The following is a 104,291-nucleotide window of genomic DNA, read 5'->3' as shown; positions in this document are numbered from 1 at the left end:
GTCGAGCACCTGGCGGTCGAGCTCGGTGTCGGCGCCGTGCATCTCCAGCTCGATCTGCTTGCCGAGTTCGCTCGAGAGGTCGCGAACGATGCGGGGCAGCTTCTGCCAGGCATTGCCGATCGGCTGCATGCGCGTCTTCATGACGCCTTCCTGCAGCTCGGCGGTGACGTTGGACAGCCGCTGCAACGGCACCTTGAACTCGGTGTCCTCGTTGCGGCGGGAGATCTCCAACAGCTGGTTGCGGGTCAGCACCAGCTCGGAGACCATGGTCATCAGATGCTCCAGCGTATCCACGTTGACGCGGATCGACTGGTTGGCGATGCTGGCTCCCTCGCCGGCGCCCTCGTCGGCGATCGACTTCTTCGGCGCGGCCTTGTCCTTGGGCGCCTTGGCTTCCTTGGCTTCCTTGGCATCGTCCTTGGCAACAGCCACTGGCGCTTCAGCGGCAGGCTGGGGCTCGGCCTTGACTTCGGCTTTGGCAACGGGGGCCGGGACTTCGATCGCGGTCTCGCGGAAGGCGCGCTCGAGCTCGTCGAGCGAGACTTCGCCCGGACGCAGCGGACGCTCCAGGCTCTGGTCGGCCAGCACGCCGGAGGTCATGTCTTTTGCAGGCGCGGCTTCAGCGGCGACAGGTGCTTCCGGCACCAGCGGCGGCGCTTCGGCCACGGGAGCAGCAGCACCGGCCGCCATCGGCTGCGCCGAGCCTGACATAGCGGCCATGCCCTGCTTGACCATCGCTTCCAGCTTGTCGATGAGGTCGCGGTCGGTGCCCTCGGGCTCGGCTTCGGTCGCCTCCAGCCCGGCCAGAATTTCCTTGATGCGGTCGATCGAGGACAGGATCACCGTCACCGCCTGCCCGGTCACCGGCATGCCGTCACGGAATTTGCCCATCAACGTCTCGCCGGCATGCGCCAGCGCTTCAAGTCGCGGCAATCCGAGGAAGCCGCACGTGCCCTTGATGGTGTGAACCAGGCGGAAGATGTTATCCAGGATCTTGGCGTTGTTCGGCTCCTGCTCGAACTTCACCAGCTGATTGTCCACGGTGTCCAGGCTCTCGCTGGTTTCCGTCAAAAACTCCCGCAACAGATCATCCATGAGCTACGCCTTACTGACCTGGATCTGGACTCGACGCCCGAGCCGCGCTTGGCATGAACGGAAGTCCCCGCCTTGGATCGTTAGACATCCCCTTTCACGGTCCCGTTAATTTCATCCTCCGTGCTAATACGGATATTGAAGACAAGTTTGCCGTTCGATCGCATACGACAGCGTTTTTCGGCAAACCGTCACCACGCCGCAACGGCGAGACGCGTGAGGTGAACGTGCCGATAACAGCGGGACCAGGCGCGCGGGAAAGCCCAGCTCGTGAAGGACGATATGCGCGGTCTTCGCGGAATTGTATCGAGCCGCCTGCAATCCGGAGCGGTCCCGCCACGTTCGCTTGGTGCTCTGCCGGGATACGCAAGACCCGCATTTGCGGTAAACGATCCGTTACCGGCGTCCACTGCGGCCGGTGTCGGCGCTAACCCAGGCGCGCGGCCGAGGCGAGGTCGCCGTGGGGACGGTGCTCCGCCAGGCAATCGGTGATGGCGGCGAGCAGCGCGTGCGGCGTGAACGGCTTGCGCAGACACCGCGCCGCACCGAGCTCCAGCGCCATCCGGAGGAAATCGGGAGCTGGCGAATTCAGATTTGCGAACGCGTAGCCGGACATCGCAATCAGCGGAACGGCCGGCGCCCGCTCGTGAAAGATCCTGACCGATTCGAACCCGCGCATGTGCGGCATGAAGATATCGATGATCATCAGATCGAACTGCTCGTGTTCGAGCGCGCGAAGTCCGGCTTCCCCTCCTTCGGCGATCGTCACCCGAAAATCGTTGCGCTGGAGATAGACCTCGATGGCCATGCAGACCATCGGGTCGTCGTCGACGACGAGAATATGGCGCAGACCTTCTGTCCCCGTTTGAGCTTCCCGATTTGGCGATTCAATAATTGAACCGTGGCGCACGCCTTGCTCCTTTGCTCGAGAAATGGACTGTTGAGAACCTGCTTGGCGGAGCGGGGAAGACAATGGACGCGAAATCTGCGGCCACGCGGCGCCAAGATTCGAAGCAATGTTTGAGGACGGTAGCCACTCGTCCGACTAATGAGGGTGCACGGATCGCCCGGCGTCCGATGGCAGTGCGGATGCAATGCTTCCGGCTCATGAAGGCCCCTTGCCGCTTTTACCTGCGCAACCCTTGCAGGCTGGCGCGCAGGCTTATGAGCGAATCAGCGTGCCATTCTCATTTCCGCCGCAAATGCACCGGCCGTCTGCCCCCCAACAGGTATAAGCGGAGCAACACAACCATTATAATACACTTTGTTGCCGCGCAACTGGATGACGAATCGGACGCGGCGCGGATCACTTCGAAATGCGTCGGATCAACCATGACCGCGACCATCCTCCAAACCCGATGCGCCAGCCGACAATCTGGATCTGCTGGGTTCCCGGATCGGTACCGGGGAATGGTCAGGGAATCTGTCTTGGGGGAGGGCGGCGTCGCGGCGGCGATCACCGATCGGACAACTTGTCCCAATTGCCAACATATCCCGACGGGAACATGATGGAACTTGGCCGGGCGGCAAGCAGTTTCGTGTGCTGCGGCCCGCTGATCCGGAAGACGGGAGGCTACTTTGGAAACGATGGTGCGTTCCTCCAACGGTTTCCTGTCCGCGCTGTCGGCAGACGATTACGAATTGATCCGTCCGCACCTGCGTACGGGCGACCTGCCGCATGAGGCGGTGCTGGTCGAGACCGGCGAAACGCTCAAGCGCGCCTACTTTCCCCATCGCGGCGTCATCTCGCTGGTGGTGGAGCTCGCCAGGGGCGAGCACGTGCAAGTCGCCATGATCGGCCGCGACAGCCTGCTCGGAACGCTCTCGACCATGGGCGATGCCTGCGCGCTGAACACGGCCATCGTGCTGGTTCCCGGCTCCGCCTCGATGATGGATCTCGATCGACTGCGCGTCGCGGCCGACCAGAGCGGCACTCTGCGGACGCTGCTCACGCGTCACGGGCTGGCGGTCTACGCGCAGGTGCAGCAGACCGCGGGGTGCAACGCCGCTCATCCGGTGGAGGCGCGGCTGTCGCGCTGCCTGCTGCACACTCACGACCTCTCCGGCGATTACCGGCTGCTGCTGACCCAGGAGGCGATGGCGCAGATGATCGGCGCTCGGCGGAACAGCGTGTCGCTGGTCGCCAATACCCTGCAGCAGGCGAATTTCATTCACTACAGCCGCGGACACATCCAGATCCTCAACCTGGACGGCCTGCGCCAGACGGCGTGCGAATGCTACGCCACCGTGAAGGCGCAGTATGACCGGCTGCTCGGCCCGCGCTGACTGGTGCTGCGGCGTGGTAAACCGTCCGCTAATTCCGGCCCGCAAACGCGGATTGTCCTGCTACCGGAACTGAAATCCGGATGCCGTAGACACGCAACGTGCCGCGCGCGCCTGTGCGGGCCGGCGGCAAACGAACCGTGATCAAGGCAGGCCAACCATGTTCGAAGTCACCGTGGCGCCGGCGCAGACAGCGCTTGATGCCGAGCCCGCGCGCGAGCCGGGCGCATATCAGGCGCTGGTGCGCGAGATCGGCGAGGACGGTGCTTGCGAAGTGCGCGACGTGTTCTGGAGCGACACCTGCGCGCGCCTGCAATTGCTCCGCACGCTCGCGCTCGCGCAACATCACGGCAGGATCGCGCGCGAAGCGCATTCGCTGAAGAGCGCGGCCGGGACGTTCGGCTATGTCCGGCTCGCGGCGCTGGCGCTGCGGCTGGAGAAGACCGCGGAGAGCCTCGGCGACGCCGGATTTCGCGACCTCCTGGATCTGATGGACGCGGCCTATGCCGCCGGGCGCGCGCAGGAGCCGGAGAGCTGACGCGCTCGCTCGAAAACGCCGTAACCACTCACGCGTGCATGCCCGCCGTACTTCTACGGCTTGAGATTTTCACAGATGGCTAATCATAGGCAGCGATAGTCGCCGGAAACCAGGAGGGTTTCCATGTTCACCTACGAGACCGCGGACCAGAAAGAAGTTCGTCGCTTCCGCATCGCACAGTTCAACGGCCGGATGGCAACGGTGGCCGCTGGCGAGGAGACGGTGACCGGCTTCGTGCGCTCGGTGCTGGAGCAGGAATCGAGCATGCCGCCCCGCTGGACCATCACGATCATTCCCAACGCGCCGAAGGAAGAGCTCAAGCCGCTGCGGCCCTCGTCGCGCACGCGTCCCTTCGCCGAAGATTATTTCTGAGCACGATCGGAGCCGCGGGTTTTTCTCGAGAAATCTCTCACACGTGGCCCTCGCCGCTGGCGGGCTGGCCGAGGCAAGAGCCTTCAGTCGATCGAATGCAGCAGCGCCGCACGGACGAGGTCCGCCGTGTTGCGCGCGCCGAGCTTGCGCATCGCCTCGGCGCGATGGCTCTCGAAGGTGCGCGGGCTGATCTGCATCCGAAGCGCACCCTGCTTGTTCGAATATCCCTCGCTGATCAGCCTCAGCACCTCGCGCTCGCGCTTGGTCAGCCGCTTCTGGCCTGACAGGCCGAGTATTTCGGCGCTCGGCAGGCGCTGCGGCTGTGGTGCGCGCACGAGCTTCGATTCGGCGTCCTCGGCCCTGGACGCGATCGGCAGGCCATCCGTGTGAGAACCGGCAAGCTGTTTGACGAGGCCACAAACCCGCTCGGTCTGCACCAGCGCATTCTCCACGACCCGCTGCAAATAGGCACGATCACCCGTCACCGGCGCGAGCTGATCGCTGTGATGCTTGATCTCGCCCATGTAGAGCAGGAGCGCCGTGAGGGGACCGTTGAGCTCGCGAGCGATGGCGGCGGCCATTTCGTCGGCGGCCTTGGCGCGGGCGGCGTTCAGGCGGACGACATCGAGCTCTTCAGTCGGAGCGGCGTTGCTTTCGTACCATTCCGACGGCCGCGAATCAGTGGCCGTATCATTCTGTGACCCCATGTCACTCGTTTAGCGGAACCCCACGCGATCTGTAGTTAACTTTTTGCTCCGTAAGACTACGGTGAATTTGGCAGTTTTGTGCTGAAACGCCGGCACAGGCACACTTTATGCTTGAGTGGCAACGCCCCTCAACAGTCTCAGGTTGCCGAAACTGCCCCAATGATGGGCTGATGACCCGAAGCCTTCTTAACGATCCGATCGGCGCCGAATACCTCCGGCGCCGGATTTTACCGATATATTAACGGCGGCTTGCTTCTCTATGTCGCAATTGAGAGCGCGCAAATGCCTCCATGCATGCAGCCGATAGGCCTGCTGGAATCGTTGCGGAAGATTGCGTGCCATGAACGAGATCGACCAGCTATCGAACTTCTTGCAGAAGCTGACGCCCCTGTCGCGCAGCTGCCTGCTCAGCGAACTCGAACGGCTCGAGCTGTGCGGCATCGACATGCCGGGCTCATCCGACCTCCAATCGCGGCTGCGCGCCGAATTTCGCAAGGACGGATCGAGCCAGGCGCGCGCCACCAGTCCCTCGCGCCATTTCTTTGCGCCGCTCGAGCTGCTTCTGATCGACGGCGCGCCCGAGCATGCCAATATGGGGCGGATCTCGCGCAACACCCTCACCCCGATCTGGGAGTGGATCTGCCGCGACCTGCTGCCGACCATGGCGCGCGACTACATCAAGGCGATCAGCGACCAGGTCGCCGCCAACAACCAGAAGGAAGTGCTGAAGATCGCATCGACCTTCCAGACCAAGGTCGTCAAGGTTCTCGAGAGCACCCTCGCATCGGCGGAGAGCACCGAGTTCGCGCGCGGCAAGCTCGCGCAATATACGGCATCGCGCACCGCCTTCGACGACGTGAAGAAGATGCAACATGTGCTGCGCGCTGGCGCCGCGCTGCCGAAGTTCAGCGAAAAGCTGCCCGAGAAGATCGCGAAATTCGACGACGGCACCGTTGATCAGATCACCGCACGATTGGACGCCTTCAAGAAGGCCCATCCCGAGGCGCTGCCGTTCGCGCTCACGCTGGTGGCCAAGCGGCTGAAGACGTTCTGGCAATTGGTGCGCCTTGCCACCAAGGCCGCCGCGAGCAAGAGCGCCGCCGATGTCGCAGCCACGCCCTATGCCTGCGTCGTTCACATGGTGCTCGACCAGCTCGACGACAGGCGCCTCGCCTTACGCATCGCGCTCCGGCACAACCGGGTGCTGATTGCGCGCGACCTGCTCGCCGAGATCTACGACACCGAATATGCGCTCAAGGTGCGGATCGACGGCATCGAACATTGCGAATGGGGCATTCGGCTCCAGCAATTGATGGACGCGATCGCGGCGCTGGTGTCCGCCGAGGTGAGCCGCTTCCCTTCCAATGTCGGCCACATTCTCGGCTCGCGCCGGCTACGCAGCCACGACACGCTCGGCGGAAAGCTGTCCTATCTGGCCTGGAAGGGACGCGATGTGATCGAGGACGGCGCGGCCGCGTTGCGCAAGCTGATCGGCCAAACCTGATCCCGCGACTAAAGCGCGCTGGCGCGCTTTAGCTTGTCAGTTGAGCATGATCTTGTCGGAAAACCGCTGCACACTTTTCCGGATCATGCTCAGTGCGCGCGCGGCAGGCACAGGAAGCGATCGAGAAATCGTCCTGACAGCACGAACCTGAACCACCAATACATTATTCGCCGCGACGTCATTGCTGCGATCCTCGACAGCCCACCACCGGCTGCCCAGAGCAATAGCGCACGTGCAGCAATCCGCTTGTGATGTGCTTCACATTGGCGCCAGCGCGCACCGACGCATTGTCGCAGAACCGTCACGAGCGAACCGGGAAAAATGCGCGCATGACGCGCAATTGAGGCGCTCCATTATTCAATTGGGCGAGGCGCGCGCGGCTTGGTCCAAATTGCAGGACAGTGCGCGCGCATGCAGCCTTACTGCACGTCGCGAAATCTCTCGTGATTGTCGCAACCCTGCGCCCGATGCGCGGGCAGACGTAAAAACTTCTCGAACGAGACCCAGACAATTTTAGACATGATGGGTGCTTTAACGTTACCCAGATAATTCGACAATCGACTGAAGCCTTCCATATTTGAAACTGCTCACGTCGCTAACACACCGGCACGGAACGGGAGTGCTTGCGATGAACAACGAAATTGTAGAACTCGCCGAACGAAGGCCGAAGACCTTCGGACGGCGAAAGGTGAAGCCGCGCGCATGCGTCGCCGACGGCAAGCGCCATCTTCGCGCGTTTCTCGCGGAAGTGCTGGAGGATCTCGGCTTCGTCACCACCGAATGCGCCAGCGCCGAGGAGCTGCAGAGCGTGCTGACGAGCGAATTGCCCGACCTGATCCTGCTCGGCATCGCCGCCGACGGCATCGAGCCCGGCACATTTCTGGAGACGCTGGTGCGCGAGGCCTTCGACGGCAGGGTTCTGACTGTGGGCGCCCGCGAGTCGATCATCGTCAGGGCCGTGCAGCAGGTCGGCGAGGAATACGGCCTCAAGATGCTGCCGCCGCTGACCACGCCGTTTGCCGCGGAGACGCTGCGCGACCGCGTCGCGATGCTGTTGCCCGAGGAGTCGGCGCCGAGCCCCGCCGTGCACGTCGGCGAGGCCCTGCACGCCGGCTGGCTCGAACTCTGGTACCAGCCCAAGATCGACGCGCGCACGCTGATCCGCAATAGCGCCGAGGCGCTGGTGCGGATGCGGCATCCGACCTGGGGCGTGGTGCCGCCCGCCTATTTCATCCCCGAAGAGCACGACCCGAATATGCGCGACCTCTCCGAATTCGTGATCGAACGCGCCATGCAGGACTGGCACTATCTGCTGGAGCAGCAGAGCCCGGTCGATCTCGCGATCAATCTGCCGGCGTCATATCTGAAGGAGCCGCAGGCCGTGCGCGATCTCTGCCGCCGCATGCCGACGCATCCGGCGTTCGGCGGGCTGACGATCGAGATCGACAGCGAGGAGGCGATCCGCGACCTCGATCTCATGGTCGAGGTCGCCCGCGAACTGCGTCTGCACAATATCGGCCTGTCGATCGACAATCTCGGCGCCAACTGGCCATCGCTGATGGACCTCGGAAAAATTCCCTTCATCAAGCTGAAGGCCGACCGGCACTTCGTCACCGGCAGCGGCACCGATCGCCTCAAGCGCACGGTGTGCCGCCACATCGTCGAGCTTTCGCACGGCTATGGCGTGCGCGCCGTCGCCGAGGGAGTCGAGAGCCGGGCCGACCTGGTCACCGCGAACGAGCTCGGCTTCGACCTCGTGCAGGGTTTTCTGTTCGGCAAGCCGATGCCGCTGAAGAAATTCGCGCGGAGCACGCTGACGCGGACGGTGATGGGGTGCGCGTGAGGCGGCCTCAGGCAAACCGCCGCGCGAAGAAGACACATGCGACCACCAGCGCGGTCGCGACGATCATGCTCCAGGCAACCGGTTCGTGCAGAAGCAAGCCGGCAAGCGCAAGGCCGAAGAACGGCTGGAGCTGCTGCAACTGGCCGACGCGGGCAATGCCGCCGATCGCGAGCCCGCGGTACCAGAAGATGAAACCGACGAACATGCTGAAGATCGAGACATAGGCGAGCCCGATCCAGGCGGGCACACCGACGCCGCTCCAGGTCGAGGGCCAGGTTAGAATCGCGACCGGCACCATCAGCGGCAGCGACAGCAGCAGCGCCCAGGAGATCACCTGCCAGCCGCCGAGCCGGCGCGACAGCGCGGCGCCTTCGGCATAGCCGAGCCCGCACAGCACGATCGCCGCGACCATCAGCAGATCGCCGGTGAGCGATGCGGTACCGTCGTTGGACAGCGCAAAGCTGGCGACCGTGGCGCTGCCGAGAATAGAGAACAGCCAGAACATCGGCTGCGGCCGCTCGCCGCCGCGCAGCACGCCGAAGATCGCGGTCGACAGCGGCAAGAGCCCGATGAAGACGATCGAATGTGCCGAGGTGATGTGCTGGAGCGCGAGCGCCGTCAGCAAGGGAAAACCGACCACGACGCCGATGGCGACAATGGCGAGCGAGACGAGATCCTTGCGCTGAGGCCGCGCCTGACGGAGCAGGCCGAGCACGGCCACACCGATCAGCGCCGCGATGACCGCGCGCACCGAGGTCAGGAACAGCGCGGAAAACCCGCCGACCGCCACGCGCGTCGCCGGCAGCGAGCCGCTGAAGATGATGACGCCAAGAAGCCCGTTGCCCCAGCCGGTGGCGGAAGAGTGCATGCGCGTTTTGCCTTTTGAGTCACGACAATCAGCGGCTGCTCGAAGAAGGCGGCCGACGTGGTGCAGCGATCAAGTCCCACGTCTCCTGCAACCGGACAACAAAAAACTCGAAAACAACCCCAGGCACAGTAGCCAGCAGATGCAAGATCAATGACTTACGCCGCCCGGATTCCGGAGGTCGGCAGCGATAAGCGGTGATCGTAGCATCGGTGCATTTCGAAAAGAGGCACGCGTCATTGACCCGTCGGGCAAAACAGGAGCATGATGCCATCATTGCAAGGCGCGTAACCAAACCCGCCGAAACAACGCGGTGGACGTCGCTTCGCTGAAGCGAGTCTCCAGCCCCTGCATGTTGACACCCCTTGCACTACGGTTGGCCGCAGATTCAGAAACTGGCGTCACTCCCCTGGCCAACAAGTGCGGCGACCATCAGACTACTGATGACCCTCAATTTCGCGAAGTAATCGTCGTCAGAATAGGGCTTTCATCTCATCATGGGCCGTGCGAGTCTGGAAAGACTTCCAGACTCCGTTATCCGAGTGGGCAAGCCTCACCGATATCAACCCGACCTTAACCCCGGGGCCGTAATAGTTATCCATGCATGAATCCAAGGACGAGCGATTCTTGCGCCTCTCCGACGACGCCCAAGCGGCGCTGATTGCGGGGGCGCGCGATGCAACGCCCGTTCGGGGGCTGACACATGGTTTCTACAAATACCCGGCCCGGTTTTCTCCTGCCTTTGCCGGGGCTGCCATCAAGGCATTCACTGAACCTGGTGACCTGGTCCTCGATCCCCATGTCGGCGGCGGGACCACCCTTGTCGAAGCAATCGCGGCCGGACGCGAAGCCGTCGGTATAGATATCAGCACACTTGCAGAGTTCGTCACGGGCGTAAAATGCACCGTTTTTTCTGAAGCCGAGCTGGAAACGCTCGAGCGTTGGGCCGGTTTGGTCGACGCGTCGGTTGACATTCACAAGCCATCCATCGCACTCACGGACTACGAAGAACTCGGTTACTACAAGCACCTCAATAGTCCGTCGCGTTGGCGACTGCGGAAGGCAATCGAGCAATCGCTCGCGAGCGCGATCAATCTCGGCATGCCGCGGCTTGAGGCTTTCGGCCGGTGCGTCGTGCTCCGGACTGCGCAGTGGGCTTTGGATGGCCGTAGCAAGCGCGCAACCGTTGACGATTTCCGTCGCATCCTTCGAGAAACCGCGATCGACATGGTGCGTGGCGCTCGGCAGTTCCGTGCATCAACGGAAGAAAGCGGACGGCAGACAGCGACGATTTTCCGTCGAAGCGCGATCGGAATCGAGGAAGAACCTGGCCTACGAGCGATGCGCGCTCCACGGCTTGTAGTCACGTCCCCGCCGTACCCTGGCGTGCACGTTCTGTATCACCGTTGGCAGGTAGACGGCCGCAAGGAAGCGCCGTTGCCGTTTATGATCGCTAACAAGCTCGATGGCTCCGGCCTGAGCTATTACACAATGGGCGACCGGAAATATCCCGGCCTGCGCACGTATTTCGATAATATCAAAGGATCCATGTCGTCTGTTGCAACGCTGGCCGATATGGATACGACCATCGTGCAAATGGTGGCATTCTCTGCGCCGGACTGGCAGCTTCCGCGCTACCTGGAGGCGATGGAAGAAGCGGGTTTGACCGAGATGCACCTGCCCAATTTGCAGCATGAGGGCGATGGACGGCTGTGGCGTTCGGTGCCGGGTCGGCGCTGGTACAGTGCTCAGCGCGGAAGCAACCACGCTTCGCAGGAAGTCGTCTTATTCCATCGAAAGCAGCGCACGCATGACCGGCGTGCGACGGGCGTTGTTACTTCTCCGCAACGTCCATCAGCTTGACCATCGTCAACGCAACGCGCCGTATCTCTGCGCGGCGTGCGGCATCGGCATCGTCGGCATTCTCGTCCTTTTTGCCGACCGTCTCCTGATACATTTGATACAGGTGGAACGCGATGTGCGAGGTGTACTTGTTCAGCTTGCGCTGAACGTCCCCTTCCGTATTCCGCTTTGTTAGAGCTTGTCGAAACTCGCGAAGTGCCGTCATATCCTCGTTGATAATAAGGATGAGCGGTGCTCGTTCGGTGGGCGCAAGAAATGCACCGGCATCTCCATCGGTCCACTCGTTTGCGTTCCAACAGGGCTGTTCATACTCGTCCCTTTTAATGGTCTTAAGCAGGTATGGCGGACGACGAATCGTGCCAGTCTTGAACTCGTCGTCAACGAGACGCGGCCCTTTCGGCTCCGTCTCGGGCACTAGTGGCGGATCACTAACCTCTGCATCGAACGAGGTGATGAGCTGGCGACCGCGGGGGCCGGTGGCCGCGATCTCGTAGGTCATCTTATCCCCGACCTGCCATTCCGGACGCGGAGAGATCAGCAAGCTGAACCGCCCCGACACAGGATCAGAGAAGTGCATCTCCGGCTGATTACCCTGCCCGAGAAGCTTCGCCGAGAATCTCCATGAGGCGTTATCGTCTGTAATGAGCCGGTCCTTGCCGTCCCAGCGCATCTTGACGTGGGAGTCGGCGTCGCCGCGCCGGATATTGACTGGTTGACGCGAGGTGACCTTCAACTTCACAGGGTCGTCGGTCAATTTCGGTTCCGGGGGCGGAGTGTCGGGCTTGGTTAGCACCGAAAGTTCAAGTCGTCGGGGCTCCGCAATTCCGTTGAAGCGCGCCGTGACCTTTACATTCGCACGCACGGGATATTCGTCGCCGTCGAAATTCTCTGGGGCGCTGAAAAGCAGCATGAGCTTGCAGTGATCTTCCAGCTTCTCGTGCTTGACGCTTAGCTCCAGAACTTTTGAGTCGCCCTCGATGACAATCTGGGACAACGCTGCCCAGTGACCGATTGGGCTCGACTTGATCGCGATTTCACGAGCATGATTCGGCTTCAAGCGGATGATCGAGGCAGCAGGCTGAGAAGTCAGCACCGGGTATTCGGCCGCGACGCCCACGTTCGGCGGCAGCAACGTCACCACGCCGCCCTTCACCACCGTCTTGAAACCGAGCTCGTCGCCATTGTGTGTGTCGCCGGCAGACCCGAGACCTTCCACGAAGGAATGCCCCTTGTCATGGTGCGAATCGATAAGCTGGTCGAGCGTCTGTTTGACCTTCTCGTCGCCGGCAGACAGCTCGGAGACCGCCTCTTCGGCCTCAAGTTCCAGTTTCTCCAGATCGGGATCGGATTTCAGCGTCGCGACGATCCGCTTGGTGATTGCCTCACGCACGGCCCCCTTATAGAATCCCTGCCGTGATCCTTGCATAAGGCGACCGATCGCCTCGGGCGCCAGGCCATCAACGTCGATCATGATAATCATGCGAGAGCGGAGATACCGGAAGCCAAGCTCCTGAACGATGAAGGTGTTGTCATCCACTTCTTGGCGTTGTCCGTTGACCAGATACACTACGCACCGTTTCCCGCGCGCCGATTCAAGGTAACCACTGACAGGCGATTGCCCCTTGAGATCCAGCATGAACTCCTCGCCCTCTTCAACGTCGAGCGGGAGGGCTGTCTGCTGCTCGTTACCCTTCTTCGGCTTTGGAGGCAGGACGAATACACGAATCGAGATCGTGCCGAGATCTTGAATCGGCAGCTCATCGAATAGGAGCGGCGACGCTTGAACAACGGTTTCTAGCATGTCGCCTCCCCTTAAAGTACGGATTGGTTTGCAAATGATTTGTCTAGTGCGGCATTGCGCCCGAGGGTGCGGACCTGTCGGGCCAGGCGCTGCGCAGTCCCCTTCATGGCGTCCGGTTTATCCTTCAGCGCGAACAAGTCGTATGGCATCACCGGATTGAATAGGACGTGATTAAGCGACTGGTACATGGACCGAGCGACGGACGAGTCCGAAGTACCGAAGTCGTAAGCGATATGGCAAAAGTGAGCGCCACCACCGAAACCGGCTTCATCGGCCTGCGCACAATCGACGGACGGCACACCGCCGTCCTCACTGAACGCGAGATACGCATAATAAGGGTCACGACGCCCCTTCGGCTGAATCTCGCGCACGATGGTCCAGCCTGCGCCGCCATCTTCGGCCTGCTTGCGGATGTCTGCAGCACGACGCGCGATGACGATGGAATACTTCGCGATCGAGAACGCAGATGATCCGCCCTGACCGAACACGCCAATCAGATATGGCTTGTCAGCCTTGTCGGTCCGCCCCAGCGACAACAACGTGCGGTGGATGTTCGCGGGTGTCTGACCCATACCGTGGTCACGAATTGTGACGGAAAACTCGCGGATCTTCTTTTCGAAATTGAGCGTGATGTAGAGGTCCTTGCGCATCTGGTCTGCAAGCGCCGTCTTTTTCTTGCGCTCTTCGTCATCAAGCCGCTCGATCGCGTCGAGCCTGTTGAAACCGAAATAGCGCTGTACGGCGTCTCGCGGGCTAGTGGGCACCGGCGCGTCCGGCGTCTTAATTAGCTCTCGTAGTCGCGCGTGCTCGATTAGCGATTCCATCCCGTTGACGAGGCGCTCAGCGAGTGGGTTCATCGGTTCGCCGGCGAGCTTGATGCGCCCTCCGTTGCCGCGGTCGCAACCGACAGGAACCCAATGCAGCTTGCCAGGCTGCCACGGCTGCGAACGCTCCTCGGCTGAAAGCCACTGGTACTCTTCCGGCGGCACAATCGGAAGACCCGCCATAATGGCCTCAGTCTGAGTCGTTGTCCGCGTCGTCATCAGTTGGTGCAAGAGGCCTGGAGCGTCTATCGGCATTTCCATATCCTCAGCTATCGAGAGGCGCCGCCTCTACAGAGTGAAATCAACAGAGTCCTTCGCCCCGGTCTGGAGCATGCGCGCCTTGAGCGCATCGATTTCACGGGTTAGCGCCGCCGCAATCTTCTTCACGTCCGCTTCCGAATATTCGTAGGCAGATTTGTTACCAAGCTTCGCGATGACGCGGATGGCCTTAATGGCGTTGACGGTGCGACTTTGAGCCAATTCGACGAATTTCTCGCGTTTTTCGGCTTTTCCTTTTCCCTTCTTGCCCAGCTGATCGAGCATTCTTCTCTCCGTATTTCGCGTAAATTAGCTGCTATAATTCCTGATATAATATGTCGTAATTTAAGAGGCAAAAAAAGTCTAGGAAATTATGCGATACCGGCCGCGTGCGCCGCTGAGCCCCACAGGGAAGATTTTGCTAGAGACTCTTATGCGCGGCTCTCGGTGCTACCGCACTGCCGGTTGCGTCCCTGCTGCGCCCGCCGCCGGCCGGTCGGTGAGGATAAATCCGTTCGAAAAAATCGAGTGCGAGCTTGCCTTGGCCTAGGTTCGCGTGGATTTCTGGACGCAAGGTATTGCGAGCCGCAGGAGGCATTCGACTTTCACGGACTGCTAAACGATGGCACCGCGAGACGCTCGCCGCTCTACACGGAGGGCCTACACCGTCGAACCCGCCGGGTCCGTAATGTTGGGTTATTCGTAAGTCGGCGACATTTGGCGGAGAGGGAGGGATTCGAACCCCCGATAGGCTTGCACCTATGCCGCATTTCGAGTGCGGTGCATTCGACCACTCTGCCACCTCTCCTGAAGGCGCCAAGTAAGGAGCAGGGCCCCTGTGGTCGGGCGTTAATAGGCGAGGATGGCGGGCCAGACAAGGCTTGCGAGGACGAAAATCCGCTGCCTGTTTCGGCCCGGCCCGCCCCTTCACGGCACGAACGCGAGTGAAACGCGGCCCGATTTGCCGGTTTGACGCGTTTTTGTCGGGCGCGAGGTGGAGTCCGATTCGCGACCCCAATGCGGAGACACCCTCTCCCCGGCCCCTCCCGGCATCCGCCTTCGCCCGAAGGCGGGCTTCGGCGAGACAAGCGCGGGGGAGGGAGCGCATCACCGGTTGGGGCGGGCACTGAGATTCATCGCATGTTCGAAAAAAGGGGTGGGACCGCCAGACGCGGTAAACACTGGCGGTCCCGGTGCCGCTCATTAAAATTCTGGCCGGGAAGGGCGGCTTCGCCGGCCAGGTGAGGCGACGGTTCCGACCGTAGCGTGCGGCCCGTGCACCGCAACGCAATCCGGTCCTTAACCTAACCAGTCAAGGTTACTCCTTGTCGGACTTGCCCTTTTTCTTGCTGGTTTCCTTGCCGTTGCCCGTGGAATCCCCGTCTTTTCCGTTGTCCTTGTCTTTGCCGTTGTCCTTGCGACGGTTGGTGAAGCGGGCATTGCCGAGGCCGGTGCCGATGGTGAGCACGCCCCAGCGATCGACGTCCTGCATGAACGGCACCTCGGAGAGGCCCTGAACCACGCCGTCATTGTGCATCAGGATCGCGGTGTCGTGCTCGCCGATTTGCGGGATGCCCTCGAGCAGGCTCGCCGGCAGGTTGAATTTGCTGCTCTCCCAATTGCCCGGCAGGTTCTGCGCGCCTTTCTCGATGGAGCCGTCCGCGTTGATCACGCCGGGACAGGCAATGCCGATGAACGGCGCCAGCTTGTAGCCTTCCTTTTCGGCCTCGGTGATCAGCCCCTTCAGCATCTTGGTGAGCCGCTTCACCGCGCCTTCGCGCGTCGGCTCGTCGTCGGCATGACGCCACAGCTCGGACTTCACGACCTTGGCTTTCGACAGGTCTTTTGCCTTTTTCCAGCTGGTCTCCACCAGGCCGCAGCGGATGTTGGTGCCGCCGATATCGACGGCGAGGATGCTGTCATGGGCCTCGAAGATCCATGACGGCGCCAGATGCAGCGCGCCGATCAGGCCGGCTTCGTCGGGATGATGGCGGATCGGCACCATGTCGATCTTGAAATCCTCGGACATGAGGATGATCTCGGTGCGCGCGATCGCGAGCTCGCCGAGCCGGGAATCGCGAAAGCCGCCGCCGACCACGATGCGCTCGGTCTTGGCCCAGGCCTTTGACTTGAGGAAGCGGCGGGTGACGTAAGCGAGTTCCTGGGCGAAGTCCTCGATGGCGCTATGCACCACCGCCCAGGCCTCGGTGTCGTCACCGACCAGGATGGCATCCAGCGTCTTCTTGCTGATCTCGTCGGACGGCTCCTTGCCGAACGGGTCCTCGCCTGACTTGCGCAGCGGCTTGCGCCAGCGCTCGAGGATCTCCCTGAACGCGCCCTTGCTGGCGCGGTCGCCAATGAAGCCGTCCTCGTCCTTCATCTCGATGTTGAAGCTGTCGATATCCACCGAGGGCAGCCGCTCCGCGCCGTGATGGGCGATGCCCGTCGTCGTCTTGACCAGCTCGTCTGTCGCCATGGTAAGCCCCTTGCCCGTCTGACTGAATTCGCGGGGACAACGGCGGGGGAACCTGTTGGTTGCGGCGCGGTCCGAAATTCGCCTGCGGGGCCGGATCGGGCCTAAATGCTTCAAATCGGGCCGTTTTCGCCGGCTTTTCCTTGACTCCAGGGGATCAGCGGCTATAAATCCCGCAACCGGCGCGGGGCGTTTCTCGCGCCGCTTGTTTTTGCGTGGGTTTTCAAAGGGATAACTCCCGCCCGCACAAAGCTCGCATAAACCCATAACGACTGACAAAAAGCCGGCCCCGACAATATGTCGCGAGGCCGGGAATGAACACGAAGGAAAACAACGATGTTCGCAGTCATCAAAACCGGCGGCCGGCAGTACCGCGTCGTTCCGGATGATGTCCTGGAAGTAGGCAAGATCGAAGGCGAAGTCGGCTCGATCGTGCAGCTCAATGAAGTTCTCCTGGTCGGCGGCGACACGCCGATCCTGGGTCTGCCCACGGTCGCCGGCGCCTCCGTCGCGGTCGAGGTGCTCGATCACAAGCGCGGTCCCAAGGTCATCGCTTTCAAGAAGCGCCGCCGCAAGAACTCGCGCCGCAAGCGCGGCTATCGCGACGAGATCACGGTGCTGCGCATCTCGGAGATCCTGACGGACGGCGCCAAGCCCACCAAGGGGCCGCGTCCGAAGCGGGAAAAGGTCGTCAAGCCAGAGACCACGACCGAAGAGGCCGCCGCATAATTTGATCACGCGCCATCACGAATTGATGCGTGAGAAATTGTGAAATGATTCCGTCAAGGAATTGATCTAGAAATACTCAGGATTTCGGAGACGAGCCATGGCTCACAAAAAAGCAGGCGGTTCATCGCGCAACGGTCGCGATTCCAAGGGCAAGCGCCTCGGTATCAAGGCGTTCGGCGGGGAAGTTGTGATTCCCGGCAACATCATTGCGCGTCAGCGCGGCACCACCTGGCATCCCGGCCTTAATGTCGGCATGGGCACGGACCACACCTTGTTCGCCAAGATCGAGGGCCGCGTAACGTTCCAGGCCAAAGCCAACGGCCGCACCTTCATCTCGGTGCTCCCGCTCGCAGAGGCGGCTGAATAGACGGTGGATCAAATTTGGAGTCCGCCGGGTCCCAGACCGAACCGGCGGAGTCCTTGAGATCTAAGAGATCGAAGGCTCCAGGGGAGGCGGGAAACCGGCCTCCCCTTTCGTTTGCGTGCTCACTTTTCACTTTAGTGACTTCGACGGAGCCGGACATGTTGCAGGATTTTTCGAGCGTGACCTTGCGGGAGGCGAGACCGAGCGTCGTCGCCACCGAGCGGCTGACGTTGCGGCGGCCGACCCTCGCCGACGTCAGGACCATCGCCCTCCTCGCCAACGATCCTCGCGTTGCCGAAAACACAAGGCGCCTCCCGCATCCCTATTCGCAGGACGACGCCGTCGCCTTCATCCGCGCCACCGCCGCGCCCGGCGGCGAGACCGTATTCCTGATCGAGCATGATAGCGGCCCCATCGGCATGGTCGGCATCGACTGCTCGACGCCCGGCAATGCCGAGCTCGGCTATTGGCTCGGCGTCGAGCATTGGGGCCGCGGCTTTGCCACCGAGGCCGCGCGCGGCGCGATCGACTTCTTTTTCGAGGAGTTCGAGGACGATCATCTCTATGCAGGCGCGCGCGTCACCAACCCGGCTTCGCGCAACGTGCTGGAGAAGTGCGGCTTCCAGTGGAGCGGCGTCCAGCTGCATCGCTTCCTGGCGCTGGGCTCGTCCACGCCGGTCGACTGCTTCCGGCTCTCGCGCGGCGTGTGGGCTTCGCTGAAGAGCTGGAGCAGTGCGAGGCGTGTGAGGTAGGCCCAACGCTCACCACATGTCGCCCCGGCGAAGGCCGGGACGACGGCGGAATATTACGCCGGCGGATTCACCTCTCCGCCTCCACGCCCGAGATCGCGCTCACGCAAGTAAATATAGAACCCGGCGCCGATGATGATGGCGGCGCCGACGATGGTGGCGATCTCGGGCACGTCGCCGAACACCACGAAGCCGAAGATCACCGCCCAGACGATCATCGAATATTGATAGGGCACGACGACGCTGGCCGGCGCGAGCTTGAGCGAGCGGTTGACGCAGAACAGCGCGGTGACCGAGACGCATCCCGCCAGCGCGAAGATCACGAGGCTGCCCGGTGTCGGCGGCACCCAGTGGAACGCCGACAGCACCGCACCCAGCAAGAACGTGCCGACGAATTGCGACGACGCCATCACGATATCGGGCGTCTTGCGCAGGCTGCGCGTGATCAGCATCAGCGTTGCGAAGGAAAGACTGCCACCAAGCGCGATCAGCGCCGGCAGGCTCACCGTCTGTGCCGATGGCCGCAGCGCGATCAGCACGCCGCAGAAGCCGACCAGGATCGCCGTCCAGCGCCGCCAGCCGACTTTCTCGCCGAGAAAGATCGCCGACATCGCGGTGACGAAAATGGGCCCGGCGAGATAATAGGTGATGACGTCGGCGAGCGGCAGGTAGACCGTAGCCAGGAAGAACGCCGCCACTTCCAGCGTCGACAACACGACGCGAAAGAGCTGAAGGCCCGGGCGCTCCAGCTGCAGGAACTGGTGACGCTGCCGCCAGACCAGCGGCGACAGCAGCAGCAGCGCCGCGCAGGCGCGCAGGAACAGCAGCTGCCCCACCGAATAAGTCCCGACCAGGAACTTGCCCATGGCATCGCCGAACGAGAACATGAAGATCGACAGCACCATGAGTGCAATCCCGGCCAGCCGCGCCGAGCGTTCGTCATAGGCCGAGAGATTTTTGAAAAGGGGCATTGCTGTCGTTCGTGGAAACTCGTCATTGCGAGGAGCTCTTGCGACGAAGCAATCCAGACTGTTGCCGCGGAGACAGTCTGGATTGCTTCGCTTCGCTCGCAATGACGAGCGGAGAGAGCGTCGGAAAGGGCGACCAGAGTCGCTTGCGGTCGTTTTAATGACGTGAGCGCCCGCGACAAGCCCAGGCCAGACGAATTGAACGGATTGCCGCACTCTTCGCGTCACGGTAGCGATAGACGTCCCACCGGCAAGAGAGCCAGGAAAGAGCTTAGCCATGACCGACTTCGACCCGGCCCGGCATCGCATGATCCCCGCGCAACGCTGGTTTGAGGATTTCGTGGTCGGCGAGCGTTTCGTGCTGCCGAGCCGCACGCAGACGACGGCCGTGTTCGCGGCCTTCCAGACCGCGAGCGGCGATACCCATCCGGTGCATTACGATGTGGAGTATTGCCGCAGCCGCGGCATGCCGCATCTGCTCGCCCACGGTTTCCAGACGCTGATCCACACCGCGCCCGGCGCGGGCCTGTTTCCGTTCATGGTCGAGGACTCCCTGGTCGGCTTCCTCGAGCAATCCAGCCGGTTCCTCAAACCGGTGTTCGCCGACGACACAATCTATCCCGCGCTCGAGGTCACCGAGCTGGTGCCGGGACGCTCGACCGGCGCCGTGACGCTCAAAAGCACCGTGTTCAACCAGCGCAAGGAGCTGGTGCTGGATGGCACGCAGAAATTCCTGATCCGGCGCCGGCCCCTCTGACGTCGTCCTGTGGTTAAGCAAGGCCACAAATCGCCGGGTTTCGGCCGATTTGCGGGTCTATCCGGGTTGCCGCGCGGGACCGGCTGGCCTACCTATGGCCCATGAAATTCCTAGACGAAGCAAAGGTCTATATCCGCTCCGGCGACGGCGGAAACGGCTGCGTGGCGTTCCGCCGCGAAAAATTCATTGAATTCGGCGGCCCCTCCGGCGGCAATGGCGGCCGCGGCGGCAATGTCATCATCGAGGTCGCCGACGGGCTGAACACGCTGATCGACTATCGCTACCAGCAGCACTTCAAGGCCCAGAAGGGCGAGAACGGCTCGGGCTCGGACCGCCACGGCGCCAACGGCAAGTCGATCGTGCTGAAGGTCCCCTTGGGCACGCAGATCTTCGACGAAGATCGCGAGACCATGATCCACGATTTCACCACGGTGGGCGAAAAATTCGTGCTGGCCGAAGGCGGCAATGGCGGCTTCGGCAACGCCCATTTCAAGACCTCGACCAACCGCGCGCCGCGCAATGCCAATCCCGGCCAGCCCGGCGAGGAGCGCTGGATCTGGCTGCGGTTGAAGCTGATCGCGGATGCCGGTCTCGTCGGTCTGCCCAATGCCGGCAAATCGACCTTCCTCGCCAAGGTCAGCGCGGCCAAGCCGAAGATCGCTGACTACCCCTTCACCACGCTGCATCCGCAGCTCGGCGTCGTGAATGCCGACGGCCGCGAATTCGTGCTGGCTGACATCCCCGGCCTGATCGAAGGCGCGCATGAAGGCGTCGGTCTTGGCGACCGCTTCCTTGCCCATGTCGAGCGTTGCCGCGTGCTGCTGCATCTCATCGATGCGACCTGCGAGCACGCCGGCAAGGCCTACAAGACCGTGCGAACCGAGCTGGACGCCTATGCCGGACAGCTCACCGACAAGATCGAGATCGTGGCGCTGAACAAGATCGACGCGGTCGAGCCGGACGAGTTGAAGAAGCAGAAGGAGCGGCTGAAGCGCGCCGCCAAGAAGACGCCGCTGCTGCTCTCCGCCGTCACCGGCGACGGCGTGCAGGAAGCGCTGCGCGCCCTGGCGGATGTGATCGGCGAGAGCCCGGTGTCTGCGAAAGCGAAGAGCGCGGCCGAAGCGGAGCCTTGGTCGGTTTGATTCGTCGTCCCGGCGAAGGCCGGGACCCATAGCCACCGAACGCGATTTGGCGAAGATTGGTCATTGCCGTCTTGCGCCACGACTTCTGCTGAGGAGTATGGGTCCCGGCCTTCGCCGGGACGACGTTGGGAGAGGTTGTCACCGGCGTTCCGATAGCGCAGCATCCAGCAATCAAGAAACGGCAGGGATGATTCATGGCGCGCGCGAAGAACGTTCTCTGGATCATGTGCGACCAGCTTCGCTACGACTATCTCGGCTGCACCGGCCATCCCACGCTGAAGACGCCGAACATCGACGCCATGGCGAAGCGCGGCGTGCTGTTCAGCAAGGCCTATGTGCAGTCGCCGATCTGCGGTCCCTCGCGGATGTCGTTCTACACCGGGCGCTACATGCGCTCGCACGGCTCGCACTGGAACGGCTGGCCGTTGCGGGTCGGCGAGCCCACCCTCGGCGATCACCTCAAGAAGCTCGGCGTGCGCAACGTGCTGGTCGGCAAGACCCACATGGCGCCCGATCTCGAAGGCATGAAGGCGCTCGGCATCCCGCCGGAATCGATGATCGGCGTGCACGTCGCCGAATGCGGGTTTGAGCCCTATGAGCGCGACGACGGCCTGCATCCAACGGGACGGCCGCGTCCGAAATACGACGAATATCTGCGCCAGCAGGGTTTTGATGCGCCCAATCCCTGGGAGCATTGGGCCAATTCCGGCGCGGCCGAGGACGGCTCGCTGCAAAACGGCTGGCTGCTCGTGCATGCCGACAAGGCCGCGCGCGTGCCGGATGAGCATTCCGAGACGCCCTACATGACGCGACGCGCCATGGACTTCATCACCGAGGCCGAGACCGACGGCAGGCCATGGTGCCTGCATCTGTCCTACATCAAGCCGCACTGGCCCTACATCGCGCCCGAACCGTACGCCAGCATGTATTCGACATCCGACATGATTCCGGTGATCCGCTCCGAGCGCGAGCGCCAGAATCCGCATCCGGTGTTCGGCGCCTATATGGACATGCGCTACTCCCGCAACATGGCGCGCGACGATGCCCGCGAGAAGGTGATCCCGACCTATATGGGCCTGATCACCCAGATCGACGACCAGATGGGCATGCTGATGAAGTTCCTGGAGGAGCGCGATCTGCTGGACACCACCATGATCGTATTCACCTCCGATCACGGCGATTATCTCGGCGATCACTGGATGGGCGAGAAGGATCTGTTCCACGAGCAGTCGGCGAAGATTCCGCTCATCATCATCGATCCCTCGGCGGAGGCCGACGCCACGCGCGGCACGCGCAACGATGCTCTGGTCGAAGCCATCGATCTCGCGCCGACCTTCGTCGATTATTTCGGCGGCAAGGTGCCGGGCCATATCCTCGAGGGACGCTCGCTGCTGCCGCTGCTGCGCGGCGAGACTCCGCCAGATTGGCGCAAGGTGGCGTTCTCCGAATACGACTATGTCATGCAGGACGTGCGGCTGAAGCTGAACCAGCCGATCGAACGCTGCCGCCTGTTCATGGTGTTCGACGGCCGCTGGAAATATATCCACGCCTCAGGCTTCCGCCCGATGCTGTACGACCTCGAAACCGATCCGGAAGAGTTTGTGGATCGCGGCGACGATCCCGAGTGCGCCAGCATCATCGCGCGGTTGCAGGCGGAATTGTTCGACTGGGCGCTGCATCCCAACGACCACATCACCACGTCGCGCGAGAAGATCGCGGCCTATGCCGACAACCAGCTCCAGGTGAAGGGCGGGATCCTGATCGGGATCTGGGACGAAGCCGAGCTGGCGTCGATCAAGGACGGAATTGAACAGCGCGCGAAGCTGTAGGTGAGCGGAACGACGCTCTCTCGGCTCGCCGTGCCGGGCTCGACCCGGGCATCCACGTCTTGCGTCAAGTGGCGGTGCACGTGGATGGCCGGGACAAGCCCGGCCATGACGGCGTAGAGCGGAAACAGAAACTAATTCTCGATCTTGTATCCCGTCGCCTTCACGATCGGCTGCCAAAAGGCGGTGTTCGCGGCGAGCTCCTTCGTCAGACCTTCCGCGCTGCTGCCGACCGGGATCAGCCCGATTGCGGTGAGTTTTTCTTTCACCTCGGGCTTGGCGAGCGCGGCGCTTGCGGCGGCGCTGAGCTTGCTCGCAAATTCCGGCGAGCTGCCGGCGGGAAGCCACATGCCGTACCAGGCGTCCGCGACGAGATCGATGCCGCTCTCCTTCAGCGTCGGAACCTCGGGCGCGAACGGCGAACGCTCGGCGCTGCTCACCGCGATGATCTTCACGCCCTTGGCGCGATGCTGCGCAAGCGCGTCGGCCAGCGTGGTGATCCCGAACGGAACATGGCCGCCGACGAGGTCGTTGAGGATAGCTGCGCTGCCGCGATAAGCCACGCGGCTCAAGGGAATGCCGAGGTCCTTCTCCAGCTTCGAGCCCATGAAATGCGGAATGGTGCCGCTGCTGGGTACGCCGAACGAGGTCCTGTCCGGATGTGCCTTCAGCCAGGCCACGAACGACTTGAAGTCCACAGCGTCAACCGCCGGGCTGATCACCAGCGCGAATTCAAACCGCGCCAGCAGCGATACCGGGAGGAAATCCTTGGCAGCATCGAAGCTCGGAATCGTCTCCACCATCGGCAGCAGGTACATCGTGGGCCCGGTCGTCACCAGCACCATGCTTCCGTCGGGGCTTCCCCCCTTCACCGCCTTGATGCCGATCAGGCCGTCCCCGCCGGTGCGGTTCTCGACCACGATGGTCCGCTGCAGCGCCGGCGCCATCTCCTGCGCGATCAGCCGGCACAGCGTGTCGCCGCCCGCTCCCGCCGCAAACGGGAAGATGATTTTGGTGAGCCCAGCCTGTGCTCGCGTCGCTCCCACCTGCGCCAGTAGCGGCAGGCCCAGACAACGGGCCATGAATTTGCGGCGGTCCATTGGTTTCCTCCACCGTTTATGGTTGGCAGCATGAGAGCCGGACGGCCGCCCGGGACAACCCGGCGTTCATCCTTTACCATGCCGGCGCCTTGCGCGGGCCATCGTCCTGCTGCAAAAAGCAGGCCTTACCGGCGCCGCTGTTTGCTCCGCCGTTCCATAGCTTGAGCAATCCTCACACGCGCCAGCACGTACACACATGGCCAGTCCCGAACTCAGTCAATTCCGCCGCATCGTCGTCAAGGTCGGCTCCGCGCTGCTGGTCGACTCCGACAGGGGCGAGGTGCGCGCGTCCTGGCTTGCCGCGCTCGCCGACGACATGGCCAAGCTGCATCGCGAGGGGCGTGACGTCCTCGTCGTCTCCTCCGGCTCGATCGCGCTCGGCCGCAGCCGCCTGAAATTGCCGCGCGGCCCGCTGAAGCTGGAGGAGAGCCAGGCGGCCGCCGCCGTCGGTCAGATCGCGCTCGCCCGCATCTGGTCGGAGGTCCTTGGCGCCCACGGCATCGGCGCCGGCCAGATCCTGGTGACGCTGCAGGACACCGAGGAGCGCCGCCGCTATCTCAACGCGCGCTCCACCATCGGCAAGCTGCTGGAGTGGCGCGCGATCCCCGTGATCAACGAGAACGACACCGTCGCCACCAACGAGATCCGCTACGGCGACAATGACCGCCTCGCCGCGCGCGTCGCCACCATGGCGAGCGCGGACCTGCTGGTGCTGCTGTCGGACATCGACGGGCTCTACGACGCCCCGCCGAAGAACAACCCGGACGCCAAGCTCATTCCCGTCGTCGACAGCATCTCCTCGGAGATCGAGGCCGTCGCCGGCGACGCCGAGTCCGAGCTATCGCGCGGCGGCATGCGCACCAAGGTCGAAGCCGCAAAAATCGCGACCACCGGCGGCACGCATATGCTGATCGCCTCGGGCAAGATCGAGCATCCGCTTCAGGCGGTCGCCGATGGCGGCCGCTGCACCTGGTTCCTGACGCCGGCCAATCCCATCACGTCGCGAAAGCGCTGGATTGCGGGCTCGCTGGAGCCGAAGGGCACGCTGACGATCGACGCCGGCGCGGTCGCGGCGCTGCGCGCGGGCGCCAGCCTGCTGCCGGCCGGAGTGGTCAAGGTCGAGGGCCAGTTCGCCCGCGGCGACGCCGTGATCGTGCGCGGCCCCGACACCAGCGAGGTCGGCCGCGGCCTGATCGCCTATGACGCCGACGATGCCGAGCGGATCAAAGGCCGCTCCTCCCCGGATGTCATGGCCATCCTCGGCATCAGCGGGAGGTCCGAGATGATCCACCGCGACGATCTGGTGATGGGCGGGTAACGCTCGGCAGGCGCCCAAACCGTCATGCCCGGGCTTGTCCCGGGCATCCACGTTCTTTCTTGCTGGCGGCAAGGCGTGGATGGCCGGGACAAGCCCGGCCATGACGTCGGAGCTGGGCCAGTGGCCGAGGTGGCACAACACCGGGAGACCTGCCATACCCTGCCGACCCTTCGCAAAAGCGGGATTTCCGTGCTAGGACACTGCCTTAGCAGAAGGTTGAAACTCCCATGGCCGCCCCCCTCAAAGCCGTCGACGGCAATGCCGATCTTCAGGCGCTGATGACCGATCTCGGTACCCGTGCCCGCGCTGCCGCGCGCGTGCTGGCGCTGGCGCCGCCGGAGCAGAAGAACCGAGCGCTCGAGGCCATGGAGCGGGCGATCCGCAACAACGCGGCCGCGATCCTTGCCGCCAATGCCGAGGACGTCACAGAGGCCCGCGCCTCCGGCAACGCCACCTCGTCCTTCATCGACCGCCTAACGCTGACGCCGGCGCGGGTCGAGAGCATGGCCGAGGGCATCGGCATCGTGCGCGGCATTGCCGATCCGGTCGGCATCGTCACCGAGAGCTGGCAACGGCCGAACGGCATGACCATCGAGCGCGTGCGCGTGCCGCTCGGCGTCGTCGGCGTGATCTTCGAGAGCCGGCCGAACGTTGCGGCGGACGCCGGCGTTCTCTGCCTGAAGTCCGGCAATGCCGTGATCCTGCGCGGCGGCTCCGACAGTTTCCGCTCCTGCCGCGCGATCCACGACTGCCTGGTGCAGGGCCTGCGCGAAGCGGGCCTCCCCGAGGCCGCAATCACGCTGGTGCCGACGCGCGACCGCGCGGCGGTAGGCCAGATGCTGTCGGGATTGAACGGCGCCGTCGACGTGATCGTGCCGCGCGGAGGCAAGAGCCTCGTCGCACGCGTCGAACAGGAAGCGCGCGTGCCAGTGTTCGCGCATCTCGAAGGCGTCAACCACGTCTATATCGACGGCAGCGCCGACCTCGCCATGGCGAAATCGATCGTGCTCAACGCCAAGATGCGCCGCACCGGCGTCTGCGGCGCCGCCGAGACGCTGCTGGTCGATCGCGCCGCTGCCGGTAAAAACCTCAAGCCGCTGATCGAGATGCTGATCGAGGCCGGCTGCGAAGTGCGCGGCGACGACGCCGTGCAAAAGACCGATCCGCGAGTCAAACCCGCGAGCGCGGACGATTGGGACACCGAATATCTCGATGCGATCATCGCAGCGAAGGTGGTGGACGGCGTCGACGGCGCGATCGCGCATATCCAGAACCACGGCTCGCATCATACCGATGCGATCGTGAGCGCGGATGAGACCGTTGCGAAAAGATTCCTGAGCGAGGTCGATTCCGCGATCGTGCTGCACAACGCCTCGACGCAGTTCGCCGACGGCGGCGAGTTCGGCTTCGGTGCCGAGATCGGCATCGCCACCGGCAGATTCCATGCCCGCGGCCCGGTAGGCGCCGAGCAGCTGACGAGCTTCAAATATCGCGTTCACGGCACCGGGCAGACGCGGCCGTAGACGACGCAGGGCGCGGGGCATTGAGCAACAATTTCGTCGCGCCACGTTTCTTCGCGCAGGCCATACCGACCCATACCTCTGGCATGCGCATCGGCCTGCTCGGCGGCTCGTTCAATCCGCCGCACCAGGCCCATCGCGCGATCAGCCAGTTCGCGCTGAAACGTCTCCAGCTCGATCGCGTGTGGTGGCTGGTGACGCCAGGCAATCCGCTGAAGGAGAACGGCACGCTGCATGAGCTCGGCGAGCGCATGCAGGCGGCACGCGAAATGGCCGACGATCCCAGGATCGAGGTGAGCTGTCTCGAGTCCGTCATTCGCACGCGCTATACCATCGACACGATCAACACCTTGCGCCGCCGCCTCTCGGGCTTGCGCTTTGTCTGGATCATGGGCGCCGACAATCTCGCTCAATTCCATCGTTGGCAGCACTGGCGGCGCATCGCCGATCAGGTACCGATCGCGGTCATCGACCGCCCGCCGCAGAGTTTTCGCGCGCTCGCCTCTCCCGCCGCCCAGGCGCTCAGGCGCTATCGGATGCCGGAGAATGAGGCGCCATTGCTTGCGGATCGGGCCGCCCCGGCCTGGGTGTTCCTGACCGGAATGAAGCTGAATCTCTCGTCGACCGGCTTACGGAACCCGGACGGAAGCTGGAAAGGTACGAAGTGAGTCAGATTGTGCGAACGCCATGTGGCCTTCGGGCTCTCTGGCATATTGAAACCCTTAACCCCACATGATGTAGTGTAACCAGTGAGCGCCGGATTCGGCGTTCGCGATACAGTGAAAGGAATGGTCCCTGACCACATCTGTATTGTCCAAGACAGCCTCACCCAAGACGGCTTCACCGAAGTCTGTTTTACCCAAGGTTGCCAAGCCGACGCGTAAAACATCGACCAAAGCTGCGGCCTTGAAGGCGCAACCCGACGCCGACAAGACGCTGAGCCTGATCCTCTCCCGCCTCGGGGACATGAAGGCGGAAGAGACGGTCACCATCGACCTTCGCGGCAAATCGGCCTACTCCGACTACATGATCGTCACCACCGGCCGGGCCAACCGGCACGTCGGCGCGATCGCGGAGAACGTCGCCAAAGGCCTCAAGGAAAACGGTATCAAGAACATCCACGTCGAGGGCTTGCCCAATTGCGACTGGGTGCTGATCGATTCCGGCGATGTGATCGTGCACGTGTTCAGACCCGAGGTCCGCGAGTTCTACAGTCTCGAGAGATTGTACACGCAGGGCCCAGGGGCGGCGAAGGCGATCTGAGAGGCTGCTGGCCGATTTCGAATCGGCTGACGCGCATGCTAGCGTCGTGCGCGCGCAGATCGCGCGCGGTCCAGAAAACGCGACCCTGAACATATCATGCGCATAGCCGTCATTGCGGTGGGCCGGCTGAAGCAGGGCCCCGAACGGGAGCTTGCCGAGCGCTATTTCGAGCGGTTCGACGAGGCCGGCCGCAAGCTCGGATTCCGCGAGCTCGCCATCCACGAATTGCCCGAAAGCCGTGCGCGCGATACCGCGACGCGGATGGCCGAAGAGGCGGCGGCGATCTCCGCGCATGTTCCCGAAAAATCGGTCCTGGTGGCGCTGGACGAGCGCGGCCAGAATCTGGATTCGACCGTATTCGCACGGCATCTCGGGCGCTGGCGCGACGAAGGTGCCGGTCATACTATCTTCATGATCGGAGGGGCGGACGGACTTTCGCCCGAATTGCGCCGTAAGGCCAAGCTCGCGATCGCGTTCGGCTCTGCGACCTGGCCGCATCAAATGGTCCGCGTCATGCTTCTGGAACAGCTTTATCGGGCCGCCACCATTCTGGCCGGCCACCCCTATCACCGCGCGTGATCCGCGCCACAACGAGCACCTTTGCTTAAAGCGATGCGAGCGCCAATTCTCAACCTGCTGCTGATCGCCGGCGTTTTGGGCTCAAGTATTTTGGGCGCAAGCCTCGCGCAAGCTCAGACGCCTGCACCGCAGACTGCGGCCGTCGCGCCCGATGCGATCAAGCAGCGCGAGCAGGAGCTCGAAGCCGCGCGCGCCAGCAAGAGGAGCGCTGAGGAAGCGCAGGCCAAGCTCAAGGCCGAGATCACCTCGCTCGGCCAGGACCGCACCCAGCTCAATCAACAGTTGATCGACACCGCTGCCAATGTGCGCACCGTCGAGACCAAGATCGACGAGGCCGAAGTGCGGCTGCGATCGCTGAACGGCCGCGAGCAGGCGATGCGCAGCTCGCTCGATTTACGCCGCGCCGACATCGTCGAGGTGCTGGCGGCCTTGCAGCGCGCCGGAAGGCGGACGCCGCCAGCGCTATTGGTACGGCCCGAGGATGCCCTGCAATCGCTGCGCACGGCGATGCTGCTCGGTGCCGTCGTGCCGGAATTACGCGGTCGTGCCGAGAAGATCGCAAGCGAGCTCGGCGAGCTCGTGGCCCTGCGCAAGACCATCGCGACCGAGCGCGACCAGCTCGCATCCGACCGCGACAAGGTGCGTAACGACCAGACCCGGCTCGCGGCTCTGGTCGACGAGCGGCAGCGCCAGCAGGCGTCGCGCGAAAAGGACCTCGACGCCGAGAATGCGCGCGCCGTCGCGCTCTCACGACAGGTCGGCGATCTCCAGGGGCTGATCGCCAAGATGGAGCAGGATCTGCAAAGTGCCGCCAAGGCAGCCGAGAAGGCGGCCGAGGCGGCCAGGCAGGCCGAGGCCAAGGCGGCTGCAAACTCGGCCGCCAGCGCCAAGACCGGCCCCGGCGCTTTCAAGGACCGCTCCCGGACCACCCCGGCGATGGCCTTCGCCGCAGCCAAGGGTCTCCTGCCTCTTCCGGTTAACGGTAACAAGATCAGGGATTTCGGCGGTTCGGACGGGCTCGGCGGGGTCCAGAAGGGCATTTCGCTGGCGACCAGGCCCGGCTCCCAGGTCACGACGCCGTGTGACGGCTGGGTGGTCTATGCCGGCCCGTTCCGCAGCTATGGACAACTCTTGATCCTCAATGCCGGGGGCGGGTATCATGTGCTGATCGCCGGGATGGAGCGCATTTCGGTCAACATCGGTCAGTTTGTGCTCACGGGGGAGCCTGTCGCGACCATGGGGTCGACTTCTCAAGTCGCCTCCATTCTCGCCACGAACGCGAGTCAACCTGTGCTCTATGTCGAGTTCCGCAAAGACGGCACTCCAATCGATCCAGGCCCATGGTGGGCCGCAAATGAAGGCGAGAAGGTTCGCGGATGATGCGCAAGACTTCAGTTATCCTCCTCAGCGCGGCCACCGGTGCGGCGCTGACGCTGTTCGTGACGCAACCGCGCGCAGTCTTCATGGGCTCCAGTGCGCGAGCCGCCACCGCGGACACCTATCGCCAGCTCAATTTGTTCGGCGACGTCTTCGAACGCGTGCGCTCGGACTATGTCGAGAAGCCCGACGACACCAAGCTGATCGAATCCGCGATCAGCGGCATGCTCACCGGTCTCGATCCGCATTCGAGCTACATGGACGCTAAGAGCTTCCGCGACATGCAGGTGCAGACCCGCGGTGAGTTCGGCGGTCTCGGCATCGAAGTCACGATGGAAGACGGCCTGATCAAGGTGGTCTCGCCGATCGACGACACCCCGGCCTCGCGCGCCGGCGTCATGGCCAACGACATCATCACCAATCTCGACGACGAGGCGGTGCAGGGCCTGACCCTGAACCAGGCGGTCGAGAAGATGCGCGGCCCCGTCAACACCAAGATCAAGCTCAAGATCATCCGCAAGGGCCAGGACAATCCGATCGACGTCACGCTGGTGCGCGACAACATCCGCGTCCGCTCGGTGCGCGCCCGCGTCGAGGCCGACGACATCGCCTATATCCGCATCACCACCTTCAACGAGCAGACCACCGAAGGCCTGAAGCGCGAGGTCGCCAACCTCTCGAATCAGATCGGCGACAAGCTGAAGGGCTACGTCATCGACCTCCGCAACAACCCGGGCGGGCTGCTCGAGGAAGCGGTCACCGTCTCCGACTCCTTCCTGGAGAAGGGCGAGATCGTCTCGACCCGCGGCCGCAATGCCGAGGAGACCCAGCGCCGTACCGCGCATACGGGCGACCTCACCAAGGGCAAGCCGGTCATCGTGCTGGTCAACGGCGGCTCGGCTTCGGCATCGGAGATCGTCGCCGGCGCGCTGCAGGACCACAAGCGCGCGACCATCGTCGGCACGCGCTCGTTCGGCAAGGGCTCGGTGCAGACCATCATTCCGCTCGGAAGCGGCAACGGCGCGCTGCGTCTGACCACGGCGCGCTACTACACGCCGTCGGGCAAGTCGATCCAGGCCAAGGGCATCGTGCCCGACATCGAAGTGCTGCAGGACGTGCCGGACGAGCTGAAGTCGCGCACCGACACCAAGGGCGAAGCTTCGCTGCGCGGCCACCTCAAGAACGACGGCGACGAGAAGACCGGCTCGCAGTCCTACGTTCCGCCGGACGCCAAGGACGACAAGGCGCTCAAGCTCGCCGACGATCTGCTCCACGGCATCAAGAACAGCGCCTCCGCGGCGCCCACCCCGGGCGGCGACAAGGCCACGACCGACAAGCCCAAAGCGGCGAACTAGGTCGGCGCATCACGATCTGACGAAAAAGGGCGGCTCCCGGAGCCGCCCTTTTTGCTGGAACTCCTGCTATCCCCGGCCTATCCCGGCCTGCCGTCGCTTGACCTCGGCGTGGTATCGTCATTGGTGAGTGATTCGGGATCGCGCATGACTGAAACGGCCGATGATCTGAGCGCCCCGCTCGGACGGGACAAGCCGCGCCGGAAACGCCGGCTGCGGCTGCCGTTCACGGCCATGCAACTGCTCGCTGTCCTGCTCGGCCTGTTCCTGGTCAGCTTTGCCGGCTTCGCCATCTTCAACAAGGATCCGCTCGGCGGCGAGCCGATGACGCGACTCGCGATCCGCGAACCCAATGCCGCGGACAAGGCGGGCGCTTCCGGCCACGGCCAGGACAGCAAGCAGGAAACGAAGCACGAGACTAGGGAGGCGCCGAAGCAGGCGGGCGAGCAGAAGACCGTCACCATGATCGACGGTTCCACCGGCACGCGCCACGACGTGGTGATCGGCGGCGATCCCGCCGGCAAGAGCGAGGCGGCCTCGGCCTCCGCACCGCCGCCCGTCATGGCCGGGATCGACCCAAAGCTCCTCGAGAAATCGCGCTATGGTATGATCCCCGCGATTTCCGGCGACCTCAAGCCATTCAACGTCTATGCGGCGGATGCCGACCGCGCCAAGGCCGCCAAGATGCCGGTGGTCGCGATCCTGATCGGCGGCCTCGGCGTCGGCGCCGCCAAGACCACCGATGCCATCATGCGGCTGCCAGCGGCGGTGACGCTGGCCTTCACGCCTTATGGGTCCGATCCAGGAAAACTCGCCGAGCGCGCCCGCGCCCAGCGCCACGAGATCTTCCTCCAGATCCCGATGGAGCCCTATGACTTCCCCGACAACGATCCGGGGCCGCAGACGCTGCTGACGTCGCTCAGTGCCGACCAGAACATGGACCGGCTGTACTGGCATCTGAGCCGGATGCAGGGCTATGCCGGCCTCACCAATTTCATGGGCGCCCGCTTCATCGCAACGGAGCCGGCGATGCAGCCGATCATCCGCGAGGCGGCCAAGCGCGGCCTCGGCTTCTTCGACGACGGCTCCTCGCCGCGCAGCATTGCGCCCCAGGCCGCCGGCAGCCTGGCGATGCCGTTCGGCAAGGGCGATATCGCGATCGACGCGGTGCCGACCCCGGCCGAGATCGATCGCGCCCTGACCAAGCTCGAAGCGGCGGCGCGCGAGCGCGGCGTGGCCGTGGGCACCGCCTCCGCCCTCCCGGTCTCGATCGAGCGCATTGGCGCCTGGACCAAGACATTGGGCGACCGAGGTATCCTTTTGGTGCCATTGACAACCGCGATGCTGAAATCAAAATCCAGCTAAATCAACGGATTGGTACGGCACAGACCCGCGGGGCCTGCTTCAGCCTTACCGACAGCATGCGAGAGGTCTGGCGGAATGGCGCGTTACGAGGATCTGCCCTACCGGACCTGCGTCGGCGTGATGTTGCTCAACAAGGACGGACTGGTGTTCATCGGCCGGCGTGCCGGCGGCATCGAGCATGTCGACGACACCCATGTCTGGCAGATGCCGCAGGGCGGCGTCGATCCCGGCGAGGACAATTGGGAGGCCGCCAAGCGCGAGCTCTATGAGGAGACCAGCGTGCGTTCGGTCGAGCGGCTCGGCGAGGTTCCGGACTGGCTCACTTACGACATTCCCCGCACGGTCGCCGGGCGCACCTGGAAGGGCCGCTACCGCGGCCAGCGCCAGAAATGGTTCGCGGTCCGCTTCACCGGCAAGGACAGCGAGATCAACGTCGAAAAGCCCGGCGGCGGCCACAAGGCCGAGTTCGTGAGCTGGCGCTGGGAGCCGATGAGGAACCTGACTGGGCTGATCGTCCCGTTCAAGCGCCCGGTCTACGAGCGCGTGGTGAAGGAATTTTCCCCGCTGGCGCAGGATTAAGTTCAAGTCGCCGTTCCAGCTTGATGCTAATGCATCGCCTGAAATGACGACGAGAGATCCACGCGTGACCACTGAAAAACCCTACCGTCCCAATGTCGGAATCGCGCTGTTCAACGCCGATGGCCGCGTGCTGATTGGGCACCGCTTCAAGGGCGACGGCCCCGAGATCATCCTTCCGGGCTTGGACTGGCAGATGCCGCAGGGCGGCGTCGACGAGGGCGAGGATTTGCGCGACGCCGCGCTGCGCGAGCTCTGGGAAGAGACCAGCGTCAAGAGCGCAACCTATCTCGGCGAGACCGACTGGCTGACTTACGAATTCCCGCCCTATGACGGGCCGCAGACGCATCGGCTGGCGAAATTCCGCGGCCAGCGCCAGAAGTGGTTCGCGCTGCGCTTCACCGGCAAGGATGACGAGATCGATCCGCTGACGCCGCGCAACGGGCAGCCCGCCGAGTTCGACGCCTGGCGCTGGGAGCGGCTCGACCGCGTCCCCGATGTCGTGGTGCCGTTCCGCCGCCACGTCTACAGCGCCGTGGCGCAGCAGTTTGCGCGGTTCGCAAACTGAAAACGCGAAAACAACCCCATGCACAGTAGAACGGGGTTGAAATCATTAGAGAACTTTTTCCGGAAATTTGCGAAAGCCTAGTTGATTGGTCCCACCGTGAACGGGCCGATCGCGATGACGTGGCAATCGCTGTCGCGCTTGGCGCAGTCGGCGAGCGCGGAATTGACGGCGGACTGCTCGTCGGCGGCCCTCACACCGAGGCCCGGCCGGCCCGCGGTGCCGACCGCGACGGCGTTCCAGCCCATGCCATCGGCGAGCTTGCGCACCACCTCGTCGCGCGCATCGGCGACAATCGAGGCGTTGGACGCCGCGTGGAAGAAGCCGGTGATCCGGAGCAGGGTCGGGATCGGCACGACGAAATTCTCGTCGACCGCAACGACCAGGCAGGCGACGCCGGCGATCGCGCCGCACGATTCCAGCGAACGCCGCGCGGCATCGTCGGCGGATGACGCGCCCATCACCATGAAATATTGACCGCCCGGGCCGAGCGCGACCGCGCGGGATTTCGCGGCAGGCACGAACATGTTCTCGAGCCGGACCTTGGCGGGATCACGCACCATCGGAAAGTCTTTCGAGGCGAAGGTGCGCGCGGTCATGGCATCATGCCGGACGAACGGTTGCGGCGGCATCGGCGGCTTGCCGTGCGTGTAGACGACGTTGTTGCCGACCGCATAGAGCTCGCAGCGCCGCGGCGACTGCGCGGCATCGGCGCGCTTCTGACACTGATCGAGTGCGGCGTTGCGCGCGGCTTCCTCGTTCGGCTGATTCAACGACGCGCCGGTGAAGCCGCCGACATTGAGCGCGAACGCCTTGTAGTCGCCGGCAGCGGAATAGTCGCCAGCCAGGTAGTTGCGGATGCGCTCGTTGATGAAGGGGACGCTGTCGGCGGGAAACTTGCCGGCCATCGGCGAAGCCGATGGTGCCGGCATGGGCATCGGCGCTTTCGCCGCCATGGTGGCTGATGGGCTTGGCGCTGTTGATGCAACCACGCTGGGCGCAGGGCTCGATACGGGGCTTGGCACGGTCGCTGCGATCGCCGGCGCCCTCGTGGTCTCGAGCTTGGTGAAATAGAGGAAGCCGCCGACGCCGATGGCGACGATGGAGACGACACCGACCACCAGCGGCCACATCCAGTTCGGCGCGGGCGCGGCCTTCGTCACCTTCTTGATCTGCGGCGTCGCGTAGCTGCCGTCCCCGCGTCGCATCGCGACCATATAGGCGTGCACCGGCGTCGGGATGTTCTTGACCTCCTGCGCGCCGATATCGGCGAACTGCACCGACAGCTTGTTGGCGACCTGCTCGTGCACCGCGCGGGAAACGCAGATGCCGCCGACCTCGGCGAGGCCCTCGAGCCGGGCGGCGATATTGACACCGTCACCGAGCAGATCGCCGTCGCGCTCGACCACGTCGCCGATGGTGATGCCGATGCGAAACGACATCTGCCGGCTTGGCGGATAGGCCATGTTGCGGGTCCGCAGGGATTCCTGGATGTCGATCGCGCAGCGCACCGCATCGACCGCGCTTGGAAATTCCGCGAGCACGGCGTCGCCCGCGGTGTTGAAGATGCGTCCGCCCGCCCTGGCAATGAAATCGTCGACGACCTCGCGATAGGAGGCGAGACGCCGCAGCGTCTCCTCTTCGTCTTCCGCGACCAGTCGTGAATAGCCGGCAATATCGGCTGCGAAAATCGCTGCGATCTTGCGTTTCATCTGCGGCCGGCCCCCGGAACAAAGTTCGCGGGCGCAGAATGGCGCTATCGGCGGCGCGGTGCAACAAAGTTTCAGCGCCCGCCACTTCCGTGACGAGCGCTGAACTTATTCAGGAATTTGTAGCTTGAGCCCCGGCGCAGTGCACCGGGGCTTAGTGCATCGCCGTGCTGTTGAGCTGCTGCTGGATGCTCTTGAAGTGGTCGAGCCGCGCGATGGCTTGATCGAGCTCGTTGCCTTCGTGCTCCTTCAATCCCTCTTCCATCTCCGAGACGGTCGCGGCGAACTGGGCGCGGTCGAGCTCGGCCAGCGAGGTCGCGACGTCGGCGAGCACGGTCAGCCCCTTGTCGGAAACTTCGGCGATACCGCCGAGCACGATAATCTTCTCGTGCTTGCCGCCGGTGGTTACGGTGAGAATGCCGGGCCGGATCGCGGCCACGACCGGCGCATGTCCCGCCAGCACGCCGAAGTCACCTTCGACGCCGGGGATATCGACCTGGTCGACCTCGCCCGAGAAGGCGAGCTTTTCCGGCGAGACGAGATCGAAGTGGAAGGTGGCCATTGGAAACCTGCGAATGGTGAGTAGCGAATTGCGAATGGAGGGGGAGCAGCGCGACTATTCGCTACTCCCTGCTCGCCCTTCGCAGCTTAGGCCGCCTCGGCCGCAAGCTTCTTGCCCTTTTCGATCGCCTCTTCGATGGTGCCGACCATGTAGAAGGCGGCTTCCGGCAGGTGGTCGTACTTGCCTTCGCAGAGGCCGCGGAAGCCCTTGATGGTGTCCGCGAGGTCGACGAACTTGCCGGGCGAGCCGGTGAAGATTTCGGCGACGTGGAACGGCTGCGACAGGAAGCGCTCGATTTTGCGGGCGCGGGCCACCGTCAGCTTGTCCTCTTCCGAAAGTTCGTCCATGCCGAGAATGGCGATGATGTCCTGCAGCGACTTGTAGCGCTGCAGCACCTGCTGGACCTGACGCGCGGTGTCGTAGTGCTCCTGACCGACGACGAGCGGCGAGAGCATGCGCGAGGTCGAGTCGAGCGGATCCACCGCCGGATAGATGCCCTTTTCCGAAATCGCGCGGTTCAACACCGTGGTGGCGTCCAAATGCGCGAACGAGGTCGCGGGCGCCGGGTCGGTCAAGTCGTCGGCCGGAACGTAAATGGCCTGCACCGAGGTGATCGAACCCTTCTGCGTGGTGGTGATGCGCTCCTGCAGCGCGCCCATGTCGGTGGCGAGCGTCGGCTGATAACCCACGGCGCTCGGGATACGACCGAGCAGCGCCGACACTTCAGAACCGGCCTGGGTGAAGCGGAAGATGTTGTCGACGAAGAACAGCACGTCCTGGCCCTGGTCACGGAAGTGCTCGGCGACGGTCAGACCGGTGAGGCCGACGCGGGCGCGGGCGCCGGGCGGCTCGTTCATCTGGCCGAACACCAGCGCGCACTTCGACTTGACGCTCGGATCCGGATTGTTCGGATCGGCGTTGACCTTGGACTCGATGAACTCGTGATAGAGGTCGTTGCCCTCGCGGGTACGCTCGCCCACGCCGGCGAACACGGAGTAACCACCGTGCGCCTTCGCGACGTTGTTGATCAGCTCCTGAATCAGCACGGTCTTGCCGACGCCGGCGCCGCCGAACAGGCCGATCTTGCCGCCCTTGGCATAGGGCGCGAGCAAGTCGACGACCTTGATGCCGGTGACGAGAATTTCAGCTTCGGTCGACTGGTCGGTGTAGCTCGGCGCTTCCTGATGGATGGCGCGCGTGCCCTCGGACTGGATCGGGCCGGCTTCGTCGATCGGCTCGCCGATCACGTTCATGATGCGGCCGAGCGTGCCCGCACCGACGGGAACCGAGATCGGCTGACCGGTGTCGGTCACTTCCTGGCCGCGGACCAGACCTTCGGTCACGTCCATCGCGATCGTGCGCACGGTGGACTCACCAAGATGCTGCGCAACTTCCAGCACGAGGCGGATGTTGCCGTTCCTGGTTTCCAACGAATTCAGAATGGCCGGCAGATGGCCTTCGAACTGAACGTCGACGACGGCGCCCATGACCTGGGTGACACGACCGACCTGGGTAGCTGCTGTAGCCATGAAGCTCTCCTTCGAAATTCTTTACTTGAACGACCGTCGTTTGGTTCGTGCGTCAGACCGCCTCGGCGCCGGAGATGATCTCGATCAGCTCCTTGGTGATCTGGGCTTGACGGGTTCGGTTGTAGATCTGGGTTTGCTTGCGGATCATTTCGCCCGCGTTGCGGGTGGCGTTATCCATCGAGCTCATCTGGGCGCCGTAGAACGAGGCGTTGTTTTCCAGCAGCGCACGGAAAATCTGCACCGCGATATTCCGCGGCAACAGGCCGGAGAGGAGTTCGTCTTCCTCCGGCTCGTAGTCGTAGGACGTCGACGGCGCGTTCGCCGCCTTTTCTTCCACGGTCAGCGGAATGATCTGCTGCGCGGTCGGGACCTGGGCAATTACCGACTTGAACTGCGCGTAGAACAGCGTGCAGACGTCGAATTCGCCGTTGTCGAAGCGGGCCAGAACCTTCTTGGCGATGTCCTCGGCGTTGACGAAGCCGAGCTGACGAACGCCGCGCAGGTCGAGATGCTCGACGATCTGCTTGTCGTACAGGCGGCGGAGCTGCTCGTAGCCCTTGCGTCCGACGCAGAAGAATTTGACCTCCTTGCCCTGCGCCATCAGCGCCTGGGCGCGCTCGCGCGCGAGGCGCACGATCGAGGAGTTGAAGGCGCCGGACAGGCCGCGCTCGCCGGTGCAGACCAGCAGCAGGTGAACCTGGTCCTTGCCGGTGCCGGCCAGCAGCACCGGCGCGCCGGGCGAACCGGCGGCAGCGCTGGCGATGTTGGAGATCACCGCGCTCATCTTGTCGGCATAGGGCCGCGCCGCCTCGGCCGCTTGCTGGGCGCGGCGCAACCGGGACGCCGCGACCATTTGCATGGCCTTGGTGATCTTCTGCGTCGCCTTGGTGGAGGCGATGCGGACGCGCATGTCTTTAAGTGACGCCATTCTTCGTTCACCCCGGCGGTTCGATCGCTTGGATCAAGCCGCTAGCCTATCCCAGTCGTCATGCCCGGGCGTGTCCCGGGCATCCACGTCTTCGTTTCCATGCAGTGAGGCACGGAAGGCCGGGACAACAAGCCCGGCCTTGCGACCGTTCTCTTATGCGAAGCTCTTGGCGAAACCTTCGACCACCGACTTCAGCTTGGCGGCGGTGTCGTCAGAGAGATCGCGGCTGTCGCGGATCGCGTTGAGGATCTCGACATTCTTGCCGCGCAGCAGCGACAACAGACCGTCCTCGAACGCACGCACCTTGTTGACCGGAAGCGGATCGAGATAGCCGTTGGTGCCGGCCCAGATCACGCAGACCTGCTCTTCCATCTTCAGTGGCGCGAACTGCGGCTGCTTCAGCAGCTCGGTGAGACGCGAGCCGCGGTTAAGCAGGCGCTGGGTCGAGGCGTCGAGATCGGAGCCGAACTGCGCGAACGCCGCCATTTCGCGGTACTGCGCCAGCTCGCCCTTGATCTTGCCGGCGACCTTCTTGGTGGCCTTGGTCTGCGCCGAGGAGCCGACGCGCGACACCGACAGACCGACGTTCACCGCGGGGCGGATGCCCTGGAAGAACAGGTCGGTTTCCAGGAAGATCTGGCCGTCCGTGATCGAGATGACGTTGGTCGGAATGTAGGCCGACACGTCGTTGGCCTGGGTTTCGATGACCGGCAGCGCCGTCAGCGAGCCCGAGCCCTGGTCCTTGTTCAGCTTCGCCGCGCGCTCGAGCAGGCGGGAATGCAGATAGAACACGTCGCCCGGATAGGCTTCGCGGCCCGGCGGGCGGCGCAGCAGGAGCGACATCTGGCGGTAGGCGACGGCCTGCTTGGACAAATCGTCATAGATGATGACGGCGTGCATGCCGTTGTCGCGGAAGTACTCGCCCATGGTGCAGCCGGTGAACGGCGCGATGTACTGCATCGGCGCCGGATCGGACGCGGTGGCGGCGACGATGATCGAATATTCCAGCGCGCCCTGCTCTTCCAGCACCTTCACGAACTGGGCAACAGTCGAGCGCTTCTGGCCGATCGCGACGTAGACGCAATACAGCTTGATGTTCTCGTCCGGCTGCGCGTTGAGCGGCTTCTGGTTGAGGATGGTGTCGAGCGCGATCGCGGTCTTGCCGGTCTGACGGTCACCGATGATCAGCTCGCGCTGGCCGCGGCCGATCGGGATCAGGGCATCGATCGCCTTGAGGCCGGTCGCCATCGGCTCGTTCACCGATTTGCGCGGAATGATGCCGGGCGCCTTGACGTCGACGCGCATGCGCTTGTCGGCCTGGATCGGGCCCTTGCCGTCGATGGGATTGCCGAGCGCGTCGACGACGCGGCCGAGCAGGCCCTTGCCGACCGGCGCGTCCACGATGGCGCGGGTGCGCTTGACGGTCTGACCTTCCTTGATCTCGCGGTCGGCGCCGAAAATAACGATACCGACGTTGTCGGTTTCGAGGTTCAGCGCCATGCCGCGGGTGCCGTTCTCGAACTCGACCATTTCACCGGCCTGGACGTTATCCAGACCGTAAACGCGGGCGATACCGTCGCCGACGGACAGCACCTGTCCGACTTCGGAGACTTCAGCTTCCTGGCCGAAATTCTTGATCTGGTCCTTGAGGATCGCGGAAATTTCCGCGGCGCGGATGTCCATCAGCCTGCCTCTTTCATCGCGTGCTTGATCGAATTGAGTTTGGTGCGAAGCGAACTATCGATCATCCGGCTGCCAAGCTTGACCACGAGGCCACCGATGATCGAGGGATCGACCTTCACGTTGAGCGCGACGTCCTTGCCGGTCACCGACTTCAGGGCAACCTTGAGGGCGTCGAGATTCTTGTCCGAGAGCGCCTCCGCCACGGTGACGTCGGCCGTGGCCTCGCCCTTGAACTTGGCGACCAAGGCGCGATAGGCGCGGATGACGTCAGCCACCGCGAACAGGCGGCGGTTGGCGGTGAGCACTTTCAGGAAATTGGCGGAGATGCCGGCGATGCCTGCCTTGTCCAGCACGGCCGAGAGGGCCCTGGACTGGGCGTCGGCCGCGAAAACCGGGCTGCGAACGAGGCGCTTCAGATCGGCGCTTTCGTTGAGCATGCCCTCGAATTTCTCGAGATCCGCTTTGACCTCGTCGACCACTTTCTGGTCGCGGGCCAGTTCAAACAAGGCCGTTGCATAACGGCCCGACACACCGGAAACGGACGTATCTTCTGCAGCCACAGACGTGCTCTTTTTGCTGTCAAACTCGCAAGGGAAAAACCGTCGCCACAAAGCGGCGCCTAGCGATCCAAGCCCTTGGAATTCAAGCGGGACTTCGATTTTCGACCCCGCACGGAAGTGCCGGGCTCGTTAAAATCGCGGCTTTGCTAACATAGCAGGCGCGCACGTGCAACATGACGCCAAATTAAAGGCATGACGTTCTGTCGCCAGTTCGTCGCAGTCCGCGACGACGACCTGCCACGCCGCGGAATTGCCACAGCGCTTAAGCCAGCCCATGGGCCGAGGCCGGCGATTTGTTCCTGCCCTCAGCGCATAGCGGCCATGAACACGGATCGCTGAGGCGTGATTCCGGGCGCATCCGCTTCACTCGCCGAATACTTACCCAATTCTAAATGCGGGAAGCGATGACTTCGTTTTACAGTATTTGTAAGTAATATAGAGGTTAATGAATCGTTAAAATCCAAGATTACGGAATATCGGCCGAATATCCCCGCCGGTAACAAGATATTACATGAAGACACAGAACGGATTTACTGCCCAATTCACGCCTCATTAGGAATCGAAACGCGGTCCCGCTCGCAAACTTACGGGGGCTCCACTTGCCACATATGTGGCAATACTAGCTTAGGGACCAATATATGCTTTGTTTGAAGACGCTGGGCTCTGTGACCCGGCCGCGTACGGCGATCGCCTTTGTTGCCGCAACTCTTCTCATCGGTGGAACTGCCACCGAAGCTTCCGCCAAATCCCGCCATCACCATCGGTATTCCCACCATCATCACCGCCACCACGCCCAGAACGACGCCAACACGACCTCCGATTGGCGTAACGCCAATGCGTCGATGACGCCGTCGCAGGGCACCGGACGTTCCTTCTCCGGCATGGCTTCCTTTTACGGCAACGAGTCCGGCAGCAGGACCGCCTCGGGCCAGCGCTTCAACCAGAACGCCATGACCGCGGCGCACCGTTCGCTGCCGTTCGGCACCAAGCTGCGGGTCACCCATGGCGGCTCCAGCGTCATCGTCACCATCAACGACCGTGGCCCGTTCATTCGCGGCCGTGTCCTCGACCTCTCCACGGGCGCTGCCCGCGCCATCGGCCTCACAGGTGCCGGCGTCGGCCGCGTCACCGCGGAAGTCGTCTCCTAAGACGCGCGACGCGTGAAACAAGCCCGCCGTCTTGGGGGACGGCGGGCTTTTTGTTTGCTCCTCCGCCGTCATTGCGAGGAGCGCAGCGACGGGGAGAGAGCGGTGGCCTACAAAAAGCTCTGCGGATCGACGTCGACTTCGAGCTTTTGATTGCCCTTCGGCTTCGGGCATACGGCAAGCCAGTTGCGCAGATAATCCGACAGGTCGAAGCCGCGTGCTGATTTCACCAGAATGCGGAAGCGGTAGCGGCCCTTGATGACCGCGAGCGGGGCTTCCGCCGGGCCCAGCACCACCACGCGCTCATCGCGCGGCGCGAGCGCCACGAGGTGGCGGCCAAAGCCTTCGGCGCTCGGCCGGTCGCCGGCGGAAATGATCAGGCTCGCGAGCCGCCCGAACGGCGGATAGAGCGTGCGTTCGCGCAAATCGATCTCGCTGTCGTAGAAGGCTTCGCGGTCGCAGGCGATCAGCGCCTTCATCACGGGATGATCGGGCTGGTGGGTCTGGAGATAGCCGACGCCGCGGCCCTGCTCGCGGCCGGCACGGCCGATCACCTGGTTGAGCAATTGCCAGGTGCGTTCCGAGGCGCGCGGATCGCCATTGGACAGGCCGAGATCGGCATCGACCACGCCGACGAGATTGAGCCGCGGGAAATTGTGGCCCTTGGCGACGAGCTGGGTGCCGATGATGACGTCGACGCGGCCCTCCGCGATGTCATTGAGTTCCGAGCGCATCGTCTCGATCGAGGTGATGAGATCGCTCGACAGCACTATGGTGCGCGCCTCCGGGAACAGCGCCGCCGCCTCTTCCTGCAAGCGCTCGACACCAGGCCCGACCGCGACCAGCGATTCCTCCGCCGCGCAATGCGGACAGGTTTGCGGGCGCGGCATCGAGAAACCGCAATGGTGACAGACGAGGCGCTGGCGGAAGCGATGATCGACCAGCCAGGCATCGCAGATGGTGCAGGCGAAGCGATGGCCGCAGGCGCGGCACAGCGTCAACGGCGCATAGCCGCGGCGATTGAGGAACAAGAGCGCCTGCTCGCGCCGCTCGATCGCGGTCCTGATCTCGGACGCCAGCCGCGGCGAGATGAAGCGGCCGCGCGCCGGCGGCTCGCGGCGCATGTCGATGGCCTCGATATGCGGCATGTGCTGGCCGCCGAAGCGCGACGGCAGCGCGATGCGCTGATAGCGGTTCTTGCGCGCATTGACCTCGGATTCGACCGACGGCGTCGCCGACGCCAGCACGATCGGAACCTTTGCGATATGAGCACGCACCACCGCCATGTCGCGGGCGTGATAATGCACGCCCTCGTCCTGCTTGTAGGCTTGGTCGTGCTCTTCATCGACCACGATGAGGCCGAGATTGGCGTAGGGCAGAAACAGCGCCGAGCGCGCGCCGACCACGACCGGCGCGCTGCCCTCGGAGATCGCCGCCCAATTGCGTGCACGGGTGCGCGGCGTCAGCTCGGAATGCCATTCCAAAGGCCGCACGCCGAAACGTTGCGCAAAGCGATCGAGGAACTGGCCGGTGAGCGCGATCTCCGGCATCAGGATCAGCGACTGCTTTCCGCGGCGGATCGCCTCGGCCACGGCTTCGAAATAAACTTCGGTCTTGCCCGAGCCGGTGACGCCGTCGAGCAGCGCGACGTGAAAGCTGCCGTTGGCGGCGAGTGCGCGCATGGCATCGACCCCGGCGCGCTGAAGCGGCGAAAAATCCGGCCTGCTGAAATCCGGATCTGGGGCCGGCGGCGGCGGAGGCGGCGGCATCGGCTCGACTGTGAGCGTGCCTTCATCGACGAGGCCGTCGATCACGCCGGCCGAAACGCCGGCCTCCTTGGCGGCTTCCGACTTGCCGTGCAGCAGCCGGTCCGACAGCACCTCGATCAGGCGCTGCCGCGCCGGCGTCAGACGTTTTGGCGGATCGCCGACCAGGCGGACGCCGGCACGCACCCGCTCGGGGCCGAGGTTCTCGCCCATTCGCAGGCACATGCGCAGCACCATGCCGCGCGGGCTCAGCGTGTAATTGGCGATCCAGTCGACGACCGCACGCAACTCGGGCTTCAGCGGCGCGATGCCGAGCTTTTCGCTGACCTCCTTCAGGCGGTTGTGCAGGCGCGGATCCGGATTGGCGTTTTCGGCCCAGACCACGGCGAGCACCTCGCGCGAGCCGAGCGGCACGCCGATGATATCGCCCGCCTTCAGCTCCATCCCACGCGGCACCTTGTAGGAATAGGTCTGGTCGAGCGCGACCGGCACCAGCACGTCGACCATGCGGGTCGCGTTGGCGGAGACGGCGTTGCTGCGCGACGTGTGATCCATGGAGGAGGAATCGGAACCCGGGGCTTCAAGGCTAGCGCCCGGAGGCGACCTTAGCGAACGATAAACGAGTGTGATGCGATATACTGAGTGGAATCACCACGTCCAGAGCGCATGAGCAAAGCGGCCGCCCCCCAAATCGAGCTCGCCAGCGCCGATCCTGGTATCGCGCAGGAGATGACGCGCTGGCTGTCGCATCTCGGCGCGGAGCGGCGGCTGTCGCCGAAGACGCTGGAAGCCTATGCCCGCGATTTGCGGCAGTGCCTGAATTTCCTCTGCGACCATTGGGGCGAGCGGGTGACGCTGAAGCGGTTCGCTGCGCTGGAGGCCACCGATATAAGGGCCTTCATGGCGATGCGCCGTGCCGACGATATTGCCGGGCGCTCGCTGATGCGCGCACTCGCGGGCCTGCGCTCGTTCGGCCGCTTCCTCGAACGCGAAGGCAAAGGCAAGGTCGGGGCGCTCTCGGCGATCCGCGCGCCGAAAGTCGCCAAGAGCCTGCCAAAGCCGCTGCCGATGGCGTCGGCCAAACGTCTTGCGGACGCCGACGAGCGCGCCGGCGAGGATCGCGAGAGCTGGATTCTGGCGCGCGATGCCGCGGTGATGGCTCTCCTCTACGGCTCGGGCCTGCGCATCTCCGAAGCGCTGGGGCTGACGCGCCGCGAGGTGCCGCGTCCCGGCGAGGGCGACGTGCTGATCGTAACTGGCAAAGGCAACAAGACCCGCATGGTGCCGGTGCTCCAGAACGTGCTCGCACTGGTGCAAGACTATGTCGCGATGTGCCCGTATCCGCTGCCGGCCGAGGGCCCGATCTTCGTCGGCGCGCGCGGCGGGCCCTTGAGCCCGCGTATCATCCAGCTCGCGATGGAGCGGCTGCGCGGCGCGCTCGGTCTGCCCGACAGCGCCACGCCGCACGCGCTCCGGCATTCCTTCGCCACGCACCTGTTGTCACGCGGCGGCGATTTGCGCGCGATCCAGGAATTGCTCGGCCATGCCTCGCTCTCGACCACGCAGATCTATACCGGCATCGATGCCGAGCGGCTGCTGGAAGTCTATGCCAGCGCGCATCCGCGCCGATAGCGGCTCAGTTGGCGAGATACTCGATATCGTAGACGTAGTTCGAGCCGCGCCCGACCTCGACGCGGACCATCGGCCTGAACGTCTCCAGCCGCTCATACAGCGGCGCCGTGACCTTCACCGGTTGGCCCGCGATGCGAACGAAATAGTCCGCCTTGCGACGGCTACCTGACCTCCACGCACGATCGACACGGCCTTCGATCACAAGGCGGGACGTCAGGTGATCGAGAAACAGCATTCGTCCGGCATACCACGCAAGACCGCTGCCGAGCAGCACGATCAGGATCATCGAGGCGAACGCCTTCGCCTTGTCGCCCCATGAGCCGTACAGCGGAGGTTGTCGCAGCTGCGAGCCGACGATAATCAGGCCCAGAACAACGAGGCCGATATGGACGTCGTTGACTGCGATGATCGAGCTCTTGTCATAAAGCCGCAACAGGCCGATGTAGATCAGGCCCAGCGCGAGGACAATCTTGCCGACGAACGGAAAGGCCGCGGTGTTGCGGGCCTTCAGCAGCGCAAACGCGGAGGCGAGGATGGAAGGCCAGACGCAGGCTGCGATGAATTCCGCTGTGGTCATAGGACAGGACTAGATCAGCCCGGACGCGAAACCCTTAATTGCAACGGGCATCGCGGCTTGCCACTTGCGCCCGTCGCGCGGTTCGGTCAATCGTTGGTAAACAGGCAGGAGGGATTTATGAGCGCACATGAAAGCATGGAGCATGCCGAGCACGCCGAACACGCGTCCGGCTCGAACAAGAAGATCGCGCTCCTGATCGCCGTCCTGGCGCTTTTCCTGGCGATCTCGGAGACGCTCGGCAAGGGCGCCCAGACCGAATCGATCAGCAAGAACGTCGAGGCTTCCAACCTCTGGGCCTTCTTCCAGGCCAAGAGCATCCGCCGCACGGTGGTGCAGACCGCGGCCGAGCAGGGCAAGCTGACGTTCGGCGCCGCGACCGACGAGGCCACCAAGGCCGCGGCTCAGAAGCAGATCGAGGACTGGCAGAAGACCGCGCAGCGCTACCGCTCCGAGCCGGAGACCGGCGAAGGCACCGAGCAGCTGGCCGAAAAGGCCAAGCACGCCGAGCATGAGCGCGACGAGGCGACTGCGAAATATCATCACTTCGAGCTGGCGTCCGCCGCCTTCCAGATCGGCATCGTGCTGGCCTCAGCCACAATCATCACCGGCATGCTGCCGCTCGCCTGGATCGCGGGCCTGCTGACGATCGGTGGGCTCATCATGACCGGGCTCGGTCTGTGGTTGCCGCATCTAGTGCATTTGCATTGAGGGGATGAGGCCACATACTCCGCTGTCATGCTCCGCGAAGGCGGGGCATCCAGTACGCCGCGGCCTCTCGATTCTAGCCTCACTGTCTCTGGAATACTGGATTGCCCGCCTTCGCGGGCAATGACACTGAACAAGTGGCGACGCTCAGCGCGCTTCGTGCACGCTCTTGCGAAAGCGCTGGATCAGGCGGAGCGTGCGGGAGGACCAGCCTTCGCCGTTGCCGGCGATCAGCTCGCGGATGCGCCGCTTGACCGGATCGACCAGCTCGGCGGCCTTGGCACGCAGCTTCAGCACCAGATCATAGAGCCGCTCGAACCAGGCCATCTCCATCAGCTTGTCGCGCGTCACGTCGAACACGAAGGCGGTGACGCCGACCCCGAGCAGCTTTGCGAACACGATGGTGAAGACCGCGCTGGTCCAATATTCGTGCGTGAGCAGCCACAGGCCGACCAGCTTGAGCGGAAACAGCGGGATGATGGGCACGGCGAACACGATCAGCGTCATCGCCGGCGACAGCGCATCGACGCGGTCCGACAGCCATTGCTTGAACCGCGCGAGCGGAACAATTGCGACAACGCGCGCAACGATCGGTTCGAGATGGTCCCACAGCCAGGCTTCGATCAGGAAGATGATCGCAAGCAGGACCCAGACCGGTTGAAGCAGGCGGCGTAGCATGTGTTTCCCGCCCGATTCGGCGCTGGGCGCGACCTACATATGGATGGCCCGCTTGCCGACTGCAAGCGCGGCTTCCTTGATGGCCTCCGAGCGGGTCGGGTGCGCGTGGCAGGTGCGCGCGAGATCCTCCGCGCTGCCGCCAAACTCCATGAGAACGGCCGCCTCATGGATCATTTCGCCGGCTTCGCGGCCGATAATGTGCACGCCGAGCACGCGATCGGTCTTCGCATCTGCGAGAATCTTCACAAAGCCGTCGGTGGTCTGGTTGACCTTGGAGCGGCCGTTTGCGGTAAAGGGAAACTTTCCGACGGTATAGGCCACGCCCGCCTGCTTCAGCTCCTCCTCGGTCTTGCCGACGGAGGATACTTCCGGCGTGGTATACACGACGCCTGGGATAACATCGTAGTTCACGTGGCCGGCCTGCCCGGCGATGATCTCGGCAACAGCGACGCCTTCATCCTCGGCCTTGTGCGCGAGCATCGGGCCCGCGACGACGTCGCCGATGGCATAGACGCCCTTCACGCTGGTGGCGAAGTGCGGATCGATCTGCACGCGGCCGCGATTGTCGAGCGCCACGCCGGCTTCCTTCAGGCCCAGCCCCTCCGTGTACGGCACACGGCCGATACAGACGAGAACGACGTCGGCTTCCAGCGTCTCGGCAGCGCCGCCCGCGGCGGGCTCGACCGTCGCCTTCAGCGTCTTGCCGGAGGTGTCCACGCCCGTGACCTTGGCACCCAGCTTGAAGGCAAAGCCCTGCTTCTCCAGGATGCGCTGGAATTGCTTGGCGATCTCGCCGTCCATGCCGGGCAGGATGCGATCCAGGAATTCGACGACGACCACTTCGGCGCCGAGACGGTGCCAGACCGAGCCGAGCTCGAGGCCGATCACGCCGGCGCCGACGATCAGCAGCTTGCCGGGGACCTTGTCCAGCGACAGCGCGCCGGTCGACGACACGATGCGCGTTTCGTCGATCTCGATGCCCTTGAGGCGCGCGATGTCCGAGCCGGTCGCGATCACGATGCTCTTGGTTTCGATTACCTGCGACTTGCCGTCGGCGGAGACTTCGACCTTGCCGGCGCCGAGGATCTTGCCTGCGCCCTTGAGCACGTCGATCTTGTTCTTCTTCATCAGGAACTCGACGCCCTTGACGTTGCCGTCGATGCCCTGCTGCTTGAAGTTCATCATCGCAGGCAAATCGAGCTTCGGCGCGGAGACGCTGACGCCCATCTTGGCGAAGGAATGCCCGGCCTCCTCGAACATTTCGGAGGCGTGCAGAAGCGCCTTCGACGGCATGCAGCCGACATTGAGGCAGGTGCCGCCGAGCGTCGCGTTCTTTTCGACCACGGCGACTTTCATGCCGAGCTGCGCTGCACGCACCGCGCAGACATAACCGCCCGGTCCGGTGCCGATGACGACGAGATCGTATGCCATGAGAGAAAGTCCCGTAAGTTTAGCGTTGAGGGATGTGTCGGCGTCCGCGCGGCGCGTCAGCGTCCGCCGGACACATCGAGAATGGCTGAGGTGACGTAGGAGGCCTCGTCCGACATCAGCCAGACGATGGCATTGGCGACTTCATCGGCGGTACCGACGCGCTTCATCGGCACCATATGGGCCAGACGATGGGCGCGGTCGGGCTCACCGCCTGCAGCGTGGATTTCGGTGTCGATCAGGCCGGGCCGGATGCCCGCGACGCGAATGCCCTCGCCGGCAACCTCATAGCCGAGGCCGACGGTGAAGGAATCGATCGCGCCCTTGGACGCGGCATAGTCGACATAGGTGTTCGGCGCGCCGAGCTTGGCGGCAACCGATGACAGATTGACGATGACGCCGCCATGGCCGCCGTGCCTGGTCGACATCCGCTTCACCGCTTCGCGCGCGCAGAGGATGGAGCCGGTGACGTTGACCGCCATCACGCGCTGGATGCGCTCGGCCGACATCTCGTCGACGCGCACGCCGCTGGTTCCGACGATACCGCCATTGTTGACGAGCGCGCCGAGCGTGCCGAACGCGTCCGCGGCCTTGAACAACGCAAGGATGTCGCTTTCCTCGGCCACGTCGCATTTCACCGCGATGGCCTTGCCGTTGCTGGCTGCGATCTCCGCGACCACCTCGTCGGCGGCCGTCTTGTTGCTGGCATAGCCGACGACGATTCGGAAGCCGCGCTTGGCTGCCGCAATCGCGGTCGCCCGGCCAATGCCGCGGCTGCCGCCGGTGATGACAACGACTTTATCGGTCACGCGCGCCTCCATGGTTCGACACGCGCCGTCGCGAAAGGCGACGGCGCTCGCAGAGCATCAGGGATCAGAGATCGAGCACCAGACGCGCCGGATCTTCCAGGCTCTCCTTGACGCGAACCAGGAAGGTCACGGCTTCCTTGCCGTCGATGACGCGGTGATCGTAGGACAGCGCCAGATACATCATCGGGCGGACCTCGATCTTGCCGCCGACGACCATCGGCCGCTCCTGGATCTTGTGCATGCCGAGGATGCCGGACTGCGGCGCGTTGAGGATCGGGGTCGACATCAGCGAGCCGTAGATGCCGCCGTTGGTGATGGTGAAGGTGCCGCCCTGCATCTCGTCGATCTTGAGCTGGCCGTCACGGGCGCGGCGACCGAAATCGGCGATGCCCTTTTCGATGTCGGCGATCGACTTGTTGTCGCAGTCGCGCACCACGGGCACGACGAGGCCCTTGTCGGTGCCGACGGCGACGCCGATGTGATAGTAGTTCTTGTAGATCAGATCGGTGCCATCGATCTCGGCGTTGACGGCCGGAATATCCTTCAGCCCCTGCACGACGGCCTTGGTGAAGAAGCCCATGAAGCCGAGCTTCGATCCATGCTTCTTCTCGAACGCATCCTTGTAGTGGGCGCGCAGCGCCATGACGTTGGTCATGTCGACCTCGTTGAAGGTCGTGAGCATGGCGGCGGTGTTCTGCACGTCCTTGAGGCGGCGCGCGATGGTCTGGCGCAGCCGGGTCATCTTGACTCGCTCTTCGCGGGCGGCGTCATCGGCCGGCGAGGGTGCGCGGACCTGAACCGCGGCGGCCGGCTGGTTGACCGGGGTCGGCGCCGAGGCCGCACGCTCGATCGCGGCGAGCATGTCGCCCTTGGTGACGCGGCCGTCCTTGCCGGAGCCGGGAACGGTCGAGGCGTCGACGCCGGTCTCGGCCGAGAGCTTGCGCACGGACGGGGCGAGCGGCGCATCCGCCGGCGGCGCCTTCGCCGCAGCGGGAGCAGCCGCAGCGGCCGCAGCAGGAGCGGCAGCCGCGGGCTTTGCGGGCGCAGCGGGCGCCGGCTTGGCAGCGCTGGCGGCACCTTCGGTAATCTGGCCAAGCAGCGCGCCGACCGCGACGGTGGCGCCATCGGCGGCGATGATCTCGCTCAGCGTGCCGGCGGAGGGCGCCGGGACTTCGATGGTCACCTTGTCGGTCTCGAGCTCCACCAGGGGCTCGTCGACGGCGACGGGATCGCCGGCCTTCTTGAACCAGCGGCCGATGGTGGCCTCGGTGACGGATTCGCCGAGGGTCGGCACACGAATTTCAGTCATGGTCTTTTCCTTAAGGAGATCGCCAATGCGGTCGGGAATTTCACAGGTGTCATGCCCCGCGAAGGCGGGGCATCCAGTACTCCGCGGCGTTCGTGGTCATCACGGCCGTCACGGCGTACTGGATCGCCCGTCCCAGTGCGCAATTGCGCACAAGGCGGGCGATGACAGCGTCCTAAAAAACTTCTCAGCTCAATGCTTCGTCCAGGAACGCCTTCAACTGCGCCTGATGCTTCGACATCAGACCCGTCGCGGTCGCGGCGGAGGCGGCGCGACCGACATAACGCGGACGCCGGCTCGCACCGTTCACCTGGTTCAGCACCCATTCCAGATAGGGCTCGATGAAGTGCCAGGCACCCATGTTGCGGGGCTCTTCCTGGCACCACACCACTTCGGCCTTCTTGAAGCGCGACAGCTCGGCCACCAGCGCCTTCAGCGGCACCGGATAGAGCTGCTCGACGCGCATCAGATAGATGTCGTCCATCCCGCGCTTCTCGCGCTCCTCGTAGAGGTCGTAATAGACCTTGCCCGAGCAGAGCACGATGCGGCGGATCTTCTCGTCGGGGACGAGCTTGATCGCTTCGCTCGGCAGCATCTGGGCGTCGTCATAGAGGATGCGGTGGAAGGTCGTTCCCTTCGCGAGCTCCTCGAGACGCGACACCGCCCGCTTGTGACGCAGCAGCGACTTCGGCGTCATCACGATCAGCGGCTTGCGGATCTCGCGGTGGAGCTGCCGGCGCAGCACGTGGAAGTAGTTCGCCGGCGTGGTCGGATAGACCACCTGCATGTTGTCTTCCGCGCACATCTGGAGATAACGCTCCAGACGTGCCGAGGAGTGCTCCGGCCCCTGGCCTTCATAGCCATGCGGCAGGAGGCAGACGAGGCCGGACATGCGCAGCCATTTGCGCTCACCCGAGGAAATGAACTGGTCGAACACGACCTGCGCGCCGTTGGCGAAGTCGCCGAACTGCGCTTCCCACAGGGTCAACGTGTTCGGCTCGGCGAGCGAATAGCCGTATTCGAAGCCGAGCACGGCTTCTTCCGACAGCAGCGAGTTGATGACCTCGTAATGGCCCTGCTCGTGACCGAGATGGTTGAACGGCGTGTAGCGGCTCTCGTCTTCCTGGTCGATCAGGACCGAGTGGCGCTGCGAGAAGGTGCCGCGCTCCGAATCCTGTCCGGACAGGCGGACATGGTGGTTCTCGTTGAGCAGCGTGCAGAACGCCAGCGCCTCGCCGGTCGCCCAGTCGATGCCCGTGCCGCCGTCGATCGCCTTGGCGCGGTTTTCGAGGAAGCGCTGGATCGTGCGGTGGACGCGGAAACCATCCGGCACCTTGGTGATCTTGCGGCCGATGTCCTTCAGTGCGGTGATGTCGACGCCGGTGACGCCACGCCGCGCGTCTTCTTCCTGATCGGCGATCTTGAAGCCGGCCCATTTGCCGTCGAGCCAGTCGGCCTTGTTGGGCTTGTAGCCGGAGCCGGCTTCGAGCTCGGCATCGAGCCGCGCGCGCCAGTCGGCCTTGGCTTTCTCGACCTCGCCCTCGGTCAGCACGCCTTCACTGATGAGACGGCGGGCGTAGAGCTCGAGCGTCGAGGGATGGGCCGCGATCTTCTTGTACATCACCGGCTGGGTGAAAGCCGGCTCGTCGCCCTCGTTGTGGCCATGCCTGCGGTAGCAGAACATGTCGATGACGACGGGCTTGTGGAATTTCTGCCGGAACTCGGTCGCGACCTTGGCCGCGAACACGACGGCTTCCGGATCGTCGCCGTTGACGTGGAAGATCGGCGCGTCGATCATCTTCGCCACGTCGGACGGGTAAGGCGACGAACGGGAATAACGCGGATACGTGGTGAAGCCGATCTGGTTGTTGACGATGAAGTGCACGGAGCCGCCGGTGCGGTAGCCCTTCAGGTCCGACAGGCCGAAGCATTCCGCGACCACGCCTTGGCCGGCGAACGCTGCGTCGCCATGCATTAACAGCGGCATCACCGAGATGCGCATATCCGGCGGATCGCCGTGCTGGTCCTGCTTGGCGCGGACTTTGCCGAGCACGACGGGATCGACGATCTCGAGATGCGAGGGGTTGGCGGTCAGCGACAGATGGATGCGATTGCCGTCGAACTCGCGGTCCGAGGACGCACCGAGGTGATATTTGACGTCGCCCGAGCCTTCGACCGCATCAGGATTGGCCGAACCGCCCTTGAACTCGTGGAACAGCGCGCGATGCGGCTTGCCCATCACCTGGGTCAGCACGTTGAGGCGGCCGCGATGCGGCATGCCCAGCACGACCTCCTTCACGCCGAGATTGCCGCCGCGCTTGATGATCTGCTCGAGCGCGGGGATCAGCGATTCAGCACCGTCCAGGCCGAAGCGCTTGGTGCCGGTGAACTTGGTGTCGCAGAACTTCTCGAAGCCTTCGGCTTCGACCAGCTTCATCAGGATGGCGCGGCGGCCTTCGCGGGTGAAGGAGATTTCCTTGTCCGGCCCCTCGATGCGCTCCTGGATCCACGCCTTCTGCGCCGCGTTCGTAATGTGCATGAACTCGACGCCGAGCGTCTGGCAGTAGGTGCGCTCGCAGATCGCGGTGATTTCGCGCAAGCTGGCGTATTCGAGACCGAGCACATGGTCGAGGAAGATCTTGCGGTCGAAATCGGCTTCGCTGAAGCCGTAGGTCCGCGGGTCGAGCTCTTCGCGATTGCGCTGGGCTTCGATGCCGAGCGGATCGAGCTTGGCGTGGAAGTGACCGCGCATGCGGTAGGAGCGGATCAGCATCAGGGCCCGGACCGAGTCGCGGGTGGCCTGGAGCAGGTCGGCGGAGGAGAGGCCGCCGGCCTTGTCGCCACCCTTGGCCTGCGCCTTGGCCGCGATCTTGGCGCCGACCGTCTTCTCGACTTCCGCCCAATTGCCGTCGAGCGCGGAGGTCAGGTCGTCCTGCGGGGTCAGCGGCCAGTTGGCGCGCTCCCAGGACGGGCCTTGGGCGTTCTTGCTGATGTCACCCGGCTGGTCGTTGAGGCTCTTGAAAAAGTCCTGCCACTCGGCATCTACCGAGGACGGGTCCTTCTCGTAGCGGGCGTAGATTTCGTCGATGTAGGTGGCGTTGGTGCCCTGCAAAAAGGAGGAGAGGGCAAAGGCTGCGTTCGCGTCTTGGCGAGACATGCTTGAGTTCCTGGCGATTTCGGTTCGCGCATAACAAACGGCGCTGGCGCTGGGCTCCCCGGCAGAGGACCAGCGCGACAGGCACCATTTACCCTATTTGCTGCGAAACTTCGCCCGGAAAATTACGAAGGTGTGAATCAGGCTTTCAATTTTTCGGCAAGCGTGTGGCCGAGGCGAGCGGGAGACGGCGACACTGTAATTCCAGCCGATTTCATCGCGTCGGTCTTGGAACCGGCGTCGCCCTTGCCACCCGAAATGATCGCACCGGCGTGGCCCATGCGGCGGCCGGGAGGGGCCGTGACACCGGCAATAAAACCGACCATCGGCTTCTTGCGGCCGCGCTTGGCCTCGTCCTTGAGGAACTGGGCGGCGTCCTCCTCGGCGGAACCGCCGATCTCGCCGATCATGATGATCGACTCGGTCTTGGGATCGCCGAGCAGCATTTCCAGCACGTCGATGAACTCGGTTCCCTTGACCGGGTCGCCGCCAATGCCGACCGCCGTGGTCTGGCCGAGGCCTTCCTGGGTGGTCTGGAACACGGCTTCGTAGGTCAGGGTGCCGGAGCGCGAGACGATGCCGACGCTGCCGGTCTTGAAAATGTTGGCCGGCATGATGCCGATCTTGCACTCGCCGGCGGTCATGACACCTGGGCAGTTCGGCCCGATCAGGCGCGACTTGGAGCCGGCCAGCGAACGCTTCACCCTGACCATGTCGATGACCGGGATACCTTCCGTGATGCAGACGATCAGCGGGATCTCGGCGTCGATGGCTTCGCAGATCGCGTCGGCCGCGCCCGCCGGCGGCACATAGATCACCGACGCATCGGCGCCGGTCTTCTCACGCGCCTCGCGCACGGTGTCGAACACCGGCAGGCCCAGATGCGTCGCGCCGCCTTTGCCGGGCGAGGTGCCGCCGACCATCTTGGTGCCATAGGCAATCGCGGCCTCCGAATGGAAGGTGCCGTTCTTGCCGGTAAAGCCCTGGCAGATGACCTTGGTGTTCTTGTCGATCAGGATGGACATGAGGTCTGCTTTCGCGAAACTAACGAGTGAGAGGTCAGTGGATGCGGCGGTAGACGCCGGTGAGCACGTCGGCCCAGCCTTCCGCGTCCGGCGAGAACTGGATCTTCAACGAATAGGAATCGTCGTCGATGATTTCATAGACGTGGCGCGCATTGCCGCGGAGCGAGCCGCGCACCAGCGTCAGGGTCTTGCCGACCCACCCGCCGGAGGCGGGCGAGGGCGGCGTGTAGCCGAGCGAGTCGTACCAGAACAATTTGTAGGTCCGGTCTTCGCGGTCGAAAGTGAAGATCCCGTGGGTGGCGAAGCTCTGCTTGCCGTCGCGGGTCTGGACCGAGTCCTGGATCAGGTAGAAGCCATTGAGATCCATGTGGGCCACAACGCGAGAAGTCGCCGTCCCGCCCTCCGTCCAGCGCGACGCAAAGACCACCTCTTCGCCATTCCATTCACCGGCGAACGCGGCAAGACGCGCGTGCTCCGGCAGCGGGGATGATGCAGCGAGATGGTCCTGGGTCATGGCCTCAGCCTCCCTTGACAGCCTTCACGATCTTCTGCGCGGCGTCGTCGAGATTGTCGGCCGGCACCACGTTCAGGCCGGATTCACGGATGATCTTCTTGCCCAGCTCGACATTGGTGCCTTCGAGGCGAACCACCAGCGGCACGCTGAGGCCGACTTCACGGACGGCGGCGGTGACGCCCTCGGCGATCACGTCGCACTTCATGATGCCACCGAAGATGTTGACCAGAATGCCCTTCACGTTGGGATCCGCGGTGATGATCTTGAAGGCGGCCGCGACCTTTTCCTTGCTGGCGCTGCCGCCGACGTCGAGGAAGTTCGCCGGCGCCATGCCGTAGAGCTTGATGATGTCCATCGTCGCCATCGCGAGGCCGGCGCCGTTGACCATGCAGCCGATATTGCCGTCGAGGGTGACGTAGTTGAGGTCGTATTTCGACGCCTCGATTTCCTTGGCGTCTTCCTCGGTCTCGTCGCGCAGCGCGAGCACCTCGGGGTGACGGAACAGGGCGTTGTCGTCGAACGACACCTTGGCGTCGAGCACGCGGAGCTGACCCTGCTTGGTCACGACCAGCGGGTTGATCTCCAGCATCGACATGTCCTTGGCGACGAAGGCCGCGTAGAGCTGCGCGGTGAGCTTCTCGGCCTGCTTGGCGAGATCGCCGGAGAGTTTCAGCGCGTTCGCGACGGTGCGGCCGTGATGGCCCATGATGCCGGTCGCGGGATCGATCGAGAAGGTCACGATCTTCTCAGGCGTGTTGTGCGCGACGTCCTCGATGTTGACGCCGCCCTCGGTCGACACCACGAAGGAGACGCGGGAGGTCTCGCGGTCGACCAGGATCGAGAGGTAGAATTCCTTGTCGATGTCGGAGCCGTCCTCGATGTAGAGGCGGTTGACCTGCTTGCCGGCGGGTCCGGTCTGGATGGTGACGAGCGTTGCGCCGAGCATCTGCTTGGCGAATTCGGAAACTTCCGCGGCCGACTTGGCGATGCGGACGCCGCCCTTGTCGCCGGCCGAGGCTTCCTTGAACTTGCCCTTGCCGCGGCCGCCGGCGTGGATCTGGCTCTTCACGACCCAGACCGGGCCCGGAAGTGCCTTTGCCGCCGCGTCCGCGTCGGCCGCCTTCAGGACCGGAACGCCCTTGGAGATCGCGACGCCGAACTCGTTCAGCAGCGCTTTGGCCTGATATTCATGGATATTCATATGGTCGCTCCCTGAACCCGCGGGCGGTGACCTCGTAGGCCCACCTCAGTCTTGTGGCTGGCATACCATATACCACAGGAACTGCAACCCGGATTCTCTGACATCGATCTCTGGACTTGCGGACCAAGACCCGCCGCAACCTTAAACAAGGTTTGGCGGAACCCCGGAAATGAAACCGCCGAAGACCGGGCTTCGGTCTTCGGCGGAATATTTGACCTTAGCGGCCCAGAAGATCCGGTGCGATCTTCTTGCAGGCGTCAACCAGACCCTGCACCGCGCCGACCGACTTGTCGAAGGCTTCGCGGTCCTTGCCGACGAGCTCGATCTCGACGACGCGCTCGACACCCTTGGAGCCGATCACGACGGGCACGCCGACATACATGTCCTTCACGCCGTATTCGCCGTTCAGGTAGGCGGCCGAGGCCAGCACGCGCTTCTTGTCACGCAGATAGCTCTCGGCCATCGCGATCGCGGAAGCCGCCGGCGCGTAGAAGGCCGAGCCGGTCTTGAGCAGATTGACGATCTCGGCGCCGCCGTTGCGGGTGCGATCGACGATCTCGTCGAGGCGCGCCTGGGAGGTCCAGCCCATCTTGACGAGATCGGGCAGCGGGATGCCGGCGACGGTGGAGTATTTTACCAGCGGCACCATGGTGTCGCCATGGCCGCCCAGCACGAAGGCGGTGACGTCTTCGACCGAAACGTTGAACTCGTCGGCCAGGAAGTAGCGGAAGCGCGACGAATCCAGCACGCCGGCCATGCCGACGACCTTCTTGTGCGGCAGGCCGCTAGCCTTCTGCAGCGCCCAGACCATCGCGTCGAGCGGGTTGGTGATGCAGATGACGAAAGCGTCGGGGGCGTATTTCTTGATGCCGGCGCCGACCTGTTCCATGACCTTGAGGTTGATCGAGAGGAGGTCGTCGCGGCTCATGCCGGGCTTGCGCGGCACGCCGGCGGTGACGATGCAGACCTTTGCGTTGTCGAGCGCCTCGTAGGAGTTGGCGCCGGTGTAGTGCGCGTCAAAGCCGTCGACCGGCGAGGACTGCGCGATGTCGAGCGCCTTGCCCTGCGGCACGCCCTCGGCGATGTCGAACATCACCACGTCGCCCAGCTCTTTCAGGCCGATGAGATGAGCCAGCGTTCCGCCGATCTGACCGGAGCCAATCAAAGCAATCTTGTCGCGCGCCATGTGAGCCTGTCCTTTAGACACGTAAGGAGGGGAAAACTGAGACGGGTGGTTATCCCTTTCGCCTCCCCCGTTCAAGTCACGGCTTGCCCAATTGTCGGGCTTGCCGCGTATTCGAGCGCAACCTCGTCATTCCGGGGCTTGGGAAGCGTCGAGCCCGGAATGACAGCGCTGGCAAATAGGACTTAAGTCTCGCCCAAGCCCTTTACGTCTCAACCAAACCTTTGGTCGAGCCGCTGGCGGTGGAATCCTTGCGGCCGTGGGGCAGCGCCAGATAGGATTCCGAGCTCATTTCGATCAGGCGCGAGGCGGTGCGCTTGAACTCGTTGGCCTCGTTGCCCTCGTTGGCAAGATAGAGCGAGATCGGGTTGGCATCGGCCGAGGCCATCAGCTTCACGGCATTGTCATAGAGCGTGTCGATCAGCGTGATGAAGCGCTTGGCGGCGTTGCGCTGGGAGAAATCCATCACTGGAATATGGTCGACCAGGATGGTGTGATAATCATGCGCCAGCCTGAGATAGTCCGACGCCCCGAGCGGCTTCTCGCAGAGATCGGCGAACGCGAAGCGCGCCACGCCGTGGGCCGAGCACGGCACGTGCAGGGTGCGGCCCTTGATCGAAATATCCCGCGACTTGCATTTGGCGCCGCCTGACATCTTCGACCAGGCACGGTCGAGCGCGGCGTCCGCCTCAGTGTCTGCCGGCGTCAGCCACATCGGCACGCCCTGAAGCTTTTCCAACCGGAAGTCGGTGCGCGCGTCGAGCCGCAGCACGTCCATGTGATCGGTGATCTGCCTGATGAAGGGAAGGAACAGCGAACGGTTCAGACCACCCTTGTAGAGGTCGTCAGGCGCGACGTTGGAGGTCGCGACCACGACGGTGCCGAGCTCCAGCAGCTTTGCGAACAGGCGGCCGAGGATCATCGCGTCCGCGATGTCGGTGACGTGGAATTCGTCGAAACAGAGCAGCCAACTCTCCTCGAAGATCGCATGCGCGGTCAGCGCGATGACGTCGCCATCGGCGATCTCGCCGCGCGCGATGCCCTGGCGAAAATCGTAGATGCGCTCGTGCACCTCGGCCATGAATTCGTGGAAATGCGCGCGCCGCTTGTGCTCGACGGTCGAGTGCTGGAAGAACAGATCCATCAGCATGGTCTTGCCGCGACCGACCTCGCCATGGACGTAGAGTCCGTGGGGCGCCTCGTCCTTGTCGCTGCTGAACAGGCGGCTGAGCAGGCCCTGCTTGCGCGCCGGCTTGTAATCGGCGAGCCGCTGGTCGAGCGCCGCATAGGCGTCGGCAATTTCGGCCTGCGCAGCATCGGGCTCGATCGCGCCGGACGCGATCTGGGCCTGATAGGCCTCGCGGAATGAGGAACTGGGGGTCGAGAGCATGCTCTTTACCGCCAGAGATGAGCGGAAATTGCAAGCCGTGAATTGGGGCGGGGCGCTATGCGTTCGGTGTCCCGGACGCACTACAGCGTGCAACGCTGCTGCGCAGAGCCGGGACCCACCATTTGGTACATCGATCGTGGAGCGATGGGCCCCGGCTCTGCAGCGCACCGCTTCGCGCTGCGCAGCGTCCGGGGCACGAGAGCTTCGCTACTCACACAGCTCGTACGCGTCCTCGACCACATACGGGCCGCCGCCGGTTGAGGCGCGGGACGAGAACAAAACAAAACGCTCGGCCGTGAACGCCTTGCTGGGAAAATAGCCGCGCAGCGAGAGATAATCGGCGACGTCACGGTCGGTGGCGTCGTGCAGCCGGGCCAGCGTGACATGCGGGATGAACTTGCGGCCTTCCGGGTCGAGGCCGATCCGTTGCATCAGGCGCTCGAGTTCGGCCTGCAATTCCATCAGCGGCTTGCTCGGCACGATGGTGGCGACCACCGCGCGCGGCTTGCGTCCGCCGAAACTCTGCAAACCCTGCACCTTCACCTCGAACGGCTTGCGATCGACGCGAAACAGCATCGAGGCGATTTCGTTGGCGGACATGCCGTCGATATTGCCGATGAAGCGCAGGGTGACGTGGTAATTTTCGGGATCGATCCAGCGGGCGCCGGGAAGGCCGCCCCGCAAATTGGAAAGCGACTGGCCAATCTCGGCCGGAATTTCCAGACCAGTGAACAAACGCGGCATCGTTTCGCACTCCCGATGCTTGGGCATGATCCCAGGGCAAGATCATATCCAAATTTTAGAGCCGGCGACGAATCACCGGTACCTTAATTCCTATCGCAGTTGTGTGACTCTGCGAAGCATCGCGCGCCTCACCCCGGTAAAACCCTGGGAATTACGGTCGGCGCTGCCTGCTTTTCAACGCCGCTGCTCAGCTATCGTGCCAATGAATGCCTCAACCGTGGGCAAGATATTCTTGACGATGATGTCGACGCCGGCCGCGGTCGGATGAATGCCGTCGGCCTGGTTGAGCTTGGCATCGGCCGCGACACCGTCGAGAAAAAACGGATAGAGCGGCACGCCAAATTTTTTCGCCAGATCCGGATAAATCGAATTGAAGCGCGCGGCATAGTCCGCGCCGTAATTCGGCGGCGCCAGCATGCCGCACAGCATCACCGCGATCTTGCGCGCCTTGAGGCGCAGGACGATCTCGGTCAGCGCGGCGCGCGTCAAATCGGGATCGATGCCGCGCAGCGCATCGTTGGCGCCGAGCTCGATGATCACACCGTCGGTTCCGTCGGGGACCGACCAGTCGAGCCGGTCACGGCCCCCGGAGGAGGTGTCGCCGGAGACCCCGGCATTGGTCATATCGACCTCTATGCCTTTGTCTTGCAAAGCTTTTTGAAGCTTGGTGGGGAACGCTTGCTGGGCCGGGAGGCCGAGGCCGGCGCTCAGGGAATCGCCGAGAACCACCAGCTTGATCGGCTTCGCCGCCTCGGCCCATGCCGGAGCCCATGCCGGATTTGCGACCGTCATCAAAGCGAACATCAACACGGCTATGTGCATGAACAATCCGTAACGCCTCTCGACCGCGCGTACGGAGTTGCCATATGACCGGACCATGGACACTCGCATCTCTTCCTCTTCGCTCGCCGACAGTTCGGCCGACACCATCGCCATCTCCAACGTCAATCTGTCATTGGGTACGGGCGCGGCACGCGTTCACATTCTCAAGGATATCAGCTTGCGCGTGGGCCGGAGCGAGACGATCGGCCTGATCGGCCCGTCAGGCTCGGGCAAATCCACGCTGCTGATGGTGATGGCGGGGCTGGAGCGTCCTGATAGCGGAGAGGTGGTGGTCAGCGGCACGCCTTTCAATGCCCTCGACGAGGACGCGCTGGCCCGCTTCCGCGGCCGCCAGGTCGGCATCGTCTTCCAGTCCTTCCACCTGATCCCGACCATGACCGCCCTGGAGAACGTCGCGGTGCCGCTCGAGCTTGCGGGCAATCCCGACGCCGCAACGCGCGCGGCGCAGGAGCTGCAATCGGTCGGGCTCGGCGACCGTCTGCATCATTATCCGACGCAGCTCTCCGGCGGCGAGCAGCAGCGCGTCGCGCTGGCCCGCGCGCTGGCACCCGATCCCGCGATACTCGTTGCCGACGAGCCGACCGGCAATCTCGACGAAGCCACGGGACAACAGATCGTCGACCTCCTGTTCAGCAAGCATGCCGAGCGCGGCATGACGCTGGTGCTGGTCACGCATGATTCGTCGCTCGCGCATCGCTGCGATCGCGTGATCCGCCTGCGCTCCGGGCGCATCGACACGCAGTCGGCGCCGGCATGAGCGCTGCTGCCGAACCGTTTGCGAAGCCCAACGGCGTCGCGCTGTCGCTGCGCTACGCGCTGCGCGAATTGCGCGGCGGCCTGCGCGGCTTCTACGTCTTCATCGCCTGCATCGCGCTCGGCGTGATGGCGATCGCCGGTGTCGGCTCGGTCTCGGCGAGCCTGAGCGACGGCCTCGCGCGCGAGGGTCGTACGCTGCTCGGCGGCGACGTGTCGTTCGTCCTGTTTCAGCGCGAGGCGAAGCCGGAGGAAGTCGCCTTCCTGCGTTCGCGCGGCACCGTCTCGAGCGCCGCCACACTGCGCGGCATGGCGCGCTCGGCCGAGGGCAAGCTGGCGCTCGTCGAGATGAAGGCCGTCGACGACACCTATCCGATGCTCGGCCAGTTGACGCTGGCGCCACCGCTGCCGATGTCCGACCTGCTCGCGGAGCGCGACGGCGCGTTCGGCGCGGCCGCCGATCCGACACTGCTGGCGCGGCTGTCGCTCAAGACCGGCGATCGCGTCACCGTCGGGGCTGCGACGTTCCAGATCCGCAGCGCCGTCGAAGCCGAGCCCGACAAGCTCGCCGGCGGCATCGGCTTCGGCCCGCGTTTCCTGATCAGCGAAGCGGGCCTGCGCGCCACGGGGCTGGTCCAGCCCGGCAGCCTGGTGCGCTGGGTCTATCGTGTGAAGCTGCCGGAGATCGCCAATAGCGAGCGCACCACCGACGCCTTCATCGCGGACGCCCGCAACGCCGCGCCGCAGGCCGGCTGGGAGGTCCGCAGCCGCTCCAATGCCTCGCCGCAGCTCGAGCGCAACATCAACCGCTTCACGCAGTTCCTGACGCTAGTCGGCCTCGCCGCGCTGCTGGTCGGCGGCGTCGGTGTCGCCAATGCCGTCAAGGCCCACATCGACCACAAGCTCGAGGTGATCGCGGCCTTCAAGGCCGTCGGCGCCACCGGGCGCGACGTGTTCGGCATTTATCTCGCCCAGGTTCTCCTGCTCGCCGCGATCGGCTCGGCGATCGGCCTCGCGCTCGGCGCCGCGATGCCTTTCGCGATCGTCGGCCTGTTCGGCAAGCTGCTGCCGCTGCCGGTGGTGCCGGCGGTGCATGCCGACGAACTCGCGCTGTCGTTCGTCTACGGGCTGCTCACGGCGCTTGCCTTCGGCCTGTGGCCGCTCGGGCGGGTGCACGACGTGCCGGTGGCCGCCCTGTTCCGCGACACCATCAGCTCCGAATGGCATCGGCCACGCTGGAGCTATCTCATCTTCATGGCCGTCGTGATCGCGCTGCTCATCGCGGTCGTGATCGGGCTGTCCTTCGACAAGCGCATCGCCGCGGTGTTCGTGGCCTCCTCCGTGGTCGTGTTCGCGCTGCTGCGCGGCATTGCCGCGCTGCTGATGACGATCGCGCGGCGGCTGCCGCGCACGCGCTGGCCAATGCTGCGACTTGCGATCGCCAACATCCACCGGCCGGGCGCGTTGACGCCCTCGGTCGTGCTGTCGCTTGGCCTCGGGCTCGCCGTGCTCGTCACCATCACCCAGATCGACGGCAATCTGCGCCGGCAGTTCCTGGCCGCACTGCCCGAGCACGCGCCATCGTTCTTCTTCATCGATATTCCGAGCACGCAGGCCGAGCAGTTCGACTCATATCTGCGCCAGATCGCCCCTGGCGCGACGGTCGATGACGTCCCGATGCTGCGCGGGCGCATCGTCGGAGCCCGTGGCGTCCGCGCCGAAGAGCTCAAGCCCAGCACCGATTCCGAGTGGGTGCTGCAGAGCGACCGTGGCCTGACCTATACCGCCGAGCTGCCGAAAGGCTCCAAGGTGGTCGAGGGCGAGTGGTGGAGCGCCGATTATTCCGGCCCGCCGCTGGTTTCGATGGAGAAGAAGATCGCGGACGGACTCGGCCTCAAGCTCGGCGACGAGGTCGTGGTCAATATCCTCGGCCGCGACATCCCCGCAAAGATCAGCAATCTTCGCAGCATCGACTGGCAGGGCCTCGGCATCAATTTCGTCCTCGTGTTCTCCCCGAACGCATTCAAGGGCGCGCCGCACACCCATATCGCGACGCTGACGGAAGCCGGCGGCGATGCGGCCGGCGACGGCAAGATCATCAAGGAGGTCGCTGACGCCTATCCGATGGTGACGAGCGTGCGCGTGCGCGAGGTGATGGAGACGGTCGGCTCGGTCGTGACCAATCTGGCGCTGGCGATCCGCGGCGCCAGCGCCGTGACCCTGATCTCGGCGATCCTAGTGTTGGGCGGCGCTCTCGCCGCCGGCCACCGCCACCGGGTCTACGATGCGGTGATCCTCAAGACCCTCGGCGCGACCCGGCTGCGGCTGCTCGGCGCCTATGCGCTCGAATACCTCTTGATCGGGCTTGCAACCGCAATGTTCGGCGTTTTCGCCGGCAGCGTCGCGGCCTGGATGATCGTGACCCGACTGATGACCCTCACCTTCGTCTGGCAGGGCGGCAGCGCCGCCGGCGTGGTCGCGGCTGCCTTGGTCGTCACGGTCGGCCTGGGTCTCGCCGGCACGCTGCTGGCGTTGAACAAAAAGCCCGCCACGGTGTTGCGGAATTTGTGACAAATGGTAGCGGGCGGCGGCACGGGAGCGAAATGGCACGATTCCGGCGATTAACCACGTCCGCTCGTCTGGATTGCAGGGAAGGGCGACATTCAGCCGCGCGTGGACGGTTGCAGCGGATGTGTTAGTTTCCCACATATCGAATGGGTTCGGAGCCCCGATTGTTAGCCAAAATTTAGTCGGCAGACATCGGTATCCGAGATAGAATTTGACGAACCGGCGGCGTGGCGACCCTCATGCCGGACCGGACCAACCAACGGGAATTCGACCATGTCGGACCTAGACCGCAATTACGCTTCTCCTTTCGGCAGGGCCGCCGGGCGTGTTGACGCCGCGACGGTCGATGCCGGCCTGCGCGCCTACATGCTGCGCATCTACAACTACATGAGCATCGGCCTGGCCATCACCGGCTTGGCCGCGCTCGGCGTCTACATGGCCGCCGTGACGGATGTTCCGACCCCGGAAGCCGTCCGCGTCGGCAAGCTGTTCCTGACGCCGTTCGGCTACGCGATGTTCGTCAGCCCCCTGAAGTGGCTGTTCATGCTCGCGCCGCTCGCCATGGTGTTCGTGATCTCGGCGGGCATCAACCGTCTCGCTCCCTCGACCGCCCAGATCCTGTTCTGGGTGTTCGCGGCGCTGATGGGCGTCTCGCTGTCCTCGATCTTCCTGGTGTTCACCCACACCTCGATCGTGCGGGTGTTCTTCATCACCGCGGCGACCTTCGGCGCGCTCAGCCTCTACGGCTACACCACCAAACGTGACATGAGCGGAATGGGTTCGTTCCTGTTCATGGGCCTGATCGGCATCGTCATCGCGAGCCTGGTGAACCTGTTCCTGGCGAGCTCGGTGCTGCAGTTCGTCGTGTCGGTGGTCGGCGTGCTGGTGTTCGCGGGCCTCACCGCCTGGGATACCCAGCGGCTGAAGAACGACTACATCTACGGCTACGCCTCGGCCGGCGGTGACATCGCAGAGCGTGCGGCCATCACCGGCGCGCTGTCGCTGTACCTGAACTTCATCAACCTGTTCACGCTGCTCCTGCAGCTCCTCGGCCAGCGCGACTAAGCGCCAGACCAGAGCGAACGACACCAGCCCCGGCCGAAAGGCCGGGGTTTTGGTTTGGGCGTGATGTTCCCTCAACCAACGTCATTGCGAGGAGCTCTTGCGACGAAGCAATCCAGAGTCCTTCCACGGACGCATTTCTGGATTGATTCGTTCCGCTCGCAATGACGACGTGGGGAGGCCGTTGCCTCTTCCAGTCGTCCCGGGAAGGCTCTAATCTTGCGGCATGTCCGCACCCGAAATCAGGCCCACCCTTGAGGCCGACCTGCCCGCCATCACCGCCATCTACCAGCAGGCTGTCCGCGAGGGCACCGCGACATTCGAGCTGGAGCCGCCCGACCTCACCGAGATGACGCGCCGCTACCGCACGCTGATCGACGGCGGCTATCCCTATTTCGTCGCCATCCTCGACGGGCGCGTTGCCGGCTACGCCTATGCCGGTGCCTACCGGCCGCGGCCGGCCTACCGCTTCACGGTCGAGAACTCGATCTATCTCGATCCCTCATTCCACCGCCGCGGCCTCGGAGCGCTCCTGCTGGAGCGGCTGATCGTCGAATGCGAGGCGCGCGGCTTCCGCCAGATGATCGCGGTGATCGGCGATTCCGCCAATGCCGGCTCGATCGGCGTGCACACCAAGGGCGGCTTCAAGATGATCGGCACGCATCCCAGCGTCGGGCTGAAATTCGGCCGCTGGCTGGACACGGTGATGATGCAGCGCGACCTCGGCGAGGGCGCGAAGAGCGTGCCGACAAAATAGGTCTCGTTGGGTGGGCAAAGCGAAGCGTGCCCACCATCACCAACGCGTTTGACGAAAGATGGTGGGCACGGCGCGATGCGCCTTTGCCCACCCTACAGCACCGAGCGCGCCGCTATACCACCGCCAGCTTGCGATCGATCACCAGGAGCACGCGCTCCAGCTCGTGGCCGCGGCGCAGGATCAGGCCCGTCGCCGAGATCACGCTGTACATGCCCTGCTTGCGCGCGAGGCGCGGATCCTTCTCGATGCGATAGATCGGCACTTCCGAAGCGCGGCGAAAGACCGAGAACACGGCGCGATCCTTGAGGAAGTCGATGGCGTAGTCGCGCCACTCGCCGTCGGCGACCATCCGGCCGTAGAGATTGAGAATACGGTGCAGCTCGAGCCGGTTGAACGTTACGCGGCTCGGTTGCGCATTCGATGCGGCGGGGCGCGCCGCCGCGCGCTGTTCGCTCGGATCGGCATCCTCCGACAGACTCATAGGCTGCCTCCTGTCGTATCAGCATGACCGCGTCCGCGAAGACCGTCCCCGGAACCGCGGATCATGACAGTTGCATGATCGCGCCAACTGTTCCCCACTGCAAGGGGCCCCGTAAGGACGTTGGACCGGAGCAAACCGCCCACACGCAGCGGTGGAACTCTGTCGCGGCAAACCGTCACGGGATCGTTAGCAGGAATCATAGTGTCGCCGCTTTTCCGCCAAGCGACTGCCGCCCTGCATTGCGAAAAGACTTGTGTGCGTTGACCCGGTCCTTTCGGTTCCGGATTCCTCAGCCCCCAGCCCCCCGGGGCCGTCAGGATCGGGTCTGTTCGCACGACAAGGAGGGCCAACGCGAGTTGGTCCTTTTTTGTTTGGGCCGGTTTTGTTTGTCCCGGGATGTTTTCGCCTCGACGGATCTCTTCCTCATCAGCGAGAACACTCCCTCCCCTCATCCTGTGGAGCCGCGAAGCGGCGTCTCGAAGGATCGAGGCCGAGCTGCCTCAGCAGGGCCTGCGTGGTTCGAGACGCGCGCAAGAGCGCGCTCCTCACCATGAGGATTGAGACTGTGCTTGAATCGGAAAATTCGAAGTGTGCGCGTTAGTGCAGCGACGTGTACGCCGCGCCCAGCATCGGGCCCGGCTTTTCCCGGCTGCCGTCCTGGACGTAGACCACAGCACCGTCGACGCCGTCGCGCGTGAGGTTCTCGATCGGCACCGTCCAGCTTTCCGGACGGCCGGTCCAGTCGCCGACCTTGAGCAGGTTGCGCACCACGTTGTGATAGATGACCTGCTGTCCGCGATTTTCACCGCGGCTGATCGCGATCGGCACCGACTTCGCAATCGAGCAGATCCAGACCTCGCCATGGGACGCCGTCGGCTCCTTGCTCGCGGCCACCGAGACGTTGATCTGCTTGCCCGCGAGCGACATCGTCACCGGCACGCTCATCACACCAGTGCCCGTGTCGGTTTTGCCGATCGCGCTTTCGATGCCAGTGCGATCGCTGCCCACGACATGCGTGGAGCCGTTGACCACGACCTGCGGCGTGTAGACTTCGCGGTCGCCGCGCATGCGCGAATAGGCACGCTGCCGTGCAGAGAAGCGCGAATCGGCCAATGTGTCCTTCCAGCCGAGATAGTCCCAATAGTCGATCGGCATGCTCAGCGCGATGATCGAGGGATCGCGGGCGAGGTCGCCGATGATCTTGTCGGCCGGCGGGCAGGAGGAGCAGCCCTGCGAGGTAAACAATTCGACAACGGCGCGGGGATCAGCCTCGGCAGGACGAATGACGGCGACGATCGCACAGAGACCAAGTGCACCCGACCAGAGGGCGCCGGACCAACGTGAAACCAGATGAGAAGCCGTCATTGTTGTCATGTCGAACGCCGCACACCATTGCTCGCGAGAGGGAAAGCTTACCGCCGGATGGTCACCGTAGTCTTACGGGCCTCACACATTCGTCCGCCACAGCAGCCGTCCAGGGCGTGAGGTTCTCCGCCGGGCGGGCCATCCGAAGCCTCCCGCAAACGCGTGAAGGCGGCCTTGTGATAGGCCGCCTTCGTGTAACCTACTACTCACTTCGCAGTGAGCCACCGTTCACAAATCCGCGCTTACGCCGCGAGCTTGCGCAGCACGTAGTGCAGGATGCCGCCGTTGCGGTAGTATTCGAGCTCGTCCAGCGTATCGATGCGGCAGAGCAGCGAAACGCGTTGCAGCGAACCGTCGCCGGAGACGATCTCCGCGGTCAGCTTCTGGCGCGGCTTGAGGTCGCCGATGAGGCCGCGCAGCGTGACCTTCTCGTCGCCCTTCAGACCGAGCGACGACCAGGAGGTGCCGTCCTCGAAGGTCAGCGGCAGCACGCCCATGCCGACCAGGTTGGAGCGGTGGATGCGCTCGAAGCTCTGGCAGATCACGGCACGCACGCCGAGCAGCCGCGTGCCCTTCGCGGCCCAGTCGCGCGAGGAGCCGTTGCCGTATTCGGCGCCGGCGAACACCACCAGCGGCACCTGCTCCTGCTGGTACTTCATCGCGGCGTCGTAGATCGACATCTGCTCGCCGTCGGGCCAGTGTTTTGTCAGACCGCCCTCTGGGATATTTCCATCCGCGCCCTTGAGCATAAAATTCTTGATGCGGATATTGGCGAAGGTGCCGCGCATCATGACTTCGTGGTTGCCGCGGCGCGTGCCGTACTGGTTGAAGTCGGCCGGACGCACCTGGTGCTCGCTGAGATATTTGCCGGCGGGCGAGGTGAGCTTGATCGAACCGGCCGGCGAGATGTGGTCGGTGGTGATCTTGTCGCCGAACATGGCAAGGATGCGGGCCTCGACGATGTCGGTGACCGGCTCCGGCTCCTTCTTCATGCCTTCGAAATAGGGCGGGTTCTGCACATAGGTCGAGCTCATGTTCCAGCGATAGGTCTCGCTCTCGACCGTCTTGATCTTGCGCCAGTTGGTGTCGCCCTTGAACACGTCGGCATACTTCTTCTTGAAGATCGACGCGGTCACGAACTTCTTCATGAAGGCGTTGATCTCCTTCGTCGTCGGCCAGATGTCCTTGAGGTACACCGGCTTGCCGTCCTTGCCTTCACCGAGCGGCTCGATGGCGAGGTTCTTGGTGACGGTGCCCGCGAGCGCATGAGCGACCACGAGCGGCGGCGAGGCGAGGTAGTTCGCCTGCACGTCCGGCGAGACACGGCCTTCGAAGTTGCGATTGCCGGAGAGCACCGCAGCCGCGACGATGCCGTTGTCGTTGATCGACTTCGAGATCTCCTCGGGCAGCGGACCGGAATTGCCGATGCAGGTGGTGCAGCCGAAGCCGACCAGGTTGAATCCGACCTTGTCGAGATCGGCCTGGAGACCGGAATCCGCGAGATAGGCCGCCACCACCTGGCTGCCGGGTGCCAGCGAGGTCTTCACCCACGGCTTTGCCTTGAGGCCCTTCGCGGCGGCGTTGCGCGCCAGCAGACCGGCGCCGATCAGCACGCTCGGGTTCGAGGTGTTGGTGCAGGAGGTGATCGCGGCGATCACGACGTCGCCATGGCCGATGTCGAACTTCTTGCCGTCAACGGCGAAGCGCTTGCCCGGCTCCTCGGCCTTCTTGTATTCGCTGGCGAGCGCGAGCGAGAAACCCTCGGGCACGGACGGCAGCGCAATGCGGCCTTCGGGGCGCTTCGGACCGGCCATCGACGGAACGACATCACCGAGGTCGAGCGTCAGCGTCTCCGTGAACACCGGATCGGGCGACTTGGCGGTGCGGAACAGCCCTTGGGCCTTCGCATAGGCCTGCACCAGCGCGACGCGCGCCGAGGCGCGGCCGGAGGTCTTGAGATAATCGAGTGCCGCGGCATCGACCGGGAAGAAGCCGCAGGTCGCGCCATATTCGGGCGCCATGTTGGCGATCGTCGCCTTGTCGGCGACCGAGAGATGGTCGAGGCCGGGGCCGAAGAACTCGACGAACTTGCCGACGACGCCGAGCTTGCGCAGCATCTGCGTCACCGTCAGCACGAGATCGGTCGCGGTGACGCCTTCCTTCATCGCGCCCTTCAGCTTGAAGCCGACGACGTTGGGCAACAGCATCGACAGCGGCTGGCCGAGCATGCAGGCTTCCGCCTCGATGCCGCCGACGCCCCAGCCGAGCACGGCGAGACCGTTGACCATGGTGGTGTGGGAATCGGTGCCGACCAGCGAGTCGGGATAGGCGACCTCGAAGGTGCCGGTCTTCTTGCCGACCGTCATCTTCTCCTTCTTGGTCCAGACCGTCTGGGAGAGATATTCGAGATTGACCTGGTGGCAGATGCCGGTGCCGGGCGGCACGACGGAGAAGTTCGAGAACGCCTTCTGGCCCCATTTCAGGAACTCGTAGCGCTCCTGGTTCTGCTTGTATTCCTCGGTGACGTTCTTGCCGAAGGCCTTGTTGTCACCGAAGAAGTTCACGATCACGGAGTGGTCGATGACGAGGTCGACCGGCACCAGCGGATTGATCTTCTCGGCATCGCCGCCGAGCTTCTGCATCGCATTGCGCATCGCGGCGAGATCGACCACGGCGGGCACGCCGGTGAAGTCCTGCATCAGCACGCGCGCCGGGCGGAAGGCGATCTCATGCTCCAGCGACTTCTTGCGCAGCCATTTCGACACCGCGACGATGTCTTCCTTCTTGACCGAGCGGCCGTCCTCGTTGCGGAGCAGGTTCTCGAGCAGGACCTTCATCGAATAGGGGAGTTTCGAAATTCCCTTCAGACCATTCTTCTCGGCCGTGGGCAGGCTGTAATAGACATAGGTCTTGGCGCCGACCTTGAGGGTCTTTTTGCATTTGAAGCTGTCGAGCGAGGTCATGTAGGAAATCCCAATTGTTAGTTATACCCGGCAGGGTATTTTAACACCGTCAGCGTAGGCAGGCTGAGTCGCTTGCAGGGGCAGGTTGAGTTGCTGCATCAAGTAGTTCCGGGCTTATAGAAGCTTTCTAACCGCGCCGCCACAGCCACAAACGTGCCGCGGCAATCCGCGAGCCAAAAATTCCCATACGCTACCCCAAGTTTTCCTGAGGCCTGGCTTTGAGCGGATCGATACGAGGCGAGATGAAGCTTTCCGGACGCGGGGTCACATGCGTGCGGGGCGGCCGCGAGGTGTTTGCCAGGCTCGACTTCGGGGCCGTCTCCGGCGAAGCCGTGGCGGTCGTCGGCCGCAACGGATCGGGCAAGACCTCGCTGCTGCGGCTGATCGCGGGCCTGCTCATTCCGGCGGGCGGCACGATCGCGCTGGACGGAGGCGACGCCGAGCTGACATTGCCGGAGCAATGCCACTATCTCGGCCATCGCGACGCCCTGAAGCCGGCGCTGAGCGTGGCGGAGAATCTGACATTTTGGGCCGATTTTCTCGGCGGGGAGCGTTTCGCCGCCGGCGACAGCCTCGCCATCGTCGGGCTCGACCATGCCGCCGATCTGCCTGCCGCCTTCCTGTCCGCCGGCCAGCGCCGCCGGCTCTCGCTGGCCCGCCTGCTGACCGTCCGCCGGCCGGTCTGGCTATTGGACGAGCCGACCACGGCGCTGGATGTCGCGGGCCAGGACATGTTTTCCGGATTGATGCGCGAGCACCTCGGCCACGGCGGCCTGATCATCGCCGCCACCCACGCCCCGCTCGGGATCGATTCGCGGGAGCTGCGGATCGGGGGGACGGCATGATTCCCGTGGACCCTCAACTTTTCGAGCGGCCGGTCGCCGCTCTCGCACCCGGGACGCAGTCGTCGCCGCGGGCTCCCTCGCCTCTCCCGCTTGCGGGAGAGGTCGGCGCGCAGCGCCGGGTGAGGGTTCTCTCCGCTGGGGGAATCTTCGTTGTCGAGACACCCTCTCCCCAACCCTCCCCCGCAAACGGGGGAGGGATCGCACCGTGCCTCAGGCACGATGGGAGCCCCCCATGACCGCCCTGTCTGCCCTCATTCGCCGGGACATCCGGATCGCGCTCCGCGTCGGCGGCGGGGCGTTGATTGGCGTGCTGTTCTTCCTGACCGTGGTGGTGCTGATGCCGTTTGCGGTGGGGCCGGATCTGGCACTGCTGTCGCGGCTCGGGCCGGCGATCCTGTGGCTGGGGGCGCTGCTGGCGAGCCTGCTGACGCTGGACCGGCTGTTCATGGCCGACCACGAGGACGGCTCGCTCGACCTGATCACGATGAGCCGGACGCCGCTGGAACTCGCCTGCGCGGCGAAGGCGCTGGCGCATTGGCTGGCCGCCGGCCTGCCGCTGATCGTCGCAACTCCCGTGCTCGGCCTGCTGCTCAACCTCGACATGGTCGCGACCGGCGCGGTGGCGCTGACGCTGCTCGCCGGCACCCCGGCGCTGACGTTTACCGGAATGATCGGGGCGGCGCTGGCGGTGACGCTGCATCGAGGCGGCTTGCTGATGGCGGTCCTGGTGCTGCCGCTGTCGATCCCGGTGCTGATCTTCGGCGTCGCGGCCTCGCAGGCGGTGATCGTCGGCCCCATGACATTCGGCGCGCCGTTCTCGATCCTGTGCGCGCTGTCGCTGGTCAGCCTCGTGATCGGCCCCTTCGCAGCTGCGGCGAGCCTGAAGCATGGGCTGGATTGAGATGGACTGGACTGACCTTGACCCCGATCAACTTTCGCTGCGGACTTTCGTGCTGATTGCGTGAGCGCTTACCTGTGATTATCAGGATACCATGACGCTGATCGACCTCGCCAACCCCACACGGTTCCTCGCGCTGACGGCGCGGCTGCTGCCGTGGCTTGCGGCTGCGACAATCATCCTGCTCGCGATCGGGCTCTATCAGTCCGCCACCGCGCCCGACGACTATCAGCAGGGCGCGACGGTGAAGATCATGTTCATCCACGTGCCCAATGCCTGGCTGTCGATGTTCGTGTGGGGGGTGATGAGCATCGCCTCGCTGGGCACGCTGGTATGGCGGCATCCGCTCGCCGACGTCGCCGCCAAGGCTGCCGCGCCGATCGGTGCCAGCTTCACCTTCCTTGCGCTGCTGACCGGCTCGCTGTGGGGCCGGCCGATGTGGGGCACCTATTGGGAATGGGACGCGCGGCTGACCTCGGTGCTGATCCTGTTCCTGATGTATCTCGGCCTGATGGCGCTGTGGCGCGCGGTCGACGAGCCCTCCCGCGCGGCGCGCGCCGCCGCCGTGCTGACGCTGGTCGGCGCCATCAACCTGCCCATCATCAAGTTCTCGGTCGATTGGTGGAACACGCTGCACCAGCCGGCCTCGGTGATGCGGATGGGCGGCTCGTCGCTCGACAAATCCTTTTTGATTCCGTTGCTGGTGATGGCGATCGCGTTCACCCTGCTGTTCGTCACGCTGCATCTGGCGGCGATGCGCAACGAGATCTTGCGTCGGCGCGTGCGGTCCCTGCAGATGATGCAGGCGAGCCGGGTGGCGTTTTCAGAAGTCGGCACCGGCTCGCGTGAAGGCAGCACGTCAAAAGAAGCTGGGGCTGCATGATCATGTCGCTCGGTCCCTACGCGTCTTTCATCGTGACGTCCTATGCCGCGGCCGGCCTCGTGGTCGTGATCCTGATCGGCTGGATCGTGCTCGATTATCGTAGCCAGACACAGCGCCTGCGCGAGCTCGAGCGCAGCGGCGTGACCCGTCGCTCCGGCCGTAGCGCGACGGATCGGTCATGAGAGATCAAGCATGAGCGAGCAATCGACGTCCGCTCCGCCGCAGCGCCGCACCTTCCTGATGGTGCTGCCGCTGATTGCGTTCATCGGCCTGGCGTTGCTGTTCTGGTTCCGGCTCGGTAGCGGCGATCCCTCGCGGATCCCTTCCGCCCTGATCGGACGGCCGGTGCCGCAAACCACGCTGCCGCCGCTCGAGGGATTGCAGGCTGACAACACGCAGATCCCCGGCCTCGATCCCGCTGCGTTCAAGGGCAAGGTCAGCCTCGTCAATGTCTGGGCGTCCTGGTGCGTGCCGTGCCACGACGAGGCGCCGCTGCTGACCGAATTGGCAAAAGACAAGCGCTTCCAGCTTGTCGGCATCAACTACAAGGATGCCACCGACAATGCGCGGCGCTTCCTGGGGCGCTACGGCAACCCGTTCGGCCACGTCGGCGTCGATGCCAATGGCCGCGCCTCGATCGAATGGGGCGTCTATGGCGTGCCCGAGACTTTCGTCGTCGGTCGCGAAGGCACCATCGTCTACAAGCTGGTCGGGCCGATCACGCCGGAGAACTTGCGCACGGTGCTGTTGCCGCAGATGGAGAAGGCGTTGAAGGCGGCCGGGAGCTAGCTCTGTCGTCAGTGTGAGAAGGACCCAACCCCAAACACCGCTGTCATGCCCCGGCTTGACCGGGGCATCCAGTACGCCGCAGCTCCTCCGTACCTCACGACTGTCTCTGGAATACTGGATCGCCCGGTCAAGCCGGGCGATGACAGTCGAGTATGTAGCCGCGCTGGGCTCGCAATGACGATTTGAGAGACCTTACCCCTTCCTCACATCGCCCGCCTCGGCCTCGCTCGCTTCCAGCGACGCCGGCTCGAGGTGGTAGCGCTTGGTCAGCGGCATCTGGGCGATGGCGAAGATCATGGTGATCGGCGTGACGCCGAACACCTTGAAGTTGACCCAGAAATCCGTGCTCTGGGTGCGCCAGACGATCTCGTTCAAGACCGCCATGCCGGCGAAGAACAGCGCCCAGCGTAAGGTGAGGATGCGCCAGCCCTGCGGCGTCAAATTGAACATCTGGTCGAACATGACGGCGATGAAGGAGCGGCCGAACAACAGGCCGCCGCCGAGGATCGCAGCGAACAAAGCGTAGATGATGGTCGGCTTGAGCTTGATGAAGGTCTCGTCGTGCAGCACCAGGGTCAGCGTGCCGAACACCAGCACGATGACGCCTGTCACGATCGCCATGATCGGGATGTGCCGCGTCACCACATAGGAGGCGATCATCGCCGCGACGATCGCGACCATGAAGGCGCCGGTCGCGGCGAACAGATTGAACTTCGCATTCACGAAGAAGAACACGAGCAGCGGGCCAAGCTCGGTGGCAAGCTTGAACAACGGATGCGGCTGGGTCTTGTCCATTCTTCAGCTTTCGATTCCGGCTATCGCGCGGGCGAAATCACGCGCGGTGAACGGCGCGAGATCGTCGACGCCTTCGCCGACGCCGATGAAATGCACCGGCAGTTTGAATTTCTCCGCGAGCGCCACCAGAATGCCGCCGCGGGCGGTGCCGTCGAGCTTGGTCATCACGAGGCCGGTGACCCCGGCGGTGCGATGGAAGGCCTCGACCTGCGATAGCGCGTTCTGGCCGACGGTGGCGTCCAGCACGAGCAGCACCGCATGCGGCGCAGTCGCGTCCACCTTGCGGATGACGCGCACGACCTTTTCGAGCTCGTTCATCAGCTCGGCCTTGTTCTGAAGCCGCCCGGCCGTGTCGATCAGGAGCACGTCGATGGCCTGCTCCTTCGCCGCCGTCAGCGCATTGAAGGCGAGGCTCGCCGAATCCGAGCCCTGCGCACCTGATATGACGGGCGTCTTCGTGCGTTCGCCCCAGACCTTGAGCTGCTCGATCGCTGCTGCGCGAAACGTGTCGCCGGCGGCCAGCATCACCTTGCGGCCTTCGGACGCGAATTTTTGCGAGAGTTTTCCGATGGTGGTGGTCTTGCCGGAGCCGTTGACGCCGACCACGAGGATGACGAACGGCTTCCTGCCGGCGTCGATCTCGAGCGGCTTCGCCACCGCCGCCAGCACCTTCTCGACCTCGGTCGCGACGACGTCCTTGACCTCGTCCGCCGAGATCGCCTTGTCGTAGCGTCCCGTGCCAACCGCATCCGCGATCCGCACCGCGACCGAGGTGCCGAGGTCGGCGCGCAGCAGCACGTCCTCGATGTCGTCGAGCATGGCGCGGTCGAGCTTGCGCTTGGTGACGAGATCGGCGACCGCGGTCCCGAGCGAGGACGAGGTGCGCTTCAGCCCGTCGGACAGGCGGCGCCACCAGCTCAGCTTGGGGGTCTCGGGGGTGGTATCGTTCATGATGGCGGTGTGTTAGCCGTTCCGGCTCGCAAACGAAAGTCTTGACCGAAAGTCCTGCAATTGCTCGATGTTCCCGAATTGACCGCCGAAGAAATCCTGGCGCGCGTGCTCCATCGCGACGGATTAATGCTGGTCATCGACAAGCCGGCCGGCCTGCCGGTGCATCGCGGACCCAAGGGCGGCGCGAACCTCGAAACCTCCTTCGACGCGCTCCGTTTCGGCCTGCCGCGGCCGCCGGTGCTGGCCCACCGGTTGGACAAGGACACCTCGGGTTGCCTCGTGCTCGGCCGCCATCGCAAGGCGACGGCCTCGCTCGGCCTGCTGTTCAAGCATGGCAAGATCGGCAAGACCTACTGGACCATCGTCGAGGGCGGCCCCACCGAGGACGAAGGCACCATCGATATGCCGCTCGGGCGACTCAACGCCGAACGCGGCTGGTGGCAGAAGCCCGATCCCGAGGGCCAGAAGGCCATCACCAACTGGAAGGTGATGGGCCGGGGCGCCGGCCTCACTTGGCTCGCCATGGAACCGGTGACGGGACGGACCCATCAATTGCGGGTGCATTCGTCCGCGACCGGCTGGCCGATCTTCGGCGATAACATTTACGGCAACGGCCCGCGCTTCGGCGAGCCGAAGCTGCACCTGCATTCCCGCGAGATCGTGGTACCGATCTCCCGCAACAAGGAGCCGGTCCGCGTGGTGGCGCCGGCCCCACCCCACATGCACGAGCGGCTCCGCGCCTGCGGGTGGAACGGGGAGTAGCCCAGCTGCTCGCCCCTCATGGTGAGGAGGCCGCGCAGCGCTCCCTATAGTTTACGAAACGTTCAGTGCTCGTCGCTAATGATAGCGGTTGCTTAGAACAAGCTTCCGTCAATCTGCTCAGGACGAGCTGCGCGTCATGTCCACGGCCGAGTTATCGATCATCGACGAGGTCGAGTCCGCGCTTCGGACTGGCTCGGCGGAAAAGGGCCTGGCAACAGCCCGCCGCGTCACCGACCTGTTCCTGTCCTCCGCCGGCAGTTTCGACGACGAGCAGATCGCACTGTTTGACGACGTGCTCGATCGCCTGATCGGCACCATCGAGCTCCGCGCCATCGCCGACATGGGCGCGCGCGTAGCGCTCGCCGAGATCAGCGCGCAGCTCGCGCCGATCGCGCAGGCGCCGCCATCGGTCATTCGCCGGCTCGCCAACAATGACGAAATCCGCATCGCTGGTCCCGTGCTGCAGGAATCCGCGCGCCTCGACGACGGCGCGCTGGTGCAGATCGCCTCGAGCAAGGGCGAGCCGCATCTGCTCGCGGTCGCCGGACGCTGGTGGCTGAAGGAGATCGTCACCGATGCATTGCTGGCGCGGCGCTATCCCAGCGTCAGCCGGCGGCTCGCCGCCAATCCCGGCGCGCGCGTGTCCGGCAACGGATTTGCCGTCATCGTCGGACAGGCCGAGGCCGACCCCGAGCTCGCGGTCAGCGTTGGCGTCCGCGTCGATCTGCCCTCAGACCTGCGTCGTCAATTGCTGCGCTCGGCAACGGACGCCGTGCGGACCCGGCTGTTGTCGCGCGCTCCGCCGCATCTGTTCGAGGAGATCCAGACCGCGATCGCAGCCGTCACCGTCGGTGTCGAGCGCGAGATGTCGGGGGTCCGCGATTTCGAAGGTGCCAAGCGCGCCGTCGCAGGCCTGAAGGCGACCGGCCAGCTCGGCGAAGCGACGCTGCTCGGCTTCGCAACGCAGCGGCGTTATGAAGAAGCGGTGGCCGCATTGGCCGCATTGTCGGGATCGACCGTCGAAGTGATTCGCCCGCTGATGCAAAGCCTGCGCGAGGACGGCCTGCTGGTGCCGTGCAAGGCGGCGCAGCTCAGCTGGGAAACCACCGCCGCCGTGCTCCAAAGCCGCTTTGCGAGCGGCGCGATGAAACCGGCCGACATCGCAAGGGCTCAAAGCCATTACGCGCGCATGACCCCGGAGAATGCGCGGCGGACGCTGCGGTTCTGGCAGGTGCGGGCGTTGTAGGCTGTTTGGGGCGCGCTGCTTCTCCACCCTCGGTGTCGTCCCGGCGAAGGCCGGGACCCATAACCACAGGGAGAAGTTTGGCGACGACGGTCCGTTACTCTGCTTGGTTGGGACAAGCACCGCGGATCACCGATAGATCACGCGGTATGGGTCCCGGCCTTCGCCGGGACGACGCTGGAGGTACAGCGCGTCGTCACTCGCCGCAACGAGGCTAAGCAGTCAGCCGCGCGCCATCACGACCGGCGATCCGCAGCGGCACGACACTGCCGATACGCTCGCCCGCAATTGCCACCGGCAGATAATGCTCCGTCCGTCCCTGACCGTCGCTCTCGATCAGCACCTCACGCGTGGCCCCGATCTCGGCTTGCAGCCGCTGCAGAAGCGCAGCCTCACCGGCCGAGCGCAGCCGCTTCGACCGCTCCTTGATTGCGCCGCCCGCAACCTGCGGCATCCGCGCGGCCGGCGTGCCGGGACGCGGCGAATAGGGGAAGACGTGGAGGAATGTCAGGCCGCATTCCCTGACCAGGTCGAGCGAGCGCGAGAACATCTCCTCGGTCTCGGTCGGAAAGCCCGCGATGATGTCGGCCCCCAGCGCGATGTCCGGGCGCAGCCGGCGGACCCGATCGCAGAACGCGATCGCGTCGCCGCGCGTATGCCGCCGCTTCATGCGCTTCAAGATCATGTCGTCGCCGGACTGCAGCGACAGTTGCAGATGCGGCATCAACCGCGGATCGTCGGCGATGGCATCCAACAGATCGCTGTCCGCCTCGATCGAATCGATCGAGGAGATGCGCAAGCGCCTCAGCTCCGGCACATGCCGCAAGATCTGCTTCGTCAGCACGCCGAGTTTCGGCGTACCCGGCAGGTCGGCGCCGTAGCTGGTGAGATCGACGCCGGTCAGCACGATCTCGGCATGGCCGCGCGCGACCAACGCCCGGACCTGATCGACCACCGCGCCCATCGGCACCGAGCGCGAATTGCCGCGCCCGAACGGAATGATGCAGAAAGTGCAGCGATGGTCGCAGCCGTTCTGCACCTGCACGAACACGCGCGGCAGGCCGCTCGCAAAGCCGTCGATGAGATGCGGCGCCATCTCCTTCACCGCCATGATGTCGCTGACGGCGATTTTTTCGCTCGCACCAAGATCGAACGCCGCACGCGCCTCGCGCCATGCGGACGACCGCATTTTGTCGTCATTGCCGACGACGCGATCGACCTCGGCCATCTCGGCGAACATGCCGCTTTGCGTCTGCGCCGCGCAACCGGTGACGACGATGCGCGCTGCCGGCCGCTCGCGTTTCAGCTTGCGGATCAACTGGCGCGCCTGCGCCACCGCTTCGTTGGTGACGGCGCAGCTGTTGATGACGATGGTATCTGAAAGGCCTGCGCCCTCGGCCTCGCGGCGGATCACCTCGGCTTCAAAGGCGTTGAGGCGGCAGCCGAAGGTGACGATGTCGACGCTCATCACCCGACCGGCGCGAACAGCGCCGGATCGAAACGGCCTTCATATTCGAAAGTCGCCGTGCCCGTCATCAGCACGTGATCGTCGCGCTCGCGCCATTCGATCCCGAGCTTGCCGCCGGGCAGCGCGATCTCGACATTGCGCTCGGCGCGCTTCAGCCGCGCCGCCGCAACCGCCGTGGCACATGCGGCCGAGCCGCAGGCCCTGGTCAGGCCGGCGCCGCGCTCCCAGGTGCGGATCGTGATGTGCTGGGGATCGACGATATGGGCGAGCGTGATGTTGGCGCGCTCCGGAAAGATCGGATGGTTCTCCAGCAGCGGACCGAAACGCTCGAGATCGTAGGCGTTGACGTCATCGACCCAGAAGATCGCATGCGGATTGCCCATGCTGACGACTGAGGGCGAATGCAGGATCGGATTGTCGATCGGGCCGATCTGCAATTCGATGTAGCGGGTGTCGCGGAATTCCTGGTCGAGCGGAATGTCCTGCCAGCCGAATTTCGGCGCGCCCATGTCCACCGTATAAAGATCCGGCGCCGGACCCTGCCAGGCATTGAGCAGGCCCGCGGCCGTCTCGAACGTCGCATTGGTCTGGCCGGTCTTCTCGAAGACGCGCCGCACCACGCAGCGCATGCCGTTGCCGCAGGCGCCGGCCTCGGAGCCGTCACAGTTGTAGATGCTGATGAAAGCTTCGGTGCCGTCGAAGCGCGGCTTCTGCAGCACCATGAGCTGGTCGTAGGGCACACCGCCTCGCGCCGATGCCACCGCACGGGCGTCGTCCGGGGTGACCGTCGTGGCGGAATCGCGCATGTCGACAACGACGATCTCGTTGCCGATGCCGTTCATCTTGGCAAATACGTGGTTGGCCAGCGCGCTCATGAAAATTCCCGAATTTCGCCTGCCTTATATGGCGATCCTTGGCCCTCTTGGCCAGTGATTTGCCGACAAGAGCCAGGAGGCTGCCATGACGCATCTGTCATGGGACGAATTCGGCGCTCGCGTGTTAGAACGGCGAAATTCGCGCAACCGGGACATGCGGCCGGGTTAAGGCCTCGGGGACGTAAGGCCATGGCGGATAAGCTATTGGGGAGAATAAAAATGTTCAGGTTTCGTCGTCTCGCTTTGGCCGCGCTGATTCCGGCAGCGGCCTTGTCGTTTGGTCTGTCGGCCACGCTGGCCCAAACGCCGAGCCCGGCGCCGGCCGCATCGGCGAGCCCCTCGCCGGTCCCGTCAGCTTCGCCCTCCCCGGCCGCGAGCGCTGCACCCGTGGCCACGCCCTCGCCGGCGGCCAGCGCCTCGCCAAGCCCTTCAACGTCGCCTGCAGCGTCCCCTGCAACCTCGCCCGCAGCCAGTGCCTCACCGAGCCCCGCCCCGCCGCCCGCTGCAGCCGCGACGCCGGCTCCCGTGCAGACGGCCGATCCGTTCGGACAGGAGACCACGCTCGAGCCTAAGAAGGTCGTGATGGTCAAGGGCACTGCCAATTGGGACTCGGCCTTCGACACGCTGATCGACGCCTTCAAGGCGCTGAACACGCTGCTGGACAAGCAGGGCATCAAGCACGCCGGCAATTCGATGATCGTCTACACCTCGACCGACGATACCGGCTTCACCTTCCTGGCCGAGATCCCGGTCGAGCAGGACCCGAAGAACCTGCCCAAGGACATGAGCGTCGGCAAATCGCCGGAGGGCAAGGCGCTGAAATTCGTCCATCGCGGCTCCTACGACAACATGGACAACACCTACGAGGCGATCACCAATCACCTCGACGACAAGAAGCTGGAAGCCAAGGACACCTTCATCGAGGAATACCTCACCGATCCCCTGAAGACGGCCGAGGACAAGCTCGTGATCAATGTATTCGTGCCGCTGAAGTGAGACCGATGAAAAAGCCTGCCATCCTTTTGACCTCCCTTGTCACGTCCTTTGCCGCCGCGCTGCTGGCAACGCCTGCGCTTGCCGACGATTTTCCGTCCGCGATTTCGGTGAGCGGCGAAGCCACGATCTCCGGCGCGCCTGATCTGGCGCAGATCGACGCTGGCGTCGCCAACGACGCCAAGTCTGCGAAGGAAGCGTCCGACGCCAACAACGCCGCGATGGGCAAGGTGCTGCTGGCGCTGAAGGGCGCAGGCATTGACGAGAAGGATTACCAGACCTCGCGGCTGTCGCTGCAGCCGCAATACGGCCAGAACAAATCCACCGGCGCCTCGCCCGTGGTCGGCTTCCGCGCGTCAAACCGCGTCACCGTGAAGATCCGCGACGTGACCAAGGTCGCCGCCATCATCGACACGTTGGTCGGCGCCGGCGCCAACGATATCGGCAACATCTCCTTCGAGGTGACGCAGGCCTCGAAACTACTCGACGATGCCCGCGAGAAGGCCGTCGCAGACGCCCGCCGCAAAGCGGAGATCTACGCCAAGGCCACCGGCGTCACGCTCGGCGCGCCGCTCAGCGTGTCCGAAGGCGGCGCCCCGATGCCGCTGTTCAAGGGACGCATGGCCGCAGCGCCGATGGCCGCAGGCGGCGCGGCCGTTGCGCCCGGCGAGGAAACGCTGGCGGTGACGGTGAATGTGAGTTGGGCGATCAAGGCGAAAGAGCAGTAGGCGCAGCTGCCGCGACAGACCTCATTGTCGTCCCGGCGAAGCTAAATCTCCACCACCTGCCCCGGCTTCATCGCGACAAACCGCTCCTGCGGCACCTTTGCGGCGTCGAGCGCCTCGACCAAGGCCTTCGCCGGCGCATCGATGGCTTCATCGGTCAGCTGAAACGTGCCGTGATGATGCCCGAGTGCGGCTTGCGCGCCGCAATCCGCGAGCGCCTTCACCGCATCTTCCGGGTTCATGTGCTGGTCGCGCATGAACCAGCGCGGCTCGTAGGCGCCGATCGGGAGGATCGCCAGGCGTAGCGGGCCGTGCTTCTCGGCGACTCGGCGGAAATGCCCGCCATCGCCATAGCCGGAATCGCAGACGACGTAGATTTTCCCCGCCGGCGTCTCCAGCACGAAACTCGCCCATAGCGCCTTGTTGCGATCGAACATGCCGCGCGCCGACCAGTGCCGGGTCGGCACCAGCGTCACGGCGATGCCGCCGCCGAGCTCGACGCGATCGTGCCAGTCGAACGCTTCCACCTTGATCGTCGCATCGGTGCTGCGCATCGTGACGTCATTGCCGAGCGGGGTCACCACACGCGGGGCAAAATTCTTGGCGAGCCGCGACAGCGTCGCCATGTCGAGATGATCGTAATGGCCGTGCGAGACCAGCACGACATCGATCTTCGGCAGCTTGTCGAACGCAATGCCGGGATCGTTGTGCCGCTTGGGCCCGGCGAAGCTGACGGGCGAGACCCGCGACGACCAGACGGGATCGACGAGAATATTGAGGCCGCCGGTCTGGATCAGCCAGCTGGCGTGGCCGACGAAAGAGAGCCGCACCTTGTCGCCGTCGACGCGGTCCGGCGGGGTGTCGGCATGGGGGCTCGGCGCCCAATCCGGCCAGCTCGCGCGCTGCCGCTTGCCGCCGAATTGCCAGCGCAGGACCTCTCGAAGCGATTTCGGCGGCACGCCGTCCGGATCGAAGAAGTTCAGACCGTCGAAATGGTCGGAGACCGGGCCGTCATAGGTTTTCATGCGGGACATCCAAAGGGAGGGCACGCCGACCAATGCGCCGGCACCGGCGAGCAGTCCGAAAAGGCGGCGGCGGGTGATCGGCACGGATCTGGCTTCAGGGATGGTCTGAGGGGGAGGGCATCAAGCTTTCATATGGGCTGCCTCCGATGAAAAGGAACCCGCCGCCGGAAAGTTCATCTTTTCAAGGCCTTGCCTTCCAAAGCGGCCCCGGCCACCCTAACTTTCCTTGACTTTCGGGCGGCAGCGGCGTTTAACCCGGCCACTTTCTCGGAAAGGCTTTCTTTTCGACCCGCCCACTGGCCCCAGAGGCCAGAGGCCAACGCCCGACAGCGCTGTGCGCCCTCGGGCGTAAAGGTGTTTGGATTTTCTGCTCCCTCCTCCGCGCATGCGGGCAGAGGTGAAAAAGGACAACGGCATTGTTCGACAATCTGTCGGAACGGCTTGGCGGCATTCTCGATCGTCTGACGGGGCGCGGTGCGCTGACCGAAAAGGACGTCGACGCGGCCATGCGCGAGGTGCGCCGCGCGCTGCTGGAAGCCGACGTGGCTCTCGAGGTGGTGCGCAGCTTCACCGAGCGGGTCCGCGAGCAGGCGATCGGCGCCACCGTCGTCAAGTCGGTGACCCCAGGCCAGATGGTGGTCAAGATCGTCCACGACGAGCTGATCAACACGCTTGGCGCCGAAAGCCAGACCATCGACATCAATTCCGTGCCGCCGGTGCCGATCATGATGGTCGGCCTGCAAGGCTCCGGCAAGACCACCACCACCGCAAAGCTCGCCCGTCGCATGGTCCAGCGCGACAAGCGCAAGGTGCTGATGGCATCGCTCGACATCTACCGTCCCGCGGCGATGGAGCAGCTGGCCGTCCTGGGCCGCGACCTCGACATACCGACGCTGCCGATCGTCGCCGGCCAGCAGCCGGCGCAGATCGCGAAGCGCGCGCTCGAGGCCGGCAAGCTCGGCGGCTACGACGTCGTGCTGCTCGACACGGCCGGCCGCACCACGCTCGACGAAGAGATGATGGCGGAAGCAGCCGCGATCAAAGCCGCCGCAAATCCGCATGAAGTGCTGCTGGTGGCGGACAGCCTCACCGGCCAGGACGCCGTCAACCTCGCGCGCGCCTTCGACGAGCGCGTCGGCCTCACCGGCATCGTGCTGACACGAGTCGACGGCGACGGCCGGGGCGGCGCCGCGCTGTCGATGCGCGCGGTGACCGGCAAGCCGATCAAGCTGCTCGGCACCGGTGAAAAGACGGACGCGCTGGAGGATTTCCATCCCGACCGTATCGCCGGCCGCATCCTCGGCATGGGCGACGTGGTGTCGCTGGTCGAACGCGCTGCCGCCAACATCGATGCCGAAAAGGCTGCGCGCACCGCCGAGCGGATGCGCAAGGGTCAGTTCGACCTCAACGACATGCGCGAGCAGCTGTCGCAGATGGCCAATATGGGCGGCATCAGCGGCCTGATGGGCATGATGCCCGGCATCGCCAAGATGAAGAACCAGATCGCGGCCGCCGGCATCGACGACAAGATCTTGAAGCGCCAGGTCGCGGTGATCGATTCCATGACACGCGACGAGCGACGTCATCCCGATTTGCTCAAGGCCAGCCGCAAGAAGCGCATCGCCGCAGGTTCCGGCCAGAGTGTCGAGCAGGTCAACAAGCTGCTCAAGATGCACCGGAACATGGCCGACATGATGAAGGCCATGGGCTCCGGCAAGCGCGGTCCGCTCGCCGGCATCGCGCAGGCGATGGGCTTTGGCGGCGGCATGAAGCCGCCTTCGCCGGAAGAGATGAAGGCGCTGCAGGAAAAGATGCAGGGTGGCGGCGGACAAGGTCTGCCCAGCCTGCCGAAGGATTTACCTGCCGGACTGCGCCAGGGTCTGCCGAACGTTCCGGGTCTGACCGGGCTGAGCGGCAAGCCTATGCTGCCGGGCCTCGGCGGTTTCCCCGGCAAGAAGAAATGAGGAATTCGTCGCGGGAGATCGCAACGGTCTCGCGCAACGCGGAATACCAATCAACCGAACAAAACGTACTTTGAAGGAGAACTTAGATGTCCGTCGTTATCCGTCTCGCCCGCGCCGGCACCAAGAAGCGCCCCGTCTATCACGTCGTCGTCGCCGATTCGCGCTTCCCCCGCGATGGCCGCTTCATCGAGCGTCTCGGCTATTTCAACCCGCTGCTGCCGAAGGACAACGAGACCCGGCTGAAACTCGACATGGACAAGGTGAAGGCCTGGCTCGCCAAGGGCGCGCAGCCGTCGGACCGTGTGTCGCGCTTCCTCGACGCTGCCGGCGTCAAGAAGCGCGAAGTGCGCAACAATCCAGAGAAGGCCGTGCCGCGCAAGGAGCGCAAGGCGCAGGCCGAAGCCGCCGCGAAGGGTTAAGGCGAGATCATGCCGGCGCTGGTCTGCGTCGCGCGGATCGGCGCCGCGCATGGCGTGCGCGGCGCGGTCAAACTGTGGACCTTCACCGAAGATCCCTTTGCCGTGCGGAGCTACGGTCTGCTCTCGTCCAAGGACGGCAAGCGCCAGTTCGAGGTTGCAACGGCGCGCGCGGCCAAGGATCATCTGGTTGCGACGTTCAAGGGCGTCACGACCCGCGATGAGGCCGAGCGCCTCAACGGCATCGAGCTCTACGTCGCGCGCGAAAAACTTCCCGCGACGGACGAGGGCGAATATTACCACACCGATCTGATCGGGCTCGCCGCCGTCACCACGGCCGGCGATGCGCTCGGCCGCGTGCTCGCGATCCACAATTTCGGCGCCGGCGACATCATCGAGATCGCGCCGCCCACAGGCACCACGCTGCTGCTGCCGTTCACGGACGCGGTGGTGCCGGAGGTCGACATCGCAGGCGGCCGCGTCGTGATCGCGCTGCCGCAGGAAATCGAGGCAGAGGACACGGAGGAGGATTCCTCCCCGAGTCGTCCGGGCGAAGGCCGGGACCCATAACCACAGGCCAGAATTTTTGGCTAAGCTGATCGCTCCAGCCGTCGCAAAACGAAGTGCGGTGGTTATGGGTCCCGGATCTGCGCTCTGCTTGTCCGGGACGACAATAATTGAGATCCAATGACCACCTCCTCACCCTGGCGCGCGACGGTGCTGACGCTGTTTCCGGAGATGTTTCCCGGGCCACTGGGCGTGAGCCTGGCCGGCCGGGCGCTGGCTGGCGGGCTCTGGGAGTTGGAGGCGCGGGACATCCGGGCCTCGGCAACCGACCGCCACCGCAGCGTCGATGACACCCCGGCCGGCGGCGGGCCGGGCATGGTGCTACGGGCCGATGTTTTGGCGGCAGCCATCGATGCCGCCGGGATTGGCCCGGACCGGCCGAAACTGCTGATGAGCCCGAGGGGTCGGCCATTGACCCAGGCCCGCGTCCTGGAGCTCGCCAAGGGTCCGGGTCCCCTGATCGTCTGCGGGCGGTTCGAGGGAGTGGACCAGCGGGTGATCGACGGGCGGGGTCTGGAGGAGGTCTCGATCGGGGATTACGTGCTCTCCGGGGGCGAAATCGCGGCCCTGGCCCTGATCGACGCCTGTGTTCGGCTAATGCCCGGGGTGATGGGCAAGGAAGCCTCGGGAACCGAGGAAAGCTTCTCCGACGGCCTCCTCGAGTACCCCCAATACACCCGGCCGCAGCTGTTCGAGGGGACCCCGATCCCGGAGATCCTGACCTCCGGCGACCACGCCAAGGTCGCCAGCTGGCGGCGGGCGGAATCCGAGGCCCTGACGGCGGCCCGGCGACCGGATTTGTGGGCCCAGATCCCGAGCAAAGTCCCGAATCGGGCCGGACGCCAAAAAACGCCAAAAAACAAGACAGACGGGTGACAAACGCTCCGGCTTGCCTTATAGCAGCGGCCACATCCGCAATGGCTGGATAAACGAATTTCGCGCAGCCCCCGTTTTCCAAGGCTGGGCGCGCCGATGGAGATTTACCCATGAACCTGATCCAACAGCTCGAAAAAGAGCAATTCGACAAGCTCTCCGCCAACAAGGAGATTCCGGAATTCGGTCCCGGCGATACCGTGATCGTCAACGTGAAGGTCGTCGAAGGCGACCGCACCCGCGTGCAGGCCTATGAAGGCGTTTGCATCGGCCGTTCCGGCGGCGGTCTCAACGAGAGCTTCACGGTGCGCAAGATTTCGTACGGCGAAGGCGTGGAGCGCGTGTTCCCGGTGATGTCGCCGATGATCGACTCGATCAAGGTGGTGCGCCGCGGCAAGGTGCGTCGCGCCAAGCTCTATTACCTCCGCAACCTTCGCGGCAAGTCGGCCCGCATCGTCGAGAAGAAGCAGGACCGCCCGGCTGCTGCCGTCAACGAGTAAGCTCCGCTTACAGGCGAGTTACCGAGAGCGCGGGGCCAAACCCCGCGCTTTTTTGTTGCGTCAGCCGTGCGCGTCAAAGCCCTCGCGATTTCAGTTCGGCCTGCTATATATTCTTGGAATGTTTCCAGATTTGACCAGCCTCTCGCCCGTCAAGCGCGTCATCATCGACGATCGCTCGCGGCTGCCCGGCCGGTTCTTCGGACGCTTCGCGACCTCGGCAACGTCAGAGCTTACGCGCGCAGCCTAAAAGCTGCGCTGACGATTTTGTTGCCCCGCGCGCCAGCCGCGCAACCCGCTCTACACAACATTCCTGGAGCTGACGCTCATGTCCAAGCCGACCACATTGTACGACAAGATCTGGAACGACCATCTGGTGCACGAAGCCGAGGACGGCACCTGCCTGCTCTATATCGATCGCCATCTGGTGCACGAGGTCACTTCACCGCAGGCGTTCGAAGGCCTGCGCGCCACCGGCCGCAAGGTCCACGCGCCCGAGAAGACGCTGGCCGTCGTCGATCACAACGTGCCGACCACCGACCGCACCAAGCCGAACCCCGACCCTGAAAGCATCGAGCAGATCAAGGCACTGGCCGACAACGCCAAGGAATTCGGCATCGAATATTACGACGAGTTCGACAAGCGTCAGGGCGTCGTCCACGTCATCGGTCCCGAGCAGGGCTTCACGCTGCCCGGCACCACCATCGTCTGCGGTGACAGCCACACCTCGACGCATGGTGCGTTCGGCGCGCTCGCGCACGGCATCGGCACGTCGGAAGTCGAGCATGTGCTGGCGACGCAGACGCTGATCCAGAAGAAGGCGAAGAACATGCGCGTCACCGTCGACGGCAAATTGCCGGATGGCGTGACGGGCAAGGACATCATCCTCGCGATCATCGGCGAGATCGGCACCGCGGGCGGCACCGGCTACGTGCTCGAATACGCCGGCGACGCGATTCGTGCGCTCAGCATGGAAGGCCGCATGACGGTCTGCAACATGTCGATCGAAGGCGGTGCGCGCGCCGGCCTGGTCGCGCCGGACCAGAAGGCGTTCGACTTCTTGCGCGGCCGCCCGAAGGCACCGAAGGGCGCGGATTGGGACGCCGCGATGCGTTACTGGGAGAAGTTGCGCTCGGACGAGGGCGCGCATTTCGACCACGAGCTGCGGCTCGATGCAGCGAAGCTGCCGCCGATCGTGACCTGGGGCACTTCGCCTGAGGACGTCATCTCGGTCACCGGCAGCGTGCCCGATCCCGACAAGATCGCGGACGAGGCCAAGCGTCTCTCCAAGCACCGTGCCTTGAAATACATGGGCCTGACCGCGGGGACGAAGATCACCGACATCAAGCTCGACCGCATCTTCATCGGCTCCTGCACCAACGGCCGGATCGAGGATCTGCGCGCCGCCGCCAAGATCGCGGAAGGCAAGCAGGTCGCAGGCGGCGTCAACGCCATGGTCGTGCCGGGCTCCGGCCTCGTGAAGGAGCAGGCCGAGGCTGAAGGTCTGGACAAGATCTTCATCAAGGCCGGCTTCGAATGGCGCGAGCCCGGTTGCTCGATGTGCCTCGCGATGAACCCCGACAAGCTGGCTCCGGAAGAGCGCTGCGCCTCGACCTCGAACCGCAACTTCGAGGGCCGCCAGGGCTTCAAGGGCCGCACCCATCTGGTGTCGCCGGCGATGGCCGCAGCCGCTGCGATCGCGGGTCACTTCGTCGACATCAGGGAGTGGCGGTAAGCCGCTCCCTGCAATTTGAGCGATCGCGGCAAACCGCCGTTAATCGGCAGCGCCGACACTGCGTCCTCGCGAGGGTTTTGCGAGGACAGGAGCTCATGGCCGGCAAGCCTGAATATGTCGATCTGATCAGCGCGGCGACGCCCCAGCACCGGCGGCGCGCGGCACCGCTGCGCATGGTCGCCAAGCCCGAGGTCGAGGAGACCTCAAAGCTCAGCCGCTGGCCGCCGGCGATGTTCAAGCAATGGAAGCTGGAGAACCTCACGCGCTGGACGTCGGCGACCTGGAAACTGAAGGATTGGATTTAGGCCACATCCCCGTCATGCCCGTGCTTGTCCCGGGCATCCACGAACTTTCTGCACAAGCCCAATAACGTGGATGGCCGGGACAAGCCCGGCCATGACGCGTGCGGAGCTAGCAGCAACTCACATCACCAATAGCGGTACGGATGGTGCCAGCGATGCCAGCGGCAGACGCGGCGCGGGCCGTAATAGGTCCAGATGACCCGGCAGCGGCGCGGATGGCTGTAATAGGGATAGTAGCCGCCATAGTAGCGCCGGTGGAAATGGCGATGGCCGTAATAGGCGGGGCGATAGATGCCGTAGCGATGGAATCCGCCTCCGCCATAGTGGCGAACTCCGCCGTAGCGATAGCCGCCGCCATGAAAGGCGGGCGCGGCGCGGAAGCCACCCGCGTGGAAACCACCGCCGCGGAAGCCACCGATATGCCCTCCGCCACCGTGGAAGCCGCCTCCACCGTGGAAGCCGCCGCCATGACCGCCACCACCATGTCCACCGCCGCCGCCGCCGTGGCGAACCGGGATCACATCGCCACTTGCGGCCTTCGCCGCAGGCAACGCCGTCGGATTGATCGGGGTCATCGCCTCGGCAGGACGCGTGGTCCCGGCCGACAGCATCAGCGTCGCAGCAGCCGCAATCCCGAGCAAGCGCATCGGGCTTGCCCTGAGACCCAATATTCTCAGCATCGACTTCTCCCTGAATCTGGACAGCGGAGTTGCGACGCTCGCTCCCGGCGCGCGTCATCCCTGTTCATTGGCAGTCGCTCCCAAGATTAAATTAGGGACAGCGACGTGAATGCCTCATGAATGAACGACGGGCCCGGCGTCGCGCCGCGACGTCGTCACCATGGCCCGAAGCCGAGCACGAACGGCGCCGGCACGCCGTAAGGATAAGGACGGTAGTAGACCGGCCGCGCGTAGTAATGCGGATCCGGACGCGGGGCGTATCGCACAACGTCGGACCGCACATGTCGGCGCCCGTCGAACACCGCGCGCCCGGCCGACGCGTCGGGCAGCTTCGTCACCCTGTGCGCAGCGGACGCGTGAGGCAGGCCTGCGGCAAGCCCGACGGCAACCGCCAATGCGAACCATCTCGTCATGAAGACCTCCGCCTCAGGCGCGCGACGGCATCGCGCTCGTATCAGCCCCGGCGCCAGTAGCAGCTCATATGCGGCACGATCACCGTGCCGCTCGGGCGATATTCCTGCACATAGGTGGCGTTGCACTCGCGGACCGCATCGGGACCGGGATTGTAACGGGGATAGACGCCATCCGGACTGTAATAGGGCGTGACGCGCAGGCGCGCCGGGGCCCGCTTGCGCGGCGGCGGGAGATCGTTTCGTGAGGCCGCCTGGGCGAGCCTGATGCCGGGAGCCGCGGTCTGGGCCTCCGCGCCAACGCAAAACTGCGAAAACAACCCCATGCACAGTAGCGTCAGCGCTGTTTTCGCTCGCATTTTTCCGCCCATTTGAACGTCCACTTCGAGGCCCTACGCTCCCCGTTTTGACGGCGCCCGTCAACCTCGTCGCGCTTATAAAGCCGGATGCATCGCCGCGAAACCCACGCTATGACAAGCCCATGTGGACGGAATTGAAAGCGCCCTCGCTGGCCGAGATGGAAGCGATGGCGCACGAAGTGTTCGAACGCCTGCCGGCGGAGTTTCGAAGGCTGTGCGAGGGCGTGATCATCCGCGTCGACGACTTCCCGACCGAGGAAGTCCTGGACGAGATGGCATGCGAGAGCGAGTTCGACCTGCTCGGCCTGTTCCAAGGCGTCGGCCTGCCGCAGCAGAGTTTTGGCGACATGGCGCGGCTGCCCAACATGGTCTGGCTCTACCGCCGGCCGATCCTGGACTATTGGGCCGAGCACGACGAAAGCCTCGGCCATATCGTCCGCCACGTCCTGATCCACGAGATCGGTCATCATTTCGGCCTGTCGGACGACGATATGACTGCGATCGAGGCTCAAGAGCCCGGTTAGGCAGACGAGATCTGCCGAATTCGGCCTAGGATTTCCGCCCCGATCGCGATAAATACCGGTTCCCTAGACCACCCCGGGAAAGCGCAACCATGGACAAGTTCACCACGCTGGAAGGCGTCGCGGCGCCGCTGAAGATCATCAATGTCGACACCGACATGATCATTCCGAAGCAGTACCTCAAGACCATCAAGCGCACCGGCCTTGGCAAGGGGCTCTTCTCCGAGCAGCGCTACAAGGACGACGGCAGCGAGAATCCGGATTTCGTCCTCAACCAGCCCGCCTATCGCAATGCGAAGGTGCTGGTCGCCGGGGACAATTTCGGCTGCGGCTCGAGCCGCGAGCACGCGCCTTGGGCGCTGCTCGACTTCGGCATTCGCTGCGTGATCTCGACCTCGTTCGGCGACATCTTCTACAACAACTGCTTCAAGAACGGCATTTTGCCGATCCGCGTTGCCCAGGAAGACCTCGACAAGCTGTTCGACGACGCCGAGCGTGGCGCCAACGCGACGCTGACGATCGACCTGCCGAACCAGGAGATCCGCGGTCCCGACGGCGGCAAGGTCAAGTTCGAGATCGACCCGTTCCGCAAGCACTGCCTGATCAACGGCCTCGACGACATCGGCCTGACGATGGAGAAGAAGGCCTCGATCGACACCTATGAGGACAAGCTCAAGCGCGAACGCGCCTGGGCCTGATCTCGAGTTTTTGTTTGAGCCCTGGCGCTGACAGCGCCGGGGCTTTTTCTTTGCCAGCGTTGTCCTCTATAGCTTGCGCCATGCTGCCCGACATCGTCACCTTCTGGCACGGCCCAATGGACGCCCTGCGCCAGACCTGCCTGCGCTCGCAGCTGGCTGCCGGCCACAAGGTCACGGTCTACAGTTTCGACACCATTCCCGGCCTGCCCGCCGGCGTCGGCAACGCGGATGCCGAAGCGATCCTGCCGCATGCGTTCTCCGAACGATTGCGACCGCCGCAGCCGGACGGCAACTGGCGCGACTGGACCACGCTTCAGTTCAGCGACTTCTTCCGCATGAAGCTGATGGCAAAAGGCCTCGGCCTCTGGCTCGACGCCGATGTGCTGCTGCTCAAATCCGTCGAGATCAATCCGGCAAAGCCCTACTTTGCGTGGGAGCGGCCACGCCAGCTCGGCAATTCCGTGATCTACCTCCCATCCGAACACGGCATCGTTGCCGCTTTCGAAGAGCTGATGGAGCAGGAGGAGCTGACGCCGAACTGGCTGTCGCTGCGCCATCGCGTCACGTTTGCGATGCGCCGCCTGCGCGGCGGCTCGAACCGCCTCTCCGACATCCGCGTTGCGATCTTCGGGCCGGCGGCACTCACCGCGCTCGCGCGCCGCACCGGCGAGCTGCACTGCGCATTGCCGAAGCAGTCGTTCTACGCCGTGCATGCCGAGCCAAAACTGTTCTTCGATCCCTCGAACTATCTCGGCCTGGTCACCGACCGCGACATCATCGGCCTGCACATCTCGCCAAAGGGCCGCGGGGCTGAGAAGCCGATCCCGGGCAGCCTGTATGCGTGGGCGGCGGAGCGGTTCGGCTGACTGCCGCGCAAGAGGTGCGCTCCCTCTCCCGCTTGCGGGAGAGGGTTGAGGAGAGGGTGTCTCCACAACGGGACAATCCCCTAGAGGAGAGAGCCCTCACCCGGCGCGCGGAGCGATGCTTCGCATCGCCCGGGCGCGCCGACCTCTCCCGCAAGCGGGAGAGGTGCAGCGGAGCTCGGGGCTCCCTCATCGCTATTTGATCCAGCGCAACGCGCACCTGCACCATTGTGCCTAATCTCGCTCCAATTCCGCCGTTCGAATGGAGCTTCGCATGAGCACCGCAACCAGGCCTTATCCCATTGTCCAGGACCTCATCGAGTCCTTTGCAAGCTGGCTGAAGCATCGCCGCGAGCTGAACGAGATCCGGCAGCTCGACCGCGCCGATTTCGATCGCATCGCGCAAGACTTGCGGATCGCGCCTGACGATCTCGAAGAGCTGGTTCGCCACGGCAAGCACGCCGCCGACGAATTGCCGAAGATGCTGGAGCAGCTCGGCATCAGCGCCGAAGGGCTCGGCCGCGCGCATCCGCTGCTGCTGCGCGACATGGAGCGGGTCTGCGCGCTTTGCAGCCACAAGGGTCAGTGCGATCGCGAGCTGGCCGACGGCACCGCCGTGCAGAACTACCACGGCTTCTGCGCCAATGCGTCGACGCTGGAGTCGCTCGATCGGGCGGATCACGCGCATCGCTAAGGCACGCAGATCTTCTGCGCCGGCGGGCGAACGGATAGCGCCGCTCTCCAGGGCTGCCAGCCGTCCGGCTGGCGCTCGACTGCCGGCCTTCCAAATCCCGTAACAAACCGTCAACGCGGTCTGCGCAGATCAGGCACTGCTGGCCATCGCCGCGGCTTCCGCTGCGGCGCGCTGCATGCTGGTCGACATCTCGTTTGTCACGGTGCTTTGCTCTTCGATGGCCGCGGCCGTCGACGTCACATATTCGCTGACGTTGTTGATGGCCGTCTTGATCGAAGCAAGCGCAGTGACGACGTCGCCGGAGATGCCGTTGAGGCTGCCGATCTCGGCGCCGATCTTGTCAGTGGCCTGCTTGGCCTGGTTAGCGAGGCTCTTGACCTCCGAGGCCACCACCGCAAAGCCCCGACCGGCTTCGCCGGCGCGGGCGGATTCGATGGTGGCGTTAAGGGCCAGGAGGTTGATCTGGCCGGTGATGTTGTTGATGAGCTCGACGATCCCGCTCATCGCCAGCGCTGCTTCGGTGAGGCGCTGGGCCTGGGCGTCGGCGGCGGCGACCTGATCCACCGCGCTCATCGCGGTATCGCGGGATTTGGTCATGGCTTCCGAAATTTCGCGCACTGAGGCGTTCAGCTCCTCGGAGCCTGCGGCAACAGACTCCATCATGCCGCGAACGCGCTCGTTGCCCATGCGGACCAGCACCTGCTTCGTGACGTCGGTCGCATATTTCACGACCTTGAACGGCTTGCCGTTGAGATCCATGATCGGGTTGTAGGAGGCCTGGATGTAGACCTCCTTGCCGCCCTTGCCGATGCGCTTGTATTCGGCCGCCTGGTACAGGCCGCGGTTGAGCGCCGCCCAGAACTCGCGATAGCCGTTGCCATCGCGCTCCGACGGCTCCACGAACATGCTGTGGTGCTTGCCCTTGATCTCCCCCAGCGAATAGCCGAGCGCGCCGAGGAAGTTCTCGTTCGCGGTGACGATCGTGCCGTCCATGTTGAACTCGATCACGGCCTGGGCCTTCTCGATGGCCGCGATCTGGCCCGCAAGGTCGGCATTCTTCAGCTTCTCCGCCGTGACGTCGGTCGCGAACTTGGCGACACCGAACGGCTTGCCGTTCTCGTCGAGTAGCGGATTGTAGGAGGCGAGGATCCAGACCTCGCGGCCGCCCTTGCCGATCCGCTTGAATTCGCCCGCCTGGTATTCGCCGCGGTTGAGCTTGGCCCAGAGCTCGCGATAGGCCGTGCCGTTGCGCTCGGCCTCGGCGATGAACATGCTGTGATGCTTGCCCTCGATTTCGGGCAACGAATAGCCAAGCGCCTTGCAGAAATTCTCGTTGGCAGTGACGATGGTGCCGTCGAGCTTGAACTCGACTACGGCCTGGGCCCGGCCAACGGCGGCGATCTTCGAAGCGTCCGCCATGCTGCGGATCTTCTTCTCGGTGATGTCGGTCGCAATCTTGGCGACCATCACTGTCTTGCCGTTGCCGTCGAGCACGGGATTGTAGGATGCTTCGATCCAGACCTCGCGGCCGCCCTTCGCGATCCGCTTGAACTCGCGCGCCTGATACTCGCCACTGTTTAATGCAGCCCAGAACGCCTTGTACTCGGTGCTGTCGCGCTGGTCGGCCGGCACGAACATGGAGTGATGCTTGCCCTGGATCTCGTCGAGCCGATAGCCGAGCGCATCGAGAAAGTTCTTATTGGCCGTGATGATCGTCCCATCAAGGTTGAATTCGATCATGGCTTGTGAGCGGCCGATTGCCTCAATCTGAGCTTGTGCATCGACGCGGGATTTACGACCGAACATTTCATCGCTCCGAAATTGATGCTTCGCCTGCAGCGCATGCGCTTCCAAACGATTGCAGCATTCATGGTTTCGCTCGGAATCTCGAGAGGACCAACTGTGTGTCCGCTGTGCGACCCAGCACCTGAAGGAGGTACACGAATCGAATTATCAGGGCATTTGTCCGACCGAAGACACAATGGCCGGATTCTGCCAAAGCGATAGCCGGACGGAGACATCCCGAGCCTCGCTCAGACGCCGAGGAGGCCATCGCGCCTGAATTGCGGACGCCGGCCCAAGATCGTTATCGGTATTCGGCAACGGGCCGGCATCGATCGCCCTCACCTCGGCTCGGGGTGATCCGTTGGCGCAAGAAAAACGTTTAGGCATTGCGTCGGCTCTCCAGACAATTTGTCGCAGCGGCTCGAACTTCGCGTGCAGGTTCACGCTCCGGCAAGCGTCAACGACGTCCGCGGGTCATGCCACGGAATCCCAATTGGTAGCGCCCGAATGGCGATACAGTAATTTGAGCCTTAGAGGATTCTGATTTGGGCGCCGTCTCCTATCTCGACCGGTATCCGTTGCTTAAGTCCCGCGACAGCGAGTTCGCGCGCGACCGCCTATTCGCCGAATATGGCGCAGACCGTTTCGACAAGCATGGCCGCGAGTTCGGTATCCAGGCCAATTTTGCTCGCTTGCAATCAATCGGCCTCGCCTTCTGCGGCTACGAAGGTGCGGCGTCGCTCTCCTTTCCTGAATCGCAAGTTCTCCGCCAGCTCTTCTCCATCCAAGGGGCTGCGAGCTTCAGCACCAAAGGGAGCAGCGGGCCAATTGGGGCCTTCAGTCCGATCATCTCCGGAGACGCCAGGCTGGACCTCGAGTTTGCGCCGGGCTATCGCCAATTGGTGCTGAGGATCGATGCCGGCGCACTCGAGCGGTTGCTAAAGACAATCCTGGGCGATGATAGCGACATGGAGCTGCGTTTCGCCCCGGGCGAATCCGATCCGGCGGTGATGACTTATGTTCGTCAGGACGTCTTCAGATTTGCGGAGGAGTTGGACAGGTTCGGCCAGGACTACTCACCCATAGCCATCGGCGAACTTGAGCGGGCGTTGATGGTTCGAATCCTTCTGGCGCACCGGCACAATTTCACCGATCGGCTTCAGGGCCCGGCGCCGGGCGCCAACCGGTCCGTCATCGACATCGTCGAATCCTACATCGAGGCTCATTGGGACGAACCAATCGATCTGGAGAAGATTGCCGCAATCGCCAACGTCAGCGTGCGGACGATTTATCGGGAATTCTCCGAGGCGGGGCGGGGATCACCGGGCCAGTGCGCGCGACGCTTCCGGCTTCAGCGGGCGACGGAGCTCTTGCGACATCCGGATGAGCAGACCAGCGTCGTTGCCGTCGCGTTCAAATGTGGCTTTCAAAATCTTGGCCGCTTTGCATCGGAATATCGGCGAGCGGTCGGTGAGCTGCCATCCGAAACGCTGAAGAATGCGAGACGGAGACAGTGACGCGACGACGCAGTTCCTGGATTCGCAGCAAAGCGCGGCCGCAAGCCGCGAGCATCATGTCGAAGTCAGCAGCGGGCAGGTGACGTCCCTCAGCCCTTCCCCATCGCCGCAATCGCATCCGCGATCTCGATCGTGCGCCGGGCCATGTCGGCATGCAGCCGCTCCACCATGGCGCCGTCGAGACGGATCGCGCCGCGCGAGACGTTCTCCGGCAATTCGAACGCGGCGATGATCTTTCGCGCGCGCGCGACTTCCTCTTCGGGCGGGGTGAAGATCGCGTTGCAGGCTTCGATCTGCGAGGGGTGAATCAGCGTCTTGCCGTCAAAACCGAGATCGCGGCCTTGCGCGCATTCGGTGGCGAAACCGTCGGAATTGGCGATGTCGCTGTAGGGCCCGTCGAGGATTTCGAGGCCATGGGCGCGCGTCGCCAGGACGCAATGGGTGATCATCGGGATCATCGCGGCGCGGCCCGGCAGCATCTTGATGCGCGTCTCGCGCGAGATGTCGTTCGGGCCGAACACGAAGCCTGACAGGCGCCGCGCTGGATCGCGCCCCTCGGCCGCCAGTTCCTCGGCATGCAGCACCGCGCGTGCGGTCTCGATCATGGCCCAGACTTTTACGGTCGGCGCCGCGCCGAGCTCGGCGAGACGGCGGCCGATCGTGTCGAGGTCTTCGACGCTTGAAACCTTTGGAACCAGAATGCCGTCCGGGGAGGCCTTCGCCGCCATCGCGACATCGTCGGCCCACCAGGGCGTGTCGAGGCCGTTGGTCCGGATCAGGATCTCGCGCTTGCCGAAACCTTTGGCTGCGATTGCGGCCGCGATGCCGTCGCGCGCCACCGCCTTGGCGTCGGGCGCGACGGAGTCTTCCAGATCGAGGATCAGGCCGTCGGCAGCGAGATTACGCGCCTTTTCCAGCGCGCGGGGGTTGGAGCCGGGCATGAACAGATGGCTGCGGCGCGGGCGGGTCATGCAAGCGTTCCTTCCGTTTTCCTCGTCTCACTTCCGACCGAAGCCGATAGCACCTAGCCTGCCTATTCGAAAGGCTTGTTCGTCCCAGCGGTATATGATTAGGCATAGGCCATGACCACATTCCCAGAGCATTTGCTGGAAGGCTACAAGGCCTTCGCCACCCAGCGGCTGCCGACCGAGCAGACCCGCTACCGCGAGCTGTCGGTGAAGGGGCAATTCCCTGAAGTCATGGTGATCGGCTGTTGCGACAGCCGCGTCTCGCCCGAGGTGATCTTCGACGTCGGGCCGGGCGAACTCTTTGTGGTCCGCAACATCGCCAATCTGGTGCCGGTGTATCAGCCCGACGGCAACGCGCATGGCGTCTCGGCGGCGCTGGAGTATGCCGTGACGGTGCTGAAGGTGAAGCACATCGTGGTGCTCGGGCACGCCCAGTGCGGCGGCATCCGTGCTTTCGTCGACAAGATCGAGCCGCTCACGCCCGGCGACTTCATCGGCAAATGGATGCAGATGTTCATCAAGCCTGGCGAAGTGGTGGAGCAGCGCGACCACGAGACCATGGCGCAATTCGTCGAGCGCATCGAGAAGGCCGCGGTGTTCCGCAGCCTGGAAAACCTGATGACCTTCCCGTTCGTGCAGAAGGCGGTCGAGAGCGGTCAGATGCAGACCCACGGCGCCTATTTCGGCGTCGCGGAGGGATCGCTGTTCGTGCTGGACAAGGCGGCGAAGGAATTCAGGAACGCGCGAAGCGTGGCGTAGGTCCGCAGCTCTTGTAGGGTGGGCAAAGCGTAACGTGCCCACCACTTCTATCGCGATCGTGGAGAGATGGTGGGCACGGCGCTTCGCGCCTTTGCCCACCCTACGGCAGCACGGCTTACGCCGCCTTCTTCTTCGCGCTGATCAGCTTGCGGTTGATCAGGACTTCCGCGATCTGGATGGCATTGAGCGCGGCGCCCTTGCGTAGATTATCCGATACGCACCACAGCACGAGACCATTCTCCACCGTCGCGTCCTCGCGGATACGGCTGATATAGGTGGCGTCCTCGCCGGCGGCTTCATACGGCGTGGCGTAGCCGCCGGGCTCATGCTTGTCGATGACGAGGCAGCCCGGCGCCTTGCGCAGGATGTCGCGCGCTTCGTCCACGCTGATCGGGTTCTCGAACTCGATGTTGACGGCCTCGGAATGGCCGACGAAGACAGGCACGCGCACGCAGGTCGCGGAGAGCTTGATCTTGGGATCAAGAATCTTCTTGGTCTCCGCCATCATCTTCCACTCTTCCTTGGTGTAGCCGTCCTCCATGAAGACGTCGATCTGGGGGATGACGTTGAAGGCGATGCGCGCGGGAAACTTCTTATTGACCAGCTCCTGGTTGGTGTAGACGGCCTTGGTCTGCGAGAACAATTCGTCCATCGCGTCCTTGCCGGCGCCCGACACCGATTGATAGGTCGAGACCACGACGCGCTTGATCGTCGCCTTGTCGTGCAAGGGCTTGAGCGCGACCACGAGCTGCGCGGTCGAGCAGTTCGGGTTGGCGATGATGTACTTCTTCTTGAAGCCCGCGGTGGCGTCCGCATTCACTTCCGGCACGATCAACGGCACGTCCGGATCCATGCGCCAGGCCGAGGAATTGTCGATCACGACCGTGCCGGCGGCGCCGATCTTCGGCGACCATTCCTTCGACACCTCGCCGCCGGCCGACATCAGGCAGATGTCGACGTCGGAGAAGTCGTAATGCTCGAGCGCTTTGACCTTCAGCGTGCGGTCGCCGTAGGAGACCTCGACGCCCATGCTGCGGCGTGAGGCCAGGGCCACCACCTCGTCCGCGGGGAATTTGCGCTCATCCAAAATGTTGAGCATTTCCCGTCCGACATTGCCGGTCGCGCCGACGACTGCGACTTTGTAACCCATCGTTCACTCTCCGACGAAAAAGCTCTTTCCTGAAGCTGAGGCTTAAACAGGAAGAGCAGCGCTTCTATGCGAGAACCGGCCTCAAGACAACGTTGGACCATGCCTTAGGGACGTGGATGCAGTCGCCCGAGGCCAGCACGGCCACAACCCCCACCCAGATCCATCTGGCGCTTGCAGCCTTCGCCGACGAGGTCGTCGGCACGCTGGCGCGCCTGTTCGCCTATGTGGGGGCTTTGGTGCTGTTTGCCATCCTCGGCCTTGCGGCACTCGGCCAGCTGCCAACCTTGCGCGACGACGATGAGCCAGCGCTGAAGCCGGGTTGGGCCGTGGCCGACCGCTCGCCTCCGGCCTTCGCCCTCAGCCGGCTCGATTCGTCAGAAAAAACAGCCTCTTACACTATCTTGAGGCACCCCGAAGGCGGCCGCAGGGACGTGATGCGCTGGGCGGGCGAGGCGGACAAGGCCATGGCCGAGCTCGAAATCTATCGCGAGGGCGGCGAATTCGACGTCACCCGTCCGGCCGCCGCCGATCTGGCCGTCCGGATGGGACTGGGCACCGCGACCCCGCTGGAGCAAGCCGGCCTGATCGACACGAAATTCGGCCCCGTCGCGCTATTCCAGCCGACCGGCACGGCGGAGGGCGCGCGGGCCTGCCTCGGCTACCTCAAGCGCAGCGAGGAGCCGGCGCTCCAGATCTCCGGATTCTCCTGCCAGGGCGACAGCCCGCCCGCCCGGCGCGCCGCGATCGCCTGCACGCTGAACCGGCTGACGCTGCTGACCTCGGGCAACGAGCCGAGGCTGGCCGAATTGTTCGCACATGCGGAGCTGAAGCGCCGCCCCTGCACGCTCCCGGGCACGTCGGACTGGCTGCTCGGCGCCGCCAATGCGCAATTGCGCGGCGCGCTCTGACCGGCATCAAGCTCAAGTGGCTGTATCCATGCAACTTTTGCCGGCGCGCACGATTATTCAGCGCTGGTGTGACCCAATAGACCTAGTTGCAGCCGCCCCGGCCGGGTTAGTATGAGGGTGAAATTGATTGGCGGCTTGCCGCCTGAAGGGGACGTGATGAGCTCGAATTTCTCTGCCGCGAACAAACTGGCGATGTGGCTTGCGGCCGGCGCCGTGATTGCCATGTCCTCAGCCTTCGCGACACCCGCCTCGGCCGACACCAAGAAGCAGCGCTATGACAGCGGCCGTCACTATTACGGCCCGAGCGGCCCCAATGCGAGCTACCAGCAGGGCCGCACCCGCATCTATGTGAGCAAGCGCTCCTGGCTCGACGGCGGCACCGAGGTCAATCCGGGCGACCGCAAGTTCTCCGACTATGCCTTTCCGCCGGCGGTGGGCTATCCGACCTTCGCGCGCGAAAATCTCAACCGCCCGATCGATCGCCAGCCGCTGAGTACGCCGCAGGATGTTGGCGGCTATCCGCAGAATTTCCCGCTGTACTGAGGCGGAATTATCGACCGAATCAAAATGGCCGGGCTCGCGCCCGGCCATTTTTGTTTTGAAGAGACCTTGTCGGGTGGGCACGCTTCGCTTTGCCCACCCTACAAACACTGCGCTCGCCGTCAGGCGTGCAGCCTCTGCAATTCCTTCAGGATCGCTTCGCCCATCTGCGTGGTCGAGGCGGCAATGGTGCCTTCCGACTTGATGTCGGCGGTGCGCAGGCCGCTGGCCAGCACCGCGGCGATCGCGGCGTCGACCTTGTCGGCGAGCGCGCCCATGTCGAAGGAGTAGCGTAGCGCCATGCCGAACGACGAGATCATCGCGATCGGATTGGCGAGGCCCTGGCCTGCGATATCAGGCGCCGAGCCGTGCACGGGCTCGTACAGCGCCTTGCGCTTCTTGCTCTTGACGTCGACCTCGCCGAGCGAGGCCGAGGGCAGCATGCCGAGCGATCCCGTCAGCATCGCAGCGATGTCGGACAGCATGTCGCCGAACAGATTGTCGGTGACGATGACGTCGAACTGCTTCGGCCATTTCACCAGCATCATGCCGCCGGAATCGGCGAGCTGGTGCTCGAGCGTGACGTCGGGGTATTCGCGCTTGTGGACCTGGGTCATGACCTCGTTCCAGAGCACGCCCGACTTCATGACGTTGCGCTTCTCCATCGACGTCACCTTGTTCTTGCGCTTCTTCGCAAGCTCGAAGGCGACGCGGCCGATGCGCTCGATCTCGTAGGTGTCGTAGACCTGGGTATCGATGGCGCGCTTCTGGCCGTTGCCGAGATCGGTGATGGTCTTGGGCTCGCCGAAATAGACGCCGCCGGTGAGCTCGCGCACGATCATGATGTCGAGGCCCTCGACCGCCTCGCGCTTGAGGCTGGAGGCCTCCGCGAGCGCCGGGTAGCAGACCGCGGGACGGAGGTTTGCGAACAGACCGAGATCCTTGCGCAGGCGCAGCAGACCGGCTTCGGGGCGCACCTCGTAGGGCACCGCGTCCCACTTGGGACCGCCGACCGCACCGAAGATGATCGCGTCGGCGTCCTTGGCCTTGGCCATGTCGCCTTCCGAGATCGACACCTTGTGCGCGTCATAGGCCGAACCGCCGACGAGGCCGGTGTCGGTCTCGAACTTGGCGATCCCCGCCGAACTGAGCCAGTCGATCAGCCGCTTCACCTCGCCCATCACCTCGGGGCCGATACCGTCGCCGGGAAGCAGCAGCAGTTTGTGGGTCGCCATGGTCGTTTCCTCTGAGGTCGATTTCGGCCGGAGTGCTAGAGCGGCGATGCGTGCTTGGCAAGACACCATTGCCGCTTCGGTTCTGTGCAAGGCGGGCAGGGCCTGCCACACTGCGCATGCCGGAGTACCCCTTGCACGCACCTGACCGCCCTACACCCGATGCCCACCCCGCACGGTTGATCCTGACCCTGTCGCTGGCTGCGACAGTTGGGCTGGGTATCGGCCGCTTCGCCTATTCGCTGGTGCTGCCCGACATGCGGGAGGACCTCGGCTGGTCCTACTCGGCGGCCGGTTTCATGAACACCATCAACGCCGTCGGCTACCTCGCGGGCGCCCTTGTGGCGTCCCGGCTGATCCAGCGCGTCGGCTGGTCGGCCGCGATCCGCGGCGGAACCCTGGCCTGCGTCGCCGCGCTCGCGACTTGCGCGCTGACCGGGAATTTCGTCGCGCTGAGCCTGGCGCGTCTCGTGCTCGGCGTTGGCGCCGCGGCCGGTTTCGTCGCCGGCGGCGCGCTGGCTGCTTCCATTGCGCAGTCGCGCCCGGAGCGGGCCAATTTCCTGCTCAGCCTGTTCTATGCCGGACCCGGCATCGGCATTCTCGCATCGGGCCTGATCGCCCCGTTCACGCTGCAATATTTCGGGCCGGGCTCGTGGTGGATCGTGTGGTGGGCGATGACACTGCTGTCCGTCGTCATGACCGTGCCGCTGTTCCTGGTCCGCATCGAGAGCGGCGTGCGTTTCTCGCAAGGCAGCCACGGCGCCTTCGCGATTCTTCCGGTGCTGGTCTATCTCGCAGGCTACTTCCTATTCGGCGCGGGCTACATCGCCTACATGACTTTCATGATCGCCTATGTGCGCGACGGCGGCGGCGGGGCCGCTGCGCAGGCCGCGTTCTGGAGCCTGATCGGCTTGAGCGCCTTCGTCACGCCGTGGGCCTGGCGCCGCGTGCTCGCGCTCGATCGCGGCGGATTGGCCACCGCGATCATTCTCGGCACCAACGCGCTCGGCGCCGCCCTGCCGATGCTCGGGCATTCGCCGGCATGGCTCGCGGTCTCGGCAATCGTGTTCGGTGTCGCCTTCTTCGCCGTGGTCGGCTCGACCACCGCCTTCGTCCGCTTCAACTATCCGCCCGAGGTGTGGCCGACCGCGATCGCGGCGATGACGATCTCGTTCGGCGTCGGCCAGACGCTCGGCCCGATCGTGGTCGGCGCGATCACGGACGCACTGGGGAGCTTGAGTTACGCGCTGAACGTCTCGGCGGCGCTGCTGGCGCTGGGCGCGGTAGCGGCGCTGTGTCAGCGGAAGGTGGGGCCGGCCTCATAACAAATGTCGTCCCGGCGCAGGCCGGGACCCATAACCACAGGGAGCACTTTGGTGAAGACTGGTCGTTCGGAATTGGCATCTAGCGAAAATCGATAGACCTCGCGGTATGGGTCCCGGCCTTCGCCGGGACGACAACAGCTAGCTCCCGCTGAACGAATTGTAGCCCTGGTCTTCCCAATAGCCGCCCTTGTAGTCGTTGGTGACTTCCATCGACACCACGTATTTCGGATTCTTGAAGCCGAGCTTGGTCGGCACCCGGATCTTCATTGGAAACCCATACGCG

General features: G+C 64.2%; 100 protein-coding genes and 1 tRNA gene (1 of these 101 cut by a window edge). 54 read left to right on the top strand and 47 right to left on the bottom strand.

Going from position 1 to position 104,291, the window contains the following annotated elements:
• Nucleotides 1-1,095 (bottom strand): Hpt domain-containing protein (locus N551_RS0107610; RefSeq protein WP_027566446.1); only part of this gene is annotated, 1,095 nt, incomplete at its 3' end.
• Between the two features lie 424 nt (nt 1,096-1,519).
• Nucleotides 1,520-1,942: a response regulator gene (locus N551_RS0107605; protein ID WP_197031107.1), complete on the bottom strand. Its 423-nt coding sequence runs from the start codon at nt 1,940-1,942 to the stop codon at nt 1,520-1,522.
• A 737-nt stretch (nt 1,943-2,679) separates the two neighbouring features.
• Here N551_RS0107605 and N551_RS0107600 point away from each other — a divergent pair.
• The 3 genes from N551_RS0107600 (at nt 2,680) to N551_RS0107590 (ending at nt 4,285) form a co-directional block, all read left to right on the top strand.
• Nucleotides 2,680-3,378: a Crp/Fnr family transcriptional regulator gene (locus N551_RS0107600; protein ID WP_197031102.1), complete on the top strand. Its 699-nt coding sequence runs from the start codon at nt 2,680-2,682 to the stop codon at nt 3,376-3,378.
• A gap of 157 nt (nt 3,379-3,535) precedes the next feature.
• Nucleotides 3,536-3,913 carry an Hpt domain-containing protein gene (locus tag N551_RS0107595; protein WP_027566443.1) on the top strand — a complete coding sequence of 126 codons (378 nt, stop codon included), beginning with the start codon at nt 3,536-3,538 and terminating at the stop codon, nt 3,911-3,913.
• 123 nt (nt 3,914-4,036) lie between these two features.
• The gene (locus N551_RS0107590; protein ID WP_027566442.1) at nt 4,037-4,285 is read left to right on the top strand and encodes a hypothetical protein; all 249 of its coding nucleotides are present in this window, start codon (nt 4,037-4,039) and stop codon (nt 4,283-4,285) included.
• A gap of 83 nt (nt 4,286-4,368) precedes the next feature.
• Here N551_RS0107590 and N551_RS0107585 read toward each other — a convergent pair whose 3' ends face one another.
• Nucleotides 4,369-4,992, bottom strand: coding sequence for a helix-turn-helix transcriptional regulator (locus tag N551_RS0107585; RefSeq protein ID WP_027566441.1), 624 nt, complete (start codon nt 4,990-4,992; stop codon nt 4,369-4,371).
• Between the two features lie 340 nt (nt 4,993-5,332).
• On the opposite strand from N551_RS0107585, the gene N551_RS0107580 reads away from it, so the two are divergent.
• Nucleotides 5,333-6,496, top strand: coding sequence for a hypothetical protein (locus N551_RS0107580; RefSeq protein ID WP_027566440.1), 1,164 nt, complete (start codon nt 5,333-5,335; stop codon nt 6,494-6,496).
• 628 nt (nt 6,497-7,124) lie between these two features.
• A complete protein-coding gene (locus N551_RS0107575; RefSeq protein ID WP_027566439.1) occupies nt 7,125-8,339 on the top strand; it encodes an EAL domain-containing protein in 1,215 nt (404 codons plus the stop codon).
• A 7-nt stretch (nt 8,340-8,346) separates the two neighbouring features.
• Here the strand turns inward: N551_RS0107575 and N551_RS0107570 are convergent, their stop codons facing one another.
• On the bottom strand, nt 8,347-9,207 hold the full coding sequence (locus tag N551_RS0107570) for a DMT family transporter (protein WP_027566438.1): 861 nt from the start codon (nt 9,205-9,207) through the stop codon (nt 8,347-8,349).
• Between the two features lie 624 nt (nt 9,208-9,831).
• Here N551_RS0107570 and N551_RS0107560 point away from each other — a divergent pair.
• A complete protein-coding gene (locus tag N551_RS0107560; RefSeq protein WP_210164560.1) occupies nt 9,832-11,067 on the top strand; it encodes a DNA methyltransferase in 1,236 nt (411 codons plus the stop codon).
• Here N551_RS0107560 and N551_RS0107555 read toward each other — a convergent pair.
• The 5 genes from N551_RS0107555 to N551_RS0107535 all read right to left on the bottom strand — a co-directional run bounded on the left by N551_RS0107555 (nt 11,039) and on the right by N551_RS0107535 (nt 16,426).
• Complete coding sequence (locus tag N551_RS0107555) at nt 11,039-12,868, bottom strand: hypothetical protein (RefSeq protein WP_027566436.1); 1,830 nt, start codon at nt 12,866-12,868, stop codon at nt 11,039-11,041. The two genes, N551_RS0107560 and N551_RS0107555, sit on opposite strands and share 29 nt — an antisense overlap.
• Before the next feature lie 11 nt (nt 12,869-12,879).
• Nucleotides 12,880-13,947: a hypothetical protein gene (locus tag N551_RS0107550; protein ID WP_027566435.1), complete on the bottom strand. Its 1,068-nt coding sequence runs from the start codon at nt 13,945-13,947 to the stop codon at nt 12,880-12,882.
• Nucleotides 13,948-13,980: 33 nt separating this feature from the next.
• Nucleotides 13,981-14,235 (bottom strand): hypothetical protein, encoded by a 255-nt coding sequence (locus N551_RS0107545; protein WP_051462616.1) that lies wholly within the window; start codon nt 14,233-14,235, stop codon nt 13,981-13,983.
• Between the two features lie 433 nt (nt 14,236-14,668).
• Nucleotides 14,669-14,758, bottom strand: a tRNA-Ser gene (locus N551_RS0107540).
• A gap of 510 nt (nt 14,759-15,268) precedes the next feature.
• A complete protein-coding gene (locus N551_RS0107535; protein WP_027566433.1) occupies nt 15,269-16,426 on the bottom strand; it encodes an ROK family protein in 1,158 nt (385 codons plus the stop codon).
• A 333-nt stretch (nt 16,427-16,759) separates the two neighbouring features.
• Between N551_RS0107535 and rplU the strand changes: the two genes are divergently transcribed.
• From rplU to N551_RS0107520, 3 genes are all read left to right on the top strand, one after another.
• Complete coding sequence (gene rplU, locus N551_RS0107530; RefSeq protein ID WP_027566432.1) at nt 16,760-17,152, top strand: 50S ribosomal protein L21; 393 nt, start codon at nt 16,760-16,762, stop codon at nt 17,150-17,152.
• A 97-nt stretch (nt 17,153-17,249) separates the two neighbouring features.
• Complete coding sequence (rpmA, locus tag N551_RS0107525; RefSeq protein WP_018459863.1) at nt 17,250-17,519, top strand: 50S ribosomal protein L27; 270 nt, start codon at nt 17,250-17,252, stop codon at nt 17,517-17,519.
• Nucleotides 17,520-17,674: 155 nt separating this feature from the next.
• On the top strand, nt 17,675-18,268 hold the full coding sequence (locus N551_RS0107520; protein WP_027566431.1) for a GNAT family N-acetyltransferase: 594 nt from the start codon (nt 17,675-17,677) through the stop codon (nt 18,266-18,268).
• Between the two features lie 53 nt (nt 18,269-18,321).
• Here N551_RS0107520 and N551_RS0107515 read toward each other — a convergent pair whose 3' ends face one another.
• Entirely contained in the window at nt 18,322-19,236 is a 915-nt protein-coding gene (locus tag N551_RS0107515; RefSeq protein ID WP_027566430.1) for a DMT family transporter, read from the bottom strand.
• A gap of 274 nt (nt 19,237-19,510) precedes the next feature.
• Here N551_RS0107515 and N551_RS0107510 point away from each other — a divergent pair, with 274 nt between their 5' ends.
• From N551_RS0107510 to N551_RS0107500, 3 genes are all read left to right on the top strand, one after another.
• On the top strand, nt 19,511-19,990 hold the full coding sequence (locus N551_RS0107510; protein WP_027566429.1) for a MaoC family dehydratase: 480 nt from the start codon (nt 19,511-19,513) through the stop codon (nt 19,988-19,990).
• 101 nt (nt 19,991-20,091) lie between these two features.
• A complete protein-coding gene (obgE, locus tag N551_RS0107505) occupies nt 20,092-21,132 on the top strand; it encodes a GTPase ObgE (RefSeq protein WP_027566428.1) in 1,041 nt (346 codons plus the stop codon).
• Between the two features lie 194 nt (nt 21,133-21,326).
• Nucleotides 21,327-22,961 carry an alkaline phosphatase family protein gene (locus N551_RS0107500; RefSeq protein ID WP_027566427.1) on the top strand — a complete coding sequence of 545 codons (1,635 nt, stop codon included), beginning with the start codon at nt 21,327-21,329 and terminating at the stop codon, nt 22,959-22,961.
• A gap of 131 nt (nt 22,962-23,092) precedes the next feature.
• Here N551_RS0107500 and N551_RS0107495 read toward each other — a convergent pair whose 3' ends face one another.
• The gene (locus N551_RS0107495) at nt 23,093-24,058 is read right to left on the bottom strand and encodes a Bug family tripartite tricarboxylate transporter substrate binding protein (RefSeq protein WP_027566426.1); all 966 of its coding nucleotides are present in this window, start codon (nt 24,056-24,058) and stop codon (nt 23,093-23,095) included.
• A 196-nt stretch (nt 24,059-24,254) separates the two neighbouring features.
• Between N551_RS0107495 and proB the strand changes: the two genes are divergently transcribed.
• The 10 genes from proB to N551_RS0107445 all read left to right on the top strand — a co-directional run bounded on the left by proB (nt 24,255) and on the right by N551_RS0107445 (nt 33,976).
• Nucleotides 24,255-25,376 carry a glutamate 5-kinase gene (proB, locus tag N551_RS0107490; RefSeq protein ID WP_027566425.1) on the top strand — a complete coding sequence of 374 codons (1,122 nt, stop codon included), beginning with the start codon at nt 24,255-24,257 and terminating at the stop codon, nt 25,374-25,376.
• A gap of 227 nt (nt 25,377-25,603) precedes the next feature.
• Nucleotides 25,604-26,899: a glutamate-5-semialdehyde dehydrogenase gene (locus N551_RS0107485; RefSeq protein ID WP_027566424.1), complete on the top strand. Its 1,296-nt coding sequence runs from the start codon at nt 25,604-25,606 to the stop codon at nt 26,897-26,899.
• Between the two features lie 20 nt (nt 26,900-26,919).
• On the top strand, nt 26,920-27,564 hold the full coding sequence (locus tag N551_RS0107480; protein ID WP_027566423.1) for a nicotinate-nucleotide adenylyltransferase: 645 nt from the start codon (nt 26,920-26,922) through the stop codon (nt 27,562-27,564).
• Between the two features lie 238 nt (nt 27,565-27,802).
• Nucleotides 27,803-28,159, top strand: a complete 357-nt coding sequence (gene rsfS, locus N551_RS0107475) for a ribosome silencing factor (RefSeq protein WP_027566422.1) — start codon at nt 27,803-27,805, stop codon at nt 28,157-28,159.
• A 96-nt stretch (nt 28,160-28,255) separates the two neighbouring features.
• Nucleotides 28,256-28,738, top strand: coding sequence for a 23S rRNA (pseudouridine(1915)-N(3))-methyltransferase RlmH (rlmH, locus tag N551_RS0107470; protein ID WP_027566421.1), 483 nt, complete (start codon nt 28,256-28,258; stop codon nt 28,736-28,738).
• A 33-nt stretch (nt 28,739-28,771) separates the two neighbouring features.
• Nucleotides 28,772-30,118, top strand: coding sequence for a murein hydrolase activator EnvC (locus tag N551_RS0107465; protein WP_027566420.1), 1,347 nt, complete (start codon nt 28,772-28,774; stop codon nt 30,116-30,118).
• On the top strand, nt 30,115-31,470 hold the full coding sequence (locus N551_RS0107460) for a S41 family peptidase (RefSeq protein WP_018459850.1): 1,356 nt from the start codon (nt 30,115-30,117) through the stop codon (nt 31,468-31,470). Before N551_RS0107465 ends, N551_RS0107460 begins: the two co-directional genes overlap by 4 nt.
• Before the next feature lie 144 nt (nt 31,471-31,614).
• Entirely contained in the window at nt 31,615-32,832 is a 1,218-nt protein-coding gene (locus tag N551_RS0107455) for a divergent polysaccharide deacetylase family protein (RefSeq protein WP_027566419.1), read from the top strand.
• A gap of 75 nt (nt 32,833-32,907) precedes the next feature.
• Nucleotides 32,908-33,411: an RNA pyrophosphohydrolase gene (locus tag N551_RS0107450; RefSeq protein ID WP_027566418.1), complete on the top strand. Its 504-nt coding sequence runs from the start codon at nt 32,908-32,910 to the stop codon at nt 33,409-33,411.
• Between the two features lie 64 nt (nt 33,412-33,475).
• A complete protein-coding gene (locus N551_RS0107445) occupies nt 33,476-33,976 on the top strand; it encodes an RNA pyrophosphohydrolase (RefSeq protein ID WP_027566417.1) in 501 nt (166 codons plus the stop codon).
• A 77-nt stretch (nt 33,977-34,053) separates the two neighbouring features.
• Here N551_RS0107445 and N551_RS0107440 read toward each other — a convergent pair whose 3' ends face one another.
• The 6 genes from N551_RS0107440 to N551_RS0107415 all read right to left on the bottom strand — a co-directional run bounded on the left by N551_RS0107440 (nt 34,054) and on the right by N551_RS0107415 (nt 40,944).
• A complete protein-coding gene (locus tag N551_RS0107440) occupies nt 34,054-35,685 on the bottom strand; it encodes an adenylate/guanylate cyclase domain-containing protein (RefSeq protein WP_027566416.1) in 1,632 nt (543 codons plus the stop codon).
• Nucleotides 35,686-35,836: 151 nt separating this feature from the next.
• Nucleotides 35,837-36,244: a F0F1 ATP synthase subunit epsilon gene (locus N551_RS0107435; protein WP_027566415.1), complete on the bottom strand. Its 408-nt coding sequence runs from the start codon at nt 36,242-36,244 to the stop codon at nt 35,837-35,839.
• A gap of 86 nt (nt 36,245-36,330) precedes the next feature.
• On the bottom strand, nt 36,331-37,773 hold the full coding sequence (gene atpD / locus N551_RS0107430; protein WP_027566414.1) for a F0F1 ATP synthase subunit beta: 1,443 nt from the start codon (nt 37,771-37,773) through the stop codon (nt 36,331-36,333).
• Nucleotides 37,774-37,825: 52 nt separating this feature from the next.
• Nucleotides 37,826-38,701, bottom strand: coding sequence for a F0F1 ATP synthase subunit gamma (locus tag N551_RS0107425; protein WP_027566413.1), 876 nt, complete (start codon nt 38,699-38,701; stop codon nt 37,826-37,828).
• 153 nt (nt 38,702-38,854) lie between these two features.
• Complete coding sequence (gene atpA / locus N551_RS0107420; protein ID WP_007604342.1) at nt 38,855-40,384, bottom strand: F0F1 ATP synthase subunit alpha; 1,530 nt, start codon at nt 40,382-40,384, stop codon at nt 38,855-38,857.
• Nucleotides 40,384-40,944 carry a F0F1 ATP synthase subunit delta gene (locus N551_RS0107415; RefSeq protein WP_027566412.1) on the bottom strand — a complete coding sequence of 187 codons (561 nt, stop codon included), beginning with the start codon at nt 40,942-40,944 and terminating at the stop codon, nt 40,384-40,386. Before N551_RS0107415 ends, atpA begins: the two co-directional genes overlap by 1 nt.
• A 638-nt stretch (nt 40,945-41,582) precedes the next feature.
• Between N551_RS0107415 and N551_RS0107410 the strand changes: the two genes are divergently transcribed.
• The gene (locus N551_RS0107410) at nt 41,583-42,092 is read left to right on the top strand and encodes a septal ring lytic transglycosylase RlpA family protein (protein WP_027566411.1); all 510 of its coding nucleotides are present in this window, start codon (nt 41,583-41,585) and stop codon (nt 42,090-42,092) included.
• A gap of 107 nt (nt 42,093-42,199) precedes the next feature.
• Here N551_RS0107410 and N551_RS0107405 read toward each other — a convergent pair whose 3' ends face one another.
• Nucleotides 42,200-44,410 carry a primosomal protein N' gene (locus N551_RS0107405; protein ID WP_027566410.1) on the bottom strand — a complete coding sequence of 737 codons (2,211 nt, stop codon included), beginning with the start codon at nt 44,408-44,410 and terminating at the stop codon, nt 42,200-42,202.
• A 111-nt stretch (nt 44,411-44,521) separates the two neighbouring features.
• Between N551_RS0107405 and N551_RS0107400 the strand changes: the two genes are divergently transcribed.
• The gene (locus tag N551_RS0107400) at nt 44,522-45,487 is read left to right on the top strand and encodes a tyrosine recombinase XerC (RefSeq protein ID WP_027566409.1); all 966 of its coding nucleotides are present in this window, start codon (nt 44,522-44,524) and stop codon (nt 45,485-45,487) included.
• Between the two features lie 4 nt (nt 45,488-45,491).
• Here N551_RS0107400 and N551_RS0107395 read toward each other — a convergent pair whose 3' ends face one another.
• On the bottom strand, nt 45,492-46,064 hold the full coding sequence (locus N551_RS0107395) for a hypothetical protein (RefSeq protein WP_027566408.1): 573 nt from the start codon (nt 46,062-46,064) through the stop codon (nt 45,492-45,494).
• Between the two features lie 117 nt (nt 46,065-46,181).
• On the opposite strand from N551_RS0107395, the gene N551_RS0107390 reads away from it, so the two are divergent.
• On the top strand, nt 46,182-46,772 hold the full coding sequence (locus tag N551_RS0107390; protein ID WP_027566407.1) for a DUF4337 domain-containing protein: 591 nt from the start codon (nt 46,182-46,184) through the stop codon (nt 46,770-46,772).
• Nucleotides 46,773-46,916: 144 nt separating this feature from the next.
• Here the strand turns inward: N551_RS0107390 and N551_RS0107385 are convergent, their stop codons facing one another.
• The 12 genes from N551_RS0107385 to N551_RS0107330 form a co-directional block, all read right to left on the bottom strand.
• The gene (locus N551_RS0107385; RefSeq protein ID WP_027566406.1) at nt 46,917-47,447 is read right to left on the bottom strand and encodes a hypothetical protein; all 531 of its coding nucleotides are present in this window, start codon (nt 47,445-47,447) and stop codon (nt 46,917-46,919) included.
• A gap of 33 nt (nt 47,448-47,480) precedes the next feature.
• Nucleotides 47,481-48,878, bottom strand: coding sequence for a dihydrolipoyl dehydrogenase (gene lpdA / locus N551_RS0107380; protein ID WP_027566405.1), 1,398 nt, complete (start codon nt 48,876-48,878; stop codon nt 47,481-47,483).
• A gap of 56 nt (nt 48,879-48,934) precedes the next feature.
• Nucleotides 48,935-49,696, bottom strand: coding sequence for an SDR family oxidoreductase (locus tag N551_RS0107375; RefSeq protein ID WP_155809514.1), 762 nt, complete (start codon nt 49,694-49,696; stop codon nt 48,935-48,937).
• 52 nt (nt 49,697-49,748) lie between these two features.
• On the bottom strand, nt 49,749-50,993 hold the full coding sequence (gene odhB, locus N551_RS0107370) for a 2-oxoglutarate dehydrogenase complex dihydrolipoyllysine-residue succinyltransferase (protein ID WP_027566403.1): 1,245 nt from the start codon (nt 50,991-50,993) through the stop codon (nt 49,749-49,751).
• A gap of 184 nt (nt 50,994-51,177) precedes the next feature.
• On the bottom strand, nt 51,178-54,147 hold the full coding sequence (locus N551_RS0107365; protein WP_027566402.1) for a 2-oxoglutarate dehydrogenase E1 component: 2,970 nt from the start codon (nt 54,145-54,147) through the stop codon (nt 51,178-51,180).
• A gap of 137 nt (nt 54,148-54,284) precedes the next feature.
• Nucleotides 54,285-55,169: a succinate--CoA ligase subunit alpha gene (sucD, locus tag N551_RS0107360; RefSeq protein ID WP_027566401.1), complete on the bottom strand. Its 885-nt coding sequence runs from the start codon at nt 55,167-55,169 to the stop codon at nt 54,285-54,287.
• 34 nt (nt 55,170-55,203) lie between these two features.
• On the bottom strand, nt 55,204-55,683 hold the full coding sequence (locus N551_RS0107355) for a DUF1579 family protein (RefSeq protein WP_027566400.1): 480 nt from the start codon (nt 55,681-55,683) through the stop codon (nt 55,204-55,206).
• 4 nt (nt 55,684-55,687) lie between these two features.
• Entirely contained in the window at nt 55,688-56,884 is a 1,197-nt protein-coding gene (gene sucC, locus N551_RS0107350; protein WP_027566399.1) for an ADP-forming succinate--CoA ligase subunit beta, read from the bottom strand.
• Nucleotides 56,885-57,101: 217 nt separating this feature from the next.
• Complete coding sequence (mdh, locus tag N551_RS0107345; protein ID WP_007598869.1) at nt 57,102-58,070, bottom strand: malate dehydrogenase; 969 nt, start codon at nt 58,068-58,070, stop codon at nt 57,102-57,104.
• Nucleotides 58,071-58,272: 202 nt separating this feature from the next.
• A complete protein-coding gene (gene zapE / locus N551_RS0107340; protein ID WP_027566398.1) occupies nt 58,273-59,457 on the bottom strand; it encodes a cell division protein ZapE in 1,185 nt (394 codons plus the stop codon).
• A gap of 207 nt (nt 59,458-59,664) precedes the next feature.
• Entirely contained in the window at nt 59,665-60,201 is a 537-nt protein-coding gene (thpR, locus tag N551_RS0107335) for an RNA 2',3'-cyclic phosphodiesterase (protein ID WP_007598862.1), read from the bottom strand.
• Nucleotides 60,202-60,375: 174 nt separating this feature from the next.
• Nucleotides 60,376-61,023 carry an arylesterase gene (locus N551_RS0107330; protein WP_027566397.1) on the bottom strand — a complete coding sequence of 216 codons (648 nt, stop codon included), beginning with the start codon at nt 61,021-61,023 and terminating at the stop codon, nt 60,376-60,378.
• A gap of 55 nt (nt 61,024-61,078) precedes the next feature.
• Between N551_RS0107330 and N551_RS0107325 the strand changes: the two genes are divergently transcribed.
• From N551_RS0107325 to N551_RS0107310, 4 genes are all read left to right on the top strand, one after another.
• On the top strand, nt 61,079-61,801 hold the full coding sequence (locus N551_RS0107325) for an ABC transporter ATP-binding protein (protein WP_027566396.1): 723 nt from the start codon (nt 61,079-61,081) through the stop codon (nt 61,799-61,801).
• Nucleotides 61,798-64,368, top strand: coding sequence for an ABC transporter permease (locus tag N551_RS0107320; RefSeq protein WP_027566395.1), 2,571 nt, complete (start codon nt 61,798-61,800; stop codon nt 64,366-64,368). The genes N551_RS0107325 and N551_RS0107320 overlap by 4 nt, the downstream gene beginning before the upstream one ends.
• A gap of 270 nt (nt 64,369-64,638) precedes the next feature.
• Complete coding sequence (locus N551_RS0107315; protein ID WP_007598855.1) at nt 64,639-65,430, top strand: Bax inhibitor-1/YccA family protein; 792 nt, start codon at nt 64,639-64,641, stop codon at nt 65,428-65,430.
• A 223-nt stretch (nt 65,431-65,653) separates the two neighbouring features.
• The gene (locus N551_RS0107310) at nt 65,654-66,184 is read left to right on the top strand and encodes a GNAT family N-acetyltransferase (protein WP_027566394.1); all 531 of its coding nucleotides are present in this window, start codon (nt 65,654-65,656) and stop codon (nt 66,182-66,184) included.
• A gap of 112 nt (nt 66,185-66,296) precedes the next feature.
• Here the strand turns inward: N551_RS0107310 and N551_RS0107305 are convergent, their stop codons facing one another.
• The 3 genes from N551_RS0107305 to acnA all read right to left on the bottom strand — a co-directional run bounded on the left by N551_RS0107305 (nt 66,297) and on the right by acnA (nt 70,993).
• Complete coding sequence (locus N551_RS0107305) at nt 66,297-66,665, bottom strand: DUF2794 domain-containing protein (protein ID WP_027566393.1); 369 nt, start codon at nt 66,663-66,665, stop codon at nt 66,297-66,299.
• A 597-nt stretch (nt 66,666-67,262) separates the two neighbouring features.
• Nucleotides 67,263-68,039, bottom strand: a complete 777-nt coding sequence (locus N551_RS0107300; RefSeq protein ID WP_027566392.1) for a thioredoxin family protein — start codon at nt 68,037-68,039, stop codon at nt 67,263-67,265.
• A gap of 233 nt (nt 68,040-68,272) precedes the next feature.
• On the bottom strand, nt 68,273-70,993 hold the full coding sequence (gene acnA, locus N551_RS0107295; RefSeq protein ID WP_027566391.1) for an aconitate hydratase AcnA: 2,721 nt from the start codon (nt 70,991-70,993) through the stop codon (nt 68,273-68,275).
• Between the two features lie 242 nt (nt 70,994-71,235).
• Between acnA and ccmA the strand changes: the two genes are divergently transcribed.
• The 5 genes from ccmA (at nt 71,236) to N551_RS0107270 (ending at nt 74,408) form a co-directional block, all read left to right on the top strand.
• A complete protein-coding gene (gene ccmA, locus N551_RS0107290) occupies nt 71,236-71,838 on the top strand; it encodes a heme ABC exporter ATP-binding protein CcmA (RefSeq protein ID WP_027566390.1) in 603 nt (200 codons plus the stop codon).
• A 232-nt stretch (nt 71,839-72,070) separates the two neighbouring features.
• Nucleotides 72,071-72,739, top strand: a complete 669-nt coding sequence (gene ccmB / locus N551_RS0107285) for a heme exporter protein CcmB (protein WP_007598845.1) — start codon at nt 72,071-72,073, stop codon at nt 72,737-72,739.
• A gap of 91 nt (nt 72,740-72,830) precedes the next feature.
• The gene (locus N551_RS0107280; RefSeq protein ID WP_027566389.1) at nt 72,831-73,619 is read left to right on the top strand and encodes a heme ABC transporter permease; all 789 of its coding nucleotides are present in this window, start codon (nt 72,831-72,833) and stop codon (nt 73,617-73,619) included.
• Nucleotides 73,616-73,801 (top strand): heme exporter protein CcmD, encoded by a 186-nt coding sequence (gene ccmD / locus N551_RS0107275; RefSeq protein ID WP_027566388.1) that lies wholly within the window; start codon nt 73,616-73,618, stop codon nt 73,799-73,801. The genes N551_RS0107280 and ccmD overlap by 4 nt, the downstream gene beginning before the upstream one ends.
• A gap of 10 nt (nt 73,802-73,811) precedes the next feature.
• The gene (locus N551_RS0107270) at nt 73,812-74,408 is read left to right on the top strand and encodes a DsbE family thiol:disulfide interchange protein (protein ID WP_027566387.1); all 597 of its coding nucleotides are present in this window, start codon (nt 73,812-73,814) and stop codon (nt 74,406-74,408) included.
• A gap of 192 nt (nt 74,409-74,600) precedes the next feature.
• On the opposite strand, the gene N551_RS0107265 is transcribed toward N551_RS0107270, so the two are convergent.
• Complete coding sequence (locus tag N551_RS0107265; RefSeq protein WP_007598838.1) at nt 74,601-75,203, bottom strand: septation protein A; 603 nt, start codon at nt 75,201-75,203, stop codon at nt 74,601-74,603.
• A gap of 3 nt (nt 75,204-75,206) precedes the next feature.
• Nucleotides 75,207-76,154 carry a signal recognition particle-docking protein FtsY gene (ftsY, locus tag N551_RS0107260; protein ID WP_027566386.1) on the bottom strand — a complete coding sequence of 316 codons (948 nt, stop codon included), beginning with the start codon at nt 76,152-76,154 and terminating at the stop codon, nt 75,207-75,209.
• 60 nt (nt 76,155-76,214) lie between these two features.
• On the opposite strand from ftsY, the gene N551_RS0107255 reads away from it, so the two are divergent.
• Nucleotides 76,215-76,916 (top strand): RluA family pseudouridine synthase, encoded by a 702-nt coding sequence (locus N551_RS0107255; RefSeq protein ID WP_027566385.1) that lies wholly within the window; start codon nt 76,215-76,217, stop codon nt 76,914-76,916.
• A 136-nt stretch (nt 76,917-77,052) separates the two neighbouring features.
• Nucleotides 77,053-78,162, top strand: a complete 1,110-nt coding sequence (locus N551_RS0107250; protein WP_027566384.1) for a DUF2336 domain-containing protein — start codon at nt 77,053-77,055, stop codon at nt 78,160-78,162.
• 211 nt (nt 78,163-78,373) lie between these two features.
• Here N551_RS0107250 and mtaB read toward each other — a convergent pair whose 3' ends face one another.
• Together mtaB and dapF are read right to left on the bottom strand one after the other, a co-directional pair.
• Nucleotides 78,374-79,627, bottom strand: a complete 1,254-nt coding sequence (mtaB, locus tag N551_RS0107245; RefSeq protein ID WP_027566383.1) for a tRNA (N(6)-L-threonylcarbamoyladenosine(37)-C(2))-methylthiotransferase MtaB — start codon at nt 79,625-79,627, stop codon at nt 78,374-78,376.
• A complete protein-coding gene (gene dapF / locus N551_RS0107240) occupies nt 79,627-80,502 on the bottom strand; it encodes a diaminopimelate epimerase (protein ID WP_027566382.1) in 876 nt (291 codons plus the stop codon). The genes mtaB and dapF overlap by 1 nt, the downstream gene beginning before the upstream one ends.
• A 219-nt stretch (nt 80,503-80,721) precedes the next feature.
• Here dapF and N551_RS36815 point away from each other — a divergent pair, with 219 nt between their 5' ends.
• Together N551_RS36815 and N551_RS0107230 are read left to right on the top strand one after the other, a co-directional pair.
• On the top strand, nt 80,722-81,498 hold the full coding sequence (locus tag N551_RS36815) for a GyrI-like domain-containing protein (protein WP_027566381.1): 777 nt from the start codon (nt 80,722-80,724) through the stop codon (nt 81,496-81,498).
• A 5-nt stretch (nt 81,499-81,503) separates the two neighbouring features.
• Nucleotides 81,504-82,223, top strand: a complete 720-nt coding sequence (locus N551_RS0107230) for an SIMPL domain-containing protein (RefSeq protein WP_027566380.1) — start codon at nt 81,504-81,506, stop codon at nt 82,221-82,223.
• Nucleotides 82,224-82,264: 41 nt separating this feature from the next.
• On the opposite strand, the gene N551_RS0107225 is transcribed toward N551_RS0107230, so the two are convergent.
• On the bottom strand, nt 82,265-83,329 hold the full coding sequence (locus tag N551_RS0107225; RefSeq protein ID WP_027566379.1) for an MBL fold metallo-hydrolase: 1,065 nt from the start codon (nt 83,327-83,329) through the stop codon (nt 82,265-82,267).
• Nucleotides 83,330-83,661: 332 nt separating this feature from the next.
• On the opposite strand from N551_RS0107225, the gene ffh reads away from it, so the two are divergent.
• The 7 genes from ffh (at nt 83,662) to N551_RS0107185 (ending at nt 89,602) form a co-directional block, all read left to right on the top strand.
• Complete coding sequence (ffh, locus tag N551_RS0107220; protein ID WP_027566378.1) at nt 83,662-85,209, top strand: signal recognition particle protein; 1,548 nt, start codon at nt 83,662-83,664, stop codon at nt 85,207-85,209.
• 86 nt (nt 85,210-85,295) lie between these two features.
• A complete protein-coding gene (gene rpsP, locus N551_RS0107215; RefSeq protein WP_007598827.1) occupies nt 85,296-85,628 on the top strand; it encodes a 30S ribosomal protein S16 in 333 nt (110 codons plus the stop codon).
• A gap of 9 nt (nt 85,629-85,637) precedes the next feature.
• Nucleotides 85,638-86,195, top strand: a complete 558-nt coding sequence (gene rimM, locus N551_RS0107210) for a ribosome maturation factor RimM (RefSeq protein WP_027566377.1) — start codon at nt 85,638-85,640, stop codon at nt 86,193-86,195.
• A gap of 117 nt (nt 86,196-86,312) precedes the next feature.
• Entirely contained in the window at nt 86,313-87,068 is a 756-nt protein-coding gene (trmD, locus tag N551_RS0107205) for a tRNA (guanosine(37)-N1)-methyltransferase TrmD (protein ID WP_027566376.1), read from the top strand.
• A gap of 110 nt (nt 87,069-87,178) precedes the next feature.
• On the top strand, nt 87,179-87,565 hold the full coding sequence (gene rplS, locus N551_RS0107200) for a 50S ribosomal protein L19 (RefSeq protein WP_007598824.1): 387 nt from the start codon (nt 87,179-87,181) through the stop codon (nt 87,563-87,565).
• Between the two features lie 325 nt (nt 87,566-87,890).
• Nucleotides 87,891-89,297 (top strand): 3-isopropylmalate dehydratase large subunit, encoded by a 1,407-nt coding sequence (gene leuC, locus N551_RS0107190; RefSeq protein WP_027566375.1) that lies wholly within the window; start codon nt 87,891-87,893, stop codon nt 89,295-89,297.
• Between the two features lie 95 nt (nt 89,298-89,392).
• On the top strand, nt 89,393-89,602 hold the full coding sequence (locus tag N551_RS0107185) for a hypothetical protein (protein ID WP_027566374.1): 210 nt from the start codon (nt 89,393-89,395) through the stop codon (nt 89,600-89,602).
• 122 nt (nt 89,603-89,724) lie between these two features.
• Here N551_RS0107185 and N551_RS0107180 read toward each other — a convergent pair whose 3' ends face one another.
• The 3 genes from N551_RS0107180 to N551_RS0107170 all read right to left on the bottom strand — a co-directional run bounded on the left by N551_RS0107180 (nt 89,725) and on the right by N551_RS0107170 (nt 91,015).
• Entirely contained in the window at nt 89,725-90,279 is a 555-nt protein-coding gene (locus N551_RS0107180; RefSeq protein ID WP_027566373.1) for a hypothetical protein, read from the bottom strand.
• A gap of 155 nt (nt 90,280-90,434) precedes the next feature.
• Complete coding sequence (locus tag N551_RS0107175) at nt 90,435-90,692, bottom strand: hypothetical protein (protein ID WP_027514972.1); 258 nt, start codon at nt 90,690-90,692, stop codon at nt 90,435-90,437.
• Between the two features lie 41 nt (nt 90,693-90,733).
• On the bottom strand, nt 90,734-91,015 hold the full coding sequence (locus N551_RS0107170; protein ID WP_027566372.1) for a hypothetical protein: 282 nt from the start codon (nt 91,013-91,015) through the stop codon (nt 90,734-90,736).
• A gap of 155 nt (nt 91,016-91,170) precedes the next feature.
• Here N551_RS0107170 and N551_RS0107165 point away from each other — a divergent pair, with 155 nt between their 5' ends.
• The 4 genes from N551_RS0107165 (at nt 91,171) to N551_RS0107150 (ending at nt 93,824) form a co-directional block, all read left to right on the top strand.
• The gene (locus N551_RS0107165; protein ID WP_027566371.1) at nt 91,171-91,572 is read left to right on the top strand and encodes a metallopeptidase family protein; all 402 of its coding nucleotides are present in this window, start codon (nt 91,171-91,173) and stop codon (nt 91,570-91,572) included.
• Nucleotides 91,573-91,661: 89 nt separating this feature from the next.
• A complete protein-coding gene (gene leuD / locus N551_RS0107160) occupies nt 91,662-92,267 on the top strand; it encodes a 3-isopropylmalate dehydratase small subunit (RefSeq protein WP_018459795.1) in 606 nt (201 codons plus the stop codon).
• Between the two features lie 80 nt (nt 92,268-92,347).
• Nucleotides 92,348-93,133 carry a hypothetical protein gene (locus tag N551_RS0107155; protein WP_027566370.1) on the top strand — a complete coding sequence of 262 codons (786 nt, stop codon included), beginning with the start codon at nt 92,348-92,350 and terminating at the stop codon, nt 93,131-93,133.
• 271 nt (nt 93,134-93,404) lie between these two features.
• Nucleotides 93,405-93,824: a hypothetical protein gene (locus N551_RS0107150; protein WP_027566369.1), complete on the top strand. Its 420-nt coding sequence runs from the start codon at nt 93,405-93,407 to the stop codon at nt 93,822-93,824.
• 129 nt (nt 93,825-93,953) lie between these two features.
• Here the strand turns inward: N551_RS0107150 and N551_RS0107145 are convergent, their stop codons facing one another.
• On the bottom strand, nt 93,954-95,630 hold the full coding sequence (locus tag N551_RS0107145) for a PAS domain-containing methyl-accepting chemotaxis protein (RefSeq protein ID WP_027566368.1): 1,677 nt from the start codon (nt 95,628-95,630) through the stop codon (nt 93,954-93,956).
• Between the two features lie 524 nt (nt 95,631-96,154).
• Between N551_RS0107145 and N551_RS0107140 the strand changes: the two genes are divergently transcribed.
• The gene (locus N551_RS0107140) at nt 96,155-97,126 is read left to right on the top strand and encodes an AraC family transcriptional regulator (protein WP_027566367.1); all 972 of its coding nucleotides are present in this window, start codon (nt 96,155-96,157) and stop codon (nt 97,124-97,126) included.
• 89 nt (nt 97,127-97,215) lie between these two features.
• Here N551_RS0107140 and N551_RS0107135 read toward each other — a convergent pair whose 3' ends face one another.
• Nucleotides 97,216-98,097: a CoA ester lyase gene (locus N551_RS0107135; protein WP_027566366.1), complete on the bottom strand. Its 882-nt coding sequence runs from the start codon at nt 98,095-98,097 to the stop codon at nt 97,216-97,218.
• A 111-nt stretch (nt 98,098-98,208) separates the two neighbouring features.
• On the opposite strand from N551_RS0107135, the gene N551_RS0107130 reads away from it, so the two are divergent.
• Nucleotides 98,209-98,853: a carbonic anhydrase gene (locus N551_RS0107130; protein WP_027566365.1), complete on the top strand. Its 645-nt coding sequence runs from the start codon at nt 98,209-98,211 to the stop codon at nt 98,851-98,853.
• A gap of 115 nt (nt 98,854-98,968) precedes the next feature.
• Here N551_RS0107130 and N551_RS0107125 read toward each other — a convergent pair whose 3' ends face one another.
• A complete protein-coding gene (locus tag N551_RS0107125; RefSeq protein WP_027566364.1) occupies nt 98,969-100,003 on the bottom strand; it encodes an aspartate-semialdehyde dehydrogenase in 1,035 nt (344 codons plus the stop codon).
• Nucleotides 100,004-100,119: 116 nt separating this feature from the next.
• On the opposite strand from N551_RS0107125, the gene N551_RS0107120 reads away from it, so the two are divergent.
• A complete protein-coding gene (locus tag N551_RS0107120; protein ID WP_027566363.1) occupies nt 100,120-100,911 on the top strand; it encodes a hypothetical protein in 792 nt (263 codons plus the stop codon).
• Nucleotides 100,912-101,067: 156 nt separating this feature from the next.
• On the top strand, nt 101,068-101,454 hold the full coding sequence (locus tag N551_RS0107115; RefSeq protein WP_027566362.1) for a hypothetical protein: 387 nt from the start codon (nt 101,068-101,070) through the stop codon (nt 101,452-101,454).
• Between the two features lie 119 nt (nt 101,455-101,573).
• On the opposite strand, the gene leuB is transcribed toward N551_RS0107115, so the two are convergent.
• Nucleotides 101,574-102,686, bottom strand: coding sequence for a 3-isopropylmalate dehydrogenase (leuB, locus tag N551_RS0107110; protein ID WP_027566361.1), 1,113 nt, complete (start codon nt 102,684-102,686; stop codon nt 101,574-101,576).
• A gap of 131 nt (nt 102,687-102,817) precedes the next feature.
• On the opposite strand from leuB, the gene N551_RS0107105 reads away from it, so the two are divergent.
• Nucleotides 102,818-104,008, top strand: a complete 1,191-nt coding sequence (locus N551_RS0107105) for a YbfB/YjiJ family MFS transporter (protein WP_027566360.1) — start codon at nt 102,818-102,820, stop codon at nt 104,006-104,008.
• Between the two features lie 138 nt (nt 104,009-104,146).
• Here the strand turns inward: N551_RS0107105 and N551_RS0107100 are convergent, their stop codons facing one another.
• Nucleotides 104,147-104,291, bottom strand: partial view of a molybdopterin-dependent oxidoreductase gene (locus N551_RS0107100; protein ID WP_027566359.1) — the 3' portion only. 638 nt of this gene lie beyond the right edge of the window; 145 of the gene's 783 nt are visible here — the last part of the coding sequence; its start codon lies off the right edge, out of view; the stop codon is at nt 104,147-104,149.

Origin of the sequence: Bradyrhizobium sp. URHA0013, assembly GCF_000518345.1 — a bacterium.
GTDB lineage: Bacteria > Pseudomonadota > Alphaproteobacteria > Rhizobiales > Xanthobacteraceae > Bradyrhizobium.
Note: the sequence above shows the minus strand (reverse complement) of the source record. Positions and strands in the feature narration are given on the sequence as shown.

Excerpts from the sequence above, each read along its gene's own strand:
- N551_RS0107440 (WP_027566416.1), bottom strand. The coding sequence starts at position 35,685 with ATGAAACGCAAGATCGCAGCGATTTTCGCAGCCGATATTGCCGGCTAT.
- N551_RS0107375 (WP_155809514.1), bottom strand. The coding sequence starts at position 49,696 with ATGGAGGCGCGCGTGACCGATAAAGTCGTTGTCATCACCGGCGGCAGC.
- rpmA (WP_018459863.1), top strand. The coding sequence starts at position 17,250 with ATGGCTCACAAAAAAGCAGGCGGTTCATCGCGCAACGGTCGCGATTCC.
- N551_RS0107460 (WP_018459850.1), top strand. The coding sequence starts at position 30,115 with ATGATGCGCAAGACTTCAGTTATCCTCCTCAGCGCGGCCACCGGTGCG.
- N551_RS0107115 (WP_027566362.1), top strand. The coding sequence starts at position 101,068 with ATGAGCTCGAATTTCTCTGCCGCGAACAAACTGGCGATGTGGCTTGCG.
- N551_RS0107515 (WP_027566430.1), bottom strand. The coding sequence starts at position 19,236 with ATGCCCCTTTTCAAAAATCTCTCGGCCTATGACGAACGCTCGGCGCGG.
- N551_RS0107150 (WP_027566369.1), top strand. The coding sequence starts at position 93,405 with ATGAGCACCGCAACCAGGCCTTATCCCATTGTCCAGGACCTCATCGAG.
- N551_RS0107600 (WP_197031102.1), top strand. The coding sequence starts at position 2,680 with ATGGTGCGTTCCTCCAACGGTTTCCTGTCCGCGCTGTCGGCAGACGAT.
- sucC (WP_027566399.1), bottom strand. The coding sequence starts at position 56,884 with ATGAATATCCATGAATATCAGGCCAAAGCGCTGCTGAACGAGTTCGGC.
- N551_RS0107400 (WP_027566409.1), top strand. The coding sequence starts at position 44,522 with ATGAGCAAAGCGGCCGCCCCCCAAATCGAGCTCGCCAGCGCCGATCCT.
- N551_RS0107250 (WP_027566384.1), top strand. The coding sequence starts at position 77,053 with ATGTCCACGGCCGAGTTATCGATCATCGACGAGGTCGAGTCCGCGCTT.
- N551_RS0107165 (WP_027566371.1), top strand. The coding sequence starts at position 91,171 with ATGTGGACGGAATTGAAAGCGCCCTCGCTGGCCGAGATGGAAGCGATG.
- N551_RS0107595 (WP_027566443.1), top strand. The coding sequence starts at position 3,536 with ATGTTCGAAGTCACCGTGGCGCCGGCGCAGACAGCGCTTGATGCCGAG.
- N551_RS0107435 (WP_027566415.1), bottom strand. The coding sequence starts at position 36,244 with ATGGCCACCTTCCACTTCGATCTCGTCTCGCCGGAAAAGCTCGCCTTC.
- ccmA (WP_027566390.1), top strand. The coding sequence starts at position 71,236 with ATGAAGCTTTCCGGACGCGGGGTCACATGCGTGCGGGGCGGCCGCGAG.
- N551_RS0107545 (WP_051462616.1), bottom strand. The coding sequence starts at position 14,235 with ATGCTCGATCAGCTGGGCAAGAAGGGAAAAGGAAAAGCCGAAAAACGC.
- N551_RS0107425 (WP_027566413.1), bottom strand. The coding sequence starts at position 38,701 with ATGGCGTCACTTAAAGACATGCGCGTCCGCATCGCCTCCACCAAGGCG.
- rlmH (WP_027566421.1), top strand. The coding sequence starts at position 28,256 with ATGCGCATAGCCGTCATTGCGGTGGGCCGGCTGAAGCAGGGCCCCGAA.
- N551_RS0107485 (WP_027566424.1), top strand. The coding sequence starts at position 25,604 with ATGGCCGCCCCCCTCAAAGCCGTCGACGGCAATGCCGATCTTCAGGCG.
- N551_RS0107155 (WP_027566370.1), top strand. The coding sequence starts at position 92,348 with ATGCTGCCCGACATCGTCACCTTCTGGCACGGCCCAATGGACGCCCTG.
- N551_RS0107570 (WP_027566438.1), bottom strand. The coding sequence starts at position 9,207 with ATGCACTCTTCCGCCACCGGCTGGGGCAACGGGCTTCTTGGCGTCATC.
- rpsP (WP_007598827.1), top strand. The coding sequence starts at position 85,296 with ATGTCCGTCGTTATCCGTCTCGCCCGCGCCGGCACCAAGAAGCGCCCC.
- N551_RS0107325 (WP_027566396.1), top strand. The coding sequence starts at position 61,079 with ATGGACACTCGCATCTCTTCCTCTTCGCTCGCCGACAGTTCGGCCGAC.
- N551_RS0107185 (WP_027566374.1), top strand. The coding sequence starts at position 89,393 with ATGGCCGGCAAGCCTGAATATGTCGATCTGATCAGCGCGGCGACGCCC.
- N551_RS0107395 (WP_027566408.1), bottom strand. The coding sequence starts at position 46,064 with ATGACCACAGCGGAATTCATCGCAGCCTGCGTCTGGCCTTCCATCCTC.
- N551_RS0107365 (WP_027566402.1), bottom strand. The coding sequence starts at position 54,147 with ATGTCTCGCCAAGACGCGAACGCAGCCTTTGCCCTCTCCTCCTTTTTG.
- ftsY (WP_027566386.1), bottom strand. The coding sequence starts at position 76,154 with ATGAACGATACCACCCCCGAGACCCCCAAGCTGAGCTGGTGGCGCCGC.
- N551_RS0107500 (WP_027566427.1), top strand. The coding sequence starts at position 21,327 with ATGGCGCGCGCGAAGAACGTTCTCTGGATCATGTGCGACCAGCTTCGC.
- rplU (WP_027566432.1), top strand. The coding sequence starts at position 16,760 with ATGTTCGCAGTCATCAAAACCGGCGGCCGGCAGTACCGCGTCGTTCCG.
- leuC (WP_027566375.1), top strand. The coding sequence starts at position 87,891 with ATGTCCAAGCCGACCACATTGTACGACAAGATCTGGAACGACCATCTG.
- N551_RS0107270 (WP_027566387.1), top strand. The coding sequence starts at position 73,812 with ATGAGCGAGCAATCGACGTCCGCTCCGCCGCAGCGCCGCACCTTCCTG.
- leuB (WP_027566361.1), bottom strand. The coding sequence starts at position 102,686 with ATGGCGACCCACAAACTGCTGCTGCTTCCCGGCGACGGTATCGGCCCC.
- N551_RS0107355 (WP_027566400.1), bottom strand. The coding sequence starts at position 55,683 with ATGACCCAGGACCATCTCGCTGCATCATCCCCGCTGCCGGAGCACGCG.
- N551_RS0107580 (WP_027566440.1), top strand. The coding sequence starts at position 5,333 with ATGAACGAGATCGACCAGCTATCGAACTTCTTGCAGAAGCTGACGCCC.
- atpD (WP_027566414.1), bottom strand. The coding sequence starts at position 37,773 with ATGGCTACAGCAGCTACCCAGGTCGGTCGTGTCACCCAGGTCATGGGC.
- leuD (WP_018459795.1), top strand. The coding sequence starts at position 91,662 with ATGGACAAGTTCACCACGCTGGAAGGCGTCGCGGCGCCGCTGAAGATC.
- sucD (WP_027566401.1), bottom strand. The coding sequence starts at position 55,169 with ATGTCCATCCTGATCGACAAGAACACCAAGGTCATCTGCCAGGGCTTT.
- N551_RS0107385 (WP_027566406.1), bottom strand. The coding sequence starts at position 47,447 with ATGCTACGCCGCCTGCTTCAACCGGTCTGGGTCCTGCTTGCGATCATC.
- proB (WP_027566425.1), top strand. The coding sequence starts at position 24,255 with ATGGCCAGTCCCGAACTCAGTCAATTCCGCCGCATCGTCGTCAAGGTC.
- N551_RS0107520 (WP_027566431.1), top strand. The coding sequence starts at position 17,675 with ATGTTGCAGGATTTTTCGAGCGTGACCTTGCGGGAGGCGAGACCGAGC.
- N551_RS0107465 (WP_027566420.1), top strand. The coding sequence starts at position 28,772 with ATGCGAGCGCCAATTCTCAACCTGCTGCTGATCGCCGGCGTTTTGGGC.
- N551_RS0107265 (WP_007598838.1), bottom strand. The coding sequence starts at position 75,203 with ATGGACAAGACCCAGCCGCATCCGTTGTTCAAGCTTGCCACCGAGCTT.
- lpdA (WP_027566405.1), bottom strand. The coding sequence starts at position 48,878 with ATGGCATACGATCTCGTCGTCATCGGCACCGGACCGGGCGGTTATGTC.
- thpR (WP_007598862.1), bottom strand. The coding sequence starts at position 60,201 with ATGCCGCGTTTGTTCACTGGTCTGGAAATTCCGGCCGAGATTGGCCAG.
- dapF (WP_027566382.1), bottom strand. The coding sequence starts at position 80,502 with ATGAGCGCGCTGGCCAACCACGTATTTGCCAAGATGAACGGCATCGGC.
- N551_RS0107300 (WP_027566392.1), bottom strand. The coding sequence starts at position 68,039 with ATGACAACAATGACGGCTTCTCATCTGGTTTCACGTTGGTCCGGCGCC.
- N551_RS0107410 (WP_027566411.1), top strand. The coding sequence starts at position 41,583 with ATGCTTTGTTTGAAGACGCTGGGCTCTGTGACCCGGCCGCGTACGGCG.
- mtaB (WP_027566383.1), bottom strand. The coding sequence starts at position 79,627 with ATGAGCGTCGACATCGTCACCTTCGGCTGCCGCCTCAACGCCTTTGAA.
- N551_RS0107135 (WP_027566366.1), bottom strand. The coding sequence starts at position 98,097 with ATGACCCGCCCGCGCCGCAGCCATCTGTTCATGCCCGGCTCCAACCCC.
- N551_RS0107145 (WP_027566368.1), bottom strand. The coding sequence starts at position 95,630 with ATGTTCGGTCGTAAATCCCGCGTCGATGCACAAGCTCAGATTGAGGCA.
- mdh (WP_007598869.1), bottom strand. The coding sequence starts at position 58,070 with ATGGCGCGCGACAAGATTGCTTTGATTGGCTCCGGTCAGATCGGCGGA.
- obgE (WP_027566428.1), top strand. The coding sequence starts at position 20,092 with ATGAAATTCCTAGACGAAGCAAAGGTCTATATCCGCTCCGGCGACGGC.
- N551_RS0107535 (WP_027566433.1), bottom strand. The coding sequence starts at position 16,426 with ATGGCGACAGACGAGCTGGTCAAGACGACGACGGGCATCGCCCATCAC.
- ccmD (WP_027566388.1), top strand. The coding sequence starts at position 73,616 with ATGATCATGTCGCTCGGTCCCTACGCGTCTTTCATCGTGACGTCCTAT.
- N551_RS0107230 (WP_027566380.1), top strand. The coding sequence starts at position 81,504 with ATGAAAAAGCCTGCCATCCTTTTGACCTCCCTTGTCACGTCCTTTGCC.
- odhB (WP_027566403.1), bottom strand. The coding sequence starts at position 50,993 with ATGACTGAAATTCGTGTGCCGACCCTCGGCGAATCCGTCACCGAGGCC.
- acnA (WP_027566391.1), bottom strand. The coding sequence starts at position 70,993 with ATGACCTCGCTCGACAGCTTCAAATGCAAAAAGACCCTCAAGGTCGGC.
- N551_RS0107130 (WP_027566365.1), top strand. The coding sequence starts at position 98,209 with ATGACCACATTCCCAGAGCATTTGCTGGAAGGCTACAAGGCCTTCGCC.
- N551_RS0107495 (WP_027566426.1), bottom strand. The coding sequence starts at position 24,058 with ATGGACCGCCGCAAATTCATGGCCCGTTGTCTGGGCCTGCCGCTACTG.
- N551_RS0107180 (WP_027566373.1), bottom strand. The coding sequence starts at position 90,279 with ATGCTGAGAATATTGGGTCTCAGGGCAAGCCCGATGCGCTTGCTCGGG.
- N551_RS0107575 (WP_027566439.1), top strand. The coding sequence starts at position 7,125 with ATGAACAACGAAATTGTAGAACTCGCCGAACGAAGGCCGAAGACCTTC.
- rplS (WP_007598824.1), top strand. The coding sequence starts at position 87,179 with ATGAACCTGATCCAACAGCTCGAAAAAGAGCAATTCGACAAGCTCTCC.
- N551_RS0107330 (WP_027566397.1), bottom strand. The coding sequence starts at position 61,023 with ATGCACATAGCCGTGTTGATGTTCGCTTTGATGACGGTCGCAAATCCG.
- N551_RS0107175 (WP_027514972.1), bottom strand. The coding sequence starts at position 90,692 with ATGACGAGATGGTTCGCATTGGCGGTTGCCGTCGGGCTTGCCGCAGGC.
- N551_RS0107450 (WP_027566418.1), top strand. The coding sequence starts at position 32,908 with ATGGCGCGTTACGAGGATCTGCCCTACCGGACCTGCGTCGGCGTGATG.
- N551_RS0107315 (WP_007598855.1), top strand. The coding sequence starts at position 64,639 with ATGTCGGACCTAGACCGCAATTACGCTTCTCCTTTCGGCAGGGCCGCC.
- ccmB (WP_007598845.1), top strand. The coding sequence starts at position 72,071 with ATGACCGCCCTGTCTGCCCTCATTCGCCGGGACATCCGGATCGCGCTC.
- N551_RS36815 (WP_027566381.1), top strand. The coding sequence starts at position 80,722 with ATGTTCAGGTTTCGTCGTCTCGCTTTGGCCGCGCTGATTCCGGCAGCG.
- trmD (WP_027566376.1), top strand. The coding sequence starts at position 86,313 with ATGACCACCTCCTCACCCTGGCGCGCGACGGTGCTGACGCTGTTTCCG.
- N551_RS0107125 (WP_027566364.1), bottom strand. The coding sequence starts at position 100,003 with ATGGGTTACAAAGTCGCAGTCGTCGGCGCGACCGGCAATGTCGGACGG.
- N551_RS0107320 (WP_027566395.1), top strand. The coding sequence starts at position 61,798 with ATGAGCGCTGCTGCCGAACCGTTTGCGAAGCCCAACGGCGTCGCGCTG.
- N551_RS0107510 (WP_027566429.1), top strand. The coding sequence starts at position 19,511 with ATGACCGACTTCGACCCGGCCCGGCATCGCATGATCCCCGCGCAACGC.
- atpA (WP_007604342.1), bottom strand. The coding sequence starts at position 40,384 with ATGGACATCCGCGCCGCGGAAATTTCCGCGATCCTCAAGGACCAGATC.
- N551_RS0107310 (WP_027566394.1), top strand. The coding sequence starts at position 65,654 with ATGTCCGCACCCGAAATCAGGCCCACCCTTGAGGCCGACCTGCCCGCC.
- N551_RS0107280 (WP_027566389.1), top strand. The coding sequence starts at position 72,831 with ATGACGCTGATCGACCTCGCCAACCCCACACGGTTCCTCGCGCTGACG.
- N551_RS0107590 (WP_027566442.1), top strand. The coding sequence starts at position 4,037 with ATGTTCACCTACGAGACCGCGGACCAGAAAGAAGTTCGTCGCTTCCGC.
- N551_RS0107585 (WP_027566441.1), bottom strand. The coding sequence starts at position 4,992 with ATGGGGTCACAGAATGATACGGCCACTGATTCGCGGCCGTCGGAATGG.
- N551_RS0107405 (WP_027566410.1), bottom strand. The coding sequence starts at position 44,410 with ATGGATCACACGTCGCGCAGCAACGCCGTCTCCGCCAACGCGACCCGC.
- N551_RS0107170 (WP_027566372.1), bottom strand. The coding sequence starts at position 91,015 with ATGGGGTTGTTTTCGCAGTTTTGCGTTGGCGCGGAGGCCCAGACCGCG.
- rimM (WP_027566377.1), top strand. The coding sequence starts at position 85,638 with ATGCCGGCGCTGGTCTGCGTCGCGCGGATCGGCGCCGCGCATGGCGTG.
- N551_RS0107120 (WP_027566363.1), top strand. The coding sequence starts at position 100,120 with ATGCAGTCGCCCGAGGCCAGCACGGCCACAACCCCCACCCAGATCCAT.
- N551_RS0107555 (WP_027566436.1), bottom strand. The coding sequence starts at position 12,868 with ATGCTAGAAACCGTTGTTCAAGCGTCGCCGCTCCTATTCGATGAGCTG.
- N551_RS0107305 (WP_027566393.1), bottom strand. The coding sequence starts at position 66,665 with ATGAGTCTGTCGGAGGATGCCGATCCGAGCGAACAGCGCGCGGCGGCG.
- N551_RS0107455 (WP_027566419.1), top strand. The coding sequence starts at position 31,615 with ATGACTGAAACGGCCGATGATCTGAGCGCCCCGCTCGGACGGGACAAG.
- N551_RS0107390 (WP_027566407.1), top strand. The coding sequence starts at position 46,182 with ATGAGCGCACATGAAAGCATGGAGCATGCCGAGCACGCCGAACACGCG.
- zapE (WP_027566398.1), bottom strand. The coding sequence starts at position 59,457 with ATGCTCTCGACCCCCAGTTCCTCATTCCGCGAGGCCTATCAGGCCCAG.
- N551_RS0107550 (WP_027566435.1), bottom strand. The coding sequence starts at position 13,947 with ATGCCGATAGACGCTCCAGGCCTCTTGCACCAACTGATGACGACGCGG.